The organism is Vibrio sp. TMPB1044 (genome assembly GCF_030442075.1).
In the GTDB taxonomy this organism is placed as follows: domain Bacteria; phylum Pseudomonadota; class Gammaproteobacteria; order Enterobacterales; family Vibrionaceae; genus Vibrio; species Vibrio satsumensis.
The window spans coordinates 115344-198916 of the sequence record NZ_JAUJED010000005.1 but is presented as its reverse complement, the minus strand read 5'-3'; the positions used below and the strand labels follow the sequence as shown (position 1 = coordinate 198916).

Genomic DNA, 83573 nt, shown 5'->3' with positions numbered 1-83573 from the left:
CTTTCGCCATAACCTACAAATTGGAGCGATACATCGGGTTCGAACCGATGACCTCAACCTTGGCAAGGTTGCGCTCTACCAACTGAGCTAGTATCGCAATCTAAAAACGTCTTTCGCCGTTCAGGGCTGCGAATTATAAGAGCATTTTTTTGTGATGCAAGTCCTTAATGCAAAATTACGAAACTTTTTACTCAACTGCTGTAAAAGCACACAGATTTGCAAAAAAATTAGCTCTTATGTCCCTGAAAAGTTAGATAAACGTGATCATTTTATCCGACTAGATGTTAATAATCGTTTTTCGGTAGTACTGCAGCTCGGCGATCGACTCTCGAATATCATCAAGTGCAAGGTGACTTCCTGACTTAGAAAAACCATCTAGCACTTCAGGTTTCCAACGACGCGCAAGCTCTTTCAGCGTGCTTACGTCAACATAGCGGTAGTGGAAGTACTCTTCTAACTCTGGCATGTGCTTGTATAGGAAACGGCGATCTTGACCAATGCTGTTGCCACAAATCGGTGACTTACCTTTTGGTACCCATTTTTCAAGAAACTCAATCGTTTGTTGGATGGCATCTTGCTCTGAAACCGTGCTTTCTTGAATTCGCTTCACGAGGCCGCTGCCAGTGTGCGTCGTTGTACACCACTCGTCCATCTTGTCCAATTCACTCTGAGGTTGGTGAATAGCCAAAACAGGTCCTTCAGCCAGGATGTTAAGCTCACTATCAGTAACGATAGTAGCAATTTCAATGATTTTATGAGTTTCAGGATCAAGTCCTGTCATCTCTAGATCAACCCAAATAAGGTTCTGATCGCTAAAGGACATAAGGCGTCGCCTATTTGTTTATGTGTAAAAGAGGTACTATACCCAAATAACTATACTCAAACTAGCTTTAGGACCATCGAAATCACGTGGTACCAGCAACATCCTGTTTGAGTTCCCAATCATCAAGTTAGATGTGTTAAGTGAAAAATTGTGGCTAAAAAAAAGAAGTTAACCAAAGGTCAAGTGCGTCGTGTACGTAGCAACCAGAACAAGCGACTCAAGAAAGAAGATTCTATCCAGTGGGATGAGAACATGCTTGGCGGAACCAAAAGCGGACTCGTGATTACGCGCTTTGGCCAACATGCCGATATCGAAGATCTTGAAACTAACGAAGTTCATCGTTGTAACTTACGCCGTAGTATCGAGACTTTAGTTTCTGGTGACCGAGTGACTTGGCGCGCAGGCTTAGAATCCATGGCCGGCATTTCTGGCGTTGTGGAAGCGGTTGAACCGAGAACTTCAATGCTGACTCGCCCTGATTACTACGATGGCCTAAAGCCGGTTGCTGCGAACGTTGACCAAATGGTTATCGTATCGGCAGTGCTACCAGAGCTATCACTTAATATTATCGACCGCTATTTGATCGCTTCAGAAACAGTGAACATCGCGCCACTTGTTGTGCTGAATAAGGTCGACCTGCTGACTGATGAGCAGATTGCTGAATACCGTGAAACACTGAAAGAGTACGAGAAGATCGGCTACAAAGTGATGTTCGTGAGTAAAGAGTCTGGCTACGGCATCAAAGAGCTGGAAGCTGAACTTAAAGACCGTATCAACATCTTTGTTGGTCAATCGGGTGTGGGTAAGTCAAGCCTAGTGAATGCATTAATGCCAACGCTAGACATTGAAGAAGGCGAAGTCTCTGAGAACTCAGGTCTTGGCCAGCATACCACCACGGCAGCTCGTTTATACCACTTCCCTTCTGGTGGTGATCTGATTGATTCACCAGGAGTTCGTGAATTCGGCCTATGGCACTTAGAAGCCGATGAAATCACTGAAGCCTTCATCGAGTTCAAGCCTTACCTTGGCGGTTGTAAATTCCGCGACTGTAAACACAACGATGACCCTGGTTGTATCCTGCGCGAAGCAGTAGAAAACGGCAAGATCAGTCGATTACGTTTCGACAACTACCACCGCATCATTGAAAGCATGGCGAGTAACAAAGATAACCGTCAGTATTCACGCAACAAAAAAGCCGATCTCTAATCGCGTTTTTGTGAACAAATGTGTGCATTTACTGACAATTGGCGCGAATTTAAGTAACATCTCGCGCCCTAAACCGTCATCAACAGATTTAATTGAAAAACAATTAGCATTGGAAAATTAATACAATGGATAAGATTAAAGTTGGATTGCAGTACTGGATTCCACAACATGGACTGACTCGCCTAGTCGGCAAACTTGCGTCTGCTAAAGCGGGCGGCTTAACGACAGCGATCATCAACTGGTTCATCAAGCAATACAAAGTGAACATGGATGAAGCTCTGCATAGCGATCCAAAACACTTTAAAACATTCAATGAATTCTTCGTGCGTGAATTGAAAGATGGCATGCGCCCTATCGCTGAAGGTGAGTCAGTTATTGTTCACCCTGCCGATGCACGTGTAAGCCAATTTGGCCCAATTACTGACGGTCAACTGATTCAAGCTAAAGGCCATGACTACTCAGCTCGCGAGCTATTGGGTGGTGATGCAGCGCTAGCGGATGAGTTTAAAGACGGCGAATTCGCAACGCTTTACCTGTCTCCAAGTGATTACCACCGCGTGCATATGCCATGCGACGGCACACTACGCCAGATGATCTACGTTCCCGGTGATCTTTTCTCAGTTAACCCGTTAACGGCAGAGAACGTTCCAAACCTATTCGCACGTAATGAACGTGTCGTTTGTATCTTCGATACGGAATTTGGCCCAATGGCACAGGTGTTGGTTGGCGCAACGATCGTAGGCAGCATTGAGCAAGTATGGGCTGGCACCATCACGCCACCTCGCGGTAACTCGGTTTACAAATGGGATTACCCAGCACAAGGCAATAACGCAATCATCTTGAAGAAAGGCGAAGAGATGGGCCGCTTTAAGCTTGGTTCAACCGTTATCAACCTGTTCGCTAAAGGTGCGATCAAATTTGACGACACGATGCAAAATGGTGAGAAAACCGTTCTTGGTACCCCTTTCGCGCATATTGCTGGTAAAGAAGTTGAGACTGAAGCTGTTGATTCAACAGAGAACACTGACCAAGCTTAACGGTTTGAGTTAACTCATTTAGTTTTAAAGGCGCGTTACTTTTTCTATTTCTATATCAGAGAAGAACGCGCCTTTTTCTTAACTCTACCAATTCGTCTCCTACTCAAGCCCTAACAACCCAAGCTTTCAATCCTCAACCCCTGCCCAGCCAGCTGTTGCTTCTCACTCTTGCCTCTAATTGCTCAGATAAAAGATTGACCAAAAACAAAACAACTGTCGAAACCTTAAACAACTTTTCGATTTTACAATCCGTCTCCAAGTACCAAAAATCCAGATAACTTACTCTATTTGAAGATATTTTATTCATAGGGTCTTTGTACATGCCTAAACCCAATGTTGGCGTTCTGGTCAAGCTGTTGATTTGTTTTGCGATTCCCTTAGGCGTGTTATTCATGCCGATAGATTCAATACCAATCGATGATCTCACTCTGATTCAACATCGCTTGTTGGCGATATTCTTGTTGGCAGCTCTACTGTGGGTACTTGAACCTGTTCCGGTATTCGCCACTTCCATTTTGATCATTGCACTTGAGCTGGTAATGATTTCTGATAAAGGCTTACACCTGTTTAGAAATCCACCCGCAGGACACGATCTAGGTGAGTTAATCAAATATACCGACATATTCGGTGCATTTTCGTCACCGATCATCATCCTATTCATGGGTGGTTTTGCTCTTGCGATATCCGCATCCAAGTACGAACTCGATAACAACTTAGCTCGAGTGCTACTCAAGCCATTTGGCACAGAGCCGCGCTTCATCATGCTGGGTTTAATGCTGATCACCGCCGTGTTCTCGATGTTCATGTCAAATACCGCAACTACGGTAATGATGCTGGCGCTACTCGGTCCTATCGTGGCGTCGGCACCAAGAGGCGACATGGGGATCAAAGCGCTCGTGTTGTGTATTCCCATTGCTGCCAACACCGGTGGTATCGCGACACCAATCGGCACGCCTCCCAATGCCATCGCATTACAATACCTAACGGGTGAAAACACCATCGACTTCCTCAGCTGGATGATGATGGGCTTGCCCTTTGTGATCATCCAACTCACCATTGCTTGGTTCCTTCTTCAGAAAATTTTTCCTTCCAAGCAGAAGAACATGGTGCTCAAACTCGATGGACAATTCAGAAAGAGCTGGCGAGCGATTGTGGTTTACATCACCTTCGCTGCGACGATCTTATTGTGGATGACCACCAAACTGCATGGCATGAACACTTATGTAGTGTCTATCATTCCACTGGCTGTCTTTACTCTCACTGGCATCATGGGCAAAGAAGAGCTCAAGCTGATTAACTGGGATGTATTGTGGCTGGTTGCGGGTGGTATTGCGATTGGGATTGGCTTGGATAAAACAGGCTTAGCCGCTGCACTCGCACACGCGATTGACTATGAATCACTCTCGCCTGCTGCTGTGGTACTGACGTTATCTATCGTGTGTTGGTTAATGGCGAACTTCATGTCGAACACCGCGACTGCCAACTTACTGATGCCAATAGCCGCTGCGATTGGTGCATCGATGGAAAGCCTAGTTGCGATTGGTGGTCTACAGGGCTTGCTGGTTGTGGTCGCCTTCTCAGCATCACTTGGTATGATTTTACCAGTATCGACACCACCAAACTCACTGGCTTACTCGACCGGACTTATCGAAAGCAAAGACATGGCGAAGATGGGCATCATCTTAGGAATTGTCGGCTTGTCAATGGTCTACCTCGCGCTGTTTATTATCACCTAGCACGTTAGCTTATTATCATCTAGCACGTTAAATTCTCACTACAACCCTCCAGATAGCAATCGTGATTTCGCTACCTGGTGGGTTTATTCGATTTTGATCGATAGATAATTGTGATTCTACTTCACGGATTATTAAAAATAACGATGATTTATTTTAAATTTTTGATTTTAAACACATTTAACAACATCAAGACAGCGGCAATATACACGCATCAAAGACACGTCAATTCACCATCAAGTACGTCGTTGTAGTTAGGTTATTGTCTAATCAGAGAGGAATGGACCTTGAGACATACTATTAAATTTAAAATTCAGATCGCCATTGCGGTCATTATTGCCGTCGTGAGTGGCGCTCAAGCATGGATCTCGGTTAATCAGCTGACTCAAGAGACTGAAGTCGCGATCAACCAAGAAATGAAAAATGTCAGTGTCGGCACTACCAATTATATTGCCGATTGGCTCTCTACTCGCAGCGATATGATGCTTGCTAATGAGCCGACCATTTCAAGCAGTAGTAACTCTGACCGCGAGTTGCTAATCACCAAACAAGCTGGGCAATTCTTGTCTGTTTATGCGGGATTCAGCGATGGCACTATCGCGTATGGCGATAAAGGTGAAGATTGGCCAGCAGGCTATGACCCACGCACCCGCCCTTGGTATAAAGATGCTAACGCAACATCAGACCTCGTCATTACTGAACCTTATCAAGACTTTGACGGCAGCATTGTCATCAGCTTTGCGAAAGCATTCAACGGTGAAAGACAAGGTGTCCTCGCAGCAGACTTAACCGTCACCAGCATTATTGATACGGTTCTCAATGTAAAACTGGATAACGATGGCTTTGCGTTTTTAGTGGATGGTAACAACAACATCGTTGCCTACACTGATGAAGAGCTAAGTCAGAAACCACTGACGAGTTTAAACCCAGAGCTAACGGTCGACAAAGTATCACAACTGCTCCAAAACCAAATGATCACGACGTTAACTTGGCCTGGTCAAGGCGATAAAATGGTCTACATCGCTAACGTTCCGAATACCGATTGGTCATTGGGTATTGTGATCGATAAAGAAATGGCATTCTCTGCGGTCTCTGACGCGATTCAATTCATCTCCCTGACTTCTTTAATTTTGTATATCGTCATTTCGATTGCGAGCACAATGGTGATTAACCGCCTGCTTTCTCCATTACAAACCTTATCAGAAGCACTGACTCAGCTTGCTCAAGGTAGAGGTGATCTCACTCAACGTATTGATATCACGCGTATGGATGAGATAGGCAAACTGGCCGAGCTTGTAAACCAGTTCTTAAGCCAGATGCAAAGCATGTTGAAAGGCGTCATAGAACACAGCCACGATCTCAACAATCATGCCGAAAAGGCCAACCAACTGGCGACCCAATCCTCCATTCGAGTTGAAAATCAGCAAAACGATATCAATCAAATAGCGACCGCGATTCATGAGATGTCCGCCACCGCAGCTGAAGTAGCTAGCCATGCTGAACTCACTGCATCTGCTTCTCAAGCTTCAGCCACTGCTTGTAATGAAGGTCAGGAGGTTATTCAACAAAACCGCGATGCGATTACTGGCCTCGCGACTCAAGTTGAAGACGCGGCCAATGTGATTCGTGAATTAGAGAGTAATGCTCAAAGCATCAACAAGATCCTATCCACCATTCAAGGTATTGCTGAACAAACCAACCTGTTGGCCTTAAATGCGGCAATTGAAGCCGCTCGAGCGGGTGAGCAAGGTCGCGGGTTTGCTGTTGTCGCAGACGAGGTTCGAGTGCTAAGCCAAAGAACGCATGGCTCAACGGAAGAAATCCGCGTGATGATTGATACGTTACAGAAGAATACTGAACATGCTGTCGAAAGCATGACCACCAGCACTCAACTGGCAGAGAACAGTGTTGGCTTCGCAGAGCAAGCTCATGGCAGCCTATCTAAAATCACGCAAGCCATCACCGAAATCAACGATATGGCGCTGCAAATAGCGAGTGCAGCCGAAGAACAACGTGCCGTGAGCGAAGACATCAGTCGTAATACACAAGGGATTAAAGATGCCTCTGATGATCTTGCACAACAAGCGGAAAGCAGCCGCAACAGTTCAAATGAGATGAGCAGCGCTGCCGAGTCGATGCGCCGAGATGTAGAGCGCTTTAAGGTATAAAGTTTCGCTAGTCAGACAAGCGAAACGGATAACTGGAACAAATCGATAACTGAGGAGCAAAGTGGTGCTTTTGCTAAGAATCACTTTGTTCTCAGTTCGGTTTGATGCATATTGATGAGCTAATTTATCCCAGACACAAGGATGTTATTCAGATGGGATTCGAATGGTTAGCTCTCGCCGCTGCCTTTCTTTGGGCCATTGCGAGCCTAATGTCAGTAAAGCCTGCTCAGCACTTGGGTTCTTTCGCCTATAGCCGCTGGCGAATGGGTTGTACCGCAATCATCTTATCGAGTATGGCTTGGTTTACCGGAGGTTGGTCAACTGTCGAAGCCAATCTAGTCACGCCGATGATGCTGTCTGGCCTGATTGGTATCTTCATTGGTGATACCGCCCTATTTGCCTGCTTAAACCGAATGGGACCGCGCCAAGCGGGTTTGCTGTTCTCTTGTCACGCCGTGTTCTCAGCCATTCTTGGTTACTTCCTATTTAGCGAAAGCATGACTTCTGTTGAGCTGATTGGCTCGGCTTTGGTGTTCAGTGGCGTTTTAACAGCGATATTCTTTGGTCGTCGAGGACAGGCTAACAATCAACTTGAAACCATCAAAGGCACCGTGTGGATTGGTGTTGCACTGGGACTTACAGCTGCGATTTGCCAAGCACTGGGTGGCATCATCGCCAAACCCGTGATGCAAACCAATATCGACCCGGTTGCCGCTTCTGCGATTCGGATGATCACCGCCTTTGTCGCCCACTCCGCATTTCGTTTAACGGGTGCCAAGCTATCACGCGCAATCAACCCGATGAATGGTCAGATATTTGCGATTACCGCAGTTAACGGCTTTTTAGCGATGGCGGTGGGAATGACGCTGATCTTGTATGCACTACAGGAAGGCAATGTCGGCATGGTCGCTCTGTTATCTTCAACCACACCTATCATGTTGTTACCAATACTTTGGCTGTACACCAAACAGAGACCAAATGCCTACGCTTGGATCGGTGCCATTGTTGCCGTAGTGGGTACTGGTATTTTGGTCAGATAGAGCACTGGTATTCTGGTCAGCTGATGGAAACTGAGAGCTATTAGCTCTCAGTAAAAAAAGCAAAAAGCTAAGAACGTGGGAACGGGAAAGCGGTCACATCATCGATGTGGTCGTAACCCAAAGCCAGCATAATCAGCCTATCGATACCTAAAGCAACACCCGCACAATCTGGTAAACCCGCTTTTAATGCCTCAATCAAGTGATGGTCAATCGGTTGAGGTGATAAGCCCATCTCAATACGTTTGGCATTGTCGTCTTCAAAACGCTTGAGTTGCTCTTGTGGTTTATCCAACTCATGGAAACCGTTAGCTAATTCGATGCCTTTGAAATACACCTCAAAGCGATCCGCCACTCGTGAATCCTCGGGGTTAATCTTAGCTAATGCCGCTTGTGAGGCTGGGAAGTCATAAACAAAGGCTGGCACCTGTTGGCCAATCTTTGCTTCAACCCCGATGCTAAACAGCAACTGCAGCAAGGTATCGCGATCTTGTTCAGGGTCAGCTATGTCGCTGAGCCCAAGTTTTTCTGCGGCTTGTTTTAGCGTATCCATCGAATCTTCAAGCGGACATACACCTAACACGTCGATAAAGGCTTGTTGATAAGTCATTCGCTCTGCTGAGCTCGATTTAAGTACCTGCTGTAACAGCAAATCCATTTCATCCATTAAGTCATGGTGATCAAAACCGACGCGATACCACTCCAACATGGTGAACTCAGGGTTGTGATAACGGCCATTTTCTTCATTCCGGAAAGACTTACAAATTTGATAAATACAGCCACTGCCCGCCGCTAATAGACGTTTCATATGAAACTCAGGGCTAGTCATAAAGAACAGGGGCTGACCGTGCGCATAACCCGGCCCTACGAATTCAGTTTTGAAAGTATGCAAATGCACGTCCGTTACCGTGGCGTGGCTCATCGCAGGCGTATCCACTTCCATCACGTTTCGTTCAGCAAAGAACTGACGGATTTGATTAAGGATATCAGCACGTTGCTTTAACTGCTTAATGGTTGCGGCTGGTTGCCATGTTGAGTGCATTATTAAGTTCCATATTACTGAATTCTAGGCGACGGAAATTACCACCTTTCGCCTCTTTTGTAAGCTTCTATCTTTCTATAGATGAAAGCAAAATGTTGCTTTAATGAAGCCAGAAAATTACGTTCTACAATACAATTATCAATACAGCTTTCACATCCACATTGATAACAAAAATCATACTCAACAAGCCGTTAACACAAGCCCTGTGGGCTAATCGTTATCAACAATTCATTGCCGTGATTGCAGTCACATAACCTATAAATTCTATGCCTCCATATGCACTACCGACCTAAAAACCCAAATGCATCAACTTTTCGAATACCTTCCTCTCTTACACTGAACCTACCACTTAAGGCTTAGGGGTGATGAACGGTTGATGCCGTTTAAGTGCTATTAATTAGTAAGTACTGCCAATTAGTAAGTGCTATTAGTTAGTAAGTGCCACCAATAAGCTTTTTATAATAACAAGCGGAATACTCCGCATCACACTGGAGAATAACTGTGAAGACAATTACCACAGATATCGCAGTCATCGGCGCAGGCGGCGCTGGTCTTCGTACAGCAATTGCAGCAGCTGAGGCTAATCCTGAATTGGAAGTAGCACTGATTTCTAAAGTTTACCCAATGCGTTCGCACACGGTAGCAGCAGAAGGCGGTTCAGCAGCGGTAATTAAAGACGAAGATAGCCTAGATAACCACTTCAACGATACTGTTGGCGGTGGCGACTGGCTATGTGAACAGGATGTTGTTGAATACTTTGTTGAAAACTCGACTCGCGAAATGATCCAAATGGAACAATGGGGCTGCCCATGGAGTCGTAAAGAAAACGGTGAAGTAAACGTACGCCGATTCGGCGGTATGAAGGTAGAGAGAACGTGGTTCGCAGCGGATAAAACCGGCTTCCACATGCTTCATACTCTGTTCCAGACTTCGATGAAGTACGACACAATCAAACGATTTGATGAGTACTTTGTGGTGGATTTGATCGTTGAAGATGGCGAAGTACAAGGCCTAATCGCGATTCATATGTCTGAAGGTGAGCTTGTTACGATTAAAGCAAAATCTGTTGTATTAGCAACCGGTGGCGCAGGTCGTGTTTACCACTGTAATACCAACGGCGGCATCGTAACGGGCGACGGTATGGCAATGGCTTATCGCCACGGTGTACCACTGCGTGATATGGAGTTCGTTCAATACCACCCAACAGGCCTACCGGGCACTGGCATCTTGATGACCGAAGGTTGTCGTGGTGAAGGCGGTATCATCGTCAACAAGAACGGCTACCGTTACCTACAAGATTACGGCATGGGCCCTGAAACTCCAGTGGGCGAGCCGAAGAACAAATACATGGAACTGGGTCCTCGTGACAAAGTTTCTCAAGCATTCTGGCACGAGCAGCAGAAAGGCAACACCATCAAGCACCCACTTGGTGATGTCGTACACCTTGACCTTCGCCACCTGGGTGAAGAGTACCTGCAAGAGCGTCTACCGTTCATCTGTGAACTGGCAAAAGCGTACGTAAACGTAGACCCAGCAAAAGAGCCAATCCCAATTCGTCCGACCGTTCACTACACCATGGGTGGTATTGAAACTAACGGTACCTGTGAAACTCGCATTAAAGGCCTATTCGCCGTTGGTGAATGTGCTTCAGTTGGCCTACACGGTGCAAACCGCCTAGGTTCTAACTCGCTGGCTGAGTTTGTAGTATTTGGTCGCGTAGCCGGTGAACAAGCAGTGAAACGTGCAGCTGAATTCAAAGGCTGGAATGAAGAATCTATCGCTAAGCAAGTTAAAGCGGTTGAAGATCGCATCGCAGGTCTACTAAACCAAGAAGGTGATGAGAACTGGGCTGACATCCGCACTGAAATGGGTCACACCATGGAAGCGGGTTGTGGTATCTACCGTCAAGAAGACTTGATGCAAAAGACCATCGACAAAATCACTGAACTGAAAGCTCGCTACAAGAAGATCAGCATTAAAGACAAAGGCAAAGTGTTCAACACTGACCTACTTTACGCTATCGAAGTGGGTTACGGCCTTGAAGTTGCAGAAGCGATGGTTCACTCAGCGATCCTTCGTAAAGAGTCTCGCGGTGCACACCAACGTCTAGACGACAACTGCACAGAACGTGATGACGTGAACTTCCTGAAACACTCTCTATCTTTCTACAACGAAGATGCAGCACCAACCATCGACTACAGCGGCGTTAAGATCACCAAATCTCAACCTAAAGCTCGTCTGTACGGTGAAGCTGCAGAGAAAGCCGCTGCCGCTGAAAAAGCAGCAGAAGAGAATGCTAAGAAGAGCGAAGAGGAGCAAGCATAATGTCAGCGAATCGAATCCAAAAAATTGAAATCCTGCGTTATGACCCTGAGCACGATGCAGAACCTCACTTTCAAACCTTTGAAGTGCCATTTGATGAAACCATGTCAGTACTTGATGCGATCGGTTACATCAAAGACAACCTAGATAAAGACCTGTCTTACCGTTGGTCTTGTCGTATGGCGATTTGTGGTTCTTGCGGCATCATGGTTGATGGCGTGCCAAAACTGGCATGTAAAAGCTTCTTACGTGACTACCCGAATGGCTTCAAGATTGAGCCTTTGGCTAACTTCCCAATCGAAAAAGATTTGATTGTCGACATGACGCCGTTCATCGAGCGCCTTGAAGCAATCAAGCCTTACATCATTGGTAACGACCGTAAGCCAGAAGACGGCACTAACATCCAAACTCCAGAGCAAATGGCGAAGTACAAACAGTTCGCTGGCTGCATCAACTGTGGTTTGTGTTACGCAGCGTGTCCTCAGTTTGGTCTAAACCCTGAGTTCATCGGCCCTGCGGCACTTGCTCTTGCTCACCGCTACAACCTAGATAGCCGTGACAATGGTAAAGCTGAACGCATGAAGCTTATCAATGGCGACAACGGCGCTTGGGGCTGTACGTTTGTAGGTTACTGTTCTGACGTATGTCCGAAGAAAGTAGACCCAGCAGCGGCAGTAAACCAAGGCAAAGTTGAGTCTTCAATGGACTTCGTTATTTCGATGTTCAAGCCTGATGGATCGCAAGTAAAAACAGCAGAGGAGGCATAATATGAGCAATCGTAAGCCTTATGTTCGTGAGATGAAGAGAACATGGTGGAGCAACCATCCGTTCTACCGCTTCTACATGCTACGTGAAGCAACTGTACTGCCTTTGATTCTGTTCACTGTGTTCCTAACCTTTGGTTTGGGTGCGCTAGTGAAAGGTCCTGAAGCGTGGGAAGGTTGGTTGAGCTTTATGGCTAACCCTATCATTGTTGGTATCAACATCGTGGCACTGCTTGGCAGCTTACTGCACGCTCAGACCTTCTTCAGCATGATGCCTCAAGTAATGCCAATCCGCCTTAAAGGCAAATTGGTTGATAAAAGAATCATCGTACTGACCCAGTGGGCAGCGGTGGCTTTTATTTCTTTAATCGTTCTTGTTGTGGTGTAAGGAGCTTTCGTTATGAACACAAATTACAAAGTAAAACCTGTTAACCACAACCCACAACGCTCTGATGAGCCAATCTGGTGGGGCCTATTTGGCGCTGGCGGTACTTGGTTCGCGATGATCACACCAATCACGATCTTAGTACTCGGTATCTTAGTGCCAATGGGCATCATCGATGCGGACGCAATGAGCTACGAACGTGTGTCTGAATTTGCCACCAGCATTATCGGTGCACTGTTCATCATCGGTACGCTAGCACTGCCAATGTGGCACGCAATGCACCGTCTTCACCATGGCATGCACGACCTTAAGTTCCACGTCGGCGTTGCGGGTAAAGTGGGCTGCTACTTCGTTGCAGGCCTAATCAGCGCATTGTCTGTTATTTTCATCTTTATGATCTAACAGTTAAGAGCAGATGCGGGATTCGAGTAATCGAGATGCGAAGAGCTTAAAAGCAGATTCGGGATTCGAGTAATCGAGTAATCGAGTATCGAAGAGCTTAAGAGCAGATTCGGGTAAACGAGTATCGAAGTGCTTAAGAGCGAAAAGACTAAAAGCAGAGCAGGGTTATCTTGTTCTGCTTTTTTGTTGCTTGTCGAATATCACACATCTAGCTCGCTCCTGCTTTTCCTGCTTTTCGTATCCCGTATCTCGCTTACTCTAATCTGCCCTTACCGCTCTTCGTATCCCGCATCTCGTTTACTCGAACCTGCCCTTCCAGCTCTTCGTACCCCGCATCCCGTTTACTCGCATCTGCCCTTCCAGCTCTTCGCATCCCGCTTACTCGTATCTGCCTTTCCAGCTCTTCGTATCTCGAATCCCGTTTACTCGCATCTGCTCTTCAAGCTCTTCGTATCCCGCATCTCGTTTACGCGCATCTGATCTTGGGATACAAAAAAAGGTCGCTCATGAGCGACCTTTTCTATTTCACTGAACCATCCCAAAATAGGATGGGCACAATCAAATTACTTCACACGACCAACGTATTCGCCAGTACGAGTATCAACTTTCACAACTTCACCGATTGCGATGAATAGAGGTACGCGAACTACCGCGCCTGTTGCTAGAGTTGCAGGCTTACCGCCAGTACCTTGTGTGTCGCCTTTAAGGCCAGGATCGGTTTCAGTTACTTCGATCTCAACAAAGTTTGGTGGAGTTACTGTGATAGGGTTATCATTCCACAACGTTAGAGTACAAACGTCATTTTCAACTAACCATTTTGCAGAGTCAGCAACTGCTTTTACGTCTGCTGCGATTTGCTCAAATGTTTCGTTGTTCATGAAGTGGTAGAATTCGCCATCGTTGTATAGGTAGCCTAGTTCAACGTCAACAACATCTGCAAGCTCAAAGCTTTCGCCTGATTTGAATGTTTTCTCTAACACTTTGCCTGACAGCAGTTTACGAAGTTTTACACGGTTAAACGCTTGGCCTTTACCTGGCTTAACGTATTCATTGTCGATAATTGAGCAAGGCTCGTTATCTAACATGAATTTTAAACCGCCTTTGAATTCATTGGTGCTTACTGACGCCATGATTTTCTCTTCCACATCTTTGAGTTAATTTCAATGCCGCATATCATAACCCGAAAAGTCGAATCTGTTGAGCAAAACTGGCTCAAACAACTATCGAATGCGATCTCTGACCCGACAAAACTGCTTGAGGCATTGGAAATAGACCCAACACCGTGGCAAGCAGGCTTCGCTGCTCGTGAGTTATTTGCACTTCGGGTACCCCTTAGCTTTGTCGAACGAATGGAAAAAGGCAACCCACACGACCCTTTGCTGCGACAGGTTTTGCCGCTAAGCGAAGAGTTCGAGGTTCATCAGGGCTATTCTGCCGATCCATTGGAAGAGCAAGACAACGCGATTCCAGGGCTGCTGCACAAATACAAAAATCGCGCATTGATGATTGTGAAAGGTGGCTGTGCAATTAACTGCCGCTACTGCTTCCGTCGTCATTTTCCTTATCAAGATAACAAGGGCTCAAAGTCGGTGTGGCAAACCAGCCTCGACTATGTGGCTGCTCACTCAGAGATCAACGAGGTTATCTTATCGGGTGGCGATCCACTGATGGCAAAAGATAGCGAACTAGAATGGCTTATCAGTGCTATCGAACAAATCCCACATGTCAAAACCGTTCGAATTCATAGCCGATTACCGGTTGTGATCCCCGCTCGAGTGACGGATGAACTGTGCCAATTGTTAGCGCAAACTCACCTCAATGTGGTCATGGTGAGCCATATTAATCATGCCAACGAAATTAACTTAGAGCTCAAAAAAGCCTTTCATAAGCTGAAGCAAAGTGGTGTGACTCTGCTTAACCAAGGCGTGATGCTTAAAGGGGTGAACAACAGCGCTAACTCCTTGAAAGAATTAAGCGAAAAACTATTCGATGCTGGCGTTTTACCTTACTATATGCATGTACTTGATAAAGTTCAGGGCGCTGCTCATTTCTATATTTCTGATGAAGAAGCGAAGCATCATTTTAAAGGGCTAATCTCTGAGGTTTCTGGCTACTTGGTGCCTAAGTTAACTCGTGAGATTGGTGGACGCAGCAGCAAGACGCCACTCGACCTCCACATTGAATAGAGAAGTTGTATCAATGAAACACAATACTTCAGTTGCTCCACCAGCAACCACATCCCGTCAAGCGCTAAAGTTCAACTCAAAAGGTTTCACCATCATCGAGTTGGTCGTGGTGATCGTGATTCTGGGTATTGTGTCTGTAACGGCCGCTTCGAAGTTCCTCAACCTGCAAACCGATGCTCGTATCTCGACATTAAACGGCCTTAAAGGCGGAATGGAGGGTGCAAGTGCTATGCTTTATGGTAAGACATCAGCATTAGGCTTAGATAAAGCAGCGAGTGCGTCAGTAAATGTTGAGGGCGACGATATATTGGTGGCTTACGGTTATCCTGCGGCGATGAATGATCAAGCCTGGGCACACCTTATCGAAGCCACTTTCTTAGATGCGGTTTGGGAAACCGGTAGAGCTGACTGGTTCTTTACCAACACAAACGCGCACGATGGCATTATTCTTTATGCACCTTCGAGCCGAAAAAAGCAGGCTGATAACTGTTACCTTGAATATCAAGAAGCGACTGAGACCACGACACCTGTCTTCACCTTAACAACAGACGGCTGTTAGACTTTACGTCATCTTTATCAATCGTTAAGACAAAAAGTTTTTGTTCGATCGTCCGGTCTATTATTAGCATACTCAGCTCTATTCTAAATTTTTAGGAGGGGTGATATGACACAATTTATAGAACAAACTCTCAACCTTGCCCCCTTTAGCTGGGCAGGCCTTGCAGTATGCATGCTGTGTGGTTCGTTAATCGGCATCGAAAGGCAAACACGCGGCAAACCGGTCGGAATCAGGACATCGATTCTGATCATCAGCGGTACCTATTTCTTCCTCACCATGGCGATTAGCCTTTCCCCTAACACGCTCGATCAAGCTCGTGTGCTTGGTCAGATCATTACTGGGGTTGGTTTCCTTGGCGCTGGAGTAATGATGACACTGGATGGAAAGATTCATGGTGTCACTTCAGCCGCGATTATCTGGGTACTCGCTGCATTAGGTATGATGATCGCACTTGGTCACCTTTCCCAATCGGTCATTATCACGCTAATGGCGCTAGTAATTCTGCTTGGTGTCGATAAGGTGGAAAACAGCTTCCAAAGCCTGCGTCGTGGTGTTCATCAGAAGTGGATGCGAAAAGGTCGCGTGAAAAAGTAATCCTAATCTTAGGTGCAATTTCTTAGAGACAATTGCTTAGAGACAATTGCTTAGACACAATTCCTTAGAGACAAAAAAAGAAGCCTAGTCAAACGACTAGGCTTTGAGTTTGTACGAAAGCGCTTAATACACCTGAATACACACCTGATTCTTACCCGCTGCCTTTGCCTTATAGAGCTGCTCATCAGACGAACGAATACTCTGGTTTTTCCATAAGTGCCCAACACTGTCGAACTTATACAGGGAGTAGAGCGTCGCGCCACCAGATACTGAGACACTAATCTTGTCACCCGTAGGGCATCGATAACTCTGTAGGCTAATGTCGTTTTGAATTCGCTCAAAGATCGACGAAAGCAACTCTGATGATTCCCCCGTAATCGCAACAACAAACTCTTCACCACCAAATCGAGCCACGATATCTTGCTGTCTAACGCTGTTCAGCATCAACTGAGCAACATGGCAAATCACCTCGTCCCCCACTTTATGGCCATATTGATCATTAACGACTTTGAAATCATCGATATCAAACACGCCAACACCAATAATAGGCTCTTCATCCTGAGCCAGTAATCGAGCTTCAAAACCACGTCGATTCAGCAAGCCAGTTAATGGGTCGCGCATTGCTAGGTCATTTAAACGCTGGTGTTCTTGTCTTGTATAGAAGCGCCATAACCATAAAACTGAGAGCAGATACAAAATCAAGAGTATCGAAAGTTGAATCTTCTCCATCTCCAATACATGCAGAAAGTGCTCGCTCTTATCTTCTTCAATACTCAGATACAACTGAGTGTTAATGTCACCAACATACAGAGGCTTGGAATAGGTAAAATCCATAAAACCGTATTTGTTTGCGCCTCGCGTACTCGTCACTTGATAGCCATGGGTAGGGTTCGATACGAGATTAGAGACATACCCATCCACACCCAACACCCCTTTGAATTCGCCATTAACGTAGATCCCTTTGGTTAAGGTCACCACTTTCTGACCTGTCAGGTAGTCATCGTACTGGCCGGTATACACCACCTGGTCTTGACCTTGAGCTAAGCCAAAACGAATCGTGTTCACCCAATAAGGCCTGCTATTCACAACCGAATCAAAGGTGTCGCCCTTGATGTAACTGGCAAAGTCAGAAGGCGAAGATATGATGAACTTCTCTTTTGAAATGAAGTAAATCGCAGAGATGGTATCAATGGTATTGGCAAAATAAGCCATGGTCGGTGCGATGAACAAGCGCTTACCCGCTTCGGCATAAAGGTCCGATTTCGGGTTGCACATCTCGCGAGGGCCAGAGAACATAAAATCAAAACGAGGGGCATGTTGCTCCTCACTGGTAAAGTAGCACGTCTCACCTTCGATCTTTTTGTCATGCGAGAATACGTAGGTATCCCCATGCAGTGGATAAAGAGCCGTGATGTTGTACTCAAGCGCATTTATGATCTGTGTGAGCTCCACTAAAGAGCGTGTCACGCCTTGGTTTTCCATTCCATACTGTTTATCTGATTCTTCCGCTGAATCAACGAGCAACAAGCTCAAAACTACTAAAAAACTGGCGGTCAGGCCTAAGAAAGCCTTTTTAAAATCGACGGTATGGTGGTTAATCAAAGCATATAAATCATCATCGGGGGTTTATCGAACATTGTACTTATAAATCAAAACATCGCAACAACAAATATAAAACAACATGCTTATTGGGTAATTTGAAGAAGTTTATCGAGGAAGTGGCATTGAATGTAATAACGCCTAAACAAGGGTTTAGGCGTTGAGAAACTTAGCCTTAAAAGCTAATTCGTAACTAAAAGCTAATGCGCTAACTAAAAGTCGCCAATAGTAGAACTAAAGGCTAAACAGCAGCGTTATTTAGCAAAGTTTACAATCGGGAAGCACGGGAAGAAACCGTTATCAGCACAGTTGATCAGGCCAATCTGCACGCCTTCGATTTTGTTGGTTTTGTTGAAAATACCAACCTGAACCGTAGACACTTCTGAAAGGTTCGCTGCACCCACATCAACCATAGTGTTACCTTCTGAGTAGTTGACGAAACTCACGTTCGCGCCTTTTACATCATTGGTAATGTTCACTGCACCAAGGTTAACACCGGTTGTTTTACCCGTGTTCCAGTTGAAGAAACCTAGAGATGCGCCGGTCATTTCTTGGTTCACTTTTGATGCACCGAAGATACCCAAGTTCACACCTGTTGTTGTTTGCGTCTCAGACATACCAACAACCGCAAGATCGACACCTTTAAGGTCGTTTACTTGTCCGTGAAGCAGAGCTAAACGTACACCGCCAACCGCATCTGAATCCGGTGCGTTGAAGCCGTTGATCGTTGAAAACATAACTGGCGATGAAGCAAATGCCGCTGGTGCCATTACCGCTGCCGACACAGCTAATACTGAAAGTAGTTTTTTCATTGGGGGAGTCTCCACTGACTTATTGTTGACTTGATTAATCCATTTTCAATCAAGCATTTATTATCCTTTATTCAACAGCTATCCATGTTAGATCAATGTCATAACTGTACTGTTGAATATAAGCCGCTAAATCATAAAGAGCAATGGTTAAGAGCAGATGCGGGATTCGAGTGAACGAGATGCGAAAGGCAAAGAGCGGATAAGGGAAGAAAAAATGAGAGATACGAGATGCGGGTAAACGAGTTTCGAAGAGCTAAAAAAAACGGAGACCGAAGTCTCCGCTTTAAAGCTTATATCTTTCAAAGCCTATGTATGGCTTTCTCTGTTACGAGAAAGGGGGATGATTACATCATACCGCCCATGCCACCCATACCGCCCATGCCACCCATATCAGGCATTGCTGGGCCAGAATCTTGAGGTTTGTCTGTGATCATCGCTTCTGTTGTGATCATAAGACCAGCAACTGATGCTGCGAACTGAAGTGCGCTGCGAGTTACCTTAGTTGGATCTAGGATACCCATTGCAATCATGTCGCCGTATTCGCCAGTAGCCGCGTTGTAACCGTAGTTACCTTCGCCAGCACGAACGTTGTTAGCAACCACTGATTCTTCATCACCTGCGTTCTTAGTGATTTGACGGATTGGCGCTTCCATTGCACGTAGTGCAACACGGATACCTACGTTTTGCTCTTCGTTGTCGCCTTCAAGGCCAGCAACTTTAGATGCAGCGCGGATAAGTGCAACACCACCACCAGCAACCACACCTTCTTCAACTGCAGCGCGAGTTGCGTGAAGTGCATCTTCAACACGGTCTTTCTTCTCTTTCATCTCAACTTCAGTCGCTGCGCCAACTTTGATTACTGCAACACCGCCAGCTAGTTTCGCTACGCGCTCTTGAAGTTTCTCTTTGTCGTAGTCTGAAGTAGCATCTTCGATTTGTTGACGGATTTGAGAAACACGACCTTGGATCATCATTTCTTCACCCGCACCATCGATGATGGTTGAGTTTTCTTTAGTAATAGTAATGCGCTTAGCTTGACCTAGATCTTCTAGCGTTACTTTCTCAAGGTCTAGACCGATCTCTTCAGAGATAACCGTACCGCCCGTTAGGATAGCGATATCTTGAAGCATTGCTTTACGACGGTCACCGAAACCAGGGGCTTTAACAGCCGCCACTTTCACGATGCCGCGCATGTTGTTCACAACTAGAGTCGCTAGCGCTTCGCCTTCTACATCTTCAGCGATGATTAGAAGTGGACGAGATGCTTTAGCAACCGCTTCTAGAGTCGGAAGAAGTTCACGGATGTTTGATACTTTCTTGTCGATAAGAAGGATGAATGGGCTTTCTAGATCAACAGAACCGGCTTCTTGGTTGTTGATGAAGTAAGGAGATAGGTAACCGCGGTCAAACTGCATACCTTCTACTACGTCTAGCTCGTCTTGTAGAGCCTGACCTTCTTCAACTGTGATAACGCCATCACGGCCTACTTTTTCCATCGCTTCAGCAATGATGTTACCGACTGTCGCGTCAGAGTTTGCAGAGATAGTACCTACTTGCGCGATAGCTTTAGTATCTGCACATGGAACAGAAAGGCCTTTTAGCTCTTCAACTGCTGCGATAACCGCTTTGTCGATACCACGCTTAAGATCCATTGGGTTCATACCAGCAGCAACGGCTTTTAAGCCTTCAGTGATGATTGCTTGAGCAAGAACTGTTGCTGTCGTTGTACCGTCGCCCGCAGCGTCATTCGCTTGCGAGGCCACTTCTTTAACCATTTGTGCGCCCATGTTTTGGAACTTGTCTTCAAGTTCGATTTCACGTGCAACAGAAACACCATCTTTAGTGATCGTTGGTGCGCCAAATGATTTATCTAGAACAACGTTACGGCCTTTAGGACCTAACGTTACTTTTACCGCGTCAGCCAGAACGTTTACACCTTCTAGCATTTTAATACGTGCGTCGTTACCAAATTTAACGTCTTTAGCAGCCATCTTTATTTCCTTTAAATTCTTTATTCAGTCAGTTCAGGTTTATGGGTCGGATTACTCAACGATCGCCATGATGTCGTTTTCAGACATGATCAGAACTTCTTTTCCGTCGATTTTTTCAGACTTAGTGCCGTAGCCTTCAGCGAAGATAACAGTGTCGCCAACTTTAACGTCCAATGGTTGTACTGAACCGTTTTCTAGAATGCGGCCTTTGCCAACAGCTAGAATTACACCGCGAGTTGATTTTTCAGCGGCAGAACCAGTTAGAACGATGCCACCAGCAGATTTAGATTCAACTTCTTGGCGCTCAACGATAACTCGGTCGTGTAGAGGACGGATATTCATCGGTCAGATCTCCTGATAATTTCCATTTAATTTGATAGTTGCCACGATTGGCATGGGGTTAAAGAGTATGTTGGGGCGAAGTGAAAGATCCCAAGGGGTTAAAGGGAAAAATTGTGATCGAAAGAGCAGATAAGAGCAAGTAAGAGCAGATGCGAGTAAACGGGATGCGAGATACGAAAAGCAAAAACGTCCCTGCGAATAATCCTGTGTAACGGTCAGGCGATTAAGCAAAAGAAGGCTGCTTTTCTTTTGTCCGCTTTTAGCTCTTCGATACTCGTTTACTCGCATCTGCTCTTTCACATCCCGCATCTGCTTTTCTTCCCTTCCCGCCCGCATCTGTTTATCCTACGCTTTTAGATTCTATCGGCGTTTTGCATGCAAGATAAGCACGGGCTATTAACCGCTCCTATTGAGAGTACATTGCGTACCATGACCATACCGACCATATTCGGTATGGTGGCGATCTTGATGTTTAACCTCGTCGATACCTTCTTTATCTCATTACTGGGCACACAAGCCCTTGCAGCGGTGAGTTTTACTTTCCCTGTCACCTTCGCCATCAACTGCATTACCATGGGCATAGGCATTGGCTTATCGACGTGTATTGGAAGATTGCTGGGCCAAGGTTGCGCGCAAAATGCCGCTCGTTTTACTTGCCACGGTTTACTGCTTGCTGTGCTGCTTGTTGGTTTTGCATCAACACTGGGGCTTATAACGCTAGAGCCTATGTTTACTCTGTTAGGTGCTGAACCTGAGTTACTGCCACTAATATCTGAATACATGACAGTCTGGTATTTAGCCATTCCACTGCTTGTTATTCCAATGGCAGGTAATAGTGCAATACGAGCCAGTGGTGATACTAAAACACCCGCCAAGATTATGATGTTGGCCGGCCTGATTAACGGCATTCTCGATCCCCTATTAATCTTTGGTTACGGCCCCTTCCCTGAATTAGGGATTCAGGGAGCCGCGATTGCTAGTGGCTTCAGTTGGTTTGGTGCATTGTGTGGCTCACTGTATGTATTAACCATACGAGAAAAGCTACTTGCTCCGCCTAAGCTAAAAAACCTCATCGATGACTGGAAACAGATCTTAACCATTGGCACACCCGCAGCCCTTTCCAATGCCCTCAATCCACTTGCTGGCGCCATTATCATGATGATGTTAGCCAAACAAGGAACCGAAGCCGTGGCGGCTTACGGAGCTGCCCAGCGTATTGAATCGATTCTTATCATTGTGTTGATGTCTCTGACCTCTGCCCTTACGCCTTTCATGGCGCAGAACTTTGGCGCAAACAACCCACAACGCAGCTTTAAGGCACTGTTTCTCAGTATGCGCTTTGCTGTGATGTTCCAAGGTTTGATTTTCTTAATGATGGTGCCACTAAGCATTCCTTTGGCCGCCCTGTTCTCTCAAGAAGAATCCGTGCGAGGCATTTTGTGGCATTACTTGTTAGTCGTCCCGTTTAGCTACGGATTTCAAGGCATTGTGATGATGCTGATCAGCGCGATGAATGCGATGCATCAACCACTCAAAGCCTTTCAATGGAGCTTCATGCGCCTGTTTGTCTTTACTTTGCCCTTTGCGTGGATAGGCAGCCAAATCAATGGTGTCGAAGGGTTGTTTATTGGCTTAGCCTTAGGGAACATCATGGGTGGAATTTCAGGATATTGCTTTGCGCTTCGTGTGAGGAGGAAAGCAGATGAGAGATGCGAGTAAGCTCTTAAGCTCTTCGCATCTCGTTTACTCGCATCCCGTATCTATACTCAAATTCCAGATACAAAAAAACGGCCACACTCGCGTGCAGCCGTTCTAGTATTCGATGAAAGTTAAAAGCTATTTAACGATCACGTCACCTGACATCTCAGCCGGAATTGCGATACCAGACAGAGAAAGCATCGTTGGTGCAAGGTCAGACAGCTTACCGCCTTCTTTGAACTCAACGTCTTTGTTGCCAACGTAGATAAGTGGAACTGGTAGGTTAGTATGCGCCGTGTGGATGCCGCCCGTTTCTGGGTTTACCATCATTTCCGCGTTACCGTGGTCAGCGGTGATAAGCAGTTGGCCATCGGCTTCTTTGATTGCTTCAACCACTTTACCAAGACATTCGTCTAGCGACTCTACCGCTTTAACCGCTGCATCGTAAACGCCAGTGTGGCCAACCATGTCACAGTTAGGGAAGTTACAAACGATAGCGTCGTATTTGCCGCCTTTGATTGCTGCAACAAGCTTTTCAGTTAGCTCTGGTGCACTCATTTCTGGCTGTAGGTCGTAAGTCGCGACTTTTGGAGAAGCAACAAGCTGACGCTCTTCGCCTTCAAACTCGTCTTCTTTACCGCCGTTGAAGAAAAACGTCACGTGCGCGTATTTCTCTGTTTCAGAGATACGTAGCTGCGTTTTGCCTTCTTTCGATAGCCATTCACCGTAAGTGTTCTCTAGAGAAGCCGGTGGGAATGCACATAGAAGTGGGATGTCTGCTGCGTATTGAGTCAGCATCACGAAATCGATCGCTGGGAATACGTTACGAGCAAAGCCGTCGAAATCAGGAACGAATGCACGTGTGATTTCACGAGCACGGTCAGCACGGTAGTTCATGAAGATAACCGCATCGCCATCTACGATAGCAGCAGACTCTTCACCTTCCGCTTTGATTTCAGTCGCTTTAACGAACTCATCGTTTTCGTCACGAGCGTAAGCCGCTTCTAGGCCAGCAACAGCTGTATCGAATGTGAATTCTGCTTTTGCTTGAGTAAGAAGGTCGTAAGATTCTTGAACGCGATCCCAGTTGTTATCACGGTCCATTGCGTAGTAACGACCAATAAGAGAAGCCACACGGCCTTTGCCTAGCTTAGCGAATAGCGCTTGGAAACGAGCTAGTGTGTTTTCTGCGCTACGTGGCGGCGTATCACGGCCGTCTAGGAATGCGTGTAGGTAGATTTTCTCTGCGCCACGCTCAGCTGCCATTTCAACCGCTGCGTAGATGTGATCTTCATGAGAGTGAACGCCACCTGGAGACATAAGACCCATGATGTGAACCGCTTTCTCAGCTTTCACCGCTTTATCGATAGCGTTAACTAGCGTTTCAGTTTGGCCGAACTCGCCGTCTGAAATTGACTTAGTGATACGAGTAAGATCTTGGTATACCACGCGACCCGCACCGATGTTGGTGTGACCCACTTCAGAGTTACCCATTTGGCCATCAGGTAGGCCTACATCTAAGCCAGAAGCCGAGATTAGCGTGTTAGGTTGGTTAGCAATAAGACCGTCTAATACTGGTGTTTTAGCGTTCGCGATAGCGTTGTCTTGGTTGTCTTCACGGTAACCGTAACCGTCAAGGATCACTAGAGCCATTGGCTTCTTAGCTGACATAGGACTGACCTCGTTCAATTCAAAATAAATCGGTATAAAAACAAATTAGCGTAATTTTACTACAGTTTACAGTCAAAACTGTAGCGGAAGATCAAGAAAGGGCGCAGGTAGGATGATCGAATGTGAAAAAAAGCGTCATTTTAGGAGGGCGTAAAGTAGGGATATGAAAGTTTATATCCCTACATCTACATAGGAAAGCTGGAACAACAATAACCTCACGGCTCTTCAGTTTAGAAGATTAATTTCAGTGTCATGATCTTCATCATCGTCCTGTGACTTTAGATCATGCACCACCGGTTGCTCTATCACTGTGGTTTTGTTGGTAACATATTGAAAGCTAAAATCATCCCACAATATTTGATCCAAACTTTCTTCAATTTCTTGATTAGATGAAATATCTATTATCATGATTACTGCCTCATTTCGCTATTAAAGCTCACAGTAATTATGGACAATAAACAGAACACCTTCGAAAGAATTGTGTAAAAAACATGCTAACGGAAGGTCATAATTCACATCACCGAACCCAATATCGGTCTAGGTTCTAGGTTCTAGGTTCTAGGTTCTAGGTTCTAGGTTCTAGGTTCTAGGTTCTAGAATGAGCGTCTCTTTGTACTGAGCAGCATTCCAAACCAAATCCCCCACCCCATCTGTCGGCTTAAACCCGGTTGGTGCATCGAGAAGAAGCTGGCGAATCGCATCATGTTGTAGGTTGTGACAAGCGAAATCCAAAGATTCAAGTAGCGTGTCATATTCATTAATCGGTAAGAACACTTCTTGTGCCGTCATGATTCGCTCATGAGCGGTTGGGGATACGTTATCGCCAATCAACAACTCTTCATACAACTTCTCACCAGGGCGCAGGCCAGAGAATTGGATCTCAATATCACCATGAGGGTTCTCTTCATTCTTAACAGACAGCCCTGAAAGGTTAATCAAGTTTGCTGCCAAGTCTGTGATTTTGACCGATTCACCCATATCAAGAACGAAAACATCGCCGCCTTTACCCATAGCGCCCGCCTGAATAACCAATTGCGCCGCTTCAGGGATAGTCATAAAGAAACGGGTAATATCACGGTGGGTAACAGTGAGTGGGCCGCCGGCTTTAATCTGCCTTTTAAACAGAGGAATAACCGAGCCAGACGAGCCAAGTACATTACCAAAGCGAACCATACAAAAACGTGTGCCGTGCTCTTTTTGGTTCTCTTGTTCTGCCAAAGCTTGTAGGCCTAATTCCGCCATACGCTTGGTGGTGCCCATTACGTTAGTTGGGCGTACCGCTTTGTCTGTCGAGATAAGCACGAAAGACTCAACACCCGCTTCAATCGCTGCTTTGGCGGTATAGTAAGTTCCGTAAACATTATTACGCACACCTTCTACCACGTTGTATTCGACAAGAGGAACGTGTTTATAAGCCGCGGCATGATAAACCGTCTGCACACCAAAAGACTGCATTGAGGTTAACAAGCGATGTGTTCGCTGTACCGAGCCTAGTAGTGGAACGATCTCCACGTCATAACCTTTGGTTTCTTTGACGAGCGAAAGCTCACGATCAATTTGGTACAAGCCAAACTCAGAGACTTCAAACAACACTAATGTTTTAGGTTGTTGTTTGAGAATTTGGCGACAAAGTTCAGAACCAATAGAACCGCCAGCACCGGTCACCATCACCACTTTGCCTTTGATGTTGGCTTCCATCAGTGCTTGTTGAGGCGCAACCGCATCACGGCCGAGCAAATCTTCGATAGGTACATCAGTAAGCTCATCAATTTTTGCTTTCCCTGACACAATATCGGCCATTTCAGGAACGGTTTGAATCTCAACAGGCAGCTGCGCCAATAACTCCAACACTTGCTTACGACGAGCACGAGAGGCACTTGGGATCGCGAGTAAGATCTTAGAAACGTCGTGCTTCTCAATTAGCCCTTCCGCTTTATCCAAATCAATAACAGGCAAACCCAAAATAACGGTATTGGTGAGCGTTTTATCTTCATCAATAAACGCGCGTACTCGATAGTTTTCAGACGCTCTTAGCGCGACAGCCAGTTGTCGGCCGCCAGACCCCGCACCGTAAATCAGCACTTCTTGACGAATATCTTTTGACGTCGTCGCGACAAGATTGCGAACCACCAAACGAGAGCCGCCACATAACAAAGCTAAATAAGCACCGTAAATAATAGGCACCGTACGAGGGACTGGTTCTTGCAGGTAATACGCAAACAGAGCCAAAGAAATTGCCGACAATATTGCGCCTGCCGTTACCACAAACAGCGCTTGAAAGGTGAGGTACCTAAGTACTGCGCGATAAAGCCCAATTTTAGTAAATATAAGCACCGTCATTATTACTGTTAAGCCTGTCAGTAATAAATTATCGCCATCATTCAAAAATTGGAAATCGCCTAGCCTTGTCCACAACGCAATGTGCAGAGAGAATATAATGAGTAAAGCATCAATAGAAACACTGATAACCCGCTTTTTAAAACGAGAAAGATGCCATATGAAGTTTAGACGTTGCATAAAGTTATTCTTATTTATGAGTATTTAATAAACCACAAAGACTGCATGAGTGGGATGTGTTGAACATTATTTAAATTCGCAAAGAGAACTTGCAAAAGATAACCCGAATATTTAATTCGCGCTTTAATCTGTTATTGATATAAATACCCCAACAGTTCGAGCGCTTTCAGCTATTGGGGTGTTTGTGACTTGCTAAGACAGTATCTTATACGAACAATAATCTCATGCCTGAAACTCTCAAACCATTAAGCCATTAAGCCATTAAGCCATTAAGCCATTAAGCCAATGATTAGAAGAGCAAGGGTTGAAAAGAGAAGGATTCGTTCTCAAGGTGGAATTATTTAACGGCATCACCAGAGCCACTGCCAGTCGCTGTCATCAAGATATATTTGAAGTAATCTTTCAAGGTCAGCGTATCTATCATCTGTTTATCCATTTTAGCCAATAACTCCGGTGTAGACATATCAATGTTCTGAACTTGAGCTAAGCCAGTTACACCAGGTAAAACATCATACACACCGTGCTCTTCTCGCTCTCTAATCAACTCTTCTTGGTTAAATAGATTAGGGCGTGGGCCGACTAAACTCATATCACCTTTCACAACATTGATTAATTGCGGAAGTTCATCGATTTTGGTTTTACGTAAAAAACCACCCAACTTTGTGATGGAAGCATCACTAGCTAAATGACTTGCCACCGATCTTGTTTCAACTGACATAGTACGAAACTTAATTAGCTTGAAGGGCTTTTTATTACGACCTACACGTTCTTGAATAAAAATTGGCGAACCCGTATCAAAAAGACCAATAAAAATAACAACTAAAAGTATCGGCCATAAGAGCAACAGACCGAGAAATGCCGCTAAAAAATCTAAAATACGTATCATTATTTTCTCTCTTTACTATGTCCTTTTAACAGTGCCATTGACTCTTCCATCGTATATGGAGGCGTCCAACCTAACACTGTTTTCAAGTCCGATGAATCTACCTGTAAATTACCAACCAACTGTTCAACCATCGCAGACTTGCCAAGTAACTTCCCAGCAAATCGCATTATGCTTACTGGGATAGGGAGCTGATATATTTTCTTTCTTAGCCCTTTCGCTATCGCATTTGTAAATTCTTTCGTGGAAACTGTTTCACTTTCTGAAGCGAGAAAAGTATGGCCTGCTGCGTCTGGGTGTGTAGCGCAGGCGGACAAAAGATGTGCTAGATTTTGGACAGAAATAAAATCTCGTTGATTACAAACCAAACCAAAAGGCAATAGTGGAAATTTGTCAATTAACCGAGTTAACGCCCCAAAATTGCCTGGTGCACCTACACCATACACTAATGGAGGACGAATAATGACAACCTCCATATTAGTTGATACAGACAATTTAACTAATGCCTTTTCCGCCTCGAACTTTGATTTTGTATAATTATTTTGGGGATTTGTTATATTATCTTCTTTAAATTTACCATCGAAAGATGAATTACCCAAAACTCCAATAGAACTAATAAATACAAATCGTTTAACTCCGGCGTCAGCAGCTTGTTTAGCTAAATTTAATGTCCCCAAAAAATTAACTTTTTCGTAATCTAATACCGATTGAGCATTACCATGAGCCACAGATGCCAAATGTATCAAAACAGAGGTTTGTGATAAGGCTTCATGCCAGTCTGTATCAGAGGAAATGTCACCAATTGTATAACTAGACTTATCTGAACAAGGTTTCCTAACAAAAGATCTATATGAGATATTCTGTTCTTTAATTAACTTGATAAAAGACTTTCCAACAAAGCCACTTCCGCCCGTAATACCTAGCACAATAACACCTATTTTTTCAGGTTGCTGAAAGCAGGATCTTCAATTATCTCCCTGCGAACATGTTCCATTCTATTTTTAATTTCCTCGCGAAAAAAATCGTTCTTATCGATTAAAGTAAATACCCTTTTCTCTAGAACATCTAAGTTTTCGTGATTAACATCATCAATATTCATCATGAAATCATCCATAGAAAATTGCTTCATGATGTTAGCTTTATAACCGGAATATGAGATAGCGAAAGATGGAACAGAAGAACAAAGTGCAAATATGACAGAATGGAAACGAGTACCAATCAATATTTTTGCTTTAGAATATAACTGCATAAACTCTATTGCGTGCATATGTTCATATTCAAACTTAAAAATATCTTTTTGCTTTTCATCAAGTAATGACTCGAATTTCTTAGTTATTATTATATCATTTTCAAAACTATTTGGACCTTTTACGTGAGGTACAATCAATGGGGAAAGAGAGTATTTTTCATAAATATTTATGCATAAATTCTTCATTGATTCTAGATAGGCTTGTTCGCCATTCTCATCTTTAAAATCATGTTGCCTTAAAGTAACAACAAAGAAATTGTTATAATCAAATTTTCTACAATTTTTCAAGTCGATATCATTCATCAAAAATGCGTAATCACTTGTAGAATAAGTCTTATTTTTATCAACACCAATCAACTCTAATGCGCCAATAGACACAGACTCACGCACAGATAAACCTTCAGAATTATTTAATACAGATCTGACTAATGAGGTGTTAAACTTCGACAGAAGTGTATCTTGATAAAAAGGTCCGTAGGATTGAGCTAATAGTGAATATTTCACACCAAGATGCTTAGCTATAATTATTGGATACAAACATTTTATAAGATGAACCACACTATGAAGTCCTCTTCGATCATGTATAAAGTGCCCCCCTTTAGATACAACCACATCAGCCGAACGTATTTCCCTAATATAATCGTTCTTTGAGGAACGGCTAAAAGGTATCAGGGATAAATTTTTAAAAAAACTAACAACTTCTGCCATTTTATCAAAATAGCTATCATTATAAGTTTTTTTGAATGGAGAGGGTATAAGTTTTATAGATATACTCGGAAAAACTTCTATAATTTTGTCAATACTGTCACTATAAAACTCATTGACCTCATTGAGTTCTGATAAAACAGTTACGGAAAGTTTATCTCCATATTCCATATAAAAACGTTGAATTACACTCATTACTATAGCACTATCACCAGAATTAAGATCTGACCAACCATTAGTAATTACTAACTTACACATTATTTATCTCCAACAACAGTATTTACTATATCATTCATTTCATTGGAAATATAAGCCCAATCAAATTCTTTTATTTCTTCATTGCTATAGGAACCAACTTTGCTATTCAAGTTAATAACAAAACGTTCAAAGTTATCTTTTATACTGCTTTCACTATTGAGCGAAGTTTCTCCACGACCATAAAATTCAATCATGTCTGAAACTGCGTCATATTGATATGACACTGAAAATATAGGGGTCCGAGATGCTAAGTATTCATATATCTTACCTGGGACCTGAAGAGCACCTTTATTACCAAAAAAAAGCAAGCCATCAGAGTTACTTTGATAATTAACCACTTGATCGAATCTTATGTTTCCAATAAATTTAATATTTATACAATCAGGGAATGATGTAGACTTAACCATACTAAGAACATAATCTTCCATATGTCCGGCAATAATTATATTAACTTTAACCGGAATATTTTTTACTTTTGATATTGCATGAAAGAATTCTTCGGGATTACGAATGTCTTTATAAAAGATACCAGAATAGAATAAATTCAAAGCCTCTGATTTTTTATTTTCAGTATCTCGAGCGGCGCGAAACATCTCGTAGTCAACACCTTGTTTTACCACACTAACATCCGGTAATTTTTTGAATTTAGATTCAAAAGCTTGTTTGGTAGTATCCGTAGTAACCGTTATATGATCACTATATCTAATAATCTTTGTTTCAACGATACGATCTAACCAACGGCGAAAGTGAGGGACTGTTTCAGACGATGGATTAAATGACCATGGATCTCCATAATCCATGATCCATTTCACGCCAAACTTTCTTTTTAGTTTATAACCAAGTAGATGAGTTGAAAAAGGAAAGCCTACTGTTACTATAAGATCAACCCTATCTACACGATTTATGTCTAGAAACTTATTTTCCGCACTTTTATTCCAAAAAATCATTCTATCGGGGAATATACAAGAACGAAAAACCGATTTGTATACCTTCTTAATAAAACTTTTGACTAGAGATTTTTTTTCATAATCAACAGTATCTGAATTCTCATCAAATTTGACTTTTGATGGATACATTTTTCCATACAAAAAACCTGGTGACGTTCTATGAATAGTAAAGTCATCCTTTATATCATCAAGTTTTGACTCGTTATATATTGGATCATTTATACTTGGTTCGATAGTTATCAAATTAACATTATATTCGTTCGTTAAATGAGAACAAAATTTATTCCATGCTATACCTCTTCCGGCACCAAGAGGTGGGAAGTTATACATGAAAACAACTATATTCTTTTTCATTTTAAACACTCTTCATACTCGTATACTATACTATCAATCATCGTGTTAAGTGCAAATTTTTGTGAAATTCTAATTGACTCTCTAGACATACTCTCGATATTTTCCTTCTTAATTTTAGAAAATGCTCGGTAAAAACCATCTCTATCACCTGGTTTGACTAAAAATCCATTTTTCCCATTTTCCACAATTTCAGGAATGCCTCCAACCACAGTACTGACAACTGGAAGTCCACAGTTAATAGCTTCAACTAATGTATAAGGAAGTCCTTCATCCATAGAAGGTGCAATTAAGAGATCCGTCTTTAAGAACACATCTTTAATATTATCAGTATGGCCTTTAACATTAACATTAGTTAAATTTTTAGCCTTTATATAATCGTTTATATATGTATCTAAATGCCCAGAACCGTATATCTCAAATTTAATTTCATCCCTGTTTAATGACTCTCTATCAATCAGGTCCATTAGATGAGATACACCTTTCTGTTCAGTCAAGCGCCCTACGAATGTGACATTTTCAACTTTACGTTTAATATTTCTAGATGAATTGAAGTTACTAAAGTCAATTCCATTATAAATATATTTAACTTTATCTTTATTATAGCCTTGCTCAATTAGCTCACACCTAGAATATTTAGAAACAGCCAAAGTCAAATCATCTTGCCCTTTAAACAAGTGAAGTAATCGGTGTAACTGCAATTTTTTTTTATCGGGAGGTACCCAAAGTCCATGCGAGGTAGAAACTAATTTAATTTTTTGGTCTGTAAATTTTGTTAAAAGAAACTTAAGCATGCGAGCGAAAATCAATGCTCTAGCTGCATGAGCATGTATTATATCTGGCTTCTCATTTTTAATGATTATTAGTATTTTAAAAAAGTCAATAAAACCACGCCCCATGGGAGTAGTAATACTTATCTTATTTATTCCCTCGATGAGAGAGTTTCCTTCAGAATAAATTAATTTTGCATCTATACCTTTATTATCTATATTATTAACAATATCAACCACATGTTTTTCGGAACCGCCATATGGTGAGCCATTTAATATAAGATATAAAACTTTATATTCTTTCATAACCACTTCTTTTTGTTGAATAAACTAACCATAACATTACAAGTATGGGAACTTCCAATAAAACCATCATATTAACTGTAGAATTAATCAAGCCACCATATAAATAACTCATCGGTTTCAACATAAAGAAAGGATACCAAAATAAGAAAAAATCGTCTGTATTAAAGTAGTTATATGCATAGTTGAAGTAGGATATCAATCTTCCAAATAAAAATGACCCTATAACTATACCTATAATTCCAAAATTCAAAAGTAACTCACTTAGCATAGTAAAATCAGTTACGAGAAACCTTTCAGCTTGTGCCGGGTGGTATATCTGTGTCATCTGTGAATTAAAATTATATGGCTTATCTGGAAAAATACTTCTCGGAATTGGAGATGACAAAAAGTCTACAAATGATTGACCGAAATAATAATCAACTGGATTTTTTACGACACGGATAAAATTATCAAACTGTACGTACCTATCTAATATATTACCTAGTACATCAGAAATAACGATAGTATTACTATCTGATGTTACCCCATCTCGGTACATTCCATACCAACCAGAAAATATTATAAATATAAATATAAATGATATTATTCTAAGCCAATCTGAACGACCGGTTATTTTATATTTATAAAAAAACAACATTAATATTGGTACAATAATCATCCCTCTTCCTCCCAACGTAAATGTCACGAGAAAGTTAATAACCAATATAATAAAAGTAGAAAGTAGCAATAGCTTATTTTTTGTTTTAAAATAAATAATTGCATTTATAAACAAGGCAGTTTGTAAAGTTAATAGTACGAATGTTTGAACATATAGACCACCGGAGTTTTGCATATCAATTCGATTAGCTAGTACATTAGATATTAACTCTGCAGGGTTAAGTGTTCCCATCTTAATACCATAAATCGCAAAACCAAGAGTAACTAAAATCAATGATCTGATAATTAAAGTAGAGCGAACAACAACCCTACTTGATAGATTTCTATAACTAATCAATGTTAATTTCTTATTTTTAAGTAACAATGCTAGTGTGAAGAAAAATATAAAGATCAAATAGTACAATAATGGTAAAACAAGATCATCTTTTGGAAACTTATCAACTTCTAGTATGTACATACCTTTTATAGAAAAAGGTATTAACATGCCGACATAAGTTATGACTATAGGGCTAAATATATCACTTATCTTATTGTAACATATGAAAACACCCATTATTATCATAATTTGTGATATAAATATAAGCCAACCAGCTAAAGAATCTAAGTAGTTAACATTAAATATCAAGCAGACTAGAATTAGCATTGCTAATATTTTTGACCTATTCACTCTTGTTACCTATATACTCAGAATAAATATTACTCATCGCTTTTAATACTTCTTTATCAGAGTATTTCTCAACTGATGGTATTGTATTAAACTTAATTTTCCTATAAATAGATTTATCATTGTAAATTTTAAAAACTTTATCTGAAAATAATTCAGGGTCATAATCTTCAACAACAAAGCCATTAACACCATCATTTATAATATCACGATTCCCACGGCAATTTGTAACGATACAAGGTAAACCACTGGATAGCGATTCCATAATATTGACTGGTAACCCTTCTTGTAAAGCAGTAGAAACTGAAAGATCAGATAGTTTCATTAGGTCACTAATATCATTTCGATAACCTAAAAATTCTACCGTATGATTTAAATTCAATAATGAACATTTTTTACGCAAATTAGTTTCTTCATTCCCTTTACCTACTAATAGGAGCTTTAAGTTATCAATTCGAGTTGTTAACTTTGATATCGACTCTAATAACAACTCTTGGTTCTTTCTTTTACTAAGTTCACCCACGTATATCAAAATAAATTCATTTTCACCTAAATTATTTATTTCACGTAGTTTTAATTTCTCATTTTCAGACGGAGCTTTGTATTTGTCCAAATTCACACCAACACCATCTACTAAATAGACATTTCCACAACCAAATTTATTACGAATAGCGGAATTGTAATCCTCATCATTAATTGTAATAAGAGTGTCTGTTTTATATGATAGTATTTTTTCCACTGGATAATAGAGCAACCAGTTGATTAATTTTGCACCTTTATAAAAATGAAATCCATGTGCCGTATATATTATTTTGGCCGTTTTCCCAGTAATAAAATTAGCTAATCTAACTAATATACTCGCTACCGGAGTGTGGGTATGAATAATGTCGTACTGATTTTCTTTCAATAATTTCTTCAGCGTCAAGAAAGCCTTAAAATTATTATAAGACCATGGACTCCTTTCAAAGGAAACATCATATTTAACATCAACATATGGAACATTTTCATTTCCATTTGAGGCCACAGATACTTGAAATTTTTTACTTTTGAACCACCGAAGATATGGTATATGAAAATGTCTAATATGCTGATCAACCGTTGCTACAAATAATACTTTTTTCATATTCTATTTGATAATCTTATATATTAATAATGGGAGTAATGGAAATGTTAACATAGTATATACATATTCATAATCACCGCTAGCTAATGTCATAAATGTAACTACAAATAAAAAATCAAGAATCCAATATTTATACTCCATAGTTTTCATATTTTTTGACAAAAGAAAATCTGAAGCTACATATTTAGTAAATGACACAATAACTAATAATATCAAACAGTTTTCTAAAGTATCACTATATACATATATTATCGAGCTAAATATAACTGACAAAACTAAGGTAAATATGTTTACTTTAAGTAAGTCTGATTCCTTCCTTAAAGCTTTCATGTAAGAATTTGTCAATATCGATGTTTTAGTTTCAAATAGCATTATTGGGAAAACTAAAGGTAGGTATTCCAATGCGTTATTGAAATCAGGTAACCAAAGTGACATTATTTTATTCAATGGGAAATATAAATTACACAAAATCAGTAAAAACATGAAAAGGTAAAACCTTATTTTAATATATACTTCTTTCCTAAGTTCTTCATTGATGTTTCTTAAAACAGGGAATAATACAATACTAATAGAGTTTATAAATACTACAAATAATGTAGCTAAACTTAATGTTAGTGAAACTTCCCCGAAAGCCAAAATACCCCATTTAGCTTCAATCATATACCTGACCACACCAAATATGAGTAAACTACAAATGAATGAGAACATTAACTTGAATCCTGAGGATACATATTTTTTTGTGTCTTTAAAACCTATTATTAAATTTTTGCAGTTTACATTCTGATAATAAAGTACACTTTTACATCTATAAGAAGAAATAATCAAAGCAACAAGTCGAGAAAAAAGATCAACTAAGATGATCTTTTCAAATTCAACATCATAAAACAATAATACTATCGTTACACCAATTACTAAAATTACTTTTTCAATAATAATGATGCTTGAGTATTCTTTTATTCTACTTGTTGCTTGTAATAGAAATTGGCTATAACTTCTAATATTAGTTAATAATAAACAAAGCGCAATATAAAAAACAACTTGAGAATAGTTGTCACTTAGCATGGTGGATATGATAACTATGCTTGTAGCCAAAAAAACCTGACATAATATGAAAAAATAGTAATTAGCGGAAGTTCTCTCCTTATTTATCGATTCAAAATCTTTTCCACCATTATACAAATAAAAACCGTCACTCCAGCCTAAATGCAAGAAACCGACATAAGATGCATAGAAAATGTACAACTGCCAGTAGCTATATTCTTCTAAGCCAATAAACTTTGGTAAAACTAATATTATAAATGCAGAAGCGAATATACCAAGAGCATTACTAGCCATAGCTCTTAGAATGTTCGTCAATACATTTTTTTTTATACTAGTCATTATTTAAAATAGCGTTAATAATACGTAGGCTTGCTTTCCCATCACCATATGGGTTATGGGAAAAACTCATTTTTTTATATTCATCTTCATCGCCTAGCAACAAATCAAGACTCTCTGTAATTTTCTTTACATCTGTACCGACCAGCTTAACAGTTCCAGCAGCTACAGCTTCAGGACGCTCTGTTGTATTACGCATCACCAATACAGGTTTACCTAATGAAGGCGCTTCTTCTTGAATACCACCCGAGTCGGTCAAAATGATGTGGGCGCGGCTCATTAAATAAATAAATGGTAAATATTGCTGAGGCTCAATAAGATGAATGTTATCAATGTCAGCTAGAATACGATTAACAGGTTCACGAACGTTTGGATTAAGATGCATCGGATACAGAATTTGCGTATCTGGATGTGCTTTTGCTGTGATAGCGAGTGACTCACAAATACGCTCAAAACCTCCACCAAAGCTTTCACGGCGATGACCAGTAACCAAAATAAGTTTTTTACTCGCGTCTAAAAACGGAAACAGAGCGGAAAGTGTTGCGTTCAAATCACTATCAGAGTCAATTTTGTTTTTTACCATCAACAGCGCATCAATCACTGTATTACCAGTAACGCTAATGTCTTCTGGATTAAAATTTTCTTTTAGAAGATTTTCTTGTGAAGTTGTAGTTGGTGCAAAGTGATACTTAGTTAACGCGCCAGTCAATCGGCGATTACCTTCTTCAGGCCATGGCGAGTAAATATTGCCAGTACGAAGCCCAGCTTCCACATGACCGACGGCGATTTGCTCGTAGTAAGCGGCTAAGCTTGCAGCAAACGTTGTTGCTGTGTCACCGTGAACTAAAACTACATCAGGTTCAAACTCTTCGAGCACGGGTTTAAGCTCTAACAAAATACGAGCAGTCACTTCGTTAAGCGTTTGACCAGCTTTCATCAAATTCAAATCGTAGTCAGGTGTAATTTCAAACAACTCTAATACTTGGTCAAGCATTTCACGGTGCTGTGCGGTTACACAACATTTTGCTTCAAAGCGCTCATCGGCGGCTAAAGCATGAACCAAAGGTGCCATTTTGATGGCTTCTGGACGTGTGCCAAAAACCGTAAGAATTTTTTTCTTAGTCATTTTATTGAATTTCCAACCAACTGATGAAATTAAAAGAAGTGATTTTTTTAAACTTATTGCCTCAACCTCTTTGAAGCCACTGAGACATTTTTTATTCATTTTGAGACAGTCTATTGCGGACAATCCCTTATAAAACCTAGATTTTGCTTATTTTTTAAAACCGCCCCAATAGGCCACCAAAACGGATTTTTCAGCCTTTAGGCTTGCTGCTCTTTTTAACTTGCTAGCCACTCGTATTTAGGTACGCTACCGCCCTTAGGTTTGGCTCCTACAGGCAATGAATCACAATTTTTCACTGTGCTTCAGGTTTATACGTTTTTCATACGGTTTTAATTTGCTGCGTATTCTAGCAAATCAAGTGCATATTGACCAGTTTGCAATTTACCTTATTCTGACAAGTGCCTCACAAAGCATTGACCCAGCGGGAACATTGTACGTCTTGTAAATACTGAGTCCCTATGTGGTACCTGTTTTCTTGTGCTGCATCGCAATAGCGCTTTTCTATATCAATGAAAATATTGCCGTTGCGGTATAGCGAGACGAAGCTTGGGTTGTTGTTTACAACCAATAACGCTTTAATCTCTGTGCGAGTTAGCCCTTGTGGGTAGTGGTTAACCAGCAGTTTCAAGAACTCGCCAATGCGCCCTTCTACTCGCGCTACCTCTTTTTCTAAAATGGTGACTTTTTCTTTTGTTGTCAGTTTTTTTAGGCTGATATCGTCCATGCTGCCCTCTTCCTTAATTCTACTTTTGTCTCTTGACGTTTTTTGTCTGTATTCACGTTTGGTCTGCCTTCGCCTTCGGTTTGCCTAAGCTTGTGGTTTACTAAGTTATTGGTTTTCAATAGCTTTGGGCTGTGTGAACAAGCGCTTCGTCTGCGAATAATCGGATGATCACTGCTTAGAATCCGTGCCGAGCGATTTGGATTGAACTAGGGCCTTGATACGCGCTTCAAACGGGTTGGTGGTGCTTTTGGCTTTGTAGTCCGCGAGGGCCTGAGAGACAGGTGTGGGTTGTTGAGATTTGCTTTCAGCGTGATTACTTTTGATTGGCTGCGCTTGGTTTGAAGCTGTTGTGGGCGCATCTGCCTTTATCGATCCTACGGCTTTTCTTGATCTAGCTTTCTTTGAGGGTTTCACCGCTTGTGTTTGCTTAACCGCTTTGGCTTGTTTAGCCGCTCTTGTTTGCTTAAAGACTGGCGATGAGTCTCGCTTCGCCTTGGCTTGGGCGCTTCTTCTTAGCCAGCCATTCACAAAATGGCCAATGTGCTCAAAGGGTTTGCGCTTATCGGGGTTGATGTACAGCCAGGCTTGCATGGCATGCAGTTCTTGCAGCACATCTAACTTGGGGTAGGTGCATTCTAATATTGTGGTGAACTCATGGTAAATCGGCGCGCTGCCTTCTTTGGTGAGCAGGTGAATCACAGCTTCACTCTTTGAGCTTCCTTGATTGGTACTTTCTGTTTGGGATGTAGCATTTTCTTTATCTTCGCAATGAAGGGGCTCTTCACAAGGAATGTCTGTTTTGTGTTCTTTATGAAAGATTATGTGTGCAGGATGATCACTCTCCGTGTTGGATCTTGAGTCACCCAGGGGAGTGTCTGAATGGTCTGTTTTCTTTGCGAGCTCTGTTTTCTGTGGATATTTCGACGAGGCTGGCGGTAAACCTGTTTGTTCTACATTAGTGTTCTCTTGATTCGCTTGGTCTAGATCGGCCTGCTGAATGTGGCTGTCGTTGGGTAGGCGCAGCTGATATATATTGCTGCGCTGGCGTCCTGAATCATCAAACCGCTTTATCCGCTTCACAAACCCTTGTTTCTCGAGTTCGTTAACGTGTCGCTTAACGGTTCTTACCGACACTTCGCAATATTGTGCTAAGTAATTTAAGGATGGGAAACACACGCCGCGCGCGTCGGCGTTATCGGCCAATTTTAATAACACCAACTTACTTATCGGCGAGCCGGTTTTTAATGGGATGAAAGAAAGAATTAGAGAAACACACATGGTTAACGCTCCTTGTTAATTAGTCATTCGTATAGAAATCCATTGATATACAGAGCATTAACAACACTTTTTGGCGCTTTAGGGGCAAAACGCCCATGAGATAAGTTGTAAGAAAAGATGTTTGGTTAAACGCCTCGGATAGATATGCAACACCAGCCTTATTGATCTGTGATTTTTCGAAGCACTTCTCACTTTTCTGTGTCCCTCCATTTTCGCGCTATTACCGCCAACCCCAATCAAGAATGTTGAAGTACATTGCCCTCCCCATGCAGCAATAAGGTGCTTAATGAAGGCGATAGTTTCTCTTTTTATTTCAGCGTACCAACCCGGAATGGCGAGCCTCGAGTGCCGTGTTAATTCCCTGAATCAATCACGCCAGCCGTTATTTTTTAGTGATAGTGATGGGTCTGGCCAAGTACTGAGCTATGAAGCCGGCGATTATAAAGAAAGCCAAATGGAAGGTTGTTATTTTAATGAGGGTGAATTCGGTGACGTCCCCAGCTATGGGGATACTTGTTGGATGATCAGCCGAGCACGGCGCAGGCAGCCACTGGGTTATTACGTGATGTATTTACGTTATGTCAGCCACCACCCCGGCTATGCAAAAACCGTCGTCGCCAGTTTGCGACAACACATCGCACTGCACCCTAATTTTGAAGAATCGTTATCAACGTCTTTAATTACTTGGTTACAACAACACGAGGATTTATTTTGTCAAACACTCCACCAGCAACTGATCGAGTTCCACACCAGCCGTTAGAAGCGCCTGCTATTTTGCAAGAGCCGACCTGTTTGCAAGAGCGAGCTAGCACGGAAGAGCCTTCAGGTTCACGAGAACCGGCTGACTTACAAGAACAGGGCGACTCTATAGAGCTCATCCCTTCGTTAGAGCCTTGCTTATCTCCTGCTTCCTATGCTCTAAGCTTGGTTTCAGTTTTACTCCGCTTACCTTTTTGTCCGCCATATTCTTTTATCACTGTGCATTGTAGCGCCACGCCGCCACAGCAAGATGTAGACGTAGCCGAGATTCGCCGATGGCATAAAAAGAGAGGCTGGCGCGATGTCGGGTATCACTTTGTGATTCGTCGCAATGGGGATGTCGAACTTGGCAGGCCACTGTCACAAACCGGCGCACATGTGAAAGGACACAACAAAGGCAATATTGGGGTTTGTATGATCGGCGGTTGTAATGCCGAGCTGCAACCAGAGGATAACTTCACACTTGCGCAGCGCAAGGCGTTGTTTGGTTTAGTGGCAGCCTTGCAAGAGCAGTTCTTGATTTCAGATGAGAATGTGAAGGGGCATAAAGATTGGGGCGTGAATAAAGCGTGTCCTGTTTTGAAGATAAAAGCTTAAGAGCAGATACGGGATGCGAGTAAGCGAGATGCGAAGAGCTCAAGAGCAGTTGCGGGATGCGAAGAGCAGTTGCGGGATGCGAGTAAGCGAGATGCGAAAAGCTAAAAGAGCAGATGCGGGATTCGGGTAAGCGAGATGCGAAAGGCTTGAGGAGCAGATTCGGGATGCGGGTAAACGAGATGTGAAGAGCTTAGGAGCAGTAGCGGGATGCGGGTAAGCGAGATGCGAAGAGATTAAGAGCTGAAGAGCAGATACGAGATTCGAGTGAACGAGATGCGAAAGGCTTAAGAGCGGGAGTGACGAGAAAGGCGGTATATAACCATCAATCAACCAAGGAGCAGTATGACATTGTTCGGAAGAATATTTGGGAGTCAGTCTTCCATTAGCAAAGGGTTAGATGCACTCACCAACACAGGAGATGCGATGTTTTTTACTGATGAAGAAAAAGCGAAGCACAAGCTGGCACTGCTTAAAGCGTATGAACCTTTTAAGTTGGTACAACGCTACATTGTGTTGTTGTTCACCATTCCTTATGTGGCACTGCATGTGATGGTGATTCTAGGTTGTATGCACGGCTACGATTGGAAACCCTTGGGGGAAATGACCAATGAAGCGTTTGGTTATCCGGTGTTAGCGGCGATTGGATTGTATTTAACGGGTGGGGTGGTGAAGAAATAGAAAAAAGCAGATGCGAGTAGCGAGTAAACGGGATGCGAAGAGACTAAGAGCGGATGCGGGTAACGGATAAACGGGATGCGAAGAGCTAAAAGAGCAAATGCGGGTGACGGGTAAGCGGGATGCGAAGAGCTTAAAGCAGATGCGGGTAGCGAGTAAACGGGATGCGAAAGGCTTAAGAGCAGATGCGGGTAGCGAGTAAACGAGATGCGAAAGGCTTAAGAGCGGATTCGAGTGGGTAAAGAATAGATACGAGTGACGAGTAAACGAGATGCAAAGAGCGGCGCTTTTCGTATCTCGCCACTCGAATCTCGTATCTGCCTTTCTGCTCTTCGTTTACCCGGTTACTCGCATCCCGTATCTGCCATTTAGCTCTTATTTTTTCGATACTCGATAACTCGAATCCCGTATCTGCCTTTCTGCTCTTCGTTTACCCGGTTACTCGCATCTCGTTACTGCTTTCTTTACTTCTTGTCGCTCGAATATGCGTAGTTGTAGTAACCGTAGCCGTACGAGCTTGATGCTTTCTTCTCGATGGCGTTGAAGATAACGCCTTTCACTTCGATACCGGATTGTTCGAAGCGGTTGCGAGCGACATCGATCTCTTTAATGGTGTTTTGGCCGTAACGAGCAACCATTAATGTGGTGCCAGCGAAGGCGCCAACAATACTTGGGTCGGTTACTGCGAGTACTGGTGGGGTATCGACAATTACCAAGTCATACTCTTTTGAAGCCCATTCCATTAGTTCCGCAAAGCGTGGGTGCATCAGCAGTTCAGATGGGTTGGGTGGCACTTGGCCGCGAGTAATAATATGTAGGTTTTCTACTGGTGTGGTTTTAACGGATTGAGCGAACTCTTGCTTACTGCTTAATACATCAGAAAGGCCGTTGTCCCATTTCACACCAAAGCTTTGTTGTAGGTAACCTTTACGCATATCCGCATCAATCAACAGCACTTTTTGGCCTGTTTTTGCGGCTACCGCGGCAAAGTTGGTCGAGATAAAAGATTTACCGATGCCCGGCGCAGGACCAGAGATCATCAAGACGTTGTTTTTCGCTTCTAGCATCGCAAAGTGCAAGCTGGTACGAAGGCCACGCAGTGCTTCAACCGAAAGATCCGCAGGGTTCGATTCGGCAAGCAGTGCTTGCGTCCCCTTGGTTTGCTGCTTCTTCGATTTAAAGCGGTTAGTTAGCTCTATCTGTAAATCAGATTTTGGTACCGCGGCGTAAACCGGAAGGCCGATTTGTTCAATTTGATCTGGGCTTTCCACACCACGGTGGAACGCCGCTTTCACTAATACAAACGCGACACTTAGCATGCCACCTAATAGTGTTGCTAATACAACAATCAGCGGCTTCTTAGGTTTTACAGCGCGAGCATAAGCTTGCGCGTCATCTAAGATACGAACGTTACCGACGGTACCCGCTTTGATGATGCTGAGTTCTTGAACCTTGTTCAATAGCTGGATGTAGATCTGTTGGTTTACTTCAACATCACGCGTCATACGCAGTACTTCACGTTGTGTTTTCGGTAGCTTTTGTACTTGCTTGTTCAGGCGCTCTTTCTCACCCAATAGCGTTTTACGCTTATCAAGCAGAGCTTTGTAGGCTGGGTGATCTTTAGTGAAGCGCTGGCTGATTTCACTCTCTTTAAACGTCAGTTCATTCAATTGCGCTTCAAGCTCTACCATTACCTTCAGGGTTGATTGTGCTTCTAAACCCAAGTCGATCGATTCGTTCTTTTGGCGGTAATTGTTTAGTACGTCTTCATAACCCGTCAGCTCAGATTTAATACCCGGAAGATGGCTTTCTAAGAAAGAGAGGCTCTTCTCTGCTTCTGCTGAGTTACGCTTCACATTTTGTAAGAAGTAAATCTGACTAATGTGATTGAGGATTTCAGAAATCTGCTGCTTGTTTTCACCTTCAAAGCTTAACTTCAAAATACCAGTCTGCTTACCTTGCTCAGACAGAGACAACGATTTTTTCAACCATTCGATTGCTTCTAATCGGCTTTGTTTCGCAATAGAGAATTCAAAATCATTATGCGATTCAAAACCTGCCACAAACAAACTGTAGTCATCGACTGTCGCTAGCTCACCCACTTGGCCTTTTAAGATAATGCGCTCATCGTCACGAACCAGTTGGTAAGTGCCTTTCTCGGCATCGAGAATTTGGATCGTGTGTTCGTAACCGCTCGCATAGCTTGGCAAAGTAAAGCGGCTCACTGCGATGTGATTGATGTCACCGGTTAAGCGAGCAAAACCCTTACCGACGATGGGTACATAGTTCGGTGATGTCACCGTCGTTAGGTTAAACTTATCAACCGTTTCACCTAAGATCATACGAGATTTGATGATCTCCACTTCTGTCGTCGCAGAAGATTCTTGAGAGAACAACTCGCCCATGTCACCGACCATCGATGAAATACCGCCAGAGCTCTTCTCTTCAATTTGAATCAGTGCATCGGCTTTGTATATCGGCGTTGAAAGCAATGCAAACGCAATACCAAACACAGCAAAAGCGAATGTGGTCAGCATGATTAGCCATTTAGCGTCCAGCAGAATGCCAAGCAGTTTTCCTAAATCGATCTCATCAGAGTTCTCTGTATGCGATTGCTGAGAGGTTTGTGTTGTCATCAGATTGCTACTTCCTAAACTAGTTTTTTGAAGAGAAATACGCTCCGCGCACTTCTCTTTTATATGATTCTATTGGTGGCTATGTGTCACAGGTTTACTGGGTATATCTAAATCTTAACTAGATATTTTCTTTAAAGCTTAACTGAATATTTTCTCTATCAATTACAGCTTTTTTGCCCAAGCTTGTGCCGCTTCGTCAATCAGCTGATAAGCGTGTTCAAACGCTTCGCGGCTTTGACGGTAAGGGTCAGGAATGTCTTTTTGGCCAATCCACTGACCAAACAACATGGTTTTACCACGTGCCTCTGGCGATATTTGAGTGAGCGCTTCTAAATGGCCCTTCTCCATCACCAAGATCAAGTCATACTGTGCACAAAGCTGTGGCGTGACTTGCTGAGACTGATGATTTTCAACATCGACACCATTTTCAGCGGCAATTAAAATCGCAGTATCGTCTGCAGGCTTACCAATTAAACGGCTTTTTTCAGCAGCTATACCGGCAGAGGCCACTTCTTTGTTTGGAAGCAAGTTTTGTAAAACTCGCTCTCCCGTCGGGGAACGACAAATGTTGCCCACGCATACGACTAAAATTTTATTAAACATAATTCACTTATAGCGTTAGTTTTTCGTAAACCCAATGCATCTGTAAACCGAATGCATTTATAAACTGAACGTGCTTACAAACAAGATTTACTTCTAGATGTAAAAAATCAGGTCACACGCTAAATGCAACCTGATTATTAATCTTCAGTTATTACCAATTACGAACGCGCAACATACCTTCGGTTAGGTTGTTAAATCCATTGATGGTCGGAAGCAACTGTCCTATCACACGGTTCCAACGGCTTATTGGTGCGGCCGTTACGTAAACAATATCGTAAGGCTTTAAATCAAATTCGGTGCCAATCACTAAGGCTGATGCATCTTCGATGTCCAGTTGGTAGATGTCCGCCATGCGTTCTGATTTATCATCAGAAGTACGAATTACAAACACACCCGTTGCATCGGCAGTGAGTTCATTAATACCACCTACGTTGCTGAGTGCTTCGGTTAGGCTCATCCCAACGCGATCAATCTTTAATAACTTAGGCTCTTTCACTTCCCCCATCACAAACACTTTCTGATTATCGTTACGCGGTACGTGAACAATATCGCCTGCTTGCAGTAAGCGGTTTTGCGTTAGGTCACCACGTTGCATTAAGCCATAAAGCGAAAGGTTCTCTTCCACACCATTGCGGGTTAATGACACATTACGCCAATCAGCATCTTCAGACAAACCGCCAGAACGGTTCACGGCATCCAGTAATGTTAGTGGGATATTAGTGATTGGCTGCTGGCCAGGTTTAGACACTTCGCCAGTAATGTAGGTTTTCTTAGAACGGAAAGCCGCTACGTTCACATCGACTTGAGGGCTTTCGATGTATTTCGCCAAACGTTCCGCTATATCAGAACGAATTTCACGAACGGTTTTTCCTGCCACTTCTACTGTACCAATGTACGGGTAGAAGATGGTGCCGTCTGCATGAACCCAGTTACCCGCTTCGGTACTACTACGGTAAGAGCCCGCAGGAATCGTCAGTTCAGGGTGATCCCAGATCGTGATATTTAAGATATCGCCCACACCGACTTTGTATTCATACTTTGCGATGTCTACGTCGAGTTCAGGGTTGGCTTGTGACACCGACAATGTACCCGTTTGGTAAGTTGATACTAGCTGTGCCGTCAGCGGATACACATTCACCACTTCAGAAATATCAGACTCTTGCTGCTCCTCAGAAGGCTGAATCACATTCTTACCACCAGTAGACAGGTGAGTACCTGGAGTCGTACACCCTACAAGCAATGCAGGTATAAGCGCGAAAAGGAGACGATTTTTATTGATCTTCATGTTAACCAAGTAATAGAGGTGGAATGTATTGTGATCCCCAAAAGGACACCAAAGGAAGTTAAGCGCGTAATTTTATCAGCTATGCGGCTTTAAATAGCGCTGACGTGGAAAAATAATAAGATCCAACTCTCATTTATCATCGAAAAATCAAGATGCTACCGCCCTTTGATCGTCCGTGACACCACACTGCATAGTCAATACCAAACGCAGCAAAAACGATGCTTGCATCCGGTCATTTTAATCCGTAAACATTATCCACAAATTGTGTTTATTATCAACCTAGTTGAATGGTTTTAAGGGTTAAGAGCAGATACGGGATGCGAGTAGCGAGATTCGAAAAGATAAGAGCAGATTCGGGATACGAGTAGCGAGATTCGAAAAGATAAGAGCAGATGCGGGATTCGAAAAGATAAGAGCAGATTCGGGATACGAGTAGCGAGATGCGAAAAGATAAGAGCAGATGAGAGACGCGAGTAAACGAAGAGCTAAGAGCAAGAGCAAAAAAAGAGCCAACACGTGAGGTGCTGGCTCTTAGTTTTAGATGTTACGCTAAATTATTTTACTGCTTCTAAATATTTTAGGTAAGCGTTGCGTAAGCGCTGTCGGTTTTCATAGTAGTAACTTGCACCGATGCGGTTACGGTTGAAGTACTGTCTTTCAATATTGTGTTGTAAGCCAGTATCGACACCCAAGCCTGTGCCTAAATTATTATGGCTATCACCAACACGAGTTTGTAGAGCGTACACAAACTGGTCGATACCACGCAATTGAACGTAGTCAGGGCTCATATCACGCCATAGTGTCAGCGGAATCGCGATAGAAAGCGTCACAAAATCTTCGGCTTCACTGCTGCCTACTGCTTTTGTGGTCTGGTATGACGCATCAACTCTTACATCACCTAGCCAATGACTGGTGGTTACGCGTACCCCTTCATCGCCTTTCCAGAATTGACCAGCTTGCACTTTACCTTGCCAGTTCCACTCTGGTCTTGAGTAGGTGTAGTGGCCAATCATAGGGGTCGCATCTAAGATAGCCTTACCTCTTGAGTCGTACTTATCTTGAGCAGAAAAGTTCGCGTATTCAGCCCCTAGAATGTGACGACCGCTGTTGCTCGCATACTGCGTTTCATTCAAAAAGCCCAAAAAGTTTCCGTAAACTTGTCCGAATGAGAATTGAGTCGTGAGGTTGTAAGGCAATTGGAATGCTTGGTGGAAAAGAACCCTATCAACTTCATTTTCAAAGGCATTGTCACCCCAAATTTCGCCCTCTTCAAAGTCGTCACTCTCTGCCAGTGGCATTACATGTCGAACATCCAACGCGGCACCCTTCCAAAGAGGCGTATATAGGTTAGTGGCAAGCGCTAAAGAGTAGTCAAATACACCGTATTCTGTGGCGGTATTGTGATACAAAGCAGGGGAAACAATGACCTGTGTGCGACCAAAGCCAGAACGAGCCACCTCTTTATCAAAGTTTGCTTTTGCATAACTCTTTTTCACATCTGATGTGCGAACAAGAAGGGTTTTGCAAGGTTCGCCCGTTTTTACAAATTCACGGTAACATGGGGCACTGGTGATCACTTCCATCATCGGCATGTCGTTCACCAAGTTAAACAAGCGAATGTTTTGTTGTTGGTAGTTTTTAACCCCGAGGTCTTGAAGCATACCTTCTCCCACGTAGGAAGAGATAATACCCAACGCAACACCCACACCATCCACTTGGTTACGATTATAACGTCGGTTTTCCAGCGCAACGTTTAAACCAATGTCATCCGCTGAGATTCTCACATTAAGAAAGCCTTCATCGACCAAGGCCTTTTTAAGTTGAACAACACCAGCAAACTTATGGTGCGCTTGTTCTACTGCGATCTTGTCTTCTAGGGTTAACTCATTCACTCGGCGAGATTCAGAGAAGCCCATTAAGGGAGCAGATGCAGCCACAGACCAAATGTCTATATCGGCATTTCCACTGGTATAAAATTGATATTGAAAAGATAACTGCGTATCCAGTGGTAAGTAGTGTTCTGGTGTAAACACCTTAAGGCCAGCATTAAATTGGTGAGAGTCGTGCTCTGCAATCAGCTGTACAAAATCCAACGGCTGATATTCTAAGCTGGCAAAGGGCCCGTTCAGAACGCCATGGCTCACCTCTGATTTACCATAACCGGCACTAAACCTTGCAGGGACAAAGTCAGGTTCAAAATCGGCTACCGCGTAGTAGGTTTCAAAGTTGCTGGCCGCGCCACCGAAATCTTGAACACCGATGGCAAAATCGAACCCCGTCCAACCTTTAACAAAAGGGAGTTGGTATTTAAACGATGCCGACAAATCACGAATACCGTTACCACAATTAGGATTGTAGTTGGGTACATTTGGGTAGAGGTGACAGTCATAAGTTTTTGTGACAATTCGACCCGCCGCTTCAAACCCATCGAATAAACCAACGCTAAATAATATGTTATCTAACTCACGGGTTTTTCCCTTGTATGGTACGCCTTGACCATAGAGGTAAGAGATGTCGCCAGTGTCCATCACTTGAGCATTAGGCACAATGATTGCGCCGGTATAACTTTGGGACGACATCAAGTTATCGACGGCATAGGCATTAGAAGCGATAGCTAATGCGCTAAGAGATGCTATGAGAGATGCGCTTTTAGAATAACTGATTATTTTCATTGGGATACAATAGGTTTTAACCGTATTTGACAGTGACTATGTTTGTTAGTGACTACGTTTAATGGTGACAGAGTTTGATAGTGACTATGCTTAATTGTGACTATGTTGATAGTAACAGCATGTAAAAAAGGCACCGTGTGGTGCCTTTTTTATTGATGCTTAAATTAGCCGCCGGTACCACCGCCGTTACCGCCACCACCAGTACCGCCAGTACCACCAGTACCACCAGTACCGCCAGTTGGTGGCTTAGTGCCTTCATCTGGGTCTGGAACAGGTTCCGAATCTTTTGGCGGTGGAAGAGTACCTACATTATCTGGGTCTTTCACTGCATCTTCAATTAACGTTGGATCTTCAGTTAGATCTAGGTAAATCTCATCACCACCCTGTGCTTTAGGGTACTCAGGGTAAGTTGCAATAACTTCTTTTGTGATTGACTCCGTCGCCGCAGCTAGCTCATTAGCTGTTGCTGTAGGACTTACTACAAGTACGTCTGATAGTACCGCTGCTGTTGCTGACACTAGGCTAGCTTCAGATGCAGGAAGAGCTTTGATTACTTCATCAGTACGACGTAAGAAGTCAGCAACACTGCTCACACTACCATTGTTCAGTAAGCTATCTAAGCCAAGATCTTTCAGTACTTGAATACCTGTCGATTCATTGTAAGGTTGGCCGTCTAGCTCTTTCTCAATCAAAGTAGAAATTGGAGAAGATGTAACAAGGTCGTCGTAGTTAGCTAAGCCTTTAGGGAACTTGTAGCTTACCTTGCTCATGTCTTTACCGTTTGAAACGTCAACTGCACCAGCAGTTGCGTTGTAAGCAAATGAACAAGTTTCAGGGTAGTTTAAAACGGTAAGATCTGTAACTTCAGAAACACCATAAAAGTTAGTTGCCTTTAAAGTACCGGTTGTACCATCATCACAGCTGAATGTACCTTTCATACCCATTACTGCAGGGTCGAATGCCATAATATTACGGTACGCTTGTTCCGGTGGCACGCTGTTGTTGTTGTCACTGCCACAACCACCAAGGATTGCACCAACGACTGATAACGCTAAAATTTTATATTTCACAATTTATCCCTACAAATGATTAAAAGCTATGAGACAAGGCAACATTAAATGAATCGATGTTAACACCACCAATACCATCATAGAATTGATACTCTAAACCAACCTTCATTGATGGTGTAATCGAGTATTCAGAACCGAAAGCGATTGTTGGAATCACGCCAGAATCATCAGACTCCACGCCTGGGCCGTTTGCGTTCCAGTCATAAATAGCGAAGCCACCTTTAGCATATAACGCTAGACTATCGTTTATGTTACCAGAGGCTTTAAGCAGCACATCAAAGGTGCTTGCATCGTAACTACCACCGGCAATATCTTTAAGGTTATATTCACCAAGATAGTTGTAGCTACCTTCTATAGACAAGGTGTCCAATAGTTGATAACCCACAAACAAACCGTAAGATGTGTCTGAGTCGTCAATAGCCGTACGGCTCTCTACTAGTGGTGCAAAGTTATCGGCAGTTACACTACCTACTTTAGCGCCTACGTATAAATTTTCAGCTCCAACAGCTGTTGCTGATAGCAACAACAAAGGTGAAACCCTAGCTAACCACTGCATTTTCATATAATTATATCTTCCATATTTCAAACTGAACTGAGGCTGATTTTCCTAGCAAATCTAAGCGATAGTCTAATCAGTTTTTGTATGAAAGCCCAAAAAGCAGACACTCATACACGCCATTCCGTACCAAAACTACTGACGCAAGTGCACAATATTGAATGCTGAAGCTAGAAGCTACAGACAGCTCAATACTGTACTTTTTGAATTTCGCCAGATTTATCAATGTTGTTTAACAAGCACAAAGAACTTGAGAGTAGCTTGCTTTGTATGCAGCAAGCGAGCAGCTAGCATAATCTTTTCGTATGACACTACAAAAATGGTACTCAGAAGATACCAACACAAGAAGATTGCTGCTGTGCTTTCAATATCCAACCAAAACCATCTAATCAATGATAGATAGCCTAAAAAGGAATTACTCTGATTAAACAACTAATTGAACATTATGATAGGTAATTACTGCTATCAAGTAAATGTATAATTAGTAAACGCACCACAACGATTCAAAAAAACGTCAGGATTGCGTCAGGAAGGAGTAAAAAATGGATGAGGAAAAATTGAACGCGGTTGCCCGCACTTTTGCTTAATGCTGGTTTAGTGATGTACGGAGGTCGGTCTTTCATTCTATGTGTTAAGGAGAAGCAACCCTAATCCGCCAAACGTTAGGAATCAGTATTTGGTTGGAGTTACGATAGCCATCCTTTATGCAGTCTTGGCTCAGGGGATAGTATGTAAGGGGAATAAAAAATGGCTAGTGTGAGACACTAGCCATTAAAGCGAATTAATCTTCTTTTCTAAACGCGAAGCGTATTAACACAATTGCCGCACCGACCAGCCCACCAAATAATGTGAAAATAATCACAATAAGTGCACGTTTAGGTTTATCTCGAGAAATTGGTTGTTGAACATTATCTAAGAAGCGAAATGTTTGAAACTCAACACTACGGTCAATTTCAAGGTTATTGAGCATGTCCAATTTTGCATTTATTTGTAGTAAGCGAGGTTCGATAACACTCAAATTTTTTACTGACTCTAGCGCTTTGACCTTCGCTTCTAACCCTTTTGAGCCTAGCTCTATACCAAATAGCTCATTTTCATTACCCGCTGGGATAGGTTTATCGACACCGGCCGAGCGTGCTATACCCATAGCATATTTGGTTCGCTCAGTTTCAACCGATAACTGATTTTTTGCTTGTGTTTCCAAAATCCTCTTTTGTTGAATCAACTCATTTCGCTTACCGCTCACCATAGCCTTTAAGTTGTTAAACGCATCTTGGTGAATTTGAGACTCCGTAAAAGCGATGTAAGCGGTGAGTAAATCAAAACTGCCTTGTTTTGTTGTGGTTTGAAAGCGAACAAAATAGGGGGAATTAGGATTTTCTATGTTTTCCATAGACGCGGTAATTCTTTTAAACCAATCCGAGTACAATATACGTTCCGCAACTTCCGTCATATCAGAACCATCAGCAGAAAGGCTAGCTTTAAACGACTGGAAAGATGAGCTGTTATCTAAAAATACTCGTTTATTATTCGCTGAGTTAAAAGTGTTGATAAAACGCTGAAAGAGAACTTTAGAGTCCCCCAGGCTATTCAGTTCTTTACTGACTAAAACAGTACCATCTTCCTGATAAACATTGAAAACAGGTTGAAATTGTCTGACTTGTTGTTGATATGCAGCTATATTTTGAGGCTGAGCTTTCGTGATCTTAGCACTTGAAGACCACCACTCTTGAACAAACAATGCAAAACAAATACTAGCAATAGTGAATAAAGCTGTAACCAATATAACGACTAGCTTACCGTCCCACAATGCCTTAAAAAGCTCTCGAAAATCAAGTTCATTGTGGTCTGTATACGTCATTGAACTTTTGGTGGTAAACGGCTGTGATTGGATCTGAGGTTTCACTGTAAATCTCTCAAAACATCTAAAATTGATAACGAAAAATACTATCACATCGTATACTTTTAGTATTGTCTGAGTTGTAAACTTTATGAAAGTGATCTTCTGAACCTTAACATTGATTATAGACTCCCACCTATATATCGAACAGAATTACAACGAGGCGTAGAAAGGCGTTCAAGAAGAACATAAAGTAAAAAGTTCAGGTTTAACAAACTCCAGACATTTCTAATTATTTACACGAAGAGATCACGGAGACCATTGGCTCCTCTTTTATATTGAGCTCAAATACACTAAAATTCACCTCAACATCCATTATTAGGCTTAGTCGTGCTCATTTCATTTCTTGACCTCTCTTTTCTGTTTTTCTTTTCTCTCGCGACTATTTTTCTAATGCGTAAGGTTGCTAAGAAAGTCGGTTTAGTTGATAAACCTAATATACGCAAGCTTCATACAGGGGCGGTACCATTAGTTGGTGGTATATCCATTTGTATATCAACCCTTTACTTTTTACTTAACAACCCAGACATCTTACCCAATACTGGCCTTTATGCGGCATGCATCCTGCTCCTTGTTAGTGTTGGGGCTCTAGATGATAAGTTTGATTTAAGCTTCAAATTGCGCTTTGTTGTTCAAGCAGCCCTATCTGTCGCGATGATGGTTGTCGGTGGCATTGAGCTCAATACTATTGGGGACATTTTTGGCTCTGGAGATGTCGTAACATTGGGTTGGTTTGGCTATCTAGTTACGGTACTTGCCGTTGTAGGAGCAATCAACGCATTTAATATGGTCGATGGTATCGATGGACTTTTAGGTGGGTTATCTGTAGTCACTTTCGGTGGATTAGGGATTATGTTGAATTATGACGGGCAATATAATCTAGCTTATATTTGTTTAGTACTCGTTATAATAATCATCCCTTATATTCTTCTAAACTTAGGTGCTTTTGGCCGAAAAAGGAAGGTTTTCATGGGGGATGCGGGAAGTATGCTCATAGGCTTTACTGTTATTTGGCTGTTGTTACTATCAAGCCAAAATGGCACAAGACCTCCTTTACGCCCAGTAACCGCCCTGTGGCTAATTGCGATACCATTGATGGATATGGCTGCAATTATGATCCGTCGTGTACGACGAGGTGACTCACCATTTAAACCTGACCGCGAGCACTTGCATCATATTTTTCAACGTTTAGGTTTTAGTTCCGCACAAACATTAATCGTAATTTGCAGTATTGCTGTACTATTCGCAGGCATCGGTATTTATGCCGAAATGGTGGGAATTCCCGAATATGTCATGCTTTACACATTTCTCATCTGCTTTATCGTGTATTTGATTCTTTTAAGTAATGTTTGGAAAATAACAGCTTACTTTAGGAAGGAATTAAATAAGCCATCAACACATAAAGATCATGACAAGTAAACTAGACTCTATTGGCTACTGTTGTTACGAGTATTAAGAGTTCGACACGTTTAAAAGGTAGGTTTAAGACACTTAAATTTTGCTGATACCAATATTATAGCAATTGGTATCAGCATCAAGTGACTAATTATACGCCCTGGCTAACAGGCCTTTACCTTCATACTTATACCAACTAGCGCTATAAGGCACAAATACACTCTCTCCAGCCTTTAGATTCAAAGACATCTCACCCGACCATATTTTCACTTCACCATCAATACAAAATAAGATTTCTGCACTCCGAACGCGTTGCTCTTTTGCTGTCGGTTCTACATTTAGGATATCAAACGCAAAATCATCTACCGGTACCGGAAAATTTAGGCGTCCCTCTATCGATATAGGCATGAGCTTTAATTGTTCAGGTCGAATAGATTCAAAGCGAGTATTAGCGATAAGCTCTTGGACATCAATATGTTTCGGCGTTAAGCCTGCACGGAGAACATTATCAGAACTTGCCATGATTTCAAGTGCAGTGCCTTTAACATACGCATGAGGCGTTTCTGAATGAAGGAACATTGCCTCACCGGGTTCGAGTTCGACAACATTTAAAATCAATGGTGCTAATATGCCAATATCACCCTCATAATACTCTACAAAGCTTTTACTGTAAGTAAGAGCCTGTTGAAGCCTATCAGACATATGTGCATGATCGAAAACACCTTGGAGTTCATTAAGTATCGCCAGCTTTTTCTTTCCCGAAAATGTCATTAAAGCTGTAAAAAAGCGCTGTAGCCCATCAGAGTTGGGCATTTTCTTTAGCGAAGATAGTTCATATTCAAGAGCAGGGAGACCTAGCTCGTCGAACAGTGCAATTATATGCTGAATCGGCCTAAACCCATTCATCGCTTTATAATGCGTTAACGCATACACCAGTTCAGGTTTATGGTTGGGATCTTTGTAGTTCCGATTAATAGCATCAAGTGCAATTTCTTGCGCACTTTCTCGTTCAAAACCACGCTCTGAGTTAACTTTATTAGGGTGAACTTGGATCGAGAGTGGGGTATGGGCAGCAAGTACTTTAAACAAAAAAGGCAGCTGGCCATATCGTTGAGCAGTATAAGTTCCCAAAATATCGTCAGCATCTTGGTTAATATAGTCCGTAAGTAAAACACCAAGTTGTTCAAGCATAGAACATCCGCCAGGGTGCGCACCCATCCAGAGTTCTGCCTGCGGCTTGCTGTCTACATTCTCAAACCCAAATAGATCAAACATAGAAGTCTGACTACCCCAAGCATAATTTTGAATATGGTTCTTGAGCTTAAAAATTGCCATTAACCGTTACCACTCACTCACATCAAGATCTTGAACATTATTAAGTACTTGTTTAACCGTTTTTTGTGCTTTTTCAACGGTCGCCGACTCCGCATAACAACGAAGCTCGGGCGCATTACCTGAAGGGCGAAGGTGAATAATATCACCCGAATTCAACGTAATACGAAGACCATCTGTAGTATCAACATTCGTGACAATAGCCTCTTTAAACCCCAAAGTATCAATCAAACGCCCTTCTTGCCCAATCGCTTTGGCAATGATCGCTTTACTCTTGTCTGTCTCAAAATTTTGAATACGGTTACTGCTCGTAAAGCGAGGAGCAAGTGCACAAACCAATGAGGTAATACTACAATCTTTGGCTGCTGAAAGTAACATAAGTGCAGGTAGAACCGCGTCGCGAGTCGGGAGTGCCTTTAAAGTTTGATTATTTATCGTTGCATCACTTCCTAGCAAAAAACCACCATTAGCTTCGAAACCGGCAATTACCGTATAGTCTTTTTCAAGCTCTGAAAAAGCTTCAATCACATAGGGTGACCCAATTTTAGTTCGAGCCACTTTTTTAAATGACTCAGAAGAATCAATTACTGTATTGCAGCTTACTGGCAGTGCTAACGCTTCAATATTCATGGCTTCAGCACAGAGTAACCCTAGGATATCCCCACGTAACCATTCTCCTTTTTCATCGGCTACTAGTGGCCTGTCACCATCACCATCCGTTGAAAATATAAAATCTAGATTGTACTTTTGGGACCAAAAACGAGCTTTCTCTTTATCGACTTCTGCTACCGCTTCAGTATCAATTGGGACAAATTCATCTGTACGCTCAAGAGAAACAACTTCGGCCCCTATTGCTTCAAATAGCATTGGGTATATATCGCGCCCTGCACTAGAGTGCTCATAAATGCCAATGCGTTTCCCCGTCAGGAAATTAGAATCAAAAAGCACTGTATAACGCTCTACATATTGCTTTTGAGCTCTAAGTGATACCTGTAACTCTTTCAATACCGGTGCTTCAAATTCAACTTTCGCGCTCAGAATGTCTTGCTCATTGGCTTTTGTTATTTCGCCATCAGGTCGGTAAAACTTAATACCATTGCGATCAAATGGTATGTGGCTTCCGGTAATCATAATACAAGGGATATTGTCTTGCATTGCAGAGTATGCAAGCGCGGGAGTTGGTAGAACCCCATAATATACAGCTTCATATCCCATGGAGCTAATTGCTGAAATAGTTGCCTGCGCCATTTCCGGGCTACTTGGGCGATTATCAATAGCAACGGCAACTTTGTGAAAATCATGACTACCTTTAATGCTGCAAATAAACGCATGAGTAAAAGCTGCGCACACTTCTGGCGTAAATTGTTCAACTAATCCCCGAGCCCCACTTGTTCCAAACTGAATGCCAGAATCCGAGAGCACTTGTGATGTATTTAACATAATAAGACCTTAAATTAGTTAGTAACCTTCACCTTGGGGAGGTGTTCGTACGATATCATCTTCACCTAAGTAGCTACCTGATCTTACTTCAATAATTTCCAAAGGTAACTTTCCTGGGTTTTCAAAACAATGCTCTTCCCCAACAGGAATATAAATTGACTCGTTTTCGGTAATAACGTATTGATCACTGCCTCTATATACTTTAGCTGTTCCTGACACAACAACCCAATGTTCTGAACGATGATAATGTAATTGCATTGCCGTTTTCTCACCCGGCTTTACAATGACTTTTTTCACATGATAACGGTTGCCTCCAGCAATATACTCATGCTTGCCCCAAGGACGATATACTTCACGATGATGTAAAAACTCGTTTCGCTCTTCGGCCTTTAAGTTTGAAACAATGTTTTTAACATTTTGAACTTCATCTCGATGCGCGACTAATAAAGCATCTTTAGTGTCAACAATGACCAGGTCTTGTACACCAACAGTCGCAACCAATCGATGTGGAGAGTTAATGTAACAACGATGGGTGTTATCAGTTAATACATCCCCTTTAACTACGTTGTCATTACAATCTTTATCGCTCACTTCCCAGAGTGATGACCAAGCTCCAACATCACTCCAACCAACATCCATTGGACAAACGACAGCATCGCTCGTTTTTTCCATTACTGCATAATCAATAGATTCATCTGGACATTTAGCAAATTCTTCTTCGTCCAACCGAATGAAATCAAGGTCGCAATTAGCGCCTAAATAGGCTTGTTTCACAGTCGCTAAAATATCTGGACGAAATTTTCCAAGCTCTTCTAAATAACGTGAGGCAGTGAACATGAACATCCCACTGTTCCAGTAATATCCACCATCTTTTAAGTATTGCTCTGCTAAAGCATGGTTAGGCTTCTCAACAAAAGTATCAACCGAATAAAGTCCACTTTCATCGATTTCTTGACCACCTCGAATATAACCATAACCAGTTTCGGGCTTGGTAGGAATTATACCAAAAGTCACTAGTTTTCCACTCTCCGCAAAGGGTTTTGCAGTTGTCAGCGTTTCTCTAAAGGCTTGCTCGTTCTTGATCAAATGATCAGCCGCCAATACCAATAAAATCGGGTTCTGTTCATTTTCAATTGCTCTCAAAGCCGCCAAAGCCACCGCGGGTGCAGTATTACGCCCAAAGGGTTCTAGAATAATCCCAGAATGCTTGACGTCATTGGAGCGCAATTGTTCAGCGACTAAAAAACGATGTGCTTCATTGCAAATCAAGGACACAGGGCCATGTTCAAGCCCGTCTAAACGAAGAATAGTGTCTTGCAACATTGAAGTTTCATTTGTCAGGGGCAAAAACTGCTTCGGATAATGAGTTCGAGACATCGGCCACAGTCGTGAACCTGACCCTCCGGCTAAAATAACGGGTAAAATATTGCTCATATAAAAAGGTTCTCTATCCAAGAGTTAATACTGTACTTATTACGAAGCTCGTACTCAATAGGGGAGTATGGAACATCGACAAACTCATTGATTGTTTCTGTTGAAGTTTTATCATCTACATACAATATATTGTTGGGATGATAAAAGTCATAAGATAAGACTTGACTATTAGTAGTGATTAATTTCTTGCCTGCACCTAGCATCTCAATAGTTCTCATCGTCAAACCTATTTGATCTGGATGGCTAATATCTATTATCGTGTTCGTTTTTTCTATTAAACTGACCACATCAGCTCTACTCATAGATGAAAAAGACACATCGGATAATTTCAAGCCTTGCAACTCTCCTTTTAAATACTTCTTAAATAGAAAGACCATATAACTCGGACAATAGAAAAACAAAAATTTAGCATCACTACCTTTTGTAATATTAGAAACGGACCTAAACCTTTCAGAGTGAGCTGTACCAACAAAAGAAAAGTCATACATAGTCGGCTTTAGATCTAATCCATCATATTCTTTTACATAGAACAAAGGAAGAAAACCAATATTGTTTTCTTTCGCATCACTCGGGTCAAAAGTAAAAAATGAACAAGATACATCTATATATTTTTTTGAATAAGGTTTATTTCTAAAAGAATCCCACATATAAGTAATTATTTTAATTTGTGGGTTAACTTTTATAGCTTTTTCTAAAATATCGACTGACACTGTCTCAGGGTTAACTAACAGAATATAGTCGATTTCTTTTGCCTTATTTACAAGATTTTCAGAATAAAAGTCATCAATATAGGAGTTAATTAAACGATGAAAGCCTAAACGAACCAGAGCTCGGCCTAGAGTGTTTGTGAAGACACGTTCGTCAAGCAAAGATACCTTTGCACCTGCTTTTTCTAATGTATTTTTTATATCATTATCGTAACCAAAAAAAGCAGGACAAAACACTGCTATTTTTTTATCCTTAAGGTTTAAATCTAACATCAAACTCTTTCCCATAACTCAGTTTCGAAGTTATATTTTTTAATTACCTTTGCCGGAGCCCCAACAATGACACAGTAATCAGGAAAACTTCCCCTGACCACAGAATTTGCTCCCACAATACAATGGTTACCAAGCTTTGTTCCTGCCTGTATCGCTGCGCCAATACCTATGAAGCAATTATTTCCAATTTCAGTATTCTTAAAAATATTATCTTGTTCAAGAATGGGGATATTAATATTTTCATATTCATGATCAATATTCGTCACGAATACATTGGCTGAAATTACGGTATCAGAACCAATATTCAACTCTCCGCCGGAGGTTACATGAAAATTTTGGCCTATCCCTACATTATTGCCAATTTTAATATAACCTTTATTGTGAACCTCAAATCGACTACCAGGGAAAATTCTTACTTTTTTCCCTATCGAGACATTATTTAACCCCTTAAAAAAAATAGGAAAACTAAAATAAGATGGCATCTCCAATTTTTTACAAAAAAACTTCAAAAATAAGGCAGATATAAACCACTTTAACTTAAAAATCATGCAGACCTCATCTTAACTAACAGTAATCTTCGTAAGTATTTTGCATAGTAAAAGGCTTTAAATACGAAATAAGAAGTTTTTGAAATAACTTTGTTTTCACAAGCAATATTTAACATTTTTAAAGTACCAAAATGCATCTCTTCGAGATTTGAAGACAAACCCGAGGCTCCAAAATTTTCTTTACCTCCGCCAGTAATTACTAGAGATTCTGGCATATAGTAAAAACCTCCCTCAGCGCATATCCTAAGCCAAAGCTCCCCATCTTCTGCATGAGTCATCGTTTCATTATAGTTGCCAACCGTATTCAGTACAGATCTTCTCACTAGTGCAGTTGATGTCTGAGGGAACATCTTTATCAACAAATCATTACAACAAGCAAGGTATAAGCTGTCAATTTTCTTCCCTAAAATAGATAGCTCTTCATCATTTCTAGCACACCCAATAAAATTGACGCTATCTTTTTTTCTTATGATGTCTACTTGCTTTTGAAGCTTATTGGGGAGCCATACATCATCAGCATCTAAAAATGCTATCCAATCTCCCTCAGAATTTTCTATTCCAACATTTCTAGCCGTTGAAACTCCACCATTTTTCTTATTTATCAAATGTAGCTTGTGCTTAGTCGATGTTCGATAATCATTAATGACTTCGACTAAATTATCGGATGAACCATCATTAACAATGATAATCTCAATATTCACTGCATCTTCAATCACTTGATTTTCCACTGAAGAAATTGCATCTATAATTGTTGCCGATGTATTATAAGCAGGTATTACGACTGAAATTTTCATTTAAATATACCTTTCCATATTTTACTTATCCTCTCATTTGACCAACCATCGGCTAATTCCCTAGAACCTTTACTTAATGACAATAGTTTTTCTTGACTCATCATCATCTCACTCAGATTAGCTTGATATGCACTATCACTTTCAATATCGACTAAATAACCATTAGTTTCATTGATCATATCTCTTGGTCCTGATGGACAATCGAATGAAATTAGTGGTAGGCCAAAACCAGCAGCCTCTAACAACACCATACCAAAGCCTTCACTCCGAGAAGACAAAGCAAATACAGAAGCATTAGAGTAATAGATTTCGATGTCTTTTCTTGGGGGAAGCAAGTTGACGGAGTCTTTCAAGTTATTGTCATTGATATAGTTATCTAAATCCTTTTTCAACTCTCCACTACCTACAATGTTTAATTTCCACCCCCCCCTAACCGAAGGGTTTATGTTGTTCCATATTTTTAACAAACGCAGTTGTTTTTTATCTTCCGTATATCGACCAATATTGAGGACAACCTTACTACTTAAATCTGCTTTGTTGTAAGCCAAAGTGGGCTTGTAGTGTGGTGTATATACAACTGGAAAACCAAAATTCTTGTACTTTTCACAATCAAGAGTTGTTGGCACGCAGTAATATTTACAACGTTTATAAGTGAGTTTTTTAACAGTTCGATAAACTCTGTTGTAGTTATTTTCTGAGCCGTGTTCTGAGATGATGATTTTATTACTATTTATTCCAGACAACAGAAGTTCTAAATGTGACAAAGGGTGCGTTACATACACATAATCAAAATCATTAGATTTTAAGTACTTATATAATTTGAAACTTGAACTAACTATACTTTTTAACTTTGCCATCGCCCTTTTTAAGCGATTATTCATGTTTAATTCATAATAAGAATGCAATGAATCAATACTAATTTTCTTATCAACCTCATAGAAACTATCCTTACCATCCTGAGTTAATATAGTTATATTGAAATCATCACACAGCTCATTTACGATCGTAGTTACAACACGTTCAATCCCGCCAGAGGGTGATAACGAAGGAATATAAAACAGTAATTTTTTATTTTGGTTTTGCATACATTTAAATAACTCATATGACGGGGTTACTAGTGATACATTAATCTTACATAGTTTCTATACTAGTAACATCTGATGTTTATTAAAATAATCATGGTTTATAGGATATAAAGTAGCACTATTGCCTATGAAAGCATTGAGTCCACACAAATTAAATCCTAAAATCCAAAAAGATAACTCCGATAATTATCATATAATTCTGGATAAAAATTGAGGCCAGAGTTCAACTGTCTCAAACACAACATAAAAAGGATTAACGTTAACAGTATTCTATGTAATTTATTTTTTGCTGTTGAAACCATCAAAGAAACAATTACTATCTCTGATATTCTAAAATAGACACTAGCCCTCATGAATGCCGCATTGATTGGACCGGCAACTGCATCAAATATTACAGAAAAGAAATACAAATTATAGAAAAGATTACATAACTCGTTTTTAACTTTACTTAAAACTTGCTGGTAGTATAAATCAAACAAAATAAGAATAATAATTTTCTTAAGCATGGACATTATACTAAAGTTGTCAAAGATCACGCTTTGATATATCGTTAGTTTATCAACCACATATCCGACACCAATAATAGAAAATAATTTTATTGCGACACCGATTAGAACAGGCGCTATATATGTACCAAGTATTACACAACCACTTAAAATAAGATATCTTACTTTGGCAGATATATAACCAATGGTAAAAAAATAAGCCACGATATAGATAATAGCTGAGACGTGGAAAAGACAGGCAAACAAAATGCAGGAAATAAATCCCATTTTATTGCGATCAAGAATAAATATGTTGCTAAAAAACACTATGCCTATTGCAATTATTTGCCTATTCCCTCCCATGAATGAAAGCATATAGTTTGCAATAAAAAACATTATTGCGACAATCGCATAATCTACTCTTGAAAACAAAAAGTATGATATAAGAAAAATAGAAAAAGAAGTAATAAAAAACAAAAAGTAAGAATAATCTAAGTGATTAGAATAGAAAGTTTTTTCTAAAAACACATAGCCAATTTCAAACTGTTCACTATGAACAATATTGTAGTGATTTAAATAGACACCCCAATCAGAACCAACATCCCATCTAAATCCAACAAACACTGATAGCATAAGTCCAATCAATAATAACAATATCAACTGAAGCTTCTTTTCATTATTATACGCTATGTCTAAATTAGCAAAGAAATAGGCTATAGAAAGTATAAGGAAATAGGTCATAATAATAGGCTAATATTTTTGATATAGTAGTCACTGGACAGTTCAGATTTAACAAACTGTAAGTTGGATACTATTTTATTTATTTCTATTTGATTATTAGAGACTTGTTCAATAATAATTGCCATTTCATTTAGATCTTTACAAAGGAAACCTAACTTGCCATATTTTTTAAAGTAGCTTTCTAGCATATTAGTTTTGATAGCTATTATTGGTTTCTCGAGAGCAATGCAATCTGAAAAGACACCACTAGGTGTTAATTCATAGCTACTGTTGTTTTGGTTAAAAAATAGAGCACAGTCGATTGATGCTACATTCTTCATGAACTCATCAAATGGTATTAAGCTCTCTTTTAAGGCCCCTTTACATTTGTGTTGGACTTTATCATCACAATCATACGAAAAAGTGCCATCGGATACACCAACAGTGACTAAACTGTTCGATTCGTAGAAATCATTTGACAAAAAAGTAGAGAGAACATAAATTCCCTCACTATATTTGTTAGTCGACTGCACCCCAAATGTACCAAAAACCAACCCGTCATTTTGATTCTTTGATAGCTCATATTTACTTTGAATAGGATGCTCTATATGAACAAAGTTACCATCTTTATATAGCTTTTTTAAATTATCATAAATATAAGCATTAATAGCTATAAAGCTTACTTTGGATTTCAAACCAAATGCTAGCTCTACAAATCTAGCACCTAACTTTTGACCATAGCCGTTGGCTTTCTTCAAATAACCAAGTTCACCATGCATAAATACATTAACTTTCATTCCAAAAAACTTGGATATAACTGCTAGAATTAAGTATTGTAATGGTGTCGCTGAAAGAAATGTATAGGTACTTCGCTTCCCATAAGTTAGTAAAACCTGAGCAAGAAGTATATTGGATTTTATCCAGAGATAATACTTTGAGTTTTCGACATTTAGTAACTTTACATTATTCTTATCTTTAATTTTTTCAATAGATGATGAGTTTGCATCTAGATGAAATATAACATCACCCAATAAATCAAAATATTTTACGATCTCAGAATTAAAGACATGATGTTCATTATTACGTCTGATGAAATCTACTATAACATTCACTATTTTAACCTCAACAAAGATGTTATTGGTTTAAAGCCGCTAATATTTAACTCACGAAACACTAAGAGAGGCCACTTCCAGTTATTGTACAACAGTTGCAATATTAATTGAGATAAAATCACCCCCCATAATCCATAAAAGTATGCGGAGATTATGGAACATAGTGAGATCATTACGCCAGTTATAAATAGAGGCCACATGAATATAATTTCATTCTTAGTTGTTAGAAATGCCGTACACAATGAATGATTCATCTCTAAAAAGGCAGCAACTAAGAAAAACAATAACATCATACTTGGCAGGAGTTGGGTATCTTGTGATATTAAACTCAATAGATATGGACCAAGGACCAATAAAGAACATGAAAAGCTAAAAAATAAAACCCATGAAAGACCAAGTGAGCGACAAAAAACTCGTTTAATACCTTCAATATTACCTTTAACTTGTTCTGAATTCATATATGGCAACTGTAACCCAAAATACATAGATGATACTATGACCGCAATAGAAGTAATTTGTAAGGTGAAGCCATACATGGCAGCAGCTTTAAGTCCAATAACAGATGATACAATTAACACGCTTCCTCTAACCGTTAAGAAGTTACCCAATTGCACAACGCCCATGAGCTTTGCATTTTTCCATATAGTCATGGTGTAATCTTTTGTTCGTTTTAGCTGAAACGCTTTTATCGTCTCAGAAGCATTACTATCAAAGACACTTAATCTAACTAAAACTCGATCGACTACAACACTACATAACATCCCAATAGAAAGTGACAACAGACCATAACCTAAATACAATAGTGGGATAGCGCAAATTATATTTGTTAGTTTAGAGAATACGACCACTTTATTAAGTTGTGTTTGATCGCCTCGACCTTTTAATAATGCATTGTAATGACCAAAATAAAATAGAATGACGGTTGCAGAACCATATATTAACCAAGAAAAATAAAGTAACTCTCGTTCACCTGAATAGTCTAATGTAGATAAATAATATGTACCACCAACCGAAACAATTAAAAATGCCATCAATGAAACTAATAAGTATATCCGCCTAGATGCGAATATAACATTTGACAGTAAACTTATATTGACTTCATTTTTTTCATTACACTCAGGAATACACTTATCTGATATATCATCAGCACCAGCAAAAACGTAAGATATATATCTCGATATAGTTGGTAAAAAGCCAAATTCAAGTAACTGAATCAACCCAATAAATGTTATAAATACATACCAAACACCTACATCTTCTTGACTTAGAAAATATAATACGAATGGTAATAATAATAAACTAGATGCCATATTCAGTACTTGTGACAAATACCCCCATATGACATCTTTTTTCTCAACCCTATGTTTCATTTTCTACAATTTATTTTTAAAGTCTTCAATAAGAAGCTTCAAATCATCCAGTACATATCTAGGTTTATAATCAATAAGCGACTCTAAAGTCGATATATCTGTTTCAGGGAAAACTTCACACGTACTCCCGAATGTATTTAACCAGTTAATTTTTGTTCCGGTGTTGTTCATCAACACATCGGAAATCTCACTAGCCGTAACATTTTTTCCATAAGCAATATTTACAACGCGAGGGATACTATTTAGTTTGATTAACGCCAAGGTACTTGAAACTACATCCATTACCGAAACGTAATCTTTGGCGTAAGACTTGGCTATATACATATCAACTTGGCCATTATTTATTGCGTTTCTAATTATAGAGGGTAAGAATAAATTACTATGCAGAGCCAAGCCATATACGTTGCTGGGTCTAATGACTAAACAGTTACGGTTACTTTTTAAACAAAGCTCTTCAGCAGTCATTTTAGTCAGATTAAATAATCTCCGACTATCGTCTTCACAAACAGTTAGGTCACTAGTTTCATTTGAACCACTTTGGTTCATATATACTCTTGTTGACGATACATAGACTAGTTGACTAAACTTTGCTTTTTCTAATAGAGAGCTTAGTAATACCACGTTAGCAGTAAGAACATTATATGGATCTTTATTGCAATCACCGTAACCTGCACTATATATTACAGTACCCAAGTCATGCTCATAAATACTGGTATCATCTCTCTCAGGAACATAAACATCATGTCCCAGGTTTTCCAGTTCAGTTACAAATTCAGAGCCAATAAATCCTCGCCCACCAAAAACTGTGAATTTTCCCATTACTTCCACCCTTGTCTAATTTTATATTCAATTTCACTGAGTAACGGCTGAATGCGGTCTTTATCTGAAAGAAGTGGAGTAACAATAGGCCATTCAATATTGATAGCAGGATCACTCCATAACAAGCCACTCTCGTCACTAGGGTCGTAATAATCAGTGCATTTGTACTGAAAGTCAGCAGATTCACTTAAAACACAAAAACCATGAGCAAAACCAGGAGGTACATAAAATTGAAGTTTATTTTCACCAGTTAAAATTACCGATTCATATTGACCGAATGTTTCTGAGTCTGGGCGCAAATCAACAGCAACGTCAAAGACCTCTCCATGAGTAACACTCACCAACTTTCCTTGCTGTTTTAATTTTTGAAAATGTAAACCCCTCAGGACGCCACGAGAGGACTTAGAACGATTATCTTGTACAAAACGTTCTTTGATACCCGCGTTAAAGTAACGCTCTTCCTGAAATGTTTCTAAAAAGAAGCCTCGCTCATCACCAAAAACTTTAGGCTCGATAATTATACAATCTTGAAGTTTAGTCTTTATAATTTTCATTATCGATTTACCTTTAGTGACTCTCTAAGAGTTTGATCATTAATCAAAGAAACCAGATACTTACCATAGCTGTTTTTCAACATTGGTTGAGCAAGGCGAATAATATCTTCATCCGATAACCATCCATTTGCCCAAGCAATCTCTTCTAAACAAGCCACTTTTAGACCTTGAACATTTTCCAGCGTCTCGACAAAAGAAGATGCCTCGTGAAGGCTTTCATGAGTCCCTGAATCCAACCACGCGAATCCGCGGCCAAGCAATTCAACATTCAGAGAACCATCATTTAAATACATTTGGTTTATTGATGTTATTTCAAGTTCACCACGCTCTGATGGTTTGACTTGTTTGGCAAATTCAACAACTCGATTATCATAAAAATATAACCCCGTGACTGCCCAATTCGATTTTGGTTGTATGGGTTTCTCTTCAATGCTGAGAGCCTTATAATTGTCATCAAATTCCACAACACCAAAACGCTGTGGGTCTTTCACATGATAACCAAATACAGTCGCCCCATTTTCTCGTCTAACTGCGCTTCTCAATGTTCGACTAAATGACTGTCCATAAAATATATTGTCACCGAGAACTAAGCAGACATTATCATCACCGATAAATTTTTCACCAATAATAAAGGCTTGAGCCAAACCGTCGGGAGACGCTTGAACTGCATATTCCAAGTTGATACCAAAATCAGAACCATCACCAAGTAAGCGCATAAAGCCAGCTTTATCCTCGGGAGTTGTGATAATCAAGATATCACGAATCCCTGCAAGCATTAGGGTTGATATCGGGTAAAAAACCATCGGCTTATCATAAACCGGGAGAAGTTGCTTAGAGACGCCACGAGTCAACGGGTATAGACGAGAGCCAGAACCACCGGCAAGAACAATACCTTTCATTATTCATTTCCCTTTAATTCAGTGATTTCTACACCCAAACGCTCACGTTGATAGCTACCATCTTGCACGTTTTGACACCATATAGAGTTATCTAGATACCATTGCACTGTTTTACGAAGGCCCGTTTCAAATGTTTCTTCTGGCATCCAGTTTAGCTCACGTTGCATTTTAGATGAGTCAATGGCATAGCGACGGTCGTGACCAGGACGGTCTTGAACATAGGTGATTTGCTCTGAGTATTTGGTCTCTTTTGGTACTAGCGCGTCAAGGATGTCACAAATCGTGTTCACAACTTCAATGTTTTTCTTTTCGTTATGACCACCAATATTGTAAGTCTCACCTACTTTACCTTCGGTCACGACTTTGTAGAGCGCTCGTGCATGGTCTTCAACGAACAGCCAGTCACGAATTTGATCACCTTTGCCGTAGATAGGAAGGTCTTTTCCTTCAAGAGCATTAAGGATAACAAGTGGAATCAATTTTTCTGGGAAGTGATATGGGCCGTAGTTATTTGAGCAGTTAGTGACGATAGTTGGCAGGCCGTAAGTTCGTAGCCATGCGCGAACTAAATGGTCGCTTGATGCTTTTGAAGCAGAGTAAGGGCTAGATGGTTCATAAGGTGTCGTTTCCAAGAACATTGGAAGCTCAGTTCCTTCAGGAACTTCATCAGGGTGAGGAAGGTCACCATACACTTCATCGGTAGAGATATGATGGAAGCGAAACTCTGCTTTAGCTCGCTTTTCAAGTTTATTCCAGTACTCGCGTGTCGCCTCTAATAACGTATATGTTCCAACTACGTTCGTCTCAATAAATGCAGCAGGGCCAGTGATAGAACGGTCAACATGCGACTCGGCAGCTAAGTGCATCACTGCATCTGGTTTATGCTCTGCAAACACTCGGTCAAGCTCTGAACGATTACAAATATCCACTTGCTCAAATACATAACGTGCGTTTGTATCAACTTCAACAAGCGATTCTAAATTTCCGGCATAAGTGAGCTTATCAACGTTGATTACGCTATCAGTTGTATTATTTATAATATGACGTATGACTGCTGAACCGATAAAACCAGCACCACCGGTGACTAATATCTTCACAAAAACTCCTAAAGTAAGCCTGGAAAATCAACTCCTAGCACGTAAGGCGCTTGCCATTAAGCATGCTACCGCCCATTGGTCACAAAGCGAAACCACACTACGCATTCAAAGTTAAAAATGTAAATCTCTCTATTATCTATGTATGAGTAAATATAATCAAAAAAAAATCCAGTTATGTGCGTGATGAAGCTAACTCTATGTACACCAAACCCAAAACCTCGCTATACTCCTGACCTAATAGTTTTTCGCCCAATAACGAATAAGAGTTCAAGACATGCAAGAGTTAGTTCCATTTGTTCAAGAGAATATGATTTTAGCCATCGTATGGATCGGCTTGGTTGTTGCCATCATTGCGAACGTTATCAAGACATCAAATGCAGCCTACAAAGAGATCACGGCAGCGCAAACCACACACATGATTAACCGTGAAAACGGTGTTGTGGTTGATATTCGTACTAAGGATGAGTTCAAAAAGGGCCATATTACGGACGCAGTTCACATTTTACCGTCAGACATCAAAGCAAATAGCTTTGGTAGCCTTGAAAGCCGCAAAGCAGACCCAATCATCGTAGTATGCAAGACAGGTCAAACTGCTCAAGAAAGCGCTAACTTACTGGTTAAAGCAGGCTTCGAAAACGTAAGCGTGCTGAAAAGCGGATTAGTGGCTTGGAGCGAAGCTAACCTACCTTTGGTTAAAGGTAAGAAGTAGTTCAAGGCAAGAAGTAAACTGACCGATAAACTAACTTTCGGGCTTTGTTCGTCAAACATAATGAACAGAGCCTAATTTAAATTTTTAAGGACAAGAAAATGGCTGAAGCAGCACAACAAGACGCACAACAGAACTTCGCAATCCAACGCATCTTCCTAAAAGACGTATCTTTCGAAGCGCCAAACTCTCCAGACATGTTTCAAAAAGAGTGGAACCCAGACGTAAAACTGGACCTAGACACTCAAAGCCGTGAACTTGGCGAAGGCGTGTACGAAGTAATTCTACGTCTAACGGTTACGGTTAAGAACGCTGAAGACACGGCATTTCTTTGTGAAGTTCAACAAGGCGGCATCTTCTCTGCAAGTGAAATGGAAGCTGGTCAACTGGCTCATTGCCTAGGTGCATTCTGCCCGAACATCCTATTCCCATACGCTCGTGAAACCATTTCTAGTTTAGTGGTTAAAGGTACGTTCCCACAACTGAACCTAGCACCAGTAAACTTTGATGCTTTGTTCATGAACTACCTACAAAACCAAGCTCAGCAAGCTGAAGGCGAACAGGCTTAAGTCTCAAAGTAGAACTTAACTCTAACGATTCAAGCGCTAGTTAGCTTTTAAATGCACATCGCAACTTCTGCGATGTGCATTTTTTCTTTACACTGTACTAAGATTGAAAGCTCAGCTTATTTTAGTAGATAGCTTTTCCAGAACTCTTCGATTTCCCTCATTATTTTTAGGTGGAAGCATGACAGAAACAACTCGCCCGACTAACACTACAGACGCTTACGGTAAAGACAGCGCTTACGGCAAAGACATCGCCATGACTGTCATTGGTGCAGGGTCTTATGGTACATCTTTAGCGATATCTCTAGCGCGTAACGGTGCCAATGTTGTTCTTTGGGGACATGATCCTGTTCATATGAATCGCCTTGATTCAGAACGTGCGAATAATGAGTTTCTGCCCAATATAGACTTCCCAGAAAGCCTAATCATCGAGTCAGACCTTGAGAAAGCGGTAACAGCAAGTCGCGACCTTCTCGTTGTCGTTCCTAGCCACGTGTTTGGTATCGTTTTAAATAGCCTTAAACCTCACTTAACTACGAACTCTCGTATCTGCTGGGCAACGAAAGGGTTAGAGCCAGAGACTGGCCGCCTACTCAAAGATGTCGCACACGATGTGCTTGGTGATGGGTACTCGTTAGCGGTTCTATCCGGGCCTACCTTCGCCAAAGAGTTAGCGATGGGTATGCCAACGGCTATCTCTGTTGCTTCACCAGATGAAGTTTTCTTAGAAGAGCTTCAAGAAAAAATCCACTGCGGCAAAACATTCCGAGTGTACGCAAACTCAGATTTCATTGGTATGCAGCTTGGCGGCGCCGTTAAAAATGTCATCGCAATTGGCGCTGGCATGTCGGATGGTATTGGCTTTGGTGCTAATGCACGTACTGCGCTTATCACTCGCGGCTTAGCCGAGATGAGTCGATTGGGTGCAGCTCTTGGTGCACAACCAGAAACCTTCATGGGAATGGCTGGACTGGGCGACCTAGTACTAACATGTACCGATAACCAATCGCGAAATCGCCGTTTTGGTTTGGCGCTAGGCTCAGGTAAAGACGTCGACACGGCTCAAGAAGAAATTGGCCAAGTTGTCGAAGGTTATCGCAACACCAAAGAAGTTTGGTTATTATCAGAACGCATGGGCGTTGAGATGCCAATTGTTGAACAAATTTATCAAGTGTTGTATCAAGGGAAAGATGCACACTTAGCAGCACAAGATCTACTTGCACGAGACAAGAAGTCAGAAAGATAGAAGAGCAGATACAGGTAACCCAAGAGCAGTAGAGAGATTCGAGTAAACGAGATACGAAAAGAGTAAAAGCAGATACGAGATTCGGGTAATCGAGATGCGAAAAAAGTAAAAGCAGATACGAAGAGAGTAAGAGCATGTTGAGCACTTAAAGAAGGCTGCTTTTCGTTACTCGCATCTCGCTACTTTAATCTGTTCTTGTCGCCCTTCGAATCTCTCATCTCGTCATTCGTATCTGCCCCTTAAAAATTATGGATGGTAAAATGAAACACTGTGAACAACAAAAAGTTTGGCAATGCATTGTGAAGGAAGCTCGACAGCAGTCGGAGCAAGAGCCTATGCTTGCGAGTTTTTATCATGCCACGATCATCAACCATGAAAGTTTAGGCGCAGCCCTTAGCTACATCCTAGCAAACAAGCTAAAGACGGCTTCAATGCCAGCAATGGCGGTGCGTGAAGTGGTTGAACAAGCATTTAAGCAGGACCAATCGATTATTGATGCTGCCGCTTGTGATATCTGCGCGACGGTAAATCGAGATCCTGCGGTCGAGATGTACTCGATGCCTCTGCTTTATCTGAAAGGCTACCACGCTCTGCAAGGCTACCGAGTGGCTAACTGGCTATGGAAACAAGGTCGTATTGCACTTGCTACTTACTTACAAAACCAAATTTCAGTTGCTTGCCAAGTTGATATTCATCCGGCGGCTCGCATCGGTAAAGCAATCATGCTCGACCATGCGACAGGCATTGTGATTGGTGAAACTGCCGTCGTTGAAAATGATGTCTCTATCCTTCAAGACGTGACCCTTGGCGGTACAGGTAAAGAAGGTGGCGATCGTCATCCTAAGATCCGCGAAGGCGTAATGATTGGTGCCGGCGCTAAAATCCTCGGCAATATTGAAGTCGGTGAAGGCGCTAAAATTGGTTCTTGCTCTGTGGTTCTACAAGCTGTACCACCTCATACAACAGTCGCTGGCGTTCCTGCAAAAATTGTCGGCAAACCAAAAACTGACAAGCCGTCTTTGGATATGGATCAAGGGTTCAATGGTCGCTCTCAGAACTTCATCCATGGTGATGGGATTTAAGAGCAAATTCGGGATTAGAGTAACCGAGATACGAAGAGCTTAAGAGCAGGTTCAGGATGCGAGTAACTGAGATTCGAAGAGCTTAAAAGCAGATGCGGGATTCGATTCAGCGAGATTCGAAAAATTAAGAGCAGATGAATACAACTAAATGACGATAATGATGAAACAAATTCGAGCCATTAGCCGGACTCTTCTGATATCTACCAGCCTTTGTGTTGCTCTGTTATCTACATCGTCATTTGCCGCCTCTCAGGGGGAACTGAAAGGTGTATCGAGTGAAATATCTCGCCAACAAAAAAACCTGTCCTCTCAACAGAAAAAACTCGATAACCTACAAGCAAGCCTCAAGAAACAAGAGCTATCCATCGCTTCGCTTGAAAAAGCGATCCTCGATAGCAAAGCGCAACTTAATACAGCGAATGCAAATATTGCTAACTTAGACACCAAGATTAAATCGCTTACTGCTCAGAAAAAAGTCCATACCGACAAGTTAGAGCAGCTCATTCAGACTTACTACATGACTAGTCGAGCTAAGGCTTCTTCTCACATCCTCAACACAGGTGTGGAAGAAGATCGCATCAGCCACTATTACCAACACCTTGCCAAAGCTCGCTCCGCAACAATCAAAACGATTGAACAAACTCAACTTGAGCTAGAAGAAAGCCATAAACAGCGCCAACTCGAGCAAGAACAGATAGCAACATTGTTAAAACAGCAAACCACCAAGCGCGATACGTTAGCCAAAACCCAAACACAACGTAAGAAAACAGTTGGTAGCATCAAGAAAAACATCTCGGGTGACAAGAATTACCTGGCAGAGCTTCAGCGCAATGAAACTCGCCTGAAAGCCGAAATTGCGAAAGCAGAAAAAGCAGCTCGAGAACGACGTAATGCAGTCCCGATGGATGGCCTAGCAAAACGCAAAGGTAAGCTCCCTTGGCCGATCAAAGATAAAGTTCTACATAGCTACGGTTCTCGCCAAACGGGTCAAATCAACTGGAAAGGCATGGTGATCAACGCCAAGTACGGTCAGCAGGTGAAATCTGTTTACTCAGGCACGGTGGTATTTGCCGAGTATCTGCGCGGTTATGGTTTAGTGGTTCTTCTCGACCATGGTAAAGGTGATATGACGCTCTATGGCTTTAACCAAGCACTACTAAAGAAAGAAGGTGACAAGGTTAAAGCGGGTGAAGCGATTGCGCTTGCTGGTGACACTGGCGGCCAAACGCGCCCATCACTGTATTTTGAAATCCGTAGAAACAGCCAAGCTCAAAATCCGAAGAGTTGGTTGGTTAGATAAAAGCTGAAGCGGGATGCGAGTAACCGAGATACGAAAAGCTTAAAAGCAGATACGAGATTCGAGTAGCCGAGATGCGAAGAGCTTAAAAGCAGATGCGGGTGCGAATGATCCAGATACAGAAGGGTTAAAGTAGGTACGAGGAAAAGGTACTAATTAATCTTGAGCAACCCAAAAGAGTTAAGAAGCCTTGGACTAGTCACGTACAAAGCCTCGTCATTCCAGAATTGAGGGACGAAATATCTGGAATCTCAGTATCATATATTATTTGTCATGTTTGATTCACCACAACACAAAGATTCCCTATCACGCTCGTACCTCGCTGTAGGGAATGACGTCGCTATTTACAATGCGTGATGAAGACATCGATACGAATAACATATTAACCAAGAGCTTTAAAAAGCGAGTGCAGTAATCGTATTAATGAGTAACCACCGCTCTTCGTATCTCGAATCTCGGTTACTCGCATCTGCTTTTAAGCTCTTCGTTTACTCGTATCTCGCTACTCGAATCTGCTCTTTCCCGATCTTCATTACTCGCATCTTTCTATTTAGAGTTCAACGCCCTTACACCATCTTCCAACAATGTCAGCTGTTCAAAACCTTGCGCGGTCGCAATTGGTTTAACGGTCGCTATCATCTGTAGCATCCCTTGATGTACAACTTGCTCTGTAATTTGGGCTTTTGGAGACATCGCTGACTGATACGCCAACCAACCTGATGCGATCAAGTGAAGAGATGTGACCATCGATTTCATTTCCGTGTCCGTTGCTTTGAGCAAGTTCAACTCAACAAAGGCTCTCATAATATCGACAAGATTAGTTTGTAGCTTTTCTTGCACGGCCATGTAATCAAGGTGGAGTTTTTCATCACGTGACAATATTTCAGGTAGGTTTGCATAGAAGAATCGGTACTTCCACATCAGTGTGAAGATAGAATCTAAGTAGGTCTTTAGTAGCGTCAGGCTTTCTTGTTGGCCTTGAATCGGCGTGAACCTTTCAAGCAACTCTGTTGAATAGAGAGTAAAGATATCACGGACAATTTCTTGTTTATTACGGAAGTGATAGTAGAGGTTACCAGGGCTAATCTCGATATGTTCAGCAATATGATTGGTCGTAATACTGCGCTCGCCGTGCTCATTAAAAAGCTCTAGAGCAGCGTAAACAATCTTGTCACGTGTTTTCATTAGTTATTAGTATCCCTATCCGTTTAGGGGGTCAGTATATCGCCACTAAACGGATAGATCGAGCTGTTAACATCTGGTCTAATTAGCATTAGCTAAAAAAGAGCAGTATCAATCGCTGCCAAACAGATCTCGTGTGTAAACCTTATCTGCAACATCTGCAATCTCTTCTACCATTCTGTTAGATACAATCACATCGGAAACAGCTTTGAACTCTTCGAGGTCAGAATAAACCTTCGAGTTAAAGAAATGCTCTTCTTCCAATACTGGTTCGAACACCACCACTTCTATGCCTTTAGCTTTCAAACGCTTCATAATCCCTTGAATCGACGACGCGCGGAAGTTGTCCGAGCCAGCCTTCATGATCAAACGATAAATACCGACAATTTTAGGCGAGCGCTTAATAATTGAATCCGCAATAAAATCTTTTCGGGTGCGGTTAGCATCAACGATGGCACCAACAATGTTGTTTGGTACATCTTGATAGTTAGCTAATAGCTGCTTGGTGTCCTTAGGTAAGCAGTAACCACCGTAACCAAATGAAGGGTTGTTATAGTGATTACCAATGCGAGGATCTAAACCAACGCCTTCAATGATCTGACGAGAATCCAAGCCATGTGCTTCGGCGTAAGAATCGAGCTCATTGAAATAAGATACACGCATCGCGAGATAAGTATTTGAGAACAGTTTTACTGCTTCTGCTTCTGTTGAGTGAGTAAATAGCACATCTATATTTTCTTTTTCAGCACCTTCAACCAGTAGATTCGCAAACACTTTAGCACGTTCAGAGCACTCACCAACGATAATACGTGATGGGTATAGGTTATCGTGCAGGGCTTTGCCTTCGCGCAAAAACTCAGGTGAGAACATAACATTTTCGCAGTTCAGCTCTTGCTTAACGCGCTCAGTATAACCAACAGGTACCGTTGATTTGATCACCATGACGGCCTTGGGGTTGATATCCATGACGTCTTTAATGACCGATTCTACAGAGCTGGTATCAAAATAATTATTTTTTGGATCATAATCAGTTGGAGTAGCAATGATGACAAACTCAGCTTCTTTGTAAGCCGCTTTATCTGTTGTCGCCCTGAAATTCAGCACCTTATTTGATAGAAAGTGCTCAATCTCATTATCTACAATCGGTGACTGCTTATTATTCAGCATTGTCACTTTTTCATCGATGATATCTACCGCGACTACTTCATGATGTTGTGCTAACAGCATTGCGTTTGATAGACCCACATACCCAGTACCGGCTACTGCAATCTTCATGATAATACCTATAGTTTTGAGTAATTAACTCAACATAATTTATAACTTAGCTTGCCGTATCATACTCTGGTTGGGGAATTATTCCACTAGCCCGCTTTATCCATTCCTTGCTATACTCGTGACAGTTTTGTATTCAAAAGAGTTAGAAAATTATGATTATCGTAACTGGTGGTGCTGGCATGATTGGCAGCAATATTGTTAAGGCGCTCAATGAAGCGGGCCACAACGATATTCTAGTCGTCGACAACTTAAAAGATGGTAAGAAATTTAAGAACCTTGTAGACCTAGACATCACGGATTACATGGATCGTGATGATTTTCTAACTCAGGTTATGGCTGGTGATGATTTCGGTCATATTGAAGCTATTTTCCATGAAGGTGCATGCTCTGCTACCACTGAGTGGGATGGCAAGTACATGATGCTTAACAACTATGAGTACTCAAAAGAGCTACTGCATTACTGTGTGGAGCGTGAAATTCCCTTCCTATATGCCTCTTCTGCTGCCACTTATGGCGAAACCGATACTTTTATCGAAGAGCGAGAGTACGAAGGTGCATTGAATGTCTACGGCTATTCAAAACAACAATTTGATAACTATGTTCGCCGATTAACCGCGGATGCTGCAGCGCATAACGAAACGCTTCCACAAATCGTTGGCTTCCGTTACTTCAATGTTTATGGCCCACGCGAGCAACACAAAGGCAGTATGGCATCGGTAGCATTTCACCTAAACAACCAAATGAACGCCGGTGAAAACCCTAAGTTGTTCGCAGGTAGTGAAACCTTCAAGCGTGATTTTGTGTATGTCGGTGATGTCGCGGCAGTAAACCTATGGTTCCTAGAAAACGGTGTTTCAGGTATTTTCAACCTAGGTACAGGTAACGCTGAGTCTTTTGAAGAAGTCGCAAAAGCAGTCATCAAGCACTATGGTAAAGGTGAAATCGAAACGATTCCTTTCCCTGAACATTTGAAAGGCGCTTACCAAGAATTCACTCAAGCTGACTTAACTAAGCTTCGCAATACAGGTTGCGATATCGAGTTTAGAACAGTGGCAGATGGCGTCGCTGAGTACATGAAGATCGTAAACGCATAGCTATAAGCTTTATATTTCAGATTAAGACTAATAGTGCATCCTACTTTTGGGGGTGCATTCTTGGGCAATCTAGTAAACATCATCATTCCCTGAGTGACCGATATAAAGTTAACTCTCTGATTTAAATAATGTAGTGAACGAATGAGCACACAACGTAATGATTTTGATCCCAAAGCTTACAATCCTAAGTTTGAATGGGGATTTCTAGCACCTAAATACTGGGGCACTTGGATTGCTGTTCTGTTATCGTCTTTAGTCTGCTTCTTACCTAATAGCATTCGTTTAGCTCTCGCTAAGTTTATGGCTAAGCAAGCTGTAAAAATCAAGAATAAGGCTAACCGCCGAGCTCGCGTAAACCTTGAGATGTGCTTTCCCGAGCAATCTGTAGAACAGCGCGAAGAAACTCTCTATCAGTCATACGTTACATCTATATCGTTTTTGATGGGGTTTGCTTCTTTAACACTAAAGAGCAAAACTTGGCTAGAGAAGAACACCTCGATAAACGGCCTAAGTAACTTAACCGATATTACGGACAGTGGCGAGAATGTGATCTTGCTGGTGCCACACACATGGGCTATCGATATCCCAGCGGTATTATTAGCTTCACGTAATCTCCCGGTATCTGCGATGGCGAAAGCACAAAAAAACAAACTCAGTGACTGGCTAATGCACCGACAGCGCGTGCAATACGGTGGTCGTGTTTATGATCGCAGTGGTGGTATCAAGCCTTTCATCAAGTCAGTGAGAGAGGGCTATCTGGGTTACTACCTACCAGATGAGGATCTTGGCCGTGAACACAGTGTCTTTGTAGACTTCTTCGCAACTCAAAAAGCAACAATTTCGGGTCTTGGTCGTCTATCAAAATTGAGCAAGGCTAAAATCGTTCCTTTGTTTGCTCAATACGATAGCAATACTGGTCGATACACGTTGGATTTTTACCCTGCCCTTCCATTCCCGACCGGAAGCGAAGAGGATGACGCACGTATGATGAACCAATGCATTGAAGATTATGTGAGTAAGAATCCAGAACAATATATGTGGATATTAAGGTTACTTAAGACTCGCCCTGACAGCAATATAAATCCTTATAGTAGTTAGCATTACATTAGACAGTATGAATATTATTAACAGAAAGCAGATTTATACAGCACTCTTACTATTGCCTTACTTTTTTGCTGTTACAGGCATGTTAGTTTTGGATAGTGGTGATAAGAAAATGATCCCACTATTTTTGATTAGTATCATCGTTAGTATATTAGTATTTAAGAAAGAAACCATATTAAAAAATATACGCTACCCTTTTATGTGGCTAATAATCACCTCATGCCTATATGCTATATTTAGTTACTATTATCATGGTGCTAGCTCTAGGGAAATCAGAGCATTAATTGGTGCCACATTCTTCTTATTAGTTTTTCCTTATAAATTCCTAACCAAGAAACTAATCCGTTGGATAATTTTAGTTGGTGGCTTCGCCATATGCTTTAATAGTATTTATTTTAATGTATATATGGGAGTTGAACGTGATGCAGGGTACATAAACCCAATACCATACGCTACAACTTCAGCATTACTCGCTATTGTAGCCCTATCTTTATTGATGGATAAATCAAACTTTAAACATCATGCTGTAAGCTTTTTGGCCTTTCTACTTTACTTACCACCAATTATTTTGAGTGAAGCTCGAGGTGTTTGGTTAGCTCTATTATTAAGTTTTCTTATCATCATAGTTATTAGGTTCATAAATACCCCCCCCTCTAAAAGTAAAGTTTTATTGTCCTTGCTTACAACTATAAGTTTATTATCTATTAGCTCAATTATCTTTAAAGATAAAATCAACCATCGATATGAACATACCATTTATGAGATTAATAATATTAAGTCTGGGAATTACGACACTTCGATTGGTTGGAGAATTCAGTTGTGGGAATTAGCACCAGAAATTTATATACAAAGCCCAATAATAGGCCAAGGTCATGGTGATAATTATGAAAAAATATTAAATAAAAAACTAGAGACCAACGCTATTTCTCATTATATTTATTATTATGCTTCTAGCCATTACCATAACCAAATAATTGACAAATTGGTAAAATCAGGGGCTATAGGTTTAATATTACTAGTTGGATTATTAGCTTATCCAGTCTTAACCTTAAAATATTTAGTGGATTATGAAAAATTCATTGTCATTGGTTCGACATCACTCTTTTTTATTTCTGGTTTAACTGATGTACCTTTTAATCACCCTCAACCTTTAATGTTATATTTATTATTTCTAGTCCCTATTTGCTCAAGATGTAAGAGAGTTTCCAATGACTAAAGTTTTTGTCATAAATTTAGAATCATCCACAGAGAGAAAAGATAACATTAGTCGTCAACTAGATGAACTATCTCTTCCTTTTGAGTTCTTTTCTGCGATAGATGGTCGGATTTCTCCTCCTCATCCGCTACTGAAACGCTATAACGATAATTTAAGCCAAACATACAGAGCAAAGACACTGAGTGCAGGGCAACTAGGGTGCTATGCAAGCCATTACTTATTATGGCAGAAGTGTGTCGAACTCAACCAACCAATAATCGTAATTGAAGATGATGCTCTTATATTTAAAGAGACATTCCTTAACTTCATTCGAGATATTAGTGACATACCAGAAAATTTAGAGTGTGTGAGATTATTTAACAATAAACGTCGTAAATTTAGTTCTTATTCTATCTTTGAGTGTTGCTCAACCAGCATACATAAGTTCACTAAAGGTCATATGAGTGCTACAGGTTATTTTCTAACGCCCTCAGGCGCAAAAAAACTACTTAATAATTCAAATGAATGGTATATGGCTGTCGATATTTACATGGATCGATTCTGGAAACATGGCGTTGAATGCTATGGAACTGAAGCTCCTTGTTTAACTAATGACCCTAAGTTCGACTCAGACATTGGCTATGCTAAGCGAACTACTACTCGAAGTTTTATTAAGAAGTGTAAGCGTGAATACTTCAATTTAAGCGAAACTATTCAACGTCACTTACATAATTTCAAATTCAAACTGAGTAGAAGTAAATCATGAACTCAACACATAAAGATATTTATGTCTGCTCGACGGTAAGGCACTTATTACTTAGCTTATATAAAGCACAAGATGAGATTAATCCATCGACCATCATTTATTTCTATGATTATCAAGATGTAGATCCTAAAGACATAGACACAGAACAACTCCCTACAAAAATAGAGTTAGTGTTAATGAATAGGGAATCGTTAGTTAATCATATAAAGAAGATTGGATATATTGGTAAATGTATTTTATTTTGCTCTCTTCGTGGTTGGTCAATACCAGAACCATTAAAAAGAATATTGGTGTCTTCAATATATGAAAGCAATAACAACGTAGACTTAAAGGGCGGGATAAATAAACTCTTCTTATTCAATGACAATAATAAGATGTCTAGGTTATTTCGCCTTCTAGTTAAATCTTACTCAATGATAGAAGATGGAATGGGTAATTACGTTAAGCACCAGATTGATGACAAGCCCAAGCAATTATTTCGTTTGCTATCAAATCAACCGCCTAAGCATTACGTATTTGGTGAAAGAAAGCAATGTGACCACATTTATGTGATACACCCAGAAAAGTTACCAAAATCAGTACAACACAAAGGAAGAAGACTTGTTTTATCAAAAGATAAAGCAAAAATATCAAAAATTCAACAATGCTTTAAATTTGACAGTACTAATAATTTCGACAATAAAACATTGATCATCGCCACACAACCCATATTTAACAAATTAAAAGGTAAGCTTAAAGACAATGGTTTCTTTTATGACATCTATAGTAGGTTAATATTAGAAAGTAAACATAAAGGTTTAACCCCAATTTTAAAGTTACACCCAAAGGAAAGCGAGTCAGATTATTTATCTTTCAAAGAAAAAGGAGTGAGATTTTTATCTAATAAACTACCTTTGGAAATTTATCTACTATCTAGCAAAGATAAGGTTAACATAATATCAATTAACTCTTCAGCCGGAATGGGGATCGAGGAATATTGTAAAATATATAAATTAATCCCGGACAGCAAAGTTCATGACTTAGAAAATATATTAATTGAATTAGAAAAAAAACAAGATAGCCTTCAAGATTTTATATCTCTACAGCTATCTAATATCAAATAACTAACTATATAAATAAATTCAAGGATAAAGGAGTTCCTGAATTTATCTTAGTTAGAGCTTTTTTCCCCAGAACCTCTTCATAGTATTTTGGTGGTAAGCCAAAACCAGGCCTGATACTCCGAATGTTTTCGGGAGTCAACAATTCACCTTCCGCTATGTCTTTTACCACATATAAAGAGCGACGAAACTTAACATTTCCCTTTTCCGCTTCTGTTCGCTCGTAGTTGACTTGCCCCATAGCTTGCCAAGCTGTTTTCGTATCTTTACATAATGCCGCTAACTCATGAGGTTCAAGAGAAAAGCTATCATCTGCGCCACCACCGTTTCGATCCATCGTGACATGCTTTTCTATCAAACATGCACCTAGAGTCACTGAGGCAACCGCAGTAGCATTGTCAATCGTATGATCAGAAAGACCTGACAAGACTTCGAATCGTTGTGCTATATCGGCAATAGTTTTTAAATTGTACTGTTCAGCCGGCGCTGGATACCCACTTACACAATGCAGTACAACTAGCTCAGTACATCCATTATCCCTCGCTGTTTTTACTGCTTCTGCAATCTCTTCCTCGTTGGCCATGCCCGTTGAAATGATCATCGGCTTACCGGTTTGAGCAACACGCTTGATCAAAGGTAAATCAACCACTTCGAAAGATGCTATTTTGTATGCGGGAGCGTCTAGCTCCTCTAATAAATCTACAGCGGTAAAATCAAATGGTGAACTAAATATCGTAATACCTAACTCTTTTGCTTTTTCAAACAAAGGTTTATGCCATTCCCAAGGCATATGCGCTTCTTTATACAACTCATACAGAGTTTGGCCATCCCATAAGCCGCCATGAATTTGAAACTCTTCCGAGTCACTATCCATAGTGATAGTTTCATGGGTATAGGTTTGAAGTTTAATCGCATCAGCACCTGCTTTTTTTGCTTCTTCCATAATCTGAAAGGCACGGTTTATATCACCATTATGGTTAGCAGAAAGTTCAGCAATAATATATGGAGGACAATTAGGACCAATTTCTCGATTATCGATGTATATGTTTTTATTCATTTTCTTCGTATACTCTCAATTTATCTTTCATAAGGTTTCTAATACCTTTCCACTCATGTGAAAAGATACCCAAATGTACTACATCGTGATATTCAGTCCCATTGAAGAAAGCATCTCGATGAGTACCTTCAACTTTAAAGCCAAATTTGGAATGTAACTTCACCACCGGTTGATTAAAGCCTAAAACCTCACAGCGTAATTTATGCAAATCTAATTCAGTAAATGCATGCTCTAGCGCTCGATATTCCATCAAAGAACCTGTGCCTCTTACCGCATTGGGCGATGCATAGAATGCCCAAGAAGCGATTCCAGGAATTCGATCTATATCAGTAAATCCAACAACACCTGCTGGCTCTCCATTTAACTCCGCTAGAAAATATTCTTTTGAACTATCCTTACACATGCTAGAAAACCATGACTTGTGCTCGTCCATAGTGATTTCATGAGAGGTGTACATGTTTTTTCTAACATCTGGAGAGTTTCTCCAAGCGAGAATTTCTTCTAAATCACTTTCTTCAAGTAGCCTAAATTTAATCACTCTTTGTTTCACGACAAAAGCCCTCCATTGTTTGAACGACCTTATTCGCACCTAAGCCATCAACTTCAAAATCACTAAAAGGTTTGATGTAATCCCACCTTTCACATAAACGCGCTAGCTCAAGTGCATAAGTATCTGTACTCGTCGTTATACCTTCACCCAAGTATTCAACAAACCCTAAATCTGACAAGTAATTTGAAAGTATTACTTGATTCTCCGCTACAGAAACTATCGAGGCAGGAACCCTAAGACAAAAACGCTCCCAGTTACTGACTCCTGAGGCGCCAATTGCATACTTGCTATTACTTAACGATAAGTCAAAACTCTCTAAATTTTTGTATATAGATACATTGCTATTTTGATTAAGCTTTAACAAAGCATCAAAACGAGGGTTGATTCTCCCCGTGATCAAAATAGTATTAAACGGGAGCCTCTTAAGCTCATTTGCTGCAAGAATAAACTTCTCACACTCATTTGTAGGATCGGTCCCACCAAAAAAGACTAAGAGTTGATTGGATATTAAATCTCGGGGAGAATCTCGCAATGTTGAAAAGCTCTCTCTTAAAAGGGCATATTCAGGACCAAGGAGCTTAGTAGCAGAACAATTTGAATATCTTTTTGAAATGTTCGGCCATAGGTTTTGGTCAAGAATAATATCACTACAATGCTCACGGTTAAGGTCATCAATCGATAAAATAGCGCATGACAGCTTACCAATAATGATACTTTCCCATTCATGGTCCAGCGCATAGTGGTCCACAATCACCCACTCGGAACAATCCACTTTAGATAAAAAATCATTTGCATCTTCTTCAACGCTACGTTGAAGCCAAGCTTTATAATCAGCGCTATGGGAGGGCGTCATTTGTAGGCAAGAGGGAGTCAACTCTAATACGTCAAAGCCTCTCTCACAGATGTACGCAATCATGTCTCCAGGCTGAGGAATACAAGCAAAGCATATAGAAAAACCTTTACTCTTCAATACATCAGCAAGCACCAAACAACGCATGACATGGCCACTACCGATAAATAGTGACGCATCTACTCGGAAGGTAACCTTCATTGTTTATCCTAACCTCAATGCTGAGAAAAGAGATTCAGCCAGTTCCCAGTCTTCTTGGTTATCAATATCTTGAACGCGTTTTCTCGGTAAGAGCACAGCCTTAGAGTGGCTAGAAAACACCGATAATTTATTCAAGAAAGCATCTTTACGACCCCAATAAAATTGGCCAGCATCGTGAT

General features: G+C 41.2%; 76 protein-coding genes and 1 tRNA gene (1 of these 77 only partly in view). 27 read left to right on the top strand and 50 right to left on the bottom strand.

The features are described from left to right. Nucleotides 1-21: 21 nt before the first annotated feature. Nucleotides 22-97 (bottom strand) — tRNA-Gly (locus QQ041_RS02910). Nucleotides 98-277: 180 nt separating this feature from the next. Next, entirely contained in the window at nt 278-823 is a 546-nt protein-coding gene (gene orn / locus QQ041_RS02905) for an oligoribonuclease (RefSeq protein ID WP_017055371.1), read from the bottom strand. A gap of 150 nt (nt 824-973) precedes the next feature. On the opposite strand from orn, the gene rsgA reads away from it, so the two are divergent. From rsgA to QQ041_RS02880, 5 genes are all read left to right on the top strand, one after another. Then, entirely contained in the window at nt 974-2029 is a 1056-nt protein-coding gene (gene rsgA / locus QQ041_RS02900) for a small ribosomal subunit biogenesis GTPase RsgA (RefSeq protein WP_048663217.1), read from the top strand. A gap of 125 nt (nt 2030-2154) precedes the next feature. Beyond that, nucleotides 2155-3066, top strand: a complete 912-nt coding sequence (gene asd, locus QQ041_RS02895; protein WP_081230115.1) for an archaetidylserine decarboxylase — start codon at nt 2155-2157, stop codon at nt 3064-3066. A 320-nt stretch (nt 3067-3386) separates the two neighbouring features. Then, on the top strand, nt 3387-4802 hold the full coding sequence (locus QQ041_RS02890; protein ID WP_146490034.1) for a DASS family sodium-coupled anion symporter: 1416 nt from the start codon (nt 3387-3389) through the stop codon (nt 4800-4802). A 284-nt stretch (nt 4803-5086) separates the two neighbouring features. Next, nucleotides 5087-6967 (top strand): methyl-accepting chemotaxis protein, encoded by a 1881-nt coding sequence (locus QQ041_RS02885; protein WP_285953069.1) that lies wholly within the window; start codon nt 5087-5089, stop codon nt 6965-6967. Nucleotides 6968-7119: 152 nt separating this feature from the next. After that, nucleotides 7120-8007, top strand: coding sequence for a DMT family transporter (locus QQ041_RS02880; protein ID WP_285953068.1), 888 nt, complete (start codon nt 7120-7122; stop codon nt 8005-8007). A 67-nt stretch (nt 8008-8074) separates the two neighbouring features. Here QQ041_RS02880 and epmA read toward each other — a convergent pair whose 3' ends face one another. After that, nucleotides 8075-9046 carry an elongation factor P--(R)-beta-lysine ligase gene (gene epmA / locus QQ041_RS02875; RefSeq protein WP_285953067.1) on the bottom strand — a complete coding sequence of 324 codons (972 nt, stop codon included), beginning with the start codon at nt 9044-9046 and terminating at the stop codon, nt 8075-8077. A 501-nt stretch (nt 9047-9547) separates the two neighbouring features. On the opposite strand from epmA, the gene frdA reads away from it, so the two are divergent. From frdA to frdD, 4 genes are read left to right on the top strand one after another with little or no spacing between them, the layout of a single operon-like run. Beyond that, nucleotides 9548-11371, top strand: a complete 1824-nt coding sequence (gene frdA, locus QQ041_RS02870) for a fumarate reductase (quinol) flavoprotein subunit (RefSeq protein WP_081230121.1) — start codon at nt 9548-9550, stop codon at nt 11369-11371. Further along, on the top strand, nt 11371-12135 hold the full coding sequence (locus QQ041_RS02865) for a succinate dehydrogenase/fumarate reductase iron-sulfur subunit (protein ID WP_009847917.1): 765 nt from the start codon (nt 11371-11373) through the stop codon (nt 12133-12135). Before frdA ends, QQ041_RS02865 begins: the two co-directional genes overlap by 1 nt. A gap of 1 nt (nt 12136) precedes the next feature. Next, nucleotides 12137-12520: a fumarate reductase subunit FrdC gene (gene frdC / locus QQ041_RS02860; RefSeq protein WP_102530487.1), complete on the top strand. Its 384-nt coding sequence runs from the start codon at nt 12137-12139 to the stop codon at nt 12518-12520. Nucleotides 12521-12532: 12 nt separating this feature from the next. Then, complete coding sequence (frdD, locus tag QQ041_RS02855; protein ID WP_017067166.1) at nt 12533-12919, top strand: fumarate reductase subunit FrdD; 387 nt, start codon at nt 12533-12535, stop codon at nt 12917-12919. A gap of 563 nt (nt 12920-13482) precedes the next feature. Here frdD and efp read toward each other — a convergent pair. Further along, nucleotides 13483-14049 carry an elongation factor P gene (gene efp / locus QQ041_RS02850; RefSeq protein WP_019822013.1) on the bottom strand — a complete coding sequence of 189 codons (567 nt, stop codon included), beginning with the start codon at nt 14047-14049 and terminating at the stop codon, nt 13483-13485. Nucleotides 14050-14082: 33 nt separating this feature from the next. Between efp and epmB the strand changes: the two genes are divergently transcribed. The 3 genes from epmB to QQ041_RS02835 all read left to right on the top strand — a co-directional run bounded on the left by epmB (nt 14083) and on the right by QQ041_RS02835 (nt 16258). Then, nucleotides 14083-15105, top strand: coding sequence for an EF-P beta-lysylation protein EpmB (gene epmB, locus QQ041_RS02845; RefSeq protein ID WP_146490031.1), 1023 nt, complete (start codon nt 14083-14085; stop codon nt 15103-15105). A gap of 13 nt (nt 15106-15118) precedes the next feature. Beyond that, the gene (locus QQ041_RS02840; RefSeq protein ID WP_285953066.1) at nt 15119-15664 is read left to right on the top strand and encodes a prepilin-type N-terminal cleavage/methylation domain-containing protein; all 546 of its coding nucleotides are present in this window, start codon (nt 15119-15121) and stop codon (nt 15662-15664) included. A 105-nt stretch (nt 15665-15769) separates the two neighbouring features. Further along, entirely contained in the window at nt 15770-16258 is a 489-nt protein-coding gene (locus tag QQ041_RS02835; RefSeq protein WP_048607785.1) for an MgtC/SapB family protein, read from the top strand. A 123-nt stretch (nt 16259-16381) separates the two neighbouring features. Here QQ041_RS02835 and QQ041_RS02830 read toward each other — a convergent pair whose 3' ends face one another. The 5 genes from QQ041_RS02830 to QQ041_RS02810 all read right to left on the bottom strand — a co-directional run bounded on the left by QQ041_RS02830 (nt 16382) and on the right by QQ041_RS02810 (nt 21338). After that, nucleotides 16382-17860 carry a sensor domain-containing diguanylate cyclase gene (locus QQ041_RS02830; protein ID WP_081230125.1) on the bottom strand — a complete coding sequence of 493 codons (1479 nt, stop codon included), beginning with the start codon at nt 17858-17860 and terminating at the stop codon, nt 16382-16384. 251 nt (nt 17861-18111) lie between these two features. Continuing rightward, on the bottom strand, nt 18112-18669 hold the full coding sequence (locus QQ041_RS02825; RefSeq protein WP_009847923.1) for a hypothetical protein: 558 nt from the start codon (nt 18667-18669) through the stop codon (nt 18112-18114). A gap of 344 nt (nt 18670-19013) precedes the next feature. Further along, nucleotides 19014-20660: a chaperonin GroEL gene (gene groL / locus QQ041_RS02820; RefSeq protein ID WP_081230126.1), complete on the bottom strand. Its 1647-nt coding sequence runs from the start codon at nt 20658-20660 to the stop codon at nt 19014-19016. Between the two features lie 51 nt (nt 20661-20711). Continuing rightward, nucleotides 20712-21002 (bottom strand): co-chaperone GroES, encoded by a 291-nt coding sequence (locus QQ041_RS02815; protein ID WP_004741353.1) that lies wholly within the window; start codon nt 21000-21002, stop codon nt 20712-20714. Nucleotides 21003-21005: 3 nt separating this feature from the next. Continuing rightward, complete coding sequence (locus QQ041_RS02810; protein WP_285953065.1) at nt 21006-21338, bottom strand: hypothetical protein; 333 nt, start codon at nt 21336-21338, stop codon at nt 21006-21008. Between the two features lie 39 nt (nt 21339-21377). On the opposite strand from QQ041_RS02810, the gene QQ041_RS02805 reads away from it, so the two are divergent. Continuing rightward, nucleotides 21378-22721: an MATE family efflux transporter gene (locus QQ041_RS02805; RefSeq protein ID WP_285953064.1), complete on the top strand. Its 1344-nt coding sequence runs from the start codon at nt 21378-21380 to the stop codon at nt 22719-22721. A 117-nt stretch (nt 22722-22838) separates the two neighbouring features. Here QQ041_RS02805 and gpmM read toward each other — a convergent pair whose 3' ends face one another. From gpmM to QQ041_RS02735, 14 genes are all read right to left on the bottom strand, one after another. Beyond that, nucleotides 22839-24371 (bottom strand): 2,3-bisphosphoglycerate-independent phosphoglycerate mutase, encoded by a 1533-nt coding sequence (gpmM, locus tag QQ041_RS02800; RefSeq protein WP_081230130.1) that lies wholly within the window; start codon nt 24369-24371, stop codon nt 22839-22841. 225 nt (nt 24372-24596) lie between these two features. Then, on the bottom strand, nt 24597-24779 hold the full coding sequence (locus QQ041_RS02795) for a hypothetical protein (protein WP_239918972.1): 183 nt from the start codon (nt 24777-24779) through the stop codon (nt 24597-24599). 171 nt (nt 24780-24950) lie between these two features. Then, entirely contained in the window at nt 24951-26888 is a 1938-nt protein-coding gene (locus QQ041_RS02790; protein ID WP_285953063.1) for a nucleoside-diphosphate sugar epimerase/dehydratase, read from the bottom strand. Nucleotides 26889-27225: 337 nt separating this feature from the next. Next, on the bottom strand, nt 27226-27774 hold the full coding sequence (locus QQ041_RS02785) for a sugar transferase (protein ID WP_285953062.1): 549 nt from the start codon (nt 27772-27774) through the stop codon (nt 27226-27228). After that, entirely contained in the window at nt 27774-28700 is a 927-nt protein-coding gene (locus QQ041_RS02780; protein ID WP_285953074.1) for an NAD-dependent epimerase/dehydratase family protein, read from the bottom strand. The genes QQ041_RS02785 and QQ041_RS02780 overlap by 1 nt, the downstream gene beginning before the upstream one ends. Nucleotides 28701-28705: 5 nt before the next feature. Further along, nucleotides 28706-29983: a polysaccharide pyruvyl transferase family protein gene (locus QQ041_RS02775; RefSeq protein ID WP_285953061.1), complete on the bottom strand. Its 1278-nt coding sequence runs from the start codon at nt 29981-29983 to the stop codon at nt 28706-28708. Next, entirely contained in the window at nt 29983-31284 is a 1302-nt protein-coding gene (locus QQ041_RS02770) for a hypothetical protein (protein WP_285953060.1), read from the bottom strand. The genes QQ041_RS02775 and QQ041_RS02770 overlap by 1 nt, the downstream gene beginning before the upstream one ends. Next, on the bottom strand, nt 31281-32357 hold the full coding sequence (locus QQ041_RS02765) for a glycosyltransferase family 4 protein (protein WP_285953059.1): 1077 nt from the start codon (nt 32355-32357) through the stop codon (nt 31281-31283). Before QQ041_RS02765 ends, QQ041_RS02770 begins: the two co-directional genes overlap by 4 nt. Then, nucleotides 32344-33681, bottom strand: a complete 1338-nt coding sequence (locus tag QQ041_RS02760) for an O-antigen polymerase (protein WP_285953058.1) — start codon at nt 33679-33681, stop codon at nt 32344-32346. The genes QQ041_RS02765 and QQ041_RS02760 overlap by 14 nt, the downstream gene beginning before the upstream one ends. Next, the gene (locus QQ041_RS02755) at nt 33674-34801 is read right to left on the bottom strand and encodes a glycosyltransferase family 4 protein (protein WP_285953057.1); all 1128 of its coding nucleotides are present in this window, start codon (nt 34799-34801) and stop codon (nt 33674-33676) included. Before QQ041_RS02755 ends, QQ041_RS02760 begins: the two co-directional genes overlap by 8 nt. A 3-nt stretch (nt 34802-34804) precedes the next feature. Further along, on the bottom strand, nt 34805-36136 hold the full coding sequence (locus QQ041_RS02750) for a hypothetical protein (protein ID WP_285953056.1): 1332 nt from the start codon (nt 36134-36136) through the stop codon (nt 34805-34807). A gap of 37 nt (nt 36137-36173) precedes the next feature. Continuing rightward, nucleotides 36174-37304, bottom strand: coding sequence for a non-hydrolyzing UDP-N-acetylglucosamine 2-epimerase (gene wecB / locus QQ041_RS02745; protein ID WP_285953073.1), 1131 nt, complete (start codon nt 37302-37304; stop codon nt 36174-36176). 403 nt (nt 37305-37707) lie between these two features. Beyond that, a complete protein-coding gene (locus QQ041_RS02740; RefSeq protein WP_285953055.1) occupies nt 37708-38028 on the bottom strand; it encodes a hypothetical protein in 321 nt (106 codons plus the stop codon). A 168-nt stretch (nt 38029-38196) separates the two neighbouring features. Then, on the bottom strand, nt 38197-39306 hold the full coding sequence (locus QQ041_RS02735) for a helix-turn-helix domain-containing protein (protein WP_285953054.1): 1110 nt from the start codon (nt 39304-39306) through the stop codon (nt 38197-38199). Nucleotides 39307-39592: 286 nt separating this feature from the next. Between QQ041_RS02735 and QQ041_RS02730 the strand changes: the two genes are divergently transcribed. From QQ041_RS02730 to QQ041_RS02720, 3 genes are all read left to right on the top strand, one after another. Beyond that, entirely contained in the window at nt 39593-40066 is a 474-nt protein-coding gene (locus QQ041_RS02730) for a hypothetical protein (protein ID WP_285953053.1), read from the top strand. Nucleotides 40067-40098: 32 nt separating this feature from the next. Then, nucleotides 40099-40662 (top strand): N-acetylmuramoyl-L-alanine amidase, encoded by a 564-nt coding sequence (locus QQ041_RS02725; RefSeq protein WP_285953072.1) that lies wholly within the window; start codon nt 40099-40101, stop codon nt 40660-40662. 342 nt (nt 40663-41004) lie between these two features. Further along, on the top strand, nt 41005-41340 hold the full coding sequence (locus tag QQ041_RS02720; RefSeq protein WP_004733275.1) for a hypothetical protein: 336 nt from the start codon (nt 41005-41007) through the stop codon (nt 41338-41340). 461 nt (nt 41341-41801) lie between these two features. Here the strand turns inward: QQ041_RS02720 and QQ041_RS02715 are convergent, their stop codons facing one another. The 7 genes from QQ041_RS02715 to QQ041_RS02685 form a co-directional block, all read right to left on the bottom strand. Further along, a complete protein-coding gene (locus tag QQ041_RS02715) occupies nt 41802-43973 on the bottom strand; it encodes a polysaccharide biosynthesis tyrosine autokinase (protein ID WP_285953052.1) in 2172 nt (723 codons plus the stop codon). 162 nt (nt 43974-44135) lie between these two features. Next, the gene (locus tag QQ041_RS02710; protein WP_055320062.1) at nt 44136-44576 is read right to left on the bottom strand and encodes a low molecular weight protein-tyrosine-phosphatase; all 441 of its coding nucleotides are present in this window, start codon (nt 44574-44576) and stop codon (nt 44136-44138) included. Nucleotides 44577-44727: 151 nt separating this feature from the next. Further along, nucleotides 44728-45861: a polysaccharide export protein gene (locus QQ041_RS02705; protein WP_123311747.1), complete on the bottom strand. Its 1134-nt coding sequence runs from the start codon at nt 45859-45861 to the stop codon at nt 44728-44730. 554 nt (nt 45862-46415) lie between these two features. Continuing rightward, nucleotides 46416-48533, bottom strand: coding sequence for a YjbH domain-containing protein (locus tag QQ041_RS02700; RefSeq protein WP_285953051.1), 2118 nt, complete (start codon nt 48531-48533; stop codon nt 46416-46418). Nucleotides 48534-48697: 164 nt separating this feature from the next. Then, the gene (locus tag QQ041_RS02695; RefSeq protein WP_285953050.1) at nt 48698-49603 is read right to left on the bottom strand and encodes a serine/threonine protein kinase; all 906 of its coding nucleotides are present in this window, start codon (nt 49601-49603) and stop codon (nt 48698-48700) included. Between the two features lie 19 nt (nt 49604-49622). After that, nucleotides 49623-50165, bottom strand: a complete 543-nt coding sequence (locus QQ041_RS02690) for an outer membrane beta-barrel protein (RefSeq protein WP_048663159.1) — start codon at nt 50163-50165, stop codon at nt 49623-49625. Nucleotides 50166-50940: 775 nt separating this feature from the next. Beyond that, nucleotides 50941-52065, bottom strand: coding sequence for an LPS O-antigen chain length determinant protein WzzB (locus QQ041_RS02685; RefSeq protein ID WP_285953049.1), 1125 nt, complete (start codon nt 52063-52065; stop codon nt 50941-50943). 324 nt (nt 52066-52389) lie between these two features. On the opposite strand from QQ041_RS02685, the gene wecA reads away from it, so the two are divergent. Next, entirely contained in the window at nt 52390-53478 is a 1089-nt protein-coding gene (gene wecA, locus QQ041_RS02680; protein ID WP_123311707.1) for a UDP-N-acetylglucosamine--undecaprenyl-phosphate N-acetylglucosaminephosphotransferase, read from the top strand. A gap of 123 nt (nt 53479-53601) precedes the next feature. Here wecA and manA read toward each other — a convergent pair whose 3' ends face one another. The 14 genes from manA to rfbB all read right to left on the bottom strand — a co-directional run bounded on the left by manA (nt 53602) and on the right by rfbB (nt 68123). Continuing rightward, entirely contained in the window at nt 53602-54789 is a 1188-nt protein-coding gene (gene manA, locus QQ041_RS02675; protein WP_285953048.1) for a mannose-6-phosphate isomerase, class I, read from the bottom strand. A 6-nt stretch (nt 54790-54795) separates the two neighbouring features. Beyond that, the gene (locus tag QQ041_RS02670; RefSeq protein ID WP_285953047.1) at nt 54796-56226 is read right to left on the bottom strand and encodes a phosphomannomutase; all 1431 of its coding nucleotides are present in this window, start codon (nt 56224-56226) and stop codon (nt 54796-54798) included. A gap of 18 nt (nt 56227-56244) precedes the next feature. Continuing rightward, nucleotides 56245-57660, bottom strand: a complete 1416-nt coding sequence (locus QQ041_RS02665) for a mannose-1-phosphate guanylyltransferase/mannose-6-phosphate isomerase (RefSeq protein WP_132982090.1) — start codon at nt 57658-57660, stop codon at nt 56245-56247. Next, the gene (locus QQ041_RS02660) at nt 57657-58640 is read right to left on the bottom strand and encodes a lipopolysaccharide biosynthesis protein (protein ID WP_123311715.1); all 984 of its coding nucleotides are present in this window, start codon (nt 58638-58640) and stop codon (nt 57657-57659) included. Before QQ041_RS02660 ends, QQ041_RS02665 begins: the two co-directional genes overlap by 4 nt. Beyond that, nucleotides 58640-59188 (bottom strand): DapH/DapD/GlmU-related protein, encoded by a 549-nt coding sequence (locus QQ041_RS02655; protein ID WP_123311717.1) that lies wholly within the window; start codon nt 59186-59188, stop codon nt 58640-58642. The genes QQ041_RS02660 and QQ041_RS02655 overlap by 1 nt, the downstream gene beginning before the upstream one ends. Next, the gene (locus QQ041_RS02650) at nt 59185-59982 is read right to left on the bottom strand and encodes a glycosyltransferase (protein WP_081230161.1); all 798 of its coding nucleotides are present in this window, start codon (nt 59980-59982) and stop codon (nt 59185-59187) included. Before QQ041_RS02650 ends, QQ041_RS02655 begins: the two co-directional genes overlap by 4 nt. Then, entirely contained in the window at nt 59979-61067 is a 1089-nt protein-coding gene (locus QQ041_RS02645; protein WP_081230162.1) for a glycosyltransferase family 4 protein, read from the bottom strand. Before QQ041_RS02645 ends, QQ041_RS02650 begins: the two co-directional genes overlap by 4 nt. Nucleotides 61068-61225: 158 nt before the next feature. Continuing rightward, nucleotides 61226-62212 carry an EpsG family protein gene (locus QQ041_RS02640; protein WP_285953046.1) on the bottom strand — a complete coding sequence of 329 codons (987 nt, stop codon included), beginning with the start codon at nt 62210-62212 and terminating at the stop codon, nt 61226-61228. A gap of 77 nt (nt 62213-62289) precedes the next feature. Continuing rightward, nucleotides 62290-63384: a hypothetical protein gene (locus QQ041_RS02635; RefSeq protein ID WP_285953045.1), complete on the bottom strand. Its 1095-nt coding sequence runs from the start codon at nt 63382-63384 to the stop codon at nt 62290-62292. Continuing rightward, on the bottom strand, nt 63384-64754 hold the full coding sequence (gene wzx / locus QQ041_RS02630; RefSeq protein WP_081230165.1) for an O-unit flippase-like protein: 1371 nt from the start codon (nt 64752-64754) through the stop codon (nt 63384-63386). Before wzx ends, QQ041_RS02635 begins: the two co-directional genes overlap by 1 nt. A 3-nt stretch (nt 64755-64757) precedes the next feature. Next, nucleotides 64758-65573 (bottom strand): SDR family oxidoreductase, encoded by an 816-nt coding sequence (locus QQ041_RS02625; RefSeq protein WP_081230166.1) that lies wholly within the window; start codon nt 65571-65573, stop codon nt 64758-64760. Beyond that, a complete protein-coding gene (rfbC, locus tag QQ041_RS02620; protein ID WP_081230167.1) occupies nt 65573-66127 on the bottom strand; it encodes a dTDP-4-dehydrorhamnose 3,5-epimerase in 555 nt (184 codons plus the stop codon). The genes QQ041_RS02625 and rfbC overlap by 1 nt, the downstream gene beginning before the upstream one ends. Continuing rightward, the gene (gene rfbA / locus QQ041_RS02615) at nt 66127-67026 is read right to left on the bottom strand and encodes a glucose-1-phosphate thymidylyltransferase RfbA (RefSeq protein WP_081230168.1); all 900 of its coding nucleotides are present in this window, start codon (nt 67024-67026) and stop codon (nt 66127-66129) included. The genes rfbC and rfbA overlap by 1 nt, the downstream gene beginning before the upstream one ends. Then, nucleotides 67026-68123, bottom strand: coding sequence for a dTDP-glucose 4,6-dehydratase (gene rfbB, locus QQ041_RS02610; RefSeq protein WP_081230169.1), 1098 nt, complete (start codon nt 68121-68123; stop codon nt 67026-67028). Before rfbB ends, rfbA begins: the two co-directional genes overlap by 1 nt. A gap of 274 nt (nt 68124-68397) precedes the next feature. Between rfbB and QQ041_RS02605 the strand changes: the two genes are divergently transcribed. From QQ041_RS02605 to QQ041_RS02585, 5 genes are all read left to right on the top strand, one after another. Next, nucleotides 68398-68832, top strand: coding sequence for a rhodanese-like domain-containing protein (locus tag QQ041_RS02605; RefSeq protein ID WP_048612491.1), 435 nt, complete (start codon nt 68398-68400; stop codon nt 68830-68832). A gap of 98 nt (nt 68833-68930) precedes the next feature. Beyond that, complete coding sequence (gene secB / locus QQ041_RS02600; RefSeq protein WP_009847959.1) at nt 68931-69398, top strand: protein-export chaperone SecB; 468 nt, start codon at nt 68931-68933, stop codon at nt 69396-69398. Between the two features lie 178 nt (nt 69399-69576). Continuing rightward, on the top strand, nt 69577-70641 hold the full coding sequence (gene gpsA, locus QQ041_RS02595; RefSeq protein ID WP_285953044.1) for an NAD(P)H-dependent glycerol-3-phosphate dehydrogenase: 1065 nt from the start codon (nt 69577-69579) through the stop codon (nt 70639-70641). Between the two features lie 260 nt (nt 70642-70901). After that, on the top strand, nt 70902-71723 hold the full coding sequence (cysE, locus tag QQ041_RS02590; RefSeq protein ID WP_009847961.1) for a serine O-acetyltransferase: 822 nt from the start codon (nt 70902-70904) through the stop codon (nt 71721-71723). A gap of 148 nt (nt 71724-71871) precedes the next feature. Beyond that, on the top strand, nt 71872-73023 hold the full coding sequence (locus tag QQ041_RS02585; protein WP_285953043.1) for a murein hydrolase activator EnvC: 1152 nt from the start codon (nt 71872-71874) through the stop codon (nt 73021-73023). 543 nt (nt 73024-73566) lie between these two features. Here QQ041_RS02585 and QQ041_RS02580 read toward each other — a convergent pair. Further along, a complete protein-coding gene (locus QQ041_RS02580) occupies nt 73567-74205 on the bottom strand; it encodes a TetR/AcrR family transcriptional regulator (protein ID WP_017063104.1) in 639 nt (212 codons plus the stop codon). A gap of 108 nt (nt 74206-74313) precedes the next feature. Then, nucleotides 74314-75477 (bottom strand): nucleotide sugar dehydrogenase, encoded by a 1164-nt coding sequence (locus tag QQ041_RS02575; protein WP_285953042.1) that lies wholly within the window; start codon nt 75475-75477, stop codon nt 74314-74316. A gap of 152 nt (nt 75478-75629) precedes the next feature. On the opposite strand from QQ041_RS02575, the gene rfaD reads away from it, so the two are divergent. The 5 genes from rfaD to QQ041_RS02550 all read left to right on the top strand — a co-directional run bounded on the left by rfaD (nt 75630) and on the right by QQ041_RS02550 (nt 80739). After that, nucleotides 75630-76571 (top strand): ADP-glyceromanno-heptose 6-epimerase, encoded by a 942-nt coding sequence (gene rfaD / locus QQ041_RS02570; protein ID WP_285953041.1) that lies wholly within the window; start codon nt 75630-75632, stop codon nt 76569-76571. Nucleotides 76572-76712: 141 nt separating this feature from the next. Beyond that, nucleotides 76713-77669: a lauroyl-Kdo(2)-lipid IV(A) myristoyltransferase gene (gene lpxM / locus QQ041_RS02565; protein ID WP_285953040.1), complete on the top strand. Its 957-nt coding sequence runs from the start codon at nt 76713-76715 to the stop codon at nt 77667-77669. Between the two features lie 16 nt (nt 77670-77685). Beyond that, entirely contained in the window at nt 77686-78891 is a 1206-nt protein-coding gene (locus QQ041_RS02560) for an O-antigen ligase (RefSeq protein ID WP_081230176.1), read from the top strand. Continuing rightward, nucleotides 78884-79636: a glycosyltransferase family 25 protein gene (locus QQ041_RS02555; protein WP_081230177.1), complete on the top strand. Its 753-nt coding sequence runs from the start codon at nt 78884-78886 to the stop codon at nt 79634-79636. The genes QQ041_RS02560 and QQ041_RS02555 overlap by 8 nt, the downstream gene beginning before the upstream one ends. Beyond that, nucleotides 79633-80739 carry a polysialyltransferase family glycosyltransferase gene (locus QQ041_RS02550; protein WP_285953039.1) on the top strand — a complete coding sequence of 369 codons (1107 nt, stop codon included), beginning with the start codon at nt 79633-79635 and terminating at the stop codon, nt 80737-80739. Before QQ041_RS02555 ends, QQ041_RS02550 begins: the two co-directional genes overlap by 4 nt. A 4-nt stretch (nt 80740-80743) precedes the next feature. On the opposite strand, the gene pseI is transcribed toward QQ041_RS02550, so the two are convergent. The 4 genes in view from pseI to pseF are tightly spaced (at most 3 nt apart) and all read right to left on the bottom strand, a layout consistent with a single transcriptional unit that may run on beyond the window. After that, a complete protein-coding gene (pseI, locus tag QQ041_RS02545; RefSeq protein ID WP_081230179.1) occupies nt 80744-81793 on the bottom strand; it encodes a pseudaminic acid synthase in 1050 nt (349 codons plus the stop codon). After that, nucleotides 81786-82343 carry a UDP-4-amino-4,6-dideoxy-N-acetyl-beta-L-altrosamine N-acetyltransferase gene (gene pseH / locus QQ041_RS02540; protein WP_081230180.1) on the bottom strand — a complete coding sequence of 186 codons (558 nt, stop codon included), beginning with the start codon at nt 82341-82343 and terminating at the stop codon, nt 81786-81788. Before pseH ends, pseI begins: the two co-directional genes overlap by 8 nt. Continuing rightward, nucleotides 82324-83394 carry a UDP-2,4-diacetamido-2,4,6-trideoxy-beta-L-altropyranose hydrolase gene (pseG, locus tag QQ041_RS02535; RefSeq protein ID WP_081230181.1) on the bottom strand — a complete coding sequence of 357 codons (1071 nt, stop codon included), beginning with the start codon at nt 83392-83394 and terminating at the stop codon, nt 82324-82326. Before pseG ends, pseH begins: the two co-directional genes overlap by 20 nt. A 3-nt stretch (nt 83395-83397) precedes the next feature. Continuing rightward, nucleotides 83398-83573, bottom strand: partial view of a pseudaminic acid cytidylyltransferase gene (gene pseF / locus QQ041_RS02530; RefSeq protein WP_081230182.1) — the final stretch only. Its footprint extends 514 nt past the window's final position; 176 of the gene's 690 nt are visible here — the last part of the coding sequence; the start codon falls outside the window, past its right edge; the stop codon is at nt 83398-83400.

Bases quoted from the DNA above. Each gene is read 5' to 3' on its own strand.
- QQ041_RS02770 (WP_285953060.1), bottom strand. From the start codon at position 31,284: ATGAAAAAGAATATAGTTGTTTTCATGTATAACTTCCCACCTCTTGGT.
- QQ041_RS02840 (WP_285953066.1), top strand. From the start codon at position 15,119: ATGAAACACAATACTTCAGTTGCTCCACCAGCAACCACATCCCGTCAA.
- QQ041_RS02705 (WP_123311747.1), bottom strand. From the start codon at position 45,861: ATGAAGATCAATAAAAATCGTCTCCTTTTCGCGCTTATACCTGCATTG.
- QQ041_RS02645 (WP_081230162.1), bottom strand. From the start codon at position 61,067: ATGCAAAACCAAAATAAAAAATTACTGTTTTATATTCCTTCGTTATCA.
- QQ041_RS02670 (WP_285953047.1), bottom strand. From the start codon at position 56,226: ATGTTAAATACATCACAAGTGCTCTCGGATTCTGGCATTCAGTTTGGA.
- gpsA (WP_285953044.1), top strand. From the start codon at position 69,577: ATGACAGAAACAACTCGCCCGACTAACACTACAGACGCTTACGGTAAA.
- QQ041_RS02650 (WP_081230161.1), bottom strand. From the start codon at position 59,982: ATGAAAATTTCAGTCGTAATACCTGCTTATAATACATCGGCAACAATT.
- QQ041_RS02735 (WP_285953054.1), bottom strand. From the start codon at position 39,306: ATGTGTGTTTCTCTAATTCTTTCTTTCATCCCATTAAAAACCGGCTCG.
- QQ041_RS02560 (WP_081230176.1), top strand. From the start codon at position 77,686: ATGAATATTATTAACAGAAAGCAGATTTATACAGCACTCTTACTATTG.
- QQ041_RS02790 (WP_285953063.1), bottom strand. From the start codon at position 26,888: ATGCAACGTCTAAACTTCATATGGCATCTTTCTCGTTTTAAAAAGCGG.
- QQ041_RS02785 (WP_285953062.1), bottom strand. From the start codon at position 27,774: ATGATACGTATTTTAGATTTTTTAGCGGCATTTCTCGGTCTGTTGCTC.
- QQ041_RS02755 (WP_285953057.1), bottom strand. From the start codon at position 34,801: ATGAAAAAAGTATTATTTGTAGCAACGGTTGATCAGCATATTAGACAT.
- secB (WP_009847959.1), top strand. From the start codon at position 68,931: ATGGCTGAAGCAGCACAACAAGACGCACAACAGAACTTCGCAATCCAA.
- QQ041_RS02575 (WP_285953042.1), bottom strand. From the start codon at position 75,477: ATGAAGATTGCAGTAGCCGGTACTGGGTATGTGGGTCTATCAAACGCA.
- QQ041_RS02660 (WP_123311715.1), bottom strand. From the start codon at position 58,640: ATGTTAGATTTAAACCTTAAGGATAAAAAAATAGCAGTGTTTTGTCCT.
- cysE (WP_009847961.1), top strand. From the start codon at position 70,902: ATGAAACACTGTGAACAACAAAAAGTTTGGCAATGCATTGTGAAGGAA.
- QQ041_RS02805 (WP_285953064.1), top strand. From the start codon at position 21,378: ATGCAAGATAAGCACGGGCTATTAACCGCTCCTATTGAGAGTACATTG.
- orn (WP_017055371.1), bottom strand. From the start codon at position 823: ATGTCCTTTAGCGATCAGAACCTTATTTGGGTTGATCTAGAGATGACA.
- rfbA (WP_081230168.1), bottom strand. From the start codon at position 67,026: ATGAAAGGTATTGTTCTTGCCGGTGGTTCTGGCTCTCGTCTATACCCG.
- QQ041_RS02880 (WP_285953068.1), top strand. From the start codon at position 7,120: ATGGGATTCGAATGGTTAGCTCTCGCCGCTGCCTTTCTTTGGGCCATT.
- QQ041_RS02690 (WP_048663159.1), bottom strand. From the start codon at position 50,165: ATGAAAATGCAGTGGTTAGCTAGGGTTTCACCTTTGTTGTTGCTATCA.
- QQ041_RS02585 (WP_285953043.1), top strand. From the start codon at position 71,872: ATGACGATAATGATGAAACAAATTCGAGCCATTAGCCGGACTCTTCTG.
- QQ041_RS02720 (WP_004733275.1), top strand. From the start codon at position 41,005: ATGACATTGTTCGGAAGAATATTTGGGAGTCAGTCTTCCATTAGCAAA.
- QQ041_RS02555 (WP_081230177.1), top strand. From the start codon at position 78,884: ATGACTAAAGTTTTTGTCATAAATTTAGAATCATCCACAGAGAGAAAA.
- QQ041_RS02710 (WP_055320062.1), bottom strand. From the start codon at position 44,576: ATGTTTAATAAAATTTTAGTCGTATGCGTGGGCAACATTTGTCGTTCC.
- wzx (WP_081230165.1), bottom strand. From the start codon at position 64,754: ATGAAACATAGGGTTGAGAAAAAAGATGTCATATGGGGGTATTTGTCA.
- QQ041_RS02740 (WP_285953055.1), bottom strand. From the start codon at position 38,028: ATGGACGATATCAGCCTAAAAAAACTGACAACAAAAGAAAAAGTCACC.
- wecB (WP_285953073.1), bottom strand. From the start codon at position 37,304: ATGACTAAGAAAAAAATTCTTACGGTTTTTGGCACACGTCCAGAAGCC.
- QQ041_RS02865 (WP_009847917.1), top strand. From the start codon at position 11,371: ATGTCAGCGAATCGAATCCAAAAAATTGAAATCCTGCGTTATGACCCT.
- rfaD (WP_285953041.1), top strand. From the start codon at position 75,630: ATGATTATCGTAACTGGTGGTGCTGGCATGATTGGCAGCAATATTGTT.
- QQ041_RS02750 (WP_285953056.1), bottom strand. From the start codon at position 36,136: ATGGCTAGTAATGCTCTTGGTATATTCGCTTCTGCATTTATAATATTA.
- QQ041_RS02810 (WP_285953065.1), bottom strand. From the start codon at position 21,338: ATGCGGGCGGGAAGGGAAGAAAAGCAGATGCGGGATGTGAAAGAGCAG.
- QQ041_RS02715 (WP_285953052.1), bottom strand. From the start codon at position 43,973: ATGACAACACAAACCTCTCAGCAATCGCATACAGAGAACTCTGATGAG.
- groL (WP_081230126.1), bottom strand. From the start codon at position 20,660: ATGGCTGCTAAAGACGTTAAATTTGGTAACGACGCACGTATTAAAATG.
- QQ041_RS02795 (WP_239918972.1), bottom strand. From the start codon at position 24,779: ATGATAATAGATATTTCATCTAATCAAGAAATTGAAGAAAGTTTGGAT.
- QQ041_RS02775 (WP_285953061.1), bottom strand. From the start codon at position 29,983: ATGTGTAAGTTAGTAATTACTAATGGTTGGTCAGATCTTAATTCTGGT.
- QQ041_RS02665 (WP_132982090.1), bottom strand. From the start codon at position 57,660: ATGAGCAATATTTTACCCGTTATTTTAGCCGGAGGGTCAGGTTCACGA.
- frdD (WP_017067166.1), top strand. From the start codon at position 12,533: ATGAACACAAATTACAAAGTAAAACCTGTTAACCACAACCCACAACGC.
- epmB (WP_146490031.1), top strand. From the start codon at position 14,083: ATGCCGCATATCATAACCCGAAAAGTCGAATCTGTTGAGCAAAACTGG.
- QQ041_RS02580 (WP_017063104.1), bottom strand. From the start codon at position 74,205: ATGAAAACACGTGACAAGATTGTTTACGCTGCTCTAGAGCTTTTTAAT.
- pseG (WP_081230181.1), bottom strand. From the start codon at position 83,394: ATGAAGGTTACCTTCCGAGTAGATGCGTCACTATTTATCGGTAGTGGC.
- QQ041_RS02625 (WP_081230166.1), bottom strand. From the start codon at position 65,573: ATGGGAAAATTCACAGTTTTTGGTGGGCGAGGATTTATTGGCTCTGAA.
- QQ041_RS02550 (WP_285953039.1), top strand. From the start codon at position 79,633: ATGAACTCAACACATAAAGATATTTATGTCTGCTCGACGGTAAGGCAC.
- pseI (WP_081230179.1), bottom strand. From the start codon at position 81,793: ATGAATAAAAACATATACATCGATAATCGAGAAATTGGTCCTAATTGT.
- QQ041_RS02835 (WP_048607785.1), top strand. From the start codon at position 15,770: ATGACACAATTTATAGAACAAACTCTCAACCTTGCCCCCTTTAGCTGG.
- QQ041_RS02655 (WP_123311717.1), bottom strand. From the start codon at position 59,188: ATGATTTTTAAGTTAAAGTGGTTTATATCTGCCTTATTTTTGAAGTTT.
- QQ041_RS02700 (WP_285953051.1), bottom strand. From the start codon at position 48,533: ATGAAAATAATCAGTTATTCTAAAAGCGCATCTCTCATAGCATCTCTT.
- QQ041_RS02730 (WP_285953053.1), top strand. From the start codon at position 39,593: ATGAAGGCGATAGTTTCTCTTTTTATTTCAGCGTACCAACCCGGAATG.
- epmA (WP_285953067.1), bottom strand. From the start codon at position 9,046: ATGCACTCAACATGGCAACCAGCCGCAACCATTAAGCAGTTAAAGCAA.
- lpxM (WP_285953040.1), top strand. From the start codon at position 76,713: ATGAGCACACAACGTAATGATTTTGATCCCAAAGCTTACAATCCTAAG.
- manA (WP_285953048.1), bottom strand. From the start codon at position 54,789: ATGGCAATTTTTAAGCTCAAGAACCATATTCAAAATTATGCTTGGGGT.
- QQ041_RS02605 (WP_048612491.1), top strand. From the start codon at position 68,398: ATGCAAGAGTTAGTTCCATTTGTTCAAGAGAATATGATTTTAGCCATC.
- QQ041_RS02890 (WP_146490034.1), top strand. From the start codon at position 3,387: ATGCCTAAACCCAATGTTGGCGTTCTGGTCAAGCTGTTGATTTGTTTT.
- rfbC (WP_081230167.1), bottom strand. From the start codon at position 66,127: ATGAAAATTATAAAGACTAAACTTCAAGATTGTATAATTATCGAGCCT.
- QQ041_RS02815 (WP_004741353.1), bottom strand. From the start codon at position 21,002: ATGAATATCCGTCCTCTACACGACCGAGTTATCGTTGAGCGCCAAGAA.
- QQ041_RS02825 (WP_009847923.1), bottom strand. From the start codon at position 18,669: ATGAAAAAACTACTTTCAGTATTAGCTGTGTCGGCAGCGGTAATGGCA.
- asd (WP_081230115.1), top strand. From the start codon at position 2,155: ATGGATAAGATTAAAGTTGGATTGCAGTACTGGATTCCACAACATGGA.
- efp (WP_019822013.1), bottom strand. From the start codon at position 14,049: ATGGCGTCAGTAAGCACCAATGAATTCAAAGGCGGTTTAAAATTCATG.
- QQ041_RS02765 (WP_285953059.1), bottom strand. From the start codon at position 32,357: ATGAAAGAATATAAAGTTTTATATCTTATATTAAATGGCTCACCATAT.
- frdC (WP_102530487.1), top strand. From the start codon at position 12,137: ATGAGCAATCGTAAGCCTTATGTTCGTGAGATGAAGAGAACATGGTGG.
- gpmM (WP_081230130.1), bottom strand. From the start codon at position 24,371: ATGTCAGCTAAGAAGCCAATGGCTCTAGTGATCCTTGACGGTTACGGT.